The 115,343-nt window shown below is 69.6% G+C and carries 89 protein-coding genes and 1 pseudogene (2 of these 90 only partly in view); 52 read left to right on the top strand and 38 right to left on the bottom strand.

Going from position 1 to position 115,343, the window contains the following annotated elements; translation table 11 throughout:
* Positions 1-926, top strand: partial view of an amidohydrolase gene (locus tag ACFQWG_RS10150; protein ID WP_380974968.1) — the 3' portion only. 658 nt of this gene lie to the left of the window's left edge; the window shows 926 of its 1,584 coding nt (coding positions 659-1,584); its start codon lies off the left edge, out of view; it ends in the stop codon at positions 924-926.
* Between the two features lie 945 nt (positions 927-1,871).
* Here the strand turns inward: ACFQWG_RS10150 and ACFQWG_RS10145 are convergent.
* From ACFQWG_RS10145 to ACFQWG_RS10125, 5 genes are all read right to left on the bottom strand, one after another.
* On the bottom strand, positions 1,872-3,380 hold the full coding sequence (locus ACFQWG_RS10145) for a DASS family sodium-coupled anion symporter (RefSeq protein ID WP_380974966.1): 1,509 nt from the start codon (positions 3,378-3,380) through the stop codon (positions 1,872-1,874).
* Positions 3,370-4,146, bottom strand: a complete 777-nt coding sequence (locus ACFQWG_RS10140; RefSeq protein WP_380974964.1) for a molybdate ABC transporter substrate-binding protein — start codon at positions 4,144-4,146, stop codon at positions 3,370-3,372. Before ACFQWG_RS10140 ends, ACFQWG_RS10145 begins: the two co-directional genes overlap by 11 nt.
* Positions 4,147-4,148: 2 nt before the next feature.
* Positions 4,149-5,087 (bottom strand): amidohydrolase family protein, encoded by a 939-nt coding sequence (locus tag ACFQWG_RS10135; RefSeq protein ID WP_380974962.1) that lies wholly within the window; start codon positions 5,085-5,087, stop codon positions 4,149-4,151.
* An 84-nt stretch (positions 5,088-5,171) separates the two neighbouring features.
* Entirely contained in the window at positions 5,172-5,861 is a 690-nt protein-coding gene (gene ligK, locus ACFQWG_RS10130; protein ID WP_380974960.1) for a 4-carboxy-4-hydroxy-2-oxoadipate aldolase/oxaloacetate decarboxylase, read from the bottom strand.
* A 106-nt stretch (positions 5,862-5,967) separates the two neighbouring features.
* Entirely contained in the window at positions 5,968-6,996 is a 1,029-nt protein-coding gene (locus ACFQWG_RS10125; protein WP_380974958.1) for an amidohydrolase family protein, read from the bottom strand.
* 113 nt (positions 6,997-7,109) lie between these two features.
* Here ACFQWG_RS10125 and ACFQWG_RS10120 point away from each other — a divergent pair, with 113 nt between their 5' ends.
* Positions 7,110-8,060, top strand: coding sequence for a LysR substrate-binding domain-containing protein (locus tag ACFQWG_RS10120; protein ID WP_380974956.1), 951 nt, complete (start codon positions 7,110-7,112; stop codon positions 8,058-8,060).
* A 459-nt stretch (positions 8,061-8,519) separates the two neighbouring features.
* On the opposite strand, the gene ACFQWG_RS10115 is transcribed toward ACFQWG_RS10120, so the two are convergent.
* From ACFQWG_RS10115 to ACFQWG_RS10080, 8 genes are all read right to left on the bottom strand, one after another.
* Entirely contained in the window at positions 8,520-11,042 is a 2,523-nt protein-coding gene (locus ACFQWG_RS10115; protein ID WP_380974954.1) for an FtsX-like permease family protein, read from the bottom strand.
* The gene (locus ACFQWG_RS10110) at positions 11,039-11,791 is read right to left on the bottom strand and encodes an ABC transporter ATP-binding protein (RefSeq protein ID WP_380974952.1); all 753 of its coding nucleotides are present in this window, start codon (positions 11,789-11,791) and stop codon (positions 11,039-11,041) included. The genes ACFQWG_RS10115 and ACFQWG_RS10110 overlap by 4 nt, the downstream gene beginning before the upstream one ends.
* A 149-nt stretch (positions 11,792-11,940) precedes the next feature.
* Positions 11,941-13,767, bottom strand: a complete 1,827-nt coding sequence (locus ACFQWG_RS10105) for a P-loop domain-containing protein (RefSeq protein WP_380974950.1) — start codon at positions 13,765-13,767, stop codon at positions 11,941-11,943.
* Between the two features lie 72 nt (positions 13,768-13,839).
* The gene (locus ACFQWG_RS10100) at positions 13,840-14,310 is read right to left on the bottom strand and encodes a hypothetical protein (protein ID WP_380974948.1); all 471 of its coding nucleotides are present in this window, start codon (positions 14,308-14,310) and stop codon (positions 13,840-13,842) included.
* A gap of 48 nt (positions 14,311-14,358) precedes the next feature.
* Positions 14,359-16,524 carry a class 1b ribonucleoside-diphosphate reductase subunit alpha gene (nrdE, locus tag ACFQWG_RS10095; protein ID WP_380974946.1) on the bottom strand — a complete coding sequence of 722 codons (2,166 nt, stop codon included), beginning with the start codon at positions 16,522-16,524 and terminating at the stop codon, positions 14,359-14,361.
* On the bottom strand, positions 16,494-16,910 hold the full coding sequence (nrdI, locus tag ACFQWG_RS10090) for a class Ib ribonucleoside-diphosphate reductase assembly flavoprotein NrdI (RefSeq protein WP_380974944.1): 417 nt from the start codon (positions 16,908-16,910) through the stop codon (positions 16,494-16,496). Before nrdI ends, nrdE begins: the two co-directional genes overlap by 31 nt.
* 80 nt (positions 16,911-16,990) lie before the next feature.
* Entirely contained in the window at positions 16,991-17,254 is a 264-nt protein-coding gene (gene nrdH / locus ACFQWG_RS10085) for a glutaredoxin-like protein NrdH (protein ID WP_291494985.1), read from the bottom strand.
* A gap of 457 nt (positions 17,255-17,711) precedes the next feature.
* The gene (locus ACFQWG_RS10080; RefSeq protein WP_380974941.1) at positions 17,712-18,716 is read right to left on the bottom strand and encodes a LuxR C-terminal-related transcriptional regulator; all 1,005 of its coding nucleotides are present in this window, start codon (positions 18,714-18,716) and stop codon (positions 17,712-17,714) included.
* Between the two features lie 111 nt (positions 18,717-18,827).
* Between ACFQWG_RS10080 and ACFQWG_RS10075 the strand changes: the two genes are divergently transcribed.
* Positions 18,828-24,563, top strand: a complete 5,736-nt coding sequence (locus ACFQWG_RS10075) for a S8 family serine peptidase (RefSeq protein ID WP_380974939.1) — start codon at positions 18,828-18,830, stop codon at positions 24,561-24,563.
* Positions 24,564-24,663: 100 nt separating this feature from the next.
* On the opposite strand, the gene ACFQWG_RS10070 is transcribed toward ACFQWG_RS10075, so the two are convergent.
* On the bottom strand, positions 24,664-25,227 hold the full coding sequence (locus ACFQWG_RS10070) for a cysteine hydrolase family protein (RefSeq protein WP_380974938.1): 564 nt from the start codon (positions 25,225-25,227) through the stop codon (positions 24,664-24,666).
* 171 nt (positions 25,228-25,398) lie between these two features.
* On the opposite strand from ACFQWG_RS10070, the gene ACFQWG_RS10065 reads away from it, so the two are divergent.
* The gene (locus ACFQWG_RS10065) at positions 25,399-27,114 is read left to right on the top strand and encodes a CCA tRNA nucleotidyltransferase (RefSeq protein WP_380974936.1); all 1,716 of its coding nucleotides are present in this window, start codon (positions 25,399-25,401) and stop codon (positions 27,112-27,114) included.
* A 31-nt stretch (positions 27,115-27,145) separates the two neighbouring features.
* On the opposite strand, the gene ACFQWG_RS10060 is transcribed toward ACFQWG_RS10065, so the two are convergent.
* Positions 27,146-28,675: a gluconokinase gene (locus tag ACFQWG_RS10060; RefSeq protein ID WP_380974934.1), complete on the bottom strand. Its 1,530-nt coding sequence runs from the start codon at positions 28,673-28,675 to the stop codon at positions 27,146-27,148.
* A gap of 47 nt (positions 28,676-28,722) precedes the next feature.
* Complete coding sequence (locus ACFQWG_RS10055) at positions 28,723-28,950, bottom strand: GntT/GntP/DsdX family permease (RefSeq protein ID WP_380974932.1); 228 nt, start codon at positions 28,948-28,950, stop codon at positions 28,723-28,725.
* A 392-nt stretch (positions 28,951-29,342) separates the two neighbouring features.
* Between ACFQWG_RS10055 and gndA the strand changes: the two genes are divergently transcribed.
* Positions 29,343-30,821, top strand: coding sequence for an NADP-dependent phosphogluconate dehydrogenase (gndA, locus tag ACFQWG_RS10050; protein ID WP_380974930.1), 1,479 nt, complete (start codon positions 29,343-29,345; stop codon positions 30,819-30,821).
* A gap of 179 nt (positions 30,822-31,000) precedes the next feature.
* On the top strand, positions 31,001-33,289 hold the full coding sequence (locus ACFQWG_RS10045; protein ID WP_380974928.1) for a transglycosylase domain-containing protein: 2,289 nt from the start codon (positions 31,001-31,003) through the stop codon (positions 33,287-33,289).
* 94 nt (positions 33,290-33,383) lie between these two features.
* On the opposite strand, the gene rplI is transcribed toward ACFQWG_RS10045, so the two are convergent.
* The 10 genes from rplI to ACFQWG_RS09995 all read right to left on the bottom strand — a co-directional run bounded on the left by rplI (position 33,384) and on the right by ACFQWG_RS09995 (position 40,398).
* Positions 33,384-33,854 carry a 50S ribosomal protein L9 gene (rplI, locus tag ACFQWG_RS10040; RefSeq protein ID WP_380976310.1) on the bottom strand — a complete coding sequence of 157 codons (471 nt, stop codon included), beginning with the start codon at positions 33,852-33,854 and terminating at the stop codon, positions 33,384-33,386.
* Between the two features lie 19 nt (positions 33,855-33,873).
* Complete coding sequence (rpsR, locus tag ACFQWG_RS10035; protein WP_291494993.1) at positions 33,874-34,116, bottom strand: 30S ribosomal protein S18; 243 nt, start codon at positions 34,114-34,116, stop codon at positions 33,874-33,876.
* A 123-nt stretch (positions 34,117-34,239) separates the two neighbouring features.
* On the bottom strand, positions 34,240-34,845 hold the full coding sequence (locus ACFQWG_RS10030; RefSeq protein WP_380974925.1) for a single-stranded DNA-binding protein: 606 nt from the start codon (positions 34,843-34,845) through the stop codon (positions 34,240-34,242).
* 44 nt (positions 34,846-34,889) lie between these two features.
* Complete coding sequence (gene rpsF / locus ACFQWG_RS10025; RefSeq protein WP_380974923.1) at positions 34,890-35,180, bottom strand: 30S ribosomal protein S6; 291 nt, start codon at positions 35,178-35,180, stop codon at positions 34,890-34,892.
* Positions 35,181-35,394: 214 nt separating this feature from the next.
* Positions 35,395-36,078: a response regulator transcription factor gene (locus tag ACFQWG_RS10020; RefSeq protein ID WP_380974921.1), complete on the bottom strand. Its 684-nt coding sequence runs from the start codon at positions 36,076-36,078 to the stop codon at positions 35,395-35,397.
* Positions 36,075-36,293, bottom strand: a complete 219-nt coding sequence (locus ACFQWG_RS10015; RefSeq protein WP_380974919.1) for a hypothetical protein — start codon at positions 36,291-36,293, stop codon at positions 36,075-36,077. Before ACFQWG_RS10015 ends, ACFQWG_RS10020 begins: the two co-directional genes overlap by 4 nt.
* A 2-nt stretch (positions 36,294-36,295) precedes the next feature.
* On the bottom strand, positions 36,296-37,312 hold the full coding sequence (locus tag ACFQWG_RS10010; RefSeq protein WP_380974917.1) for a histidine kinase: 1,017 nt from the start codon (positions 37,310-37,312) through the stop codon (positions 36,296-36,298).
* Positions 37,313-37,443: 131 nt separating this feature from the next.
* The gene (locus ACFQWG_RS10005; RefSeq protein ID WP_380974916.1) at positions 37,444-38,640 is read right to left on the bottom strand and encodes a sensor histidine kinase; all 1,197 of its coding nucleotides are present in this window, start codon (positions 38,638-38,640) and stop codon (positions 37,444-37,446) included.
* Positions 38,637-38,834 (bottom strand): hypothetical protein, encoded by a 198-nt coding sequence (locus ACFQWG_RS10000; RefSeq protein WP_380974914.1) that lies wholly within the window; start codon positions 38,832-38,834, stop codon positions 38,637-38,639. Before ACFQWG_RS10000 ends, ACFQWG_RS10005 begins: the two co-directional genes overlap by 4 nt.
* Positions 38,835-38,985: 151 nt before the next feature.
* Positions 38,986-40,398 carry an MATE family efflux transporter gene (locus ACFQWG_RS09995; protein WP_380974912.1) on the bottom strand — a complete coding sequence of 471 codons (1,413 nt, stop codon included), beginning with the start codon at positions 40,396-40,398 and terminating at the stop codon, positions 38,986-38,988.
* 427 nt (positions 40,399-40,825) lie between these two features.
* Here ACFQWG_RS09995 and dnaB point away from each other — a divergent pair, with 427 nt between their 5' ends.
* Positions 40,826-42,208 (top strand): replicative DNA helicase, encoded by a 1,383-nt coding sequence (dnaB, locus tag ACFQWG_RS09990; RefSeq protein ID WP_380974910.1) that lies wholly within the window; start codon positions 40,826-40,828, stop codon positions 42,206-42,208.
* A 32-nt stretch (positions 42,209-42,240) separates the two neighbouring features.
* On the opposite strand, the gene ACFQWG_RS09985 is transcribed toward dnaB, so the two are convergent.
* Positions 42,241-43,602 (bottom strand): MFS transporter, encoded by a 1,362-nt coding sequence (locus ACFQWG_RS09985; RefSeq protein WP_380974908.1) that lies wholly within the window; start codon positions 43,600-43,602, stop codon positions 42,241-42,243.
* A 252-nt stretch (positions 43,603-43,854) separates the two neighbouring features.
* On the opposite strand from ACFQWG_RS09985, the gene ACFQWG_RS09980 reads away from it, so the two are divergent.
* The 5 genes from ACFQWG_RS09980 to ACFQWG_RS09960 all read left to right on the top strand — a co-directional run bounded on the left by ACFQWG_RS09980 (position 43,855) and on the right by ACFQWG_RS09960 (position 49,124).
* Positions 43,855-44,079, top strand: coding sequence for a hypothetical protein (locus ACFQWG_RS09980; RefSeq protein WP_380974906.1), 225 nt, complete (start codon positions 43,855-43,857; stop codon positions 44,077-44,079).
* Between the two features lie 160 nt (positions 44,080-44,239).
* Entirely contained in the window at positions 44,240-44,842 is a 603-nt protein-coding gene (locus ACFQWG_RS09975) for a 2-oxoacid:acceptor oxidoreductase family protein (protein WP_380974904.1), read from the top strand.
* Complete coding sequence (porA, locus tag ACFQWG_RS09970) at positions 44,835-46,094, top strand: pyruvate ferredoxin oxidoreductase (protein ID WP_291499858.1); 1,260 nt, start codon at positions 44,835-44,837, stop codon at positions 46,092-46,094. The genes ACFQWG_RS09975 and porA overlap by 8 nt, the downstream gene beginning before the upstream one ends.
* A gap of 14 nt (positions 46,095-46,108) precedes the next feature.
* The gene (locus tag ACFQWG_RS09965) at positions 46,109-47,440 is read left to right on the top strand and encodes a thiamine pyrophosphate-dependent enzyme (protein WP_380974901.1); all 1,332 of its coding nucleotides are present in this window, start codon (positions 46,109-46,111) and stop codon (positions 47,438-47,440) included.
* A gap of 7 nt (positions 47,441-47,447) precedes the next feature.
* The gene (locus ACFQWG_RS09960) at positions 47,448-49,124 is read left to right on the top strand and encodes an NAD(P)-binding protein (RefSeq protein WP_380974899.1); all 1,677 of its coding nucleotides are present in this window, start codon (positions 47,448-47,450) and stop codon (positions 49,122-49,124) included.
* A gap of 85 nt (positions 49,125-49,209) precedes the next feature.
* Here the strand turns inward: ACFQWG_RS09960 and iolG are convergent, their stop codons facing one another.
* Positions 49,210-50,205 (bottom strand): inositol 2-dehydrogenase, encoded by a 996-nt coding sequence (iolG, locus tag ACFQWG_RS09955; protein WP_380974897.1) that lies wholly within the window; start codon positions 50,203-50,205, stop codon positions 49,210-49,212.
* 309 nt (positions 50,206-50,514) lie between these two features.
* On the opposite strand from iolG, the gene ACFQWG_RS09950 reads away from it, so the two are divergent.
* The 4 genes from ACFQWG_RS09950 to ACFQWG_RS09935 all read left to right on the top strand — a co-directional run bounded on the left by ACFQWG_RS09950 (position 50,515) and on the right by ACFQWG_RS09935 (position 55,245).
* The gene (locus ACFQWG_RS09950) at positions 50,515-51,543 is read left to right on the top strand and encodes a Gfo/Idh/MocA family oxidoreductase (RefSeq protein ID WP_380974895.1); all 1,029 of its coding nucleotides are present in this window, start codon (positions 50,515-50,517) and stop codon (positions 51,541-51,543) included.
* Positions 51,544-51,552: 9 nt separating this feature from the next.
* Complete coding sequence (locus ACFQWG_RS09945; RefSeq protein ID WP_380974893.1) at positions 51,553-53,109, top strand: sugar ABC transporter ATP-binding protein; 1,557 nt, start codon at positions 51,553-51,555, stop codon at positions 53,107-53,109.
* Positions 53,106-54,179: an ABC transporter permease gene (locus ACFQWG_RS09940; protein ID WP_380974891.1), complete on the top strand. Its 1,074-nt coding sequence runs from the start codon at positions 53,106-53,108 to the stop codon at positions 54,177-54,179. The genes ACFQWG_RS09945 and ACFQWG_RS09940 overlap by 4 nt, the downstream gene beginning before the upstream one ends.
* A gap of 61 nt (positions 54,180-54,240) precedes the next feature.
* Positions 54,241-55,245 carry an ABC transporter substrate-binding protein gene (locus tag ACFQWG_RS09935; RefSeq protein ID WP_380974889.1) on the top strand — a complete coding sequence of 335 codons (1,005 nt, stop codon included), beginning with the start codon at positions 54,241-54,243 and terminating at the stop codon, positions 55,243-55,245.
* Between the two features lie 123 nt (positions 55,246-55,368).
* Here ACFQWG_RS09935 and ACFQWG_RS09930 read toward each other — a convergent pair whose 3' ends face one another.
* Positions 55,369-56,394, bottom strand: coding sequence for a LacI family DNA-binding transcriptional regulator (locus ACFQWG_RS09930; RefSeq protein ID WP_380974887.1), 1,026 nt, complete (start codon positions 56,392-56,394; stop codon positions 55,369-55,371).
* Positions 56,395-56,584: 190 nt separating this feature from the next.
* Here ACFQWG_RS09930 and ACFQWG_RS09925 point away from each other — a divergent pair, with 190 nt between their 5' ends.
* The 4 genes from ACFQWG_RS09925 to ACFQWG_RS09910 are packed head-to-tail and all read left to right on the top strand — an operon-like array spanning position 56,585 to position 63,118.
* Positions 56,585-59,026, top strand: coding sequence for an FAD-dependent oxidoreductase (locus tag ACFQWG_RS09925; protein ID WP_380974885.1), 2,442 nt, complete (start codon positions 56,585-56,587; stop codon positions 59,024-59,026).
* A gap of 12 nt (positions 59,027-59,038) precedes the next feature.
* Complete coding sequence (locus ACFQWG_RS09920; RefSeq protein WP_380974883.1) at positions 59,039-60,352, top strand: C4-dicarboxylate ABC transporter; 1,314 nt, start codon at positions 59,039-59,041, stop codon at positions 60,350-60,352.
* A 57-nt stretch (positions 60,353-60,409) separates the two neighbouring features.
* Complete coding sequence (locus ACFQWG_RS09915; protein ID WP_380974881.1) at positions 60,410-62,560, top strand: hydantoinase/oxoprolinase family protein; 2,151 nt, start codon at positions 60,410-60,412, stop codon at positions 62,558-62,560.
* Positions 62,561-62,578: 18 nt separating this feature from the next.
* Positions 62,579-63,118, top strand: a complete 540-nt coding sequence (locus tag ACFQWG_RS09910) for a hypothetical protein (RefSeq protein WP_380974879.1) — start codon at positions 62,579-62,581, stop codon at positions 63,116-63,118.
* Between the two features lie 80 nt (positions 63,119-63,198).
* Here the strand turns inward: ACFQWG_RS09910 and ACFQWG_RS09905 are convergent, their stop codons facing one another.
* The gene (locus tag ACFQWG_RS09905) at positions 63,199-64,272 is read right to left on the bottom strand and encodes a transaldolase family protein (RefSeq protein ID WP_380976308.1); all 1,074 of its coding nucleotides are present in this window, start codon (positions 64,270-64,272) and stop codon (positions 63,199-63,201) included.
* Between the two features lie 143 nt (positions 64,273-64,415).
* Positions 64,416-65,210, bottom strand: a complete 795-nt coding sequence (locus ACFQWG_RS09900; RefSeq protein ID WP_380974877.1) for a GntR family transcriptional regulator — start codon at positions 65,208-65,210, stop codon at positions 64,416-64,418.
* A gap of 166 nt (positions 65,211-65,376) precedes the next feature.
* Between ACFQWG_RS09900 and iolC the strand changes: the two genes are divergently transcribed.
* From iolC to ACFQWG_RS09840, 12 genes are all read left to right on the top strand, one after another.
* Positions 65,377-66,366 carry a 5-dehydro-2-deoxygluconokinase gene (iolC, locus tag ACFQWG_RS09895; RefSeq protein ID WP_380974875.1) on the top strand — a complete coding sequence of 330 codons (990 nt, stop codon included), beginning with the start codon at positions 65,377-65,379 and terminating at the stop codon, positions 66,364-66,366.
* Positions 66,367-66,373: 7 nt separating this feature from the next.
* Complete coding sequence (locus ACFQWG_RS09890; protein ID WP_380974873.1) at positions 66,374-67,237, top strand: Cgl0159 family (beta/alpha)8-fold protein; 864 nt, start codon at positions 66,374-66,376, stop codon at positions 67,235-67,237.
* Complete coding sequence (gene iolB / locus ACFQWG_RS09885) at positions 67,234-68,112, top strand: 5-deoxy-glucuronate isomerase (RefSeq protein WP_380974871.1); 879 nt, start codon at positions 67,234-67,236, stop codon at positions 68,110-68,112. Before ACFQWG_RS09890 ends, iolB begins: the two co-directional genes overlap by 4 nt.
* A 77-nt stretch (positions 68,113-68,189) precedes the next feature.
* On the top strand, positions 68,190-70,097 hold the full coding sequence (gene iolD / locus ACFQWG_RS09880; protein WP_380974869.1) for a 3D-(3,5/4)-trihydroxycyclohexane-1,2-dione acylhydrolase (decyclizing): 1,908 nt from the start codon (positions 68,190-68,192) through the stop codon (positions 70,095-70,097).
* A 303-nt stretch (positions 70,098-70,400) separates the two neighbouring features.
* Positions 70,401-71,894, top strand: coding sequence for a CoA-acylating methylmalonate-semialdehyde dehydrogenase (locus ACFQWG_RS09875; protein ID WP_380974867.1), 1,494 nt, complete (start codon positions 70,401-70,403; stop codon positions 71,892-71,894).
* 147 nt (positions 71,895-72,041) lie between these two features.
* Entirely contained in the window at positions 72,042-73,082 is a 1,041-nt protein-coding gene (locus ACFQWG_RS09870; RefSeq protein ID WP_380974865.1) for a LacI family DNA-binding transcriptional regulator, read from the top strand.
* A gap of 160 nt (positions 73,083-73,242) precedes the next feature.
* On the top strand, positions 73,243-74,433 hold the full coding sequence (locus ACFQWG_RS09865; RefSeq protein WP_380974863.1) for a Gfo/Idh/MocA family protein: 1,191 nt from the start codon (positions 73,243-73,245) through the stop codon (positions 74,431-74,433).
* 134 nt (positions 74,434-74,567) lie between these two features.
* Complete coding sequence (locus tag ACFQWG_RS09860) at positions 74,568-76,214, top strand: MFS transporter (protein ID WP_380974861.1); 1,647 nt, start codon at positions 74,568-74,570, stop codon at positions 76,212-76,214.
* 226 nt (positions 76,215-76,440) lie between these two features.
* Positions 76,441-77,328: a myo-inosose-2 dehydratase gene (iolE, locus tag ACFQWG_RS09855; protein ID WP_380974860.1), complete on the top strand. Its 888-nt coding sequence runs from the start codon at positions 76,441-76,443 to the stop codon at positions 77,326-77,328.
* Positions 77,329-77,447: 119 nt separating this feature from the next.
* Entirely contained in the window at positions 77,448-78,293 is an 846-nt protein-coding gene (locus ACFQWG_RS09850) for a sulfite exporter TauE/SafE family protein (RefSeq protein WP_380974858.1), read from the top strand.
* 152 nt (positions 78,294-78,445) lie between these two features.
* Entirely contained in the window at positions 78,446-78,679 is a 234-nt protein-coding gene (locus ACFQWG_RS09845) for a hypothetical protein (protein ID WP_291499881.1), read from the top strand.
* Positions 78,680-79,041: 362 nt separating this feature from the next.
* The gene (locus ACFQWG_RS09840; protein ID WP_380974856.1) at positions 79,042-80,175 is read left to right on the top strand and encodes a zinc-binding dehydrogenase; all 1,134 of its coding nucleotides are present in this window, start codon (positions 79,042-79,044) and stop codon (positions 80,173-80,175) included.
* Between the two features lie 89 nt (positions 80,176-80,264).
* On the opposite strand, the gene ACFQWG_RS09835 is transcribed toward ACFQWG_RS09840, so the two are convergent.
* Together ACFQWG_RS09835 and ACFQWG_RS09830 are read right to left on the bottom strand one after the other, a co-directional pair.
* Positions 80,265-83,249, bottom strand: a complete 2,985-nt coding sequence (locus ACFQWG_RS09835) for a metallophosphoesterase (protein WP_380974854.1) — start codon at positions 83,247-83,249, stop codon at positions 80,265-80,267.
* Positions 83,242-84,627, bottom strand: a complete 1,386-nt coding sequence (locus tag ACFQWG_RS09830; RefSeq protein ID WP_380974852.1) for an MFS transporter — start codon at positions 84,625-84,627, stop codon at positions 83,242-83,244. Before ACFQWG_RS09830 ends, ACFQWG_RS09835 begins: the two co-directional genes overlap by 8 nt.
* A 486-nt stretch (positions 84,628-85,113) precedes the next feature.
* On the opposite strand from ACFQWG_RS09830, the gene ACFQWG_RS09825 reads away from it, so the two are divergent.
* From ACFQWG_RS09825 to ACFQWG_RS09795, 7 genes are all read left to right on the top strand, one after another.
* On the top strand, positions 85,114-86,124 hold the full coding sequence (locus ACFQWG_RS09825; RefSeq protein ID WP_380974850.1) for a LacI family DNA-binding transcriptional regulator: 1,011 nt from the start codon (positions 85,114-85,116) through the stop codon (positions 86,122-86,124).
* 156 nt (positions 86,125-86,280) lie between these two features.
* Positions 86,281-87,213, top strand: a complete 933-nt coding sequence (locus ACFQWG_RS09820; protein WP_380974848.1) for a sugar phosphate isomerase/epimerase family protein — start codon at positions 86,281-86,283, stop codon at positions 87,211-87,213.
* 33 nt (positions 87,214-87,246) lie between these two features.
* The gene (locus tag ACFQWG_RS09815) at positions 87,247-88,254 is read left to right on the top strand and encodes a Gfo/Idh/MocA family protein (protein ID WP_380974846.1); all 1,008 of its coding nucleotides are present in this window, start codon (positions 87,247-87,249) and stop codon (positions 88,252-88,254) included.
* Between the two features lie 80 nt (positions 88,255-88,334).
* The gene (locus tag ACFQWG_RS09810; RefSeq protein ID WP_380974844.1) at positions 88,335-89,201 is read left to right on the top strand and encodes a sugar phosphate isomerase/epimerase family protein; all 867 of its coding nucleotides are present in this window, start codon (positions 88,335-88,337) and stop codon (positions 89,199-89,201) included.
* A 193-nt stretch (positions 89,202-89,394) separates the two neighbouring features.
* Complete coding sequence (locus tag ACFQWG_RS09805) at positions 89,395-90,372, top strand: LacI family DNA-binding transcriptional regulator (protein ID WP_380974842.1); 978 nt, start codon at positions 89,395-89,397, stop codon at positions 90,370-90,372.
* Positions 90,373-90,538: 166 nt separating this feature from the next.
* Entirely contained in the window at positions 90,539-92,134 is a 1,596-nt protein-coding gene (locus tag ACFQWG_RS09800) for an MFS transporter (protein ID WP_380974840.1), read from the top strand.
* Positions 92,135-92,147: 13 nt separating this feature from the next.
* Positions 92,148-92,339, top strand: a complete 192-nt coding sequence (locus tag ACFQWG_RS09795) for a hypothetical protein (RefSeq protein ID WP_380974838.1) — start codon at positions 92,148-92,150, stop codon at positions 92,337-92,339.
* A 72-nt stretch (positions 92,340-92,411) separates the two neighbouring features.
* Here ACFQWG_RS09795 and ACFQWG_RS09790 read toward each other — a convergent pair whose 3' ends face one another.
* The 3 genes from ACFQWG_RS09790 to ACFQWG_RS09780 all read right to left on the bottom strand — a co-directional run bounded on the left by ACFQWG_RS09790 (position 92,412) and on the right by ACFQWG_RS09780 (position 94,736).
* The gene (locus ACFQWG_RS09790; RefSeq protein ID WP_380974836.1) at positions 92,412-93,542 is read right to left on the bottom strand and encodes an iron-containing alcohol dehydrogenase; all 1,131 of its coding nucleotides are present in this window, start codon (positions 93,540-93,542) and stop codon (positions 92,412-92,414) included.
* Between the two features lie 473 nt (positions 93,543-94,015).
* Positions 94,016-94,267 (bottom strand): hypothetical protein, encoded by a 252-nt coding sequence (locus ACFQWG_RS09785; protein WP_380974834.1) that lies wholly within the window; start codon positions 94,265-94,267, stop codon positions 94,016-94,018.
* A gap of 265 nt (positions 94,268-94,532) precedes the next feature.
* Positions 94,533-94,736, bottom strand: a complete 204-nt coding sequence (locus ACFQWG_RS09780; protein WP_291495069.1) for a cold-shock protein — start codon at positions 94,734-94,736, stop codon at positions 94,533-94,535.
* Between the two features lie 444 nt (positions 94,737-95,180).
* On the opposite strand from ACFQWG_RS09780, the gene ACFQWG_RS09775 reads away from it, so the two are divergent.
* From ACFQWG_RS09775 to ACFQWG_RS09765, 3 genes are read left to right on the top strand one after another with little or no spacing between them, the layout of a single operon-like run.
* The gene (locus tag ACFQWG_RS09775; RefSeq protein ID WP_380974832.1) at positions 95,181-96,551 is read left to right on the top strand and encodes an SLC13 family permease; all 1,371 of its coding nucleotides are present in this window, start codon (positions 95,181-95,183) and stop codon (positions 96,549-96,551) included.
* A gap of 29 nt (positions 96,552-96,580) precedes the next feature.
* A complete protein-coding gene (locus ACFQWG_RS09770) occupies positions 96,581-98,596 on the top strand; it encodes an ATP-binding protein (RefSeq protein ID WP_380974830.1) in 2,016 nt (671 codons plus the stop codon).
* Positions 98,593-99,072: a response regulator gene (locus ACFQWG_RS09765; protein WP_380974828.1), complete on the top strand. Its 480-nt coding sequence runs from the start codon at positions 98,593-98,595 to the stop codon at positions 99,070-99,072. Before ACFQWG_RS09770 ends, ACFQWG_RS09765 begins: the two co-directional genes overlap by 4 nt.
* A gap of 128 nt (positions 99,073-99,200) precedes the next feature.
* On the opposite strand, the gene ACFQWG_RS09760 is transcribed toward ACFQWG_RS09765, so the two are convergent.
* Positions 99,201-100,493 (bottom strand): ROK family transcriptional regulator, encoded by a 1,293-nt coding sequence (locus ACFQWG_RS09760; RefSeq protein WP_380974826.1) that lies wholly within the window; start codon positions 100,491-100,493, stop codon positions 99,201-99,203.
* A 202-nt stretch (positions 100,494-100,695) separates the two neighbouring features.
* Between ACFQWG_RS09760 and xylA the strand changes: the two genes are divergently transcribed.
* From xylA to ACFQWG_RS09720, 8 genes and pseudogenes are all read left to right on the top strand, one after another.
* A complete protein-coding gene (xylA, locus tag ACFQWG_RS09755; protein ID WP_380974825.1) occupies positions 100,696-102,042 on the top strand; it encodes a xylose isomerase in 1,347 nt (448 codons plus the stop codon).
* Between the two features lie 11 nt (positions 102,043-102,053).
* The gene (locus tag ACFQWG_RS09750) at positions 102,054-103,466 is read left to right on the top strand and encodes a xylulokinase (protein WP_380974823.1); all 1,413 of its coding nucleotides are present in this window, start codon (positions 102,054-102,056) and stop codon (positions 103,464-103,466) included.
* A gap of 110 nt (positions 103,467-103,576) precedes the next feature.
* Entirely contained in the window at positions 103,577-104,596 is a 1,020-nt protein-coding gene (locus ACFQWG_RS09745) for a LacI family DNA-binding transcriptional regulator (protein ID WP_380974821.1), read from the top strand.
* Between the two features lie 215 nt (positions 104,597-104,811).
* Positions 104,812-106,113: an ABC transporter substrate-binding protein gene (locus ACFQWG_RS09740; protein ID WP_380974819.1), complete on the top strand. Its 1,302-nt coding sequence runs from the start codon at positions 104,812-104,814 to the stop codon at positions 106,111-106,113.
* Between the two features lie 62 nt (positions 106,114-106,175).
* Positions 106,176-107,144, top strand: coding sequence for a carbohydrate ABC transporter permease (locus ACFQWG_RS09735; RefSeq protein WP_380974817.1), 969 nt, complete (start codon positions 106,176-106,178; stop codon positions 107,142-107,144).
* Position 107,145: 1 nt separating this feature from the next.
* Positions 107,146-108,039, top strand: a complete 894-nt coding sequence (locus ACFQWG_RS09730) for a carbohydrate ABC transporter permease (RefSeq protein ID WP_291495090.1) — start codon at positions 107,146-107,148, stop codon at positions 108,037-108,039.
* A gap of 37 nt (positions 108,040-108,076) precedes the next feature.
* A pseudogene (gene yicI / locus ACFQWG_RS09725) lies at positions 108,077-110,379 on the top strand (alpha-xylosidase).
* Positions 110,376-111,815: a GH1 family beta-glucosidase gene (locus ACFQWG_RS09720; protein ID WP_380974815.1), complete on the top strand. Its 1,440-nt coding sequence runs from the start codon at positions 110,376-110,378 to the stop codon at positions 111,813-111,815. Before yicI ends, ACFQWG_RS09720 begins: the two are co-directional and overlap by 4 nt.
* 151 nt (positions 111,816-111,966) lie before the next feature.
* On the opposite strand, the gene ACFQWG_RS09715 is transcribed toward ACFQWG_RS09720, so the two are convergent.
* Positions 111,967-113,007, bottom strand: a complete 1,041-nt coding sequence (locus ACFQWG_RS09715) for a LacI family DNA-binding transcriptional regulator (protein WP_380974813.1) — start codon at positions 113,005-113,007, stop codon at positions 111,967-111,969.
* A gap of 205 nt (positions 113,008-113,212) precedes the next feature.
* On the opposite strand from ACFQWG_RS09715, the gene ACFQWG_RS09710 reads away from it, so the two are divergent.
* A complete protein-coding gene (locus ACFQWG_RS09710) occupies positions 113,213-114,526 on the top strand; it encodes an extracellular solute-binding protein (protein WP_380974811.1) in 1,314 nt (437 codons plus the stop codon).
* A gap of 16 nt (positions 114,527-114,542) precedes the next feature.
* On the top strand, positions 114,543-115,343 hold the 5' portion of the coding sequence (locus tag ACFQWG_RS09705; RefSeq protein WP_380974809.1) for a carbohydrate ABC transporter permease. The gene runs 144 nt beyond the window's last position; the window shows 801 of its 945 coding nt (coding positions 1-801); its start codon is at positions 114,543-114,545; its stop codon lies beyond the right edge, outside the window.

Genomic DNA, 115,343 nt, shown 5'->3' with positions numbered 1-115,343 from the left:
CGCCCGGCGAGTGGCCCCTCCGCGCCGGACAGGGGGATGTCCCGCTCCCGAGGATCCGCGCAGCGGTCTATGGCGATCAGTGGGAGGAATGGTCCCGGGCCGGGATGCGGACGGGTGCTGCGCTGCCCGGCTCCCCCCGGGACGAGGGCGGAGAGCCCCTCCTGGTCCAGGGTCCGCTCAAGATCATCGCCGACGGCTCGATGGGGACGATGACCGCTCACCTGCGCGATCCGTATCCGGCGGCTCTGGGCCGCCCGCCGGGGCGGGAGCACGGCGTCGCCTCGATCGGGCGTGAGGAGCTCACCGACCTGATGCGCCAGGCCGCGGCGGCGGGGTTCGAGACGGCGGTCCATGCCATCGGCGATGCCGCTGTGGAGGACGCGGTGGCGGCGTTCGAGGCCTCGGGGGCGCGGGGCCGCATCGAGCATGCGCAGCTTCTCCCCTCCGGCAGTCGCGTGGAGCGGTCGCTGCTGGCGCGGATCGCGCGGGCGGGCGTCGAGGTCTCGGTCCAGCCGGCCCACCTCCTCGATGACTGGTCGGCGGTGGGTCGCATCTGGCCGGGCGCCTCCCCGAGGTGCTACGCCTTCGCGGACATGGTGTCGGCCGGGATCGGGCTGCACCTGGGGTCCGATGCTCCGGTGGCGCCCCTGGACCCGTGGCTGGCGATGGCCGTGGCCGTGTCGCGACGCATGCCGGACGGCGCGGTCTGGTCGCCCGGACAACGGATGACCGCGGAGCAGGCGCTCGCCGCCTCGGTCGACGGGCAGGGGCCCGTGGGAGCGGGCTCGCGCGGCGACATCGTGCTGGTGGACCGGGATCCGGTGCATGGCCCGGAAGGGGACCTGCCCGACGGCGCGGCCGGATGGCTGCGCGCGACCCGCGTGCTGGCCACCGTGGTCGCGGGCCGGGACACCGTCCTGTCCTGATCGCACCGCTCCGACGGCGGGGACGCCCTCGTCGAGACGGCGGCCACATGGATCATTGAATCGCAGTCTTCCAAGACTCGATCTGCCCTCGTCTGCGGGGTCAGGCCCCGCATCGCATGCCGGTCGGTCGACCGGGCGGGGCTGCCTCGGTTGCGTGAACTGGACCCGGTCACCGGGATCGCGTTGCGGGTATCGCGACGCACCCGGGTTCGTGACGAACGGGATGCGCTGGGGATCTGATCCATGTAGATGTGAAGAGGCTCGGGCGCGTCCCCGGCGACTGGCGCGCTCAAGGGTCCGGTTTCGTCGATCGCAACCATGGCAAAGGCCGGCGAGTGAGGCTCGGATCCCACTACACCCGCGTCGCCGTCGATGGGCACTCCCGACTTGCGTTCGTGCGGATCCTTTCCGACAAGACACCATTTGCGCGGCGTTCCTCACCGCTGTAGGGAGTTCCTCACCTGCCACAGCATTCAGATCCACCAGGTCACGGCCGGCAATGCGAAGAACGACACCGTCTCAGCCGCGTTCCGGAGCGGACTCATCCGAATCGGGGGCAACGCATATCACCACGAAACCGCGCTGCCCACGGCAGGACGGAACGCTTCAGCCGGACGATGCAGAGGTACCGGGCCTACCGCGTGCCCCGGGCGCCGTCGCACCGACTGGACCCTGCTCATGGGCTCGACGGCGGATCTCGTCAAACACGGAACGGCTGATGCCGTATCGGGCCGGTCCGTGCTCACCTACCGCACGCGGACAGGCGCGCGGTTCGGATCCGTGTTCGAAGCGAACCCGATGGGAAGCACCCACGATGCCCTGAGACGACACCGTCCACGGTGTCTCGAGCCTTCGCAAGCGGACCGAGGAGTCCTCGTCGAGTAGACAGCAAGCGGCGGTCCGACCGGATCGGTCGACCGCGCCACGTGTCTAGGTGCGGACATATCAGAGCAACCCGAGTGCGGCCCACCAGGGAATGCCGACGACGAACGAGATCACGGCCCAGATCAGGGCCATGGCCAGGCTCATCGCCCACCACCGCTGCTGGCTGACGTAACCGGTCCCGAACAGGACCGGGCTGAGGGTGCCGGAGTAGTGGGTGACCTGGCCGCCGTAGATGGAGACCATCGCCAGCAGCATCAGGGCCGGCCACGCTGGCACGCCGGCCGCTGCGGCGATCGCGACCAGGATCGGAAGGACCGACCCGGCATAGACGACGCCTGAGGCGAAGAAGTAACGGCTCGCGATGACGACGACAACCAGGACGATCATGACCAGGACCCACGGCCAGCCCGACAGGTTGATGTAGCGGGCGATGAGGTCGCCGAGCCACGCGAAGAACCCGACGTTGCTCAGGGTCCCGATGAGCCCGATGATGCCGCCGTACCACATGAAGGTGGTCCAGGCGGGTTTGTCGTTCACCATGTCCTGCCAGCTCATGACGCCGGTGATGAGGAGCATGCCGACGAACATGATTGCGACGGCGTTGGCGTTGATGCCGATGAAGCTGCCGATCGCCCACGTGAGGATCGCGGCGATGAACAGGCCCAGCAGCCACTTCTCGCGGCGCGACATCGGTCCGAGGTCATCCAGGCCCTTCTGACCGATCGCCTTGTTGTCGACCTTCTCGAGTTCCGGCGGGTCCATGATCTTGACGGCCACAGGGACGATGAACAGCATGACCAGGCCGGGCACGAGCGCGTAGGTCGTGTATTGCATCCAGGTCACCGGCTCGAGGCCCAGGCCTTCCTGGATGACCTTGACGGTCAGGGGCAGGAAGGCGATGGCCGTGAGGAACAAGGTGCTGGTCGCGAAGCTTGCGTAGTACGTGGTCATCGTGAGGTATCGTCCGATCCGACGTCCTTTGGGCCCGGGTTCAGAGTCCAGGGCGGAAGCGACATTGCGCATGATCGGGTAGGTGATGCCACCGGTGCGCGCCGCGTTGGACGGCGTCGCCGGGGCCAGGATGAGATCCGTCAGACAGGCAACGAAGCCCAGACGCAGCGGGGTCGAACCGACGGCGCGGATCAGGAGATAGGCGATCCTTTTGCCCAGCCCCGTGATGGCGAAGGCGGTCCCGATGAAGAATGCCGAGAACACCAGCCAAGCTGTCGGATCGGCATATCCGCCGAGCAGGTCCTTGACGCTCACGTCCTCGTTGCCGCTGAGGAGCACCCCTGTCGTGCCGATCGCGAAGAAGAAGATGACAGGCTCGGGGAAGGGCCGCATCATGAGGGCCGCAAGTACGCCGATGTACAGCGCGAACAGCCTCCACGCGACGGGCGTCAGGCCGGCAGGTGCTGGGATCAGGATGAGGAGCAACGTGATTGCCGCGCAGATCCCGAGCTTGATGAGTCGCTTGCCCAGGTCGGGCGGGTTCGAGTTGTCGGTTCGGGTGTCGGGGGGAGTGGGGTTCTGGCCCGCTGCGGTGCGGGCTGCCGCGTCAGTGGACATGGTCATCTCCGGGGATGAGGAAGAACTGGTCGGTCTTGAGGGTGTTGACGGCCGCGGAGGTCCAGCGGTCGATGACGGTCCGGGCGCCCTCGGGGTCGGCGGAGTGGCCGCCCACCGCGACGGCGAACGTGGAGGTGATCGCGCAACCTACGGGCAACGGCCCCAGGACGGTGACGCCATCGTGGCCGGCCATCTCGCTGAGCTGTTGGAACCCCAGGTCGACCTCGCCAGCGGCCAGGAGTTCGGCGACGGGGACGCCGGGTCGGGCCTGGACGAGGTGACCCTCGACCTGTTCGCGGATCCCGAGGTGGTCGAGCACGACCAGCACGGCGGCGCCGCTGGGTCCGGTCGAGTACCCGATCCGGCGCGCGGCCAGGACCGCGTCGCGCAGCTCAGCCTCGTTGGCGTAGGCCGCGACCGTTTCCCTCCGTGCTCCTGTTGCCATTGACGAGGGCGACCCGGTGGCGGGATTCCCGAGTCGGGGGGTGCTCTGTCCGGGGATGCCGACGACGACCTCGGAAAGGACCAGCGGCCGGACCGTTTCCGGGACGACCGCGCCCTGGTCTGCCAACGCCTCCAGCTTGTCTTGGTCCAGGATGACGAGGTCGAAGGGCTCGCCTTCGGCGACCCGCCGGGCCGCGTCAACGCCGCCCACCGACGTGAGATCGACAGAAGGCAGGCTGGCATTGGTGACGTCGTCCGCCAAAGCCGTGAGGATTCCGCGGGTCGCCTTTGAGGAGATCGCCTTCAGGGAGCGATCGCTCACGACTAACTCGCCTCCTCGGGCCAGTACAAGCGCATCGGATTGTCGACGAGCAGCTTGTGCTGGAGCTTGGCGGTGGGGGCGATGTGCGGGATGTAGTCGACGGACAAGCCGTCGTCGGGCATGTGTTTCTTGAGGTTCGGGTGCGGCCAATCGGTGCCCCACAGGACGCGGTCGGGGAAGGCCTCGACAATGCGGCGGGCGAAGGGGACGACATCGGTGTAGGCATTGCGCTCACCGTCCAGAGCCGCGGGGCCGGTCACGGATAGGCGCTCGGGGCAGGTCACCTTCGTCCAGACGTTCGGGTTCTCCTCCATGAACGTGAGGAACAGCCCGAACTCGGGGCTGTCGACGTCTTTCGTGACGTCGGGGCGGCCCATGTGGTCGACGACGACGTCGGTCTCGATCGAGGAGAAGAAATCGTAGAGGTCGGGCAGGTCGGCGGCCTCGAAGTAGATGACGACGTGCCAGCCCAGAGGGGCGATCTTCTCCACGACGGCCCGCAGATCGTCCAGCGGCACGCGGTCGACCAGACGGCGCACGAAGTTGAAGCGCACCCCGCGCACGCCGGCCTCGTGGAGTTCGGCCAGCTGGTCGCCGGCGAAGGACGGCTTGACGGTGGCGACGCCGCGGGCGCGCCCCTCGGAGCGGCGCAGGGCGTCGACCATGGCGGTGTTGTCGGCGCCGTGGCAGGTCGCTTGGACGATGATATTGCGGTCGAAGCCCAAGAAGTCGCGCAGGTGAAACAGCTGGTCCACCGAGGCGTCGCACGGCGTGTATTTGCGCTGCGGGGCGTAGGGGAACCGGGCGCCGGGTCCGAAGACATGGCAATGGGCGTCGACGGAACCTGCGGGGACGCGGAACCGGGGAGGCGTCGGGTTCTCGTACCAGTCGAGCCATCCCGGCGTCTTCTCGAAGCCGCCGGTCACTTCACCATGGGACATCGGGTGTTCCTCCTCTGGAACAGGTGGGACCTGCTGGACGGGGGGACTCATGCCCGTCCGGCAGAGGGATATGGGGGAGCGGGTTCAGTCCTCGTAGACCAAGCCCTTGGCGGCGAGAGGATCGCGCATCTTGTACATGTCCAGGCCCAGCTCGCCGGCGCGGAACCGGGTTCGCTTGGCCTCTTCGTTGGCGACGCGGTTGTCGGCGGCATCCGCGACGGCCCCGACCAACTCGCGGGGGACCACGACGACGCCGTCGATGTCGGCGACGATGAAATCACCGGGGTTGACCAGCGCATTGGCAACGACGACTGGAATGTTGACGGAGCCCAGGGTGGCCTTCACGGTGCCCTTGGCGTGGATGGCGCGGGAGAAGACAGGGAAGCCCATCTTCTTGAGGTCGGCGACGTCCCGGACGCCGCCGTCGATGACCAGGCCGCGGCAACCGTGGGCGCGCATCGAGGTGGCCAGGAGCTCGCCGAAGAACCCGTCCTCGGTCTCGGTGGTGCATCCCGCGACGACGACATCGCCTTCTTGGACCTGTTCGGCGGCGACGTGCATCATCCAGTTGTCCCCAGGCTGGAGGAGGACCGTGACGGCAGCACCCGCCATGTGGGCGTCTTCGTAGATCGGGCGGAGGTAGGGACGCATGAGGCCGACGCGGCCCATCGCCTCGTGGATGGTGGCGACAGAGTGCTGGGCCAGGCGTTCAGCAGCCTCGGGGTCGGGTCGCTGGATCTTCGTATGGACGATGCCCAAGTTGTTCAGGCGCATGAGGATTCCTTATGTGGACGTCGGCTGTGGGTGTTGACGATGGGTGGTTCCGTGGGAGGCGCGGGGGAGTCGCCCACGGGGACTGCACACGGTCCTCCGGCAGGGCCTAGAGCCCTCGGGTCTTCAAAGCGTGATCGACGCGGGCGTAGACCCGGCGTGCGTTGCCGGAGTAGATCTGCTCGCGCTGGGCGCCGGTGAGATTCGGGGTGGCGTCGACATAGCGCTTTGTGTCGTCGAAGTAGTGGCCGGTGCGCGGGTCGATGTCGCGCACGGCGCCGACCATCTCGGAGGCGAACAGGATGTTCTCGACGGGGATGACGCGGGTGAGCAGGTCGATCCCGGGCTGGTGGTAGACACAGGTGTCGAAGAAGACGTTATGGAGCAGGTGCTCTTCCAATTCGGGCTTCTTCAAGGCCATCGCGAGTCCGCGGAAACGTCCCCAGTGATACGGCACTGCGCCGCCACCATGAGGGATGACGAGCTTGAGGTCGGGGAAGTCGCGGAACAGGTCGCCTTGGATGAGTTGCATGAAGGACGTCGTGTCCGCGTTGAGGTAGTGGGCTCCGGTCGTGTGGAAGGCCTTGTTCACCGAGGTCGACACATGGATCATCGCAGGGACCTCCAGCTCGACGAGCTTCTCGTAGAGCGGGTACCAGGACGTGTCGGTGAGCGGCGGGGCGGTCCAGTGTCCACCGGACGGATCGGGGTTGATGTTGACTGTGACGGCGCCGAGCTCCTCGACGACGCGCACGAGTTCAGGCATGGAGGTCGCGGGGTCGGCCCCCGGGGACTGGGGGAGCATCGCGCCCATCATGAAGTGGTCGGGGTACAGCTGGGTGACGCGGTAGCACAGATCGTTGCAGATGCGGGCCCATGTCTTGGAGACCTCCAGATCCCCGATGTGGTGGGCCATGAACGAGGCACGGGGACTGAAGATCGTGAGGTCGGAGCCGCGCTCATTCATGAGGCGCAGCTGGTTCTTCTCCAGGGACTCGCGGATGTCGTCGTCGCTGATGCGCAGGGAGTCGGGGTCGGGTGCCTCGCCCTCGTCCTTCGTGTAGGCGATTTGGAGATCGCGCCACTGCTTGAGCTGGTCGGGCGCCGTCGTGTAGTGCCCGTGAACGTCGATGATCACGTCTATCAGCTTCCTGTCGGTCCAACTTCTCCGTTGGTATCCGAACGCTAATCCCGGAGTCTGACACAAGTCGAATAGATGTTTTTCTGAATCTCCATTGATACTCTCTATGGGTGAGTCACGCCGATCTCAACCAGCTCCGCACCTTCATCGCCTTGTACGAGACCCGTTCCGCGACGGCCGCCGCGGACGAACTGGTTGTCACACAGCCCACCGTCAGCTACACGTTGGGACGGCTGCGCCGGACGCTGGGCGACGACCTGTTCCGTCGCGAGCGCAATGAGTTCGTGCCCACGCCGGCGGCTGTCCGTCTGTACCCGCAGGTGCGCGACGCCTTGGCCCAGATCGACCGAGCACTGGAGGTTCCCACCGACTTCGACCCGGCGGGGCTGACCGACGAGCTCACGTTGTCCCTGTCCTCGATCGGTGAGCTGACGTTCCTCCCACCGATCCTCGCTGCCGTTCAGGCACGGGCCCCCAAAGCCCGGATTCGGGTGGTTCCACATGTCGCCGCGGATGCGGAGAACGCAATCTCGCGCGGCTTGGTGGACCTGGCGATCTCGGCGCGCCTGCTTCCCGCTGGGCGTCTGTGGCGGACGGCGTTCATGCCGGTCGAGTACGTCGCCGTCACCTCCCGGGACCATCCTCTTCCGCGGACTCGGCTGTCAATGTTCGCAGGCCGGCGGTTCATCCAGGTGAGTGCCCGTGGTGGCCACGTCTACCCGAACGATGCCCTGATCGAGCACGGGCTGGACGGGCAGATCGGCTTGTCCGTCGAAGGGTACGCGCCGCTACCGCGCGTCCTCGAGCAGTCTGACCTGGTCGCGCTGCTGCCGCTTCATGTCACCCAGGTCTTCGCCGAGCGGTACTCGCTGACGATGCGCCGCCTGCCGTGGCCGATCCAGAGCCCGCCGATGGCGGTGTACACGCGCCTGGAGGAGCGGTTGAGTCCGACGCTGCGGTGGCTGCGAGAGACGGTGCTGGAGGCGCTCACCCAGACGGAGTCGGACCGGGGTCCGGCGCCGGATACTCATCCGGGCGGGTTCCAGGTTGCGGGCGAGTGACGAGGAGGGCCCTGCGTTCCCCGGGGAGCGCGATTTGGCCCGGCGAATCGTCCTCGTGGATCGCGCGATGCGTTCCACGCCCAGACCGCGCGTGGCGGGCTCGGGAGGATACCGGGATCGATCTGGGCCGATGAGACGATGTCCTCGTCCTCAAGCCCCAGACGGAAATCGACGGTCATGCCCCTGAGGATCGCCGTGAGGGAGATCTCGCCATCCTCGATCAGGAGCTCGAGTTCGCCACGTGGGTTGAGGGTTCGCGATCGTGCTCCTCGTCGGTTCGCGGTTCGGTTCTGCCATGCCAGCAGGAGATCGCAGCCGGGTTCCCGTCCCGCCGGGTGTCCCGCCCGGGAACATCGTCCCCGGGCGGGACACCGAACTCCGGGCGTTCAGCACGCGCCATCATCTGAGGGCCGGTCCGGTTGCGCACCTCGCGCGGGCGGGGGCTCGTCCGCCCCCGCGTCACTCCGCGGCCAGGGCCTCCACCGGGGAGGTGCGGGCGGCCCGTCGTCCCGGCAGCCAGGCGGCCACCACGGCGCAGACGACGGCGATGGCGCCCACGCCGGCCACCTGCCACCAGGGCACGACGAAGATCGTGCGCTCCAGGTCGAGCGGCAGCGCGTGGACGCCGACCCATCCGAAGCCGATGCCGAGCAGCACGCCGGCCAGCGTCCCCGACACGGAGATGAGCAGGGACTCGAGGACCAGCATGGCCTTCATCTGGCGCCTGGTCAGGCCCAGGGCCCTCAGCAGCCCGTTCTCCCGGGTGCGCTCGGCGACGGACAGCGACAGGGTGTTGGCCACCCCCACGAGAGAGACCAGGACCGAGACGGCCAGCAGGCCGATGGCGACGGCCAGCACCGTGTCGATCATCGAGGTGTACTGCTCGCGCTCCTGCGCTCCTCCCGAGACCTGGAGCGTCTCGTCCAGGGAGAGGATCCCCGTCTGGACGGCGTCCAGGTCGGCGTCCCCGTCGAGCTTGATGAGGACCTGGGTGACGGGAGCGTCGGGGGCGAGCTCCTCCAGGGTCCCCTCGGGGACGGTGACCGCGCCGTCGGATGCGGTGGCGTTGTGGACGAGTTCCACGGTGAGGCACCGGGCCTCGTCGGCTCCCGACTGCCCGTCCGGCGCCCGGCACAGGCTGGCCTCTCCCTCGGGGATGTCCTCGGGGACGAAGCCCTGTCCCTCCGCAGGCTGGTCGACGGCTGAGTGGGTGACCGGGGCGAGGTCCGGCAGCCCGATGACGGCCAGGGTGGTGGGCTCATCCGTCCCCATCTGGAGGGTGCCCGTGATCGAGCGCGAGTCCGCGGTCGCTGCGATGCCGTCGATCTCCCCGATGCGCTCCGCCACCCCGGCGGGGACGCCCTCCGGCGCGGTCGAGCTCGCGATCAGGTCGAGGGGGCGGCGGGCGTCGACCTCGCCGAGCAGGGTCGCACGGGTCGAGGACGCGCCGACCATCATCATGACGATGAGCGTCACCCCGATGATGATCGCCGTCGCCGTGGTGCCGGTGCGATCGGGGTTGCGCACGGTGTTCGCGCGGGCCATCCGGGCGAGCATGCCGCGCGGCAGGGAGCCGACGAGGAAGGTCACGCGCGCCATCACGACGGTGGCGACCATGAGCAGGCCCACCAGGGCGACCATCGAGCCGGCCAGAGCCAGGAGGAAGCGGAGGCTGTCGTCGTCCGAGCGCAGCCCGGCCCAGATCGCCGCCGCGCCGCCCGCCGTGAGGGCCAGGCCGGCGGCCAGGCGCAGCCGGTGGGCGGAGCGGGCGGGGGCGCCGCCCTCGTCGGACGACTGGAGCGCGGCGATCGGCGGGACGCGTGAGACCCCCAGGGCGGGGCGGATCCCGAACAACAGGGTGAGGAGCGTGCCGAGCAGCCACACCCCGGCCACGGTCAGCGGTTGAACCGAGGAGAGCGCCTCGCGGTAGGAGTCTGCGAGGCCGAGGGCCCGCACCCCCAGCGGTCCGAGCAGCGCCCCGGCCGCGACGCCCACCAGGGAGGCCACGGCCCCCACGGCAAGGGTCTCGCGCACCAGGAGGCCGCGGACCTGCCCCGCCCGGGCGCCCAGGCAGCGCAGCAGGGCGAGCTCGCGGCGGCGCTGGTGCAGGACCACGCGGAACGTGGAGGAGACGACGATCCCCGCGACGACGACCGCGATCACGGGGAAGGTGAGGAGGATCGCCAGCGTCTGGTCGCTGCCGACCTTCATCTGCTGGAGGGCCTCGTCGACGACCTCGTGGGCGGGGCGCACGGACACGGCCGGGGTGTCGGCCAGCGCGGCCGCGACCCGCCCCGACAGCGCGTCCTGGTCGGCCTCGCTCGGGGAGGCGTCCCCGGTCGACACGAGGATCCCGGTGACGGAGTGGCCCGGGAGGACGTGGGAGGCGGCCTCGTCGGTCATGAGGAGCTGGGCACCGGAGACCTGGGCGTTGCTGGCGAGGATCCCGGTGACGGTCATCGGCGTGCCGGTCTGCGCGGACGAGGCCGGGCCCACCTCGAGGGCGTCCCCCACGGAGAGGCCGAGCGCGTCGGCGGTGTCGGCGTCCACGGCCACCTCGCCGGGCGCCGCGGGCGCCGACCCCTGTCGGAGGGGCCACTGGGTGAAGGGCTCCGGTGCGGTCAGCGTGACCTGGCGGGTCAGCCGGGCGGAACCGTGGCGCACCTCCGCGTAGTCGTACGTGGTCAGGGCCACCGCCTTCACGCCGTCGACGGCCTCGACGGCGGGGACCTCGGAGGAGAGGTCCGGGTAGGGAGTCGTCTCGGACCCGGACTCGGGGCCGGTGAGGTCGTCCCAGTCGACGTCGACGACCGCGGCGGCGCCCCGGTACACCTCGGTCACGGAGCGGCTGAGCGAGTCGTTGAGCCCCGCCGAGAAGACGAGGCAGACCAGGATGAAGGCCATCGAGATCGCCACGGCGACGCCGGTGGCGACGTAGCGGCGCCCGTGCTGGCGGACGTTGGCCCGAAGGAGCCGGTTCATCGCGCCACCGCCGCCAGGGTGGAGGCGTCGGGACGGTCGAGGTCGGCCACGACGTTCCCGTCGCGCACCACGAGCACCCGGTCGGCGGTCGCCGCGGACGCCGGATCGTGGGTGACCATGATGACGGTCTGATGCAACTGGTCGACGGCGGAGCGCAGCAGGGACAAGACCTCCTCGGAGGCCCGGGAGTCGAGGTTGCCGGTGGGCTCGTCGGCCACGATGACGGCCGGCCGCGAGACGAGCGCCCGGGCGATGGCCACGCGCTGCTGCTGGCCGCCCGAGAGCTCGGAGGGCCGGTGGGTGAGACGGTCGACCAGGCCCAGCACGCCGACGACCTGGTCGAACCAGGCGCGGTCCGCGCGCCGGCCGGCCAGCCGCAGGGGCAGGAGGATGTTCTCCCGGGCGTCGAGCGTGGGGACCAGGTTGAAGCTCTGGAAGATGAATCCGATGCGGTCGCGCCGCAGGCGGGTGAGGTCGTCGTCGCGCAGGTGGGTGAGGTCGGTGCCCTCGATCGTCACGGACCCCGCGGTGGGGTCGTCGAGGCCGGCCAGGACGTGGAGCATCGTGGACTTCCCCGATCCGGACGGGCCCATGATGGCGGTGAAGGCCCCCTGCCGGAAGTCCACGTCGACCCCGTCGAGGGCGTGGACCTGCGTGTCCCCGCTGCCGTAGATCTTGGTGACCCCGCGCAGGGAGACGACGGGTTCCCCGGGGGCGGTGGGCGTGCTGAATGCGCTGATGATTGCCATGGCTCGATCGTGTCACCGGCATGCGGGGCGCCGTCATGGGGGACACCCCTGAAAGGTCCCGGACCGTTCCCCCGATACCCCGCGCCCCACGACGTCCATGGGGCGGCCTCGTCGGGCGCCCCTGGGCCGTGCCCCCCGCTGGGAGGGGATCAGACGAGAGCGAGCGTCCGGTACCGGTTGAGAGCCGCCCCGATGTCGACGCGGCGGGGCCGCACGAGGAACGCCGGATGGGGCCGCGCCCCGAACTTGACGCAGGCGTCCAGCCCCTCGCTGGCGAAGGAGCGCTCAAGTCGGTCGAGGAGCTCGGGCAGGGGCGCGCGCCCGTCGGCGAAGTGCTCGACGAGGCCGCGCACCGCCCAGGCGATGGCCTCCGCCTGGCCCGGGTCGACGATCTGCTCGACGTCGGCCAGGTTGATGGTCTGCTTGTCCAGGACGACGGTGTCCAGCCCGGAGGACCTCGTCTTCGGACGGTCGCCGCCGCCGCGCGCCCGGACCGGGATGCGCTCCGGCGGTCGGGGAGCCGCGGGCCCGGCATCGGAGCCGCCCTCGTCCCGCCCGGCCGGGGCGGAGCGCGGCCACGGGAGGTCCTCGCGCGAGCGCGGCATGGCGGCGACCACCTCGTGCGCGCGCGGCGTGACGTCCAGGCAGCGGTACGTGTCGAGCATGAGCACGCGGTCGGCGACGTCCAGGTAGTCCCCGGACCCGCCCATCACCATGATCGTGGAGACACGACCCTCGCGCGCCAGGGAGCCGACACGGTCGACCAGGGGCGTGATGGGCTCCTTCTCCGCGCGGACCAGGGAGCGCATGCGGGCGTCGCGGATGAGGAGGTTGGTGGCGGAGGTGTCCTCGTCGAGCAGCAGGAGGGGGGCGCCGAGCTCGACGGCCTCGACGATGGCGGCCGCCTGGGAGGTGGAGCCTGAGGCGTTCGACGTGGAGAACCGCGTCGTGTCTGCCCCGCCGGGCAGGTGCGCGATGAAGGGGGAGACGTCGACGCCGGTGACGGCGCGTCCGTCGGCGGCGCGGACCTTGACGGCATCGGGCAGGGTGGCCACCAGCTCCCGCCCGTCGCCGGGCACATGCGCGTACACGCCCTGCTGGACGGCGCTGAGCAGCGTGGACTTGCCGTGGTAGCCGCCTCCGACGATGACCGTGACACCGGGCTCCACAGCCATGCCGGTCACCTCGCCCGCGTGGGGCAGGGCGACGGAGCGCCGTAGGGACTCCGGAGCCTCGAAGGGGACGGCCCCGGCGTCGAGGGGCAGGGGCAACGGCGACACGCCGGTGCGCCGGGCCAGCAGCGACCCGTCGGCCACGAAGGCGACCCAGCCGTTGTCCGCGAGGGCCTGCTGGAGCGCGCGGTGGTCCTCGTAGGCGCGGACGTGGGCGCGCAGCTCCTCCAGGCGGGCGCGCGTCGCGCCGTCGTCCGACACGAGGTCGAAGGCCGCCATCAGGGCGTCGGGGACGTCCAGATCGAACAGGCGGGCGGCGGCGTCGCCCAGGATGACGCGCCCGCGCGCGGGCAGGTGGACCTGGAAGCGCAGCTCGACGCGATCGGGCCTCACCGTGCACGCCGAGCGCTGGAGGATCTCCTGGCCGGGGCGGGCCGCCTGGACGGCGTTCGCAGACGAGTGCTCGCGCAGCGCCCGCCCGAAGGAGCGCAACAGGTAGTCGGCGGCGGCCAGACGCTGGTCGCCGCTGCTCAGGCAGTCCTCGGGCAGCCCCATCGCCGCGGGCGTCGTGAGGGCCCGCAGCGACGAGGGCGGGGCGTAGGGGTCCGACTGGATCCGGTCGACGCTCAAGGTGAAGTCGCCATAGTCCCAGTCGCCCAGGACCGACTTGTACGCGCCGTAGTTGCGCCCGTCCAGGCGGCGGAGGTCCCGCAGGAGGTCCTGATCCGAGCCGGCGCGCCGGCGCGCCGCCTCGTCATGGCGGGCATGGGAGCGGGGTCGGGAAGCGTCGGGCCGGGGGGTCATGCCGTCCAGCGTAGATGAGGGGCCCGCGTCCCCGAGGAGGACGTCGCCCTCGTCACGTGCCCGACGGCCCGGTCAGTAGGCGCCGGGGTTCTGGGAGAAGGCGAAGGCCCCGATCGCGACGAGGACGAGGAGGAGGAGCAGGCAGACCCCCGTCAGAGCCACCTCGATGATGCCGAGGATCTTGCCGATCTTCGCGTTCTGGACGACGTCCTCGGGCAGGCCGGCGTCCCGGGCCTGCTTGATCAGCGAGTTGCCCCAGACCCACGCCGCGATCGCGCCGATGATGCCGAGGATCTGGATGATGCCGAGGATCCCGAGCACCAGGACCCACGTCGAGTTCGAGCGGAGCTTCTCGACGGTCACGTACCCGTATCCCTGGTCGTAGGGGGAGGCGGGGTCCGGCTGCCCGTAGGGCATCTGCCCATAGCCCGGCTGCCCGTACGGGTTCTGCGGCTGGGCGGGCGGTGTCGGCTGCTGGCTGGACCAGCCCGGCTGCTGAGAGCCCTGGCCGGAGGCGTCCGGAGAGGTGTTGGGGGTGGACATGGCGTCCCTTCCATCTAGGATCAGCGGACAGGTGACATCATAAGGGTCTCAGAGCATGCAGGACACGCAGCCCTCGACCTCGGTGCCCTCCAGGGCCATCTGGCGCAGCCGCACGTAGTAGAGCGTCTTGATGCCCTTGCGCCAGGCGCGGATGTAGGACCTGTTGAGGTCGCGCGTGGTGACCGTGTCGGGGTAGAAGAGCGTGAGCGACAGCCCCTGGTCGACGTGCTGGGTGGCCGCGGCGTAGGTGTCGATGATCTTGTCGGGGCCGATCTCGTACGCGTCCTCGTAGTACTCGAGGTTGTCGTTGGTCATGTAGGGCGCCGGGTAGTAGACGCGCCCGATCTTGCCCTCCTTGCGGATCTCGATCTTCGAGACGATCGGGTGGATCGACGACGTCGAGTTGTTGATGTAGCTGATGGAGCCCGTGGGCGGGACGGCCTGCAGGTTCTGGTTGTACATCCCGAACGTGGCCACGTCCTCGGCGAGCCTGCGCCAGTCCTCAGAGGTCGGCACGTGGATCGTGGACTTCGCCAGCAGTTCCCGGCACTTCGCGGTCCGGGGCTCCCAGGCGGAGGGCGCGGCGTCGATGTACTTCCGGAAGTACTCGCCGCTGGCATAGGCCGAGTCCTCGAAACCGGCAAAGCGCGCGCCCCGCTCCCGCGCGATCGCGCACGACGCCTTGATGGCCTCGTAGGCGATCGTCATGAAGTACATGTTCGTGAAGTCCAGCGCCTCCGGCGAGCCGTAGTGGACGTGCTCGCGGGCCAGGTAGCCGTGCAGGTTCATCTGGCCCAGCCCGATGGCGTGGCTCATCGCGTTGCCGCGCGCGATGGAGGGGACGGCCTCGATGTCGGACAGGTCGGAGACGGCGGTCAGGCCGCGGATCGCGGTCTCCACCGTGAGCGAGAAGTCGGGGGAGTCCATCGTCTTCGCGATGTTGAGCGACCCCAGGTTGCAGGAGATGTCCTTGCCGACGCTCGCGTAGGAGAGGTCCTCGTTGAACGTCGAGGGCTCGGAGACCTGGAGGATCTCGCTGCACAGGTTTGACATCGTGATACGGCCCTTGATCGGATTCGCCCGGTTGACCGTGTCCTCGAAGACGAGGTAGGGGTACCCGGACTCGAACTGGATCTCGGCCAGGGTCTGGAAGAACCGGCGCGCGTTGATCGTCGTCTTGTGGATGCGTGGGTCATCCACCATCTCACGGTACTTCTCCGTCACGGAGATGTCGGAGAAGGGGACCCCATAGACGCGCTGGACGTCGTAGGGGCTGAACAGGTACATGTCCTCGTTGTTGCGCGCCAGCTCGAAGGTGACGTCGGGGATGACGACGCCCAGGGACAGCGACTTGATGCGGATCTTCTCGTCCGCGTTCTCGCGCTTGGTGTCCAGGAAGCGCAGGATGTCGGGGTGGTGGGCGTGCAGGTACACGGCGCCCGCGCCCTGGCGGGCGCCCAGCTGGTTCGCGTAGGAGAAGGAGTCCTCCAGCAGCTTCATGACGGGCACGACGCCGCTGGACTGGTTCTCGATCTTCTTGATCGGGGCGCCCTGCTCGCGCAGGTTGGTCAGGGACAGGGCCACGCCGCCTCCGCGCTTGGACAGCTGGAGGGCGGAGTTGATGCCGCGCGCGATGGACTCCATGTTGTCCTCGACGCGCAGCAGGAAACAGGAGACGAGCTCGCCGCGGGCCTTCTTGCCCGCGTTGAGGAAGGTCGGGGTGGCCGGCTGGAAGCGTCCGGACATCATCGCGTCGACGAGGCGTCCCGCGAGCTCCACGTCCCCGCGCGCGAGGTACAGGGCCACCAGGGTGACGCGGTCCTCGAAGCGCTCGAGGTAGCGCTTCCCGTCGAAGGTCTTGAGCGTGTAGGACGTGTAGTACTTGAAGGCGCCCAGGAACGTCTGGAAGCGGAACCGGAAGGCGTAGGCCCTCTGGTAGAGGGCCTTGAGGTCCTCGAAGGCGTACTGCTCGAGCACCTCCGGTTCGTAGTAGCCCTCCTCGACCAGGTAGTCGAGCTTCTCGCGCAGGTCGTGGAAGAACACCGTGTTCTGATTGACGTGGCTCAGGAAGTACTGGCGCGCGGCCTCGTGGTCGGCCTCGAACTGGATCCTCCCGTTCTCGTCGTACAGGTTGAGCTGCGCGTTCAGCGAGTGGTAGTCCAGTTCTGGGGCGGGAGCCGTCTCTACGCCGGTGTCGGTGAGGTTGTCGACCAAAATTCGCTCAGTCCTTCGTGAACTCGGGAGACGTCCTCAGGGGTTCCGAGGAGCTCGAACTTGTACATGTGCGGCACGCTCAGCTTCGCCGAGATGATGTCGCCCGCCAGGCAGTATGCCGTGCCGAAGTTGGTGTTGCCTCCCGAGATGACGCCCCGGCAGTGGGCGCGGTTCGTCGGGTCGTTGAGGAACTTGATGACCTGCTTGGGGACCGCGCCCCGCGTGTTGCCCCCGCCGTACGTCGGCACGATCAGCACGTAGTCACGGTCGACGTGCAGGAAGGGGTCCGCGGCCCGCAGCGGGATCCGCTGGGCGGGGAATCCGAGCTTCTCCACGAACCTGCGGGTGTTCCCCGTGGCCGAGGAGAAGTAGACGATGCTCACCATCTGCGGTCCTTGGTCCTTCTTCCGGCGTCGCGCGGCACTGACAGTTCTCCCGGCCACCCGCGGTGACCGGGAGAGAGGGCTCAGGCCTGGGCGACGCGCAGCGCGGGCGCCGACGCGACGGCCGAGGCCGCCGCCTTGATGCGGTCGGGGCGGTAGCCGCTCCAGTGGTCGTCGCCGGCGATGACGACGGGCGCCTGCTGGTAGCCGAGCGCCTTGATGTAGTCGAGCGCCTCCGCGTCCCGGGTGACGTCGACCGACTCGTAGTCCAGCCCCTGCTTGTCCAGGGCGCGGTAGGTGGCATCGCATTGCACGCACATCGGCTTGGAGTAGACGGTGATGGTCATGTGATGCTCCTTCTCATGGTCGCCGGCGAGAGGGCGGCCGTCCGATGGGCCGGGACGGCGCCGAATCACAGGGGTGTGGTCCTCCGGGGCGCTGGCTGCGCCCTCAAGGTGCCATAACACTACACCTTGTGCCCGGTGATGCAACGGACCACTACGGGTAGTGTCCGGATGGTGTCGTTGTGGCTCTGTGGACAGGGCGCGGGAACCGCTTGTGGACAACCCGGCGCCCGATGCGCCGGGACCATTGTCCCGCCTGGCCCCGGTCTTCGGCGGATCGAGGCCGCGCGTGGCGCGTCGGGCCGGCGGGGGCGCGGCCCCGGGGCGGAGAGGCCCGCCTCCGGGGAGGCCTCCGGAGACGGGAGGGGCCTGTGGAGACGGAGGTGGACAGGCGGTGGACGGAGGGCCCTCTTCCCGGCGGGGACGGCGCGGACGCCCCGCGCGCCCTCGGCGTGTCGTCTCACTCGCCGGAGGACATGTGGCGTTCGACGGACCGGCCCAGCTGGAACCGGCTCTCCACCCCGAAGCGGTTCATGAGGGCGCTGACGCGCCGCCGGAAAGTACGGTCGCTGATCCCCAGGTGCCGCGCGATTCCAGTGTCGTTCATGCCGCTGGAGAGCAGTTGGATGAGCTGTTCCTCGTCGCCCGTCAGCGGCGTCCCGTGGCGGGAGGCCGGTTGGGCGGCGCCGGCTGGCTCCAGGGGGGACGCGAGGTCGAAGAGGACGTCGAAGAGCGACTGGAGCGCGCCGACCAGCTCGGGATGGGACACCACGGCGACGGCCGGCTCCCCGAAGGCGGGATCCGCCGCCAGGGGCAGGAGCGCGCGTCGGCGGTCCGCGATGACGAGCTTGGTGCGGGCCCTCGACGAGAGCCTCACCTGCTGGCCCTCCGAGACCGAGCGGAGCATGTCGCGCACGTGGCGGGGATTGTCCAGGGCCGAGTAGTCGATGATCGTGCGCAGCGCCAGCCCCCGGCCCGCGGCGTTCGTCTCGGAATCGTGGACGTCGGGGTTCGGGCCGCTCACATAGGGCGGCGTGTCGATCATGTCGAGGGACGCGCGCGCGGACTCCACGAGCTCGTGCACGCGCTCCATCACCCGGGCGCGCCCCCGCACGACCGTGAGGACCTCCGGTAAGGCCGTTCCCGGCGGGCGGGCGTCGAAGACCTGCTCGAGCTCGCCGATCAGCGCCTCCGCCCGGCTGAGCTGCGCCCGCCGTTCCGCCGCCAGGGCGGTCACCCCGATCGACGGGCGGGCGGGGAGCAGGGCGCCGTCTCGGCGCGCGGCCAGTCCGAGGGCCTCCAGGCGGCTCAGCGCCGTGTCGAGCGCGCCGGGGGTGAGGCCGAGGCCGTGTGCCCGCGCGTCCGGGGCTGCCTGGGGATCGCCGAGGAGGTCCTGGTAGACGCGCACGTCGTCCTCGCTGAGCCCGAGCGCCCGCCACAGCTCGCGGGTGTGATCGACGTCCACAGGGCGATCCTATGGCCGGATCCGGCGATGGCCGGATCGGGCGTCTGGGGAGTACGTCACGGTTCCTAGCATCAGTGTTGCCATCCCATTTACCTGAGCTTTGGAGTTCTCATGGCGATGCCTCATGCACGATCCGTGCGGGCCCTGGCGGCATCTGTCGCCGTGGCGCTCGCCGGGGTCCTCACGCCCGTCGGCGCATCCGTCGCCGACCCCAGCCCCGACCCCAGCCCCGGCGCCCCGACGGCCGCCGCGCCGGAGGAGCCCGTCCCGGCGGAGTCCGCCTCCGGCGCGGAGACGCCGGCCGAACCGGCCCCCGCCGATCCCACCCCGGTCCCGTCAGCCCCCGCGCAGTCCGGGGACGAGGGCGGCGCCGGTGAGTCCGGTGGGTCCGACGCCGCGCAGAAGCCGGCGTACACGACGGCCTCCGGGGCCGTGGCCGTCGAGCGCAACACCGTCAAGGTCGGGACCTCGGCCGCCGACATGCGCGCGGTCGTGCCCACCCGCGCCCGGTCCGCCTCCACGGTCCCCTACCTGCTGAGCGTCACCCTCGACCCGCCGACGATCAACAACTACGACTACTTCGCGGTCGGCGTCACCCTGACGGCCACCGGCCTGGGAGCCGGCGAACGGGCGATCATCACGGACACCTCCCCCAGCGGCGACGTCCACACCTTCGACCCCGTCACCGCCGACGCCTCCGGCACCGTGACCACCACCGTCATGCGCCGTGACCGGGTGGATCCCGAGGTCGGCGCGCATCTCATCGAGATCACCGCCGACAGCGGCGCCATGGGCGGCGCCTCCCTGGACGTCACGCTCTCCGAGCGCCTGAACGCCAAGGCCCAGGCCACGCCCTCCACCACCGACGTCGTCGCCTACCACGACACGCCGGTCACGATCGACGGCTCCGGCTTCGCGCCGGGCGAATGGGTGAGCGTCCACGTCACGACGCCCGACGGCTCGACGGGCCTGGTCTCCGACGACGTGGCCGCCGACGCGCAGGGGAAGGTCCGTTACGTCGTCCAGGCCGGCAGCGCGGCCGTGGACCCCGGGCAGTGGACCATCACGATCCTCGGCATGGAGTCCACGCGCAACGGCGTCGCCACGTTCTTCGTCAAGGAGAACCCAGATGCCCACCAGGTCGGGACCATCGACGTCCCCACCCAACCTGTGAGCCCCGACCAGTTCGACCAGGACGGCGTCCCCTTCACCGCCCACGGCCTCCCGGCCTTCGGCCTCTTCGACCTCTCGATCCGAAACGCCCATGGCAACGACTACTCGGTGGGCCGCTACCGCGCGAACGGCGACGGAGAATGGTCCGACGCGCTCTACAGCGCCGGCGCGGACGCCGGGACCTACACCCTGCGACTGGACAACGTCGACACCGCCGACTGGACGACCGCCTCCTTCACGGTGACCGGCGAGGACGGGAGCGTTCCCGAGGCGCCGACGCTCACCGTCGATCCCTCGACGGTCTCCGACGCCGACCTCATGGACGGCGGGATCGATGTCGCCGGCACCGGCTACCAGCCCGGCGAACTCGTCGAACTGACGCTGCGCGACAAGTACCAGAGGAAGATGGATCTGGACCACCGGGTCATCGACGCCAAGCAGGCGGACGACCGTGGCGCGGTCTCCTTCCACGTCCAGGCGGACGCCAGGCCCGAGGCCGGACAGTGGACGGTCATCGTCGCCGGCGTCCTCTACGACGCCCTCACCCAGCGCGCCGCCCTGACCGTCACCTCGGCCGACGCGGGGGACGGCTCGAGCGACGCCGGCCAGTCCGGCGGCGCCGCCCAGCCGGGCGGCGGGACGGGGAAGACCGAGCCCGACCCGGACACCGGGTCCGCGCCCGCCGACGGGGATCTCCCCGCACAGGAGCCCCAGACCCCGGCGCTCGCGGCCACCGACGCCCCCCACGCCTACTTCGTGCGCACCTCCGGCGAGGGCGCGCTGGCCTACGACGTGCGCGAGCAGGGGGCGCGCGCCCAGCTGAAGGGCGTCTCGCGCACCGCCTCGCAGCGGGTCCAGGTCCTCCAGGGCACGCTCAACCGGATCGAGGAAGCGGCGACCGACCTGGACGACGAGTCGTCCGTCCTCTACCGCTCCGTGTGGACGGTTCCCGGCGTGGCCGTCCAGACCACCGCGCAGGTGGCCGCCGAGCTCGCCGATCGTCCGGACGTCGTCTCGGTGCGCCCGATCGTCACCAAGACGCTCGTGGAACCCGTGGACGGCGGCGGCGCGGAGGGGGACTCGACGTCCCAGACCGGGTCCGACACGCCCGCCAACGGCCCCTCGGACCTCCTGACCGGCGCATGGAAGACGTGGACCGGATCAGGCGGCTACACCGGTGAGGGACAGGTCATCGCCGTCATCGACACGGGCCTGGACTACACCCACGCGGACTTCGGCGGCCCCGACACCTCCGGCCGCCTGTGGAGCCAGGTCGGCGCCCAGCACGCCGGGGACGCGATGCAGCCCGAGTGGTACGACCCCTCCGTCGTCATCCCCGGCTGGGACTTCGCGGGAGCCGCGTACGACGCGGACGCGTCCTCGTCCTCATACCACCCCATCGCGAAGCCGGATGCGAACCCGATCGACGGGCCGGGAGGCGGGCACGGCACCCACGTCGCGGGCACGGCCATCGGGCGCGGCGTGAACGCGGACGGGACGACCTTCGCCGGCGACTACACGACGCTCACCCAGGCGCAGGTCTCCGCCATGAAGATCGCGCCCGGCGCGGCGCCTGGGGCGAAGGTCATCCCGCTCAAGGTCTTCGGCGACGGCGGCGGGTCCACGGACCTGACCGGCGCCGCCCTCGACTACGTCGGGAAGCTGCTGGCCGGCGGCCAGCAGGTCGACGCGATCAACCTGTCGCTGGGCTCCGCCTTCGGGGCGGCCGACGACCCGGACAACGACCTCATCCAGGTCCTCTCCGACCAGGGCGTCGTGCCGGTGATCTCCGCGGGCAACTCCGGGGACATCACCGACGTGGGCGGCAGCCCGGGGACGGCGCAGGCCGCGCTGACGGTGGCCGCCTCCGCCTCGGGCGCTGCGGTGCTCGACACGGTGCAGGTCGTGGAGCCGGCTGGGTCCGCCGGCGACCAGGCCAGCCAGTACTCGCAGGACTACCCGCTGTGGTTCGACATCACGGCTCCCGTGGTCGCCCTCTCCGACCCCGCGAACCTCGAGGGGTGCCGGGCCTTCTCAGCGGCCGACAAGGCGGCGGTGGAAGGCAAGATCGTCTGGCTGGAGTGGACCGACGACGACGCGACGAGGCCCTGCGGATCGGCGACCCGGTGGGACAACGCGTCCGACGCCGGCGCCGTGGGCGTGATCGTGACCTCCGGGTCCGACCAGTTCGAGGCCGGGATCGCCGGCAACACCTCGATCCCCGGCGCCCAGCTCACGGCCGAGGGCACGCAGGCCCTGCGCCCCGCCCTCGAGGCCGGGACACTCGCCGTGCGCCTGGCCACCTCCCTCGCCCAGACGATCCGCATCGAGGACCCGTCCCTGGCGGACGTCATCGGCTCCTTCAGCTCCCGCGGCCTCCACGGCAGCGTGGACGGCACCATCAAGCCCGACGTCTCCGCCCCCGGGGTCAACGTCTACTCCGCGGCCGTGGGCACGGGCACGGGAGGCACGTCGATGAGCGGGACGTCGATGGCCTCCCCGCACACCGCGGGCGTCGTGCTGCTCACCCGGCAGGCCCACCCCGACTGGCCGGCTCAGCGCATCAAGGAGGTCGTGATGAACACGGCCACCCATGACGTCGTCGACAAGGCGGGCGTCTCGATGTCGACCCTGCGCCAGGGGACGGGACGCGTCGACGCCGTGCAGGCCACGACGTCCCAGGTGACCGTCGCCTCGGTCGAGAACGGGGCCGCCACCAGCGCCTCCTTCGGCGTCGTCGAGGTGGGCGAGGGCGGCTACACCGCGACGCGCACCCTGGAATTGACGAACTCCGGCGCCGCCGACCAGACCTACGCCGTCGGATACGACGCGCGCACGGAGACGCCGGGCGCCTCCTTCTCCCTGTCCGCCGACTCCGTGACGGTGCCCGCCGGGGGGAGAGCCCAGGTCACGGTCACCCTCTCGGCGTCGGATCCCACCGCCCTGCGCCGGACGATCGACCCGGGCCAGGAGGCCACCCAGGACACGGACAACCACGTCGCCGACCTCACGGGCGTCGTGACCTTCACTCCGGGGGACGCGGACGCCGGTGCGACCCCGCTGTGGCTGCCCGTGTTCGCCGCGCCCAAGCCGGTGGCGGACACCTCGGCGGAGGCCGCGGAGTTCATCGGCGGGGCGGACTCGGCGACCCTGCCGGTCACGGGGACGCCCCTCGACCAGGGGGACGCGGCGAGCGGCTACCACAGCCGCGTGACGCCGCTCGTGTTCGGCGGGGACAGCCCGCTCATGGACTTCGACGGCGAGGCCGCGCAGGCCTCCCTCCAGGGGGTGGACATCCTCCGGTTCGGAGCGGCGTCCACCTCGCCGGCGGAATCCTCGCCCTCGCAGGGAACGCTGGCGGTGGGCATCGAGACGGCCGGCCCCATCACGGGGCTCGGAGCGACCTCCTACCCGACGGCGGATCTCGACCTCAACGGGGACGGGCGCGACGACTTCATGCTCATGCCCCAGCTGGACTCGGCGAACGGGTACCGGCCGGTCGTCTACACCATCGACGTCGGGCGCAACGCGGTCGTCGACGTGCAGCCGCTGAACAACCTCTCCTCCCACCCCGACCAGTGGGACAACGACACGGTCGTGTACACGACGAGCCTCCAACGGCTCGGCTACACCGACACGACCACGAGCACGACGCTGAGGTACCGGGCGTCCTCCCAGTCGGTCTACGCGCCGGTGCGCGAGGACGGGACGTCGATCGTCGACCAGACGGCGCGCGTCAGCCTCGACGTCTTCGCGCCGCCCATCTGGTTCGCCACCGCGGCGGACCAGGATGCCAACCCGACGGCCGTGACCGTCTCGGCGGGCTCCTCCGTGGTGGTCCACGCGGGATCCGCGGACGCGGGGAAGATCCTGCTCGTCGAGCACGACGACGCCACGCACCACCGCACCTCGGTGGTCGAGTGGTCGACGCGTGACGCCGTCAAGCTCGCGATCCTCACCCAGCCCCAGTCGCAGACCGTGGCCGAGGGCGGGACCGCCGAGTTCATGGTCGACGCCACGGGCGAGGAACCCTCCTACCAGTGGCAGGAGAAGTCCTCCGGCGGGGAGTGGACGCCGTCCACGGCCGAGGGCGCGACCACGGCGACGCTGACGGTCCCGGGCGACACCGCTCTGAGCGGACACCAGTTCCGCGTCGTGGTCTCCGACGCCTCGGGGTCGCTGACCTCCGACGCCGCGACGCTGACGGTGGTCGCCGAGGGGATGAGGGTGCCCACGGTCACGCTGTCGCCCGACGTGGCGCGCGCGGGCGACGAGGTCACGCTCAGCGGCGCCGACTTCACGCCGGACTCCGCGGTGACGCTCGGCATCGGCCCCGGCGGCGTTGAACTCCAGGCGGCCACCACGGACGCCGCGGGCGCCTTCACGGTGACGTTCACCGTGCCCGAGGGGCTCGACGTAGGCGACCACACGGTGACGGCGACCGATGCGCAGGGACTGGTCGCCAGGGCTTCGCTGAGGATCGCCGCAGGCGAGGGCGGGGCGGTCCCGTCGGAGCCCGGCCAGTCGGGCGGCGCGCCGGGCACCGGAGCGGTGCGCGGTCTGGCCGTGACGGGCGGGACCGCCGCCCTGGCCGGGTCGCTTGCGCTGGCCCTGCTCGGCGCCGGCGCCGTGCTCGTCCGGCGTCGCGAGAGGGGGACGGCGCCCCGCCACTGACGCGGACGCGAGAGGGCCCCGGGGACGCGCCGTTGGGCGCGCCCCCGGGGCCTCATCCGCCGCGAGCCAGCCGGGACCCGGCCGGCCCGGCTGGGTGCAGCTAGCCTGCCTCGGCTGAGAAGGAGACGTCGGCCGCGCTGAGGACGCGCGCCGTGCGCCCCGGCGCCGCCTGGAAGCTCCAGTAGAGATTCGTGTGCGCGATCACCTGGTCGACCGGTGGGGCTCCCCATGCGGTCTTGTCCTGGGCCGTGTGCGCGTCGGAGACCAAGGTGACGTCGTAGCCGCGCGTGAAGGCGCCGTGGATCGTCGACCGGATGCAGGCGTCGGTCTCCGCCCCCGCGACGACGAGGCGGCCGACACCGAGCTCGGCGAGGACGGCCTCCAGGCCCGTGCCCTCGAAGGCGTCGCCGTAGCGCTTCGGGATGAGCGCCTCGGAGCCGCGTCGCACCAGTTCGGGGACGTACCGCCACCCCTCGCTGCCCTCGACGAGGTCGTCGCCGGAATGCTGCACCCACACGACCGGCGCTCCCGCGGCCCGGGCCTTGTCGAGGAGCGCCCCGATGCGTCCGACGACCGCATCCCGCGCGTAGGCGTCCCGGACGACGTCGTTCTGGACGTCGATGACCACCAGGGCCGTCCTCGGGCGATCAGCCAACGTCGTCATTCGGTGTCCCTCCCCGTGAGGCGCCGGAACCGGGGCTCGGGCGAGCCGGGTGAGCCGATTGTCGCACGCGGTCGCGCCGGCCGGCGCCGCCCTCGCCGATGCGCGGTCGCCAACCCTCGGAGGAGCCGCGCCGGTACCACCCGGGCGTCCCGACGTGGCACCCTTGGAGGGATGACCACGAACGCACCGCACGACGACCCCGCCGCGCCTCCCAGCACACCAGCCAACCCGGCCGACGCCCCCACGGACCCGGATCGCGAGGCGGAGGCAGGCCGATCCTCCCAGGCGCCGGCCCTGCCCGGGCAGACGGAGGTCGCGGTCCTGCTGGGCAACGCGCAGCGCGCCTTCGCCGGGCTGCCGCCGGAGATCACCCGGCTCGGCCACCTCTTCGACGACGCGGGCGAGGAGATCGCGCTGGTCGGCGGCCCGGTGCGCGACGCGTTCCTGGGGGCGGCCCCCCACGACTTCGACCTCGCGACCTCCGCCCGCCCCGAGCGCACCGAGGAGCTCCTGCGGCGGTGGGGGGCCTCGACATGGGACATCGGGCGGCAGTTCGGGACCATCGGCGGGCACCGCCATGGCCTCGACGTGGAGATCACGACCTACCGCGCGGACCAGTACGAGAAAGGCTCCCGCAAGCCGGAGGTCACCTACGGCGACACGCTGGAGGGCGACCTCGCCCGCCGCGACTTCACCGTCAACGCCATGGCGATGCGGCTGCCGCAGATGGCGCTGGTGGATCCGCACCACGGGCTGGAGGACCTGGCGGCCGGGCGGCTGCGCACGCCCGTCGGCGCCGAGCAGTCCTTCGACGACGACCCGCTGCGCATCATGAGGGCGGCGCGTTTCGCCTCCCAGCTGGGCATCAACGTGGACTGGGACGTCATGGAGGCGATGGGGGCGATGGCCGGGCGCCTGCGGATCGTCTCCGCCGAACGCATCCGCGCCGAGCTGGAGCGGCTGATGGTCGGCGCCCACCCCCGCCGCGGACTGGAGCTGATGGTCCACACGGGTGTCGCCGCCGTCGTGCTGCCGGAGTTCGCGGCGCTGGTGGACACCCACGACGAGCACCGCCGGCACAAGGACGTCTACGAGCACACCCTGACCGTCCTGGACCAGGCGATCGCGCTGGAGACGGACGCGGAGGGCCCGGTCCCCCGGCCGGACCTCGTGCTGCGCCTGGCCGCGATCATGCACGACGTCGGCAAACCGGCGACACGCCGTTTCGAGCCCGATGGCACGGTGACCTTCCACCACCACGACGTCGTGGGAGCGAAGCTCACGCGCAAGCGGCTGCGGGCTCTGCGCTTCGACGCGCGCACCGTCGACGCCGTCGCGAAGCTGGTCGGCCTGCACCTGCGCTTCCACGGGTATGGAGAGGCCGGGTGGTCGGACTCCGCGGTGCGCCGCTACGTCACGGACGCCGGCGACCAGCTGGAGCGCCTCCACCGCCTGACCCGCGCGGACTGCACGACGCGCAACCGCCGCAAGGCGATGCAGTTGGCGGCCGCCTACGACGACCTCGAGCAGCGCATCGCCCGGCTGCGAGAGCAGGAGCAGCTCGACGCCATCCGCCCGGACCTGGACGGCGCGCAGATCATGGAGACCCTGGGCGTGGGCCCGGGCCCGGTCATCGGATTCGTTCACGGCCACCTCATGGAGGTGAGGATGGAGCGCGGCCCCATCGGCCCCGAGGCGGCCCGCGAGGAGCTGCTCGCGTGGTGGGCGGGCGAGGACGTCCAGGAAAGAGCCCGCGCCCTCGTCGCCGAGCAGGCGAAGTGGCAGGCGGTGGTCGATGCGAAGAAGGCGCGCAAGGCCCGCGCGCGCCAGGAGCGCGAGCCGGACCGGGCCGCCGGCCCTGGGGGTCCGGAGCCCGGCGGGCGATGACCGGGCCACGCAGCGGCGTCGCCGGGCGCTGTCAGAGCGAGGCCGCCGCCGGCGCGGATCCCTCCCCGGCGGTGATCGCCCCGTACGTCTCCTCGAAGCGAGCGCGCAGATCGTCGTAGTAGGCGCGCTGGGACGGATCGGGGAGAGCGGCAGGCGTGCGCTCGGGCTCCGCGAAAGAGCCGCCCGGGTCGACGACGGACAGCGCCATCATCGCCGTGCCGCGCATCGTCATCCGCTTCATGTCGACGATGTCCATCGGGAAGCCGAGTGCCTGTGTGACGACATCGAGGACCGGCGCGTAGTGGTGCGTCACGCCGCCGGAGGCCAGGATCCGCTCGATGGCGGGATCGACGGCGCGGATCTGCTCGAAGATACGGGCGTAGGACACGGCGAGCCCCTCGGCGGCTCCCCGCCACATCTCGAGCGCTCCGGTCGCGGCGGAGACCCCCATGATGGCGGCCCGCGCGCCTCCCGCCCAGCCGGTCGCGCGCTCCCCGGTGAGGAAGGGCAGCACCAGGGGCGTCCCGGGCACCGGGTTGCCCCGAAGCGCCACGTCCAGCAGCCCCGCGTCGACAGGCGCCATCGTCTGCTCCAGCCACGTCATCACGCGGCCGACGTCGTTGAGCGCCCCGCCGACGATCGACTGCCGGCGCGACACCCGGTAGGCCCACAGCCCCGGGGGCAGTTCGTCCGGCGTCCCGTCCACGATGACCCGCATGGCGCCCGAGGTCGCGGCCGACAGAGCGACGGTCTGCGCGGAGGTCGCGCCCACGCCCAGGTTTGAGGCGTACCCGTCCGGGACCGCCGGGAACCACGCGGCGCCCTCCAGCGCGGGCCACCGCTGGGCCACCCCGGCCCGGGACCCAGGCGCCACCGGCTGGTCCGGGTCCGCCATCGGCGCGTACTGCTCGCGACTCGTGCCCGTCGCCTCCAGCAGGTCAACATCCAGGTCGCAGGTGGCCCGATCGAGCATCCCGGTCCAGGCCATCGTCGAGGTCGCCGCTTCCTCCACGTCGGCCAGCCGCGTGTAGACGTATTCGCCCACGGACGCGAAGCGCGTCGTCGCCGCGAACACGCCGGGCCGGGTGCGCGCCAGCCAGAGCAGCCGGGGCGGGTGGTAGCTCGTGTGCAGGCGGGTGCCGACGGCCTGGTGGACGGCCACCTCGTCCAGTTCGGCGCGCAGGCGCGCCAGGTCCTCCACAGAGCGCGAGTCCGCGTAGGTGAGGCACGGCGTCAGCGCCTCGCCGTCCGGCCCGATGCAGATCAGGGACGACGCGAAGGTGTCCAGCGCGACCGCCGCGATCGCGCCGCGTCCCAGCCCGTCGACGGCGCGCGTGATGACGTCCGCCACCTCGCCGACGACCTGGTCGGCATCAATCTCCGAGGTGCCGTCCGCGCCCTCGCGGAACAGGTGGTCGACCTTCGCGGTGCGGCCCCTCACCGGCCGCGCCTGCGCGTCGTACACGGCGGCGCGGGTGGACGTCGACCCGATGTCCATCGCCAGGACCAGCGGCGCGGCGGCCTTCTTCGAGGCGACGGCGGTGGCGGTCTGCTCGCTCATGATGCGGATGCTCCTGTGGAATTGGGGGAGGTGCGGATGCCTGCCGCCTAGACGAGGAGACCGAGGATCGGGACGCCTGCCAGCCCGACCACGGAGACGGCGCACTCCATGAGGGACCACGTCTTGAAGGTCTGCTCGACGGTCATTCCGAAGTACTCCTTGACCAGCCAGAACCCGGCGCCGATCGCCAGGACCAGCAGGGCGACCTCGCCGGAGGGGAGACCCGCCGCCAGGGGCGCCATGATGCCGGAGGAGGCGATGCCCTCGCCGATCACGCCGCCGACGCCGGACTCGATAAGGGTCTCCTTGAAGCCGCCGCCGACGCCGACAGGGTGTCGCCGATGCCCGTGGTGAACGCGGTGAAGGAGTTCTCGAACCCATGTCCGCCGCGACCGCCATCACGGCGGCCTCCGCCATCGGGCTCGGGGCGGGGAGCACAGACGCGAAGGCGACCACTGTGCGACCTCCATGACGGGATGAGCGGCCTGTGGCGACGGTAACATCGCAGAGGCGCGGGTTCAACGACGAGGCGCTCGCGGGAGCGCCCGCACCCGCGCCCCGCCCGTCGGTCGGCGGGCCACCGGCGCATCTCTGGTCACCGGCGTCGCCCTCGTCCTAGGCTGGGGTCGCACACACCTGCCACCCGCCCACGAGAGGGACGACCGCCATGACCATTCCCATCCCGGCGCCAGCCAGCGCGGACATCGGCGTCTACGGCCTGGGCGTGATGGGCGCGAACCTCGCCCGGAACCTTGCCCGCAACGGATACCGGGTGGCCGTGACGAACCGGTCGGCGGCCCGGACCGAGAAGCTGGTGGCCGCCCACGGGGACGGGTCCGAGGGCGTGTTCGTGCCAGCGGCCGACATCGACCGCTTCGTCGCCTCCCTGGAGAGGCCGCGCGTCGCCATCATCATGGTGCTGGCCGGGGCCGCGACGGACGAGGTGATGGAGCAGCTGGCGGCCCGCATGGAGCCGGGCGACATCATCGTCGACTGCGGCAACTCCCTGTTCACCGACACGATCCGCCGCGAGGCCTGGGCCCGCGCCCGCGGCCTCCATTTCGTCGGCGCGGGCGTCTCCGGCGGCGAGGAGGGCGCGCTGTGGGGGCCCTCGATCATGCCGGGGGGCACTCCCGAGTCGTATGACCGCCTCGGCCCGATGTTCGAGAAGATCTCCGCCCACTACCAGGGGCAGCCCTGCTGCGCGCACATCGGCGCGGACGGCGCCGGGCACTTCGTCAAGATGGTCCACAACGGTATCGAGTATGCCGACATGCAGGTCATCGCCGAGGCCTACGATCTGCTGCGCCACGGCCTGGATGCCGCGCCCGCCACGCTGGCCGACGTCTTCGCCTCCTGGAACGAGGGCGAGCTCGACTCCTACCTCATCGAGATCACGGCCGAGGTGCTGCGCCAGGTCGACGCCCCCACCGGCACGCCGCTGGTCGACCTCATCGTCGACCGGGCGTCGCAGAAGGGCACCGGCAAGTGGACGGTGCAGACCGCCCTGGACCTGGCCGTCCCCGTCACCGGCATCGGCGAGGCCACTTTCGCCCGCGGCGCGTCGTCGGGCGTCCGCCAGCGTGAGGCCGCGCGGGCCCTGGACGGGCACGCCGGCGGGTTCGGGATCGATTCCTCCGACCCCGGCGCCCGCGACGCCTTCATCGAGGACGTCCGCCAGGCGCTCTACGCCTCGAAGATCGTCGCCTACTCGCAGGGCTTCGACATGATCGCCGAGGGCGCCGCCGCCCACGGATGGGACATCGACAAGGGCGGGCTGGCCAGCATCTGGCGGGCGGGGTGCATCATCCGCGCCGCCTTCCTCGACGACATCACCCGCGCGTACGCGGCGCGGCCCGACCTCCCCCTGCTGCTGGCCGCCGAGCCCTTCGCGACCCGGATCCAGCAGGCCGTCCCCTCGCTGCGCCGCGTCGTGGCGCTCGCGGCCGTGGCGGGCGTGCCGGTCCCCGTGTTCGCCTCCTCCCTGTCCTACTTCGACACGATCCGCAGCCCGCGCCTGCCTGCGGCCCTCATCCAGGGGCAACGCGACTTCTTCGGGTCGCACACCTACCACCGGATCGACCGGCCGGGGACGTTCCACACGCTGTGGGCGCAGGAGGGCCGCCCGGAGGAGCAGTGGGGCTGAAGCAACCTCGCCCGGCGGGCGAGGACGGCCCCGCGGAGCGCCGCTCCGCGGGGCTCTCCCATGCGCGGGGAAGGGGGCGGGGGCGGCGAGGCCGTCCGTCGTCCCGGTCACATGAGGTGGCCCATTCCCAGCCTGCGTGCGTAGTCTGGGCGGTTGTACCCGGCTGAAAGGTGGGATCGGTGGCGAGCTCGGACGGGAAGATGGACTGGGACCAGGTGATGACCGGCCGCTCGGCGTCCCCCAGAGGCGGCGCGGCCCGGGGTCGGTCCGGTTCGCGTTCCCGTTCCGCGTCGGCCGGGACGGGCTCCGCCTCCCGCCGCGGGGGCGCGGGGAAGGCGGGGCGCGGCGGCCGACCGAAACGATCGATCGGCAGGAGGATCGGCCTGGGCATCGTCTTCACCTTTCTCTCCCTGGTGATCCTCGGGCTCGGCGCCTTCGTCTACCTCTACATGACGCTGAGCGTGCCCGCCGCGGACGAGGTCGCGCTCGCCCAGACGACGAAGGTCTACTACTCGGATGGCACCACGGAGATGGGGTCGCTCTCCGAGGTCGACCGGACGATCATCGACGCCTCGACCCTGCCCGGCTACGTGGGCGAGGCGGTCGTCGCCTCCGAGGACCGCACTTTCTTCACGAACTCGGGCGTCGACTTCAAGGGCATCGCGCGCGCCCTGGTCAACAACGTGACGACGGGGTCGCGCCAGGGCGGGTCGACCCTGTCCCAGCAGTATGTCGAGCGCTACTACATGGGGGAGACCACCAGCTACACGGGCAAGATCAAGGAGGCCGTGCTGGCCGTCAAGATCAACCGCTCGCAGACCAAGGACGAGATCCTCGGCAACTACATGAACACGATCTATTTCGGGCGTGGCGCCTACGGCATCGAGGCCGCCTCGCAGGCGTACTTCGGCCACCCCGCCAAGGACCTCACCCTGTCCGAGTCCGCGCTGCTGGCCGGCATCATCCCGGCGCCCTCCGCCTGGGATCCGGCGGTCGACGCGGAGGAGGCCCAGCAGCGATGGGGGCGCGTCCTGGACCTCATGGTCGAGGACGGGTGGATCAGCCAGTCGGACGCCGACGCCGCGACCTTCCCGGAGACGGTGGATCCGGCCTCCCTGACGGACACCTCGAAGCAGGGGCCGACGGGCTACCTCATCACGCAGGTCCGCAATGAGCTGGCGAGCAAGGCGGGCCTGACGGACGAGCAGATCGACACCGGCGGCCTCACGATCGTCACGACCATCGACAAGGCGAAACAGGACGCGGCCGTCCAGGCCGCCGAGACGATGACACAGGTCTCCGGCTGGGACCCTGCGACGATGCACACCGCGCTGTCGTCGGTCGACCCCGCCACGGGGGAGATCCTTGCCGAGTATGCGGGCTCCGACTACCAGACGCGGCAGCAGAACGCCGTCACCCAGGACCGGGCGGCCGCGGGCTCCACATTCAAGGTGTTCGCGCTGCTGGCGCACGCCATGGACGGCGGCACCATCTACGACGCGTACAACGGCGCGTCGCCCCAGTACTTCAACAACCTGACGGACCCGGTGACGAACGACGGCCTCGTGTCCTACGGGACGGTGGACCTGCTCAAGGCGACGGCGTACTCGATCAACACGGCGTTCGTCGCCCTCAACGAGGAGGTCGGGCCCGCCACCACCGAGAAGGTCGCGATCGACGCCGGCATGCCGGAGAACACGGAGGACAACGACTACGGGCTGGAGCCCACGCTGCTCAACGTGCTGGGGTTCGCCGCCCCCCACAACATCGACATCACGCGCGCCTACGCGACGATCGTCTCCGGCGGGCTGCGCACGGACCCCCACATCGTGCGCGAGGTCCGCGACTCCGGCGGCTCGCAGGTCTACGGCGCGGACACGGAGCCGACCCGCGTCTTCCAGGCGGAGGACGTCGCCGCGATCATGCCCGCCTTGGAGGCCGTGATGGAGCCCGGCGGGACGGGGGAGAAGGCCGCGGTCCTCGGGCGCACGGTCGCCGGCAAGACGGGCACGTCCGAGCAGCAGATGTCCGCCCAGTTCGTCGGCGCCGTCCCGCAGATGGTGACGACGGTGTCGATGTACCAGTCGGGGCCCAACGGCGAGCAGGTCCCGCTCGCGGACGGCGGCGGCATCGGCGGCCTCGACCAGTTCCACGGCGGCGACTGGCCCGCCCAGGTGTGGGTGGACTACATGCAGGTGGCCACGCAGGGCATGGAGAACACGGACTTCACGTGGATGGACAGCGTGACGCCGCGGCCCGCGCCGACCCCCACCTACACGGCCCCGCCGCAGACCGAGACCCCGACCCCGGAGCCCACGACCGAGCAGCCGACCCAGGCCCCGACCCCGGAGCCGACGACCGAGCAGCCCACGACGCCGACAGACGGAGGCGGCGACGGAGGCGCCGGCGGCGGGGACGACGGAGGGGGCGGCGGCGGCAACCAGAGCGGCAGAGGATCCGGCACCTGAGGAGGCCCTCGCCCGGTTCCGCGGATCCGCGCACGCGGAGACGCCCCCGGTCCCGCAAGGGGCCGGGGGCGCCTGACGTCTCAGCGCGGAAGCGTCACTTCACAACGGGCGCCGCGGTGACGCGCACCGTCAGGGAGACCGAGACCTCCGGATGAAGGTTGATGGTGACGGCGTGGTCGCCGACCGTCTTGAGCGCGGAGGTGGTGACGATCTTGCGGCGGTCGACCGTCTGGCCGGTCTGGGCCTTGACGGCCTCGGCGACGTCCGCGGTGGATACGGCGCCGAAGAGCCGGCCCGAGGCGCCGACGGTGGCCCGGACCGTCACGAGCCTGGCCTCCTGCAACGCGTCGCGCACGGCGCGGGCATCCTCGATGGAGGCGATCTCGCGGCGGCGGCGGGCGGCCGTCATCTGATCGATCTGCTTCTGGGCGCCCTTCGTCCACTTGGCGGCGAGGCCGCGGGGGACCAGGTAGTTGCGGGCGTAGCCGTCCTTGACCTCGACGACCTCCCCGGCGGCGCCGAGGTTCGTCACGTCATGGGTGAGGATGAGCTTGGTGGTCATGATCTGTCTCTCCCTCTCCCGATCAGCGGCCGGACGACGAGTAGGGGAGCAGAGCCATCTCGCGGGCGTTCTTGACGGCGCGCGCGATCTTGCGCTGCTCCTGGACGGACACGCCGGTGACCCGGCGGGCGCGGATCTTGCCGCGATCGGAGATGAACTTGCGCAGCAACGCCGTGTCCTTGTAATCGATCGTGTCGATCTTCGCCGCCTTCAGCGGGTTCGGCTTCTTCTTGATCGGCTTGGCGCGAAGTTGAGGCTTCGCCATGATGTTCTCCTTGGGTGATTCCGAGCGGTGTCGACCGCTCCGAGCATGCGTTCCCATCGACGAGGGCGGCCCTGGCGGGCCAGAGGCCCCTCAGGGCGGGACGGCCTCGTTGACGAATGACTGTCAGAAGGGAGGCTCGCTGCCGAACGACGTCGCGGCTCCGCCGCCCTCCGTGCGCCAGGGGTCGTCGGGCGTGCCGCCGGCCGGAGCGCTGTAGCTTCCCTGGTTGCCGTAGCCCCCCTGGGGAGGCTGCTGGCCGTATCCCTGACCGCCCCCGTAGGCGGGCTGGCCTCCGGCGGGGGCGCCGCCCTGCTGGCTGTAGCCTCCCTGCCCGCCCTGGGAGTAGCCGCCCTGTCCGCCACCGGAGGTGGTGCGGGTGACCTGGGCCTTCGCGCGCCGCAGGGAGACGCCGACCTCGTCGGCCTGCATCTCCACCACGGTGCGGCGCTCGCCCTCGCGGGTCTCGTAGGACCGCTGGGTGAGCCGGCCCTGGACGATGACCCGCATGCCCTTGCGGAGGGACTCGGCGACGTTCTCGGCCTGTTCGCGCCACACGCTGGCGCGCATGAACAGGGTCTCGCCGTCCTTCCACTCGTTGGCGTTGCGGTCGAAGGTCCTCGGCGTGGACGCCACCGTGAAGTCGGCGACGGCGGCGCCCGACGGCGTGAAACGCAACTCCGGATCCGCGGTCAGGTTGCCGATGATCGTGATGACGGTGTCTCCGGCCATGTCGACTCCTCTGGTGGACGGGTGGCGGGCGGTCAGGTGAGAGGTCAGTGGGCGTCGGGGCGCTGGAGCTTCGTGCGCAGGATGGACTCGTTGAGGGTCATCAGGCGGTTGATCTCCAGGGCGACCTCCGGCGTCGTCGTCATGTCGATGACGACGTAGATGCCCTCGGAACGCTTGTTGATGTCGTAGGCCAGGCGGCGCTTGCCCCAGACGTCGATCTTCTCCACGGAGCCGCCCTCGGCCGTCACCGGCTTGAGGAACTTCTCCATCGTGGGGGTGACGGTGCGCTCGTCGATCTCGGGATCGAGGATCACCATCAGTTCATATCCACGCAACAGATACCCACCTCCTGCGGTCTCAGCGGTCACGGTCTCTCCGTGACAGGAGGGTGATGCGTCGGCCCGTCCCGCTCCGGAGGGAGCCGACACGGACCAGTCAGCCAGTCTACCCGGATGCGGGGGGCGCCTGCCAGCCCCGCGGCGCGAGCGCGCGGGTCGGGTGGGACACACGCGCGGCCGGGGCCGCGGGCCGGCGGCGTCTCCCGCGCGGTCACAGCCTGCTGGTCAGGCACCGGATGGTCAGCTCGGTGCGGGACGAGGAGTCGGTGGCCTTGAGGATCCGCGTGACATAGGTGTTCACGGTGTTCTCGCTGAGATGGAGCCGCATGGCGACCTGCCTGTTGGACAGGCCCTGCGTGACCAGCTCGTAGACGGGCCGCAGTCCGGGCGGCAGCGCGGTCACGGCCTCGATGAAGGAGGTGTTGGCCTCGCGCCGGCTGATCCTGTCGCGGCTGTGGCGCGCCGCGACGTCGGCGGCCCTGCGCGACAGCACCGTGGCCCCCTTCGTCGTCGCCACGATGGCCTCCGCGATCTCGTCCGCCGTCAGGCTCTTGTCGAGGCAGCCGGTCGCGCCCGCCGCCAGCGCCTGGTCGAGAACCTGGGCGTACCCCCATCCGGTGAGCATGACGATCGCGATGTCTGGATGGGACCGTCGGATCGCCGCCGCCGCTGCGACGCCGCCGACGCCGGGCATCTCGACGTCGAGGAGCACGGCGTCCACCGGCGGGCCCCCGGACGCGTCGACCGCGTGGACGGCGGCCGCGCCCTCGCGGACGGCGGCGACCACCTCGATGTCGGCGCGCGTGGACAGCAGGCCGACGAGGGGACCGAGGTACGACGGGTCGTCGTCCGCGACGACGACCCGGACGCGGTCCTGCCGCAGGGCCGCCGTCATCGCGGGTCCCCGGGAGCGCCACCCGGAGCCGCCGGCCTCGGGCCCGTCCCTCGGAGGACGGGAACGGTCACGACGAGCCGCCACATCGCGTCGGCGGCGCCGTAGAGGACGGTCCCGCCCGCGTCGGCGACGACCTCGGTGAGGTCGGCCAGACCGTAGCCGCCGGAGAGCGCGTTGTGCGTGTCAGGCGCGTCGGCGGCGATGATGTTCGTCATCGTCAGGCCGGCGTCGCCCCCGGGCAGGCGCTCGATGAGAAGGCTCGCGGTCGTCGACTCGCGGGCGTGCCGTAGGATGTTGGCCGCGCCCTCCTGGACGGCGAGCCCCACGACGGCGCGCGTCCGGTCGGGGAACTGGGCGTCGATGCCGGCGGGAAGGTCGCAGTCCAGCCGAATGCGGCGACTGGACAGCATCTGGCGGGACTCCTCCACGATCTCGGCGAGATTCCGCGGGGGGGGGGGGGGGGGGATGTCGGTGCCTCCTCCGCGGCGGCCTCCTCGTCGCCGGTCATGAGGCTGCGGATGCTGCGCATGGCGTGGGCCGCCAGTTCCGTGAGGCGCTCCGCCTCCTGGGCGACGCCGGGGTCCGCGCTGCGCTGCGCGATCGACTGGCTTGCCATGATGATGCGCGCGAGGTCGCGCACCGCCGTGTCGTGGAGCTCACGGGCCAGGCCGCGGTGGACGGCGGCGCGCGCCTCCGACGCGTGCCGCTCCGCCAGAGCCGCGCGCCTCTCCAGGTCGGACGTCCGCCGCTCGCTCCATTGGACGCCCAGCCCGATCGGCACCGCCACCGAGCAGGCCAGCACCATCCCGGCGGCCTCGGCCTCGGGGGAGGGCGACGTCGCCAGCCGCGCTCCCTCCACCGCCAGCAGCGCGAGCGCCGCGGGGACATAGCGCCTCCGGGAGACCCATTCCCCGCACACGGCGTAGATCCCGAGGGACGGCAGCGCCAGCGGGACGAGTTCACCGGGCATCCCGGCGCTCGCCACCATGACGGCCGTGTAGAGGAGGCCTCCGAGAGTGGGCATCCATCCGACGAGCGCGAGGCAGAGGCACGCGGCCGCCGAGAACCAGGAGTTGGGGGCGGTGAGGCCCTCGGTGTCGTTGACGAGCAGCTCGAGGGCCAGGAGGATGGCGCCGAACGAGCTGAAGACGATGCGCCTCCCGAATCCCCTGCCGCGGCGCCGGCCCGCTCTCCCGCGCGCGGGCGTCCTGGGCGAGCGACTGATCCACCTCATGGAGCGCCTCCTCCATGCTGCGCCCACCGGCCCAGGGGTGAGAGACAGTCTAGGACGCGCTCCCGCGAGGAGGTCCCCCCGGGCGTCCTCCGCCAGGGCCGTCGAGGCGCCGGCGCCGCCGGGCGCCTCCCTCACCGCGCCCCGCCGATCAGCGGTCCGGAGGCGAGCTCCTGGGCGGGGGCGGCGGGCAGGGCGACGGTCAGCAGCCAGGTTCCGCCGGTGGAGCCGAATCGGATCCGGCCTCCCTCGTTGGCGACGGCGCGCGCCAGGTTGTCCAGCCCGAAGCCGCCCATCAGCGAGCTCCGGGCGTCCTGGGAGACGGGGTCGATCGCGTTCGCCATCGACAGGGCGACTCCTCCGTGCCCGAGGAGCTCCACCACCAGGCGCGCGGGGGATCCCTCGCGCCCGTATTTGTAGACATTGGTCATGCCCTCGCGGATCGAGAGCGCGAGGATCGAGTGCGCCCGGGGCTCGCATGCCGTGTCGATCCCCGCTGGGAGATCCGTATCCACGCGGATCCCGCGGCCCTCCAGCATCTGGCGGCAGACCTCCACCACCGACGCGACGGGCTCCCTCAGGGGGATGTCCCCCGTCACGGCGGCGGTTCCCATCATCGAGCGCACGTGACGCATCGCGTCGCGCCCCAGGTCGCCCAGGTGGTCGACCTCCTCCGCGGTGCCCGGATCGGGGGAGCGCCGCGCGATCGACTGGCTGTCGACGATGATCTGGACGAGGTCGCGGGCCACGGTGTCGTGCAGCGCCGCGGCGAGCTCGCGCTGGATCGACTCCTTGGCGACGAGGGCGTCCCTGCGGGAGGACTCGGCCTGTTCGCGCAGGACGTCGACCCGGCGCTCGTTCCACTGGATGCCCAGGCCCAGGGTGATGGCGAATACGCCGCCGAGCGCCAGCCCGGCCGCCTCCGCTGCGGGCGAGGAGGTGGTGGCGAACTGCGCGCTCTCGACGGCGGCGAGCAGCAGCACGGAGGGGATGTACCACCGCCGGGAGACCCACTCGGCGATGACGGCGTACAGGCCGATGCCCAGCAGCACGGGCGAGGCGATGGCGTCCGGGAGCGCGATGCCCGTCAGCATGAGGGCCCCGAACAGCGTTCCGCCCAGGGCGGGGAGCCAGCCGGCGGACGCCAGCGCCGCGCAGGCCCCCAGCGTCAGCTCGATGCCGATGAGGCCCCGCGAGGTCGGGTCGCCGAGGGTCACCTCGAGGACGAAGAGGAGCGCCGCGAGGAGCCCGAACACGATCCGCCGCCCGGTCCCGCCGTGCGGCTGGCGGTCGATCAGGGAGGCGAGCCGTGTCCGCTGCCGGCCGCTCACAGGTCCTGGCAGGCGGGCAGCTTCGGGAAGAACCTGCAGATCCACGGATCGCCCAACGGCGTGATCTGCCCTCCGGGAGCCGTGGCGGCGGCGGTGGCGGGAGGGGGGACGTCCGCTGCTCGGGCGGGCCCCGCCACGCCCGTCAGAGCCGCCGTCGCGCAGCACAACACGACACCTGCCGCCCATCGCCTCATCGGAACCGCCTCCTTCTCGCCTTCGGGCCCCGGCGTGGCCCGCCCATCCACTGTACGGCGCAACAGTGTCGGAAGGCAGTTGTTCCCGATCGGATGGCTCCGGCTCCCGCGGACGCGACCGCGCGCCCGGCGTCAGGGGATGACGAGGGTCCTATGCCGCCGGGGCGCGTCCGGCGGAGTTCGCCAGCGCGTGCCGGGGCGACCACCAGGTCCTCCACGCGTTGCACAGGCCGCGCGCGCCCATGAACAGCCCGGCGAAGGCGGCCCACAGGAGGATCATCGCCGTGGTCTGGTCGGCTGGGGCGAGCGCGCCGCCCTCGTCCGGCCTGGACCGCACCCACGCCGTGATCCCGCCCAGCGCCGGGAGGTAGGCGATGAGCGTCACCAGGCCCGCTCCCGCGAGGAACCGGCCCTGCGAGGCGCCGATGAGCACGCCGTCGAGCAGGAACACGACGCCGCCCAGCGGCAGGCACACGGCGGCGACGAGCAGCGCCGCGGAGGCGATGCCCCTCATCCCCGGGTCGTCGCCGAAGAGCGCGGGGAGCCAGGGCGAGGCGGCGCCGACGAGGACGCCCAGGACCGCCCCCGCCCCAGCCCCCCACACGGCCAGACGGCGCACGAGGTCGCGGAGGCGGCCGGGGTCGCCGGCGCCCAGGGCGTATCCGACCAGGGCCTGCGCGGCGATGGCCAGGGCGTCGAGCACCAGGGCCGTGAGGTTCCACAGCGAGTTGACGATCTGGTGGGCGGCCAGCGCCTGGACGCCGATCGCCGCGGCGGTGGACACGGTGGCCAGCAGCGCCACGCGCAGGGCCACGGTGCGCACGAACAGGGGCGCGCCGTCGAGCATCGCCCGCCACATGCCCCCCATCGACGGGCGCAGCGGGACGCCCAGCCCGCGCGCCCCTCTGGCGACGACCCGGATGTAGGCGGCGGCCATGAGGGTCTGCGCCAGGGCCGTGCCCGCCCCCGAGCCCGCGACCCCCAGATCCGCCCCGAAGATCAGCACGGCGTTGGCGGCGACGTTGAGCGCGGCGCCGCCCGCCGCCACCACGAGAGGGGTGCGGGTGTCCAGCAGGCCGCGCAGCGTGCCGGTGCCGGCGAGGACCACGAACATGCCGACGAGCCCCGGGGAGGACGCCCGGATGTAGTCCAGTGCGGCGGGCGCGACGCCGGGCCCGGCTCCCAGCGCCCGGACGAGGGCGGGGCCAGCGGCCATCAGGGCGGCGGCCGCCACCAGGCCCAGGCCTGCGGCCAGCCACATCGCCTCGATTCCGGATCGCACGGCGCGGTCGCGCCGCCCCGCTCCGAGCGCCTGGGCGGCCAGGGCCGTCGTCGAGTAGGCGAGGAACACGAAGACGCCGACGATGGTCTGCAGGACGGTGGATCCCAGGGCCAGGCCGGCCAGGGACTCGGTGCCGAGGTGACCGACCATGGCAGTGTCGATGAGGACGAACAGTGGTTCGGCCACGAGCGCCCCGAGGGCGGGGACGGCCAGGGCCAGGACGCGGCGAGTGAGAGAGGGCGGGTCGTCGGGGGGAGGGACGACGGACGCTCCCCCGGCCACGCCGTCGCAACCCTCAGGCGACCCCTGAGACTGACCGGTCGTGTCCCGGAGTTCATCCACCGATGTGCCCTCGACTTTCCATCCACAGGCTGTGCACAGATCTGTGGACACGTGGCGGCCGATTGTGGGTGAAATTCCGCCACTCACCGGATGACGGCCGAGCAGGCTCACGCTCCCTGCTTCCGTGTCCATCCACAGGCATTGTGCACGACGAGCCGGTCCATCCACATCCTGCGCCCCCTTCGTCCACACTCCGTCCACATCGAGGGTCGCCGGTCCGAGGGTGGGGGCGTCTACGCTCAGGCGTGCGAGCGCGAGCGCTCGCACGCGCCCGCCCCCCGGGGACGCGCCGCGCTCCGCGCGGCGCCGCCCTCGTCGGCGACGGGCGGGATCGCCCACGCGCACCCATGAGAGAGGACCGGCCCCGATGGCGTCCGACGACTTCGACCGCACACCCCCGCAGGATCTGGAGGCGGAGGCCTCGGTCCTCGGGTCGATGATGCTGTCGAAGGAGGCGATCAACGACGTCACCGAGGAGATCCGCGGCGGCGACTACTACAAGCCGGCGCACGAGATCATCCACGACGTCATCGTCGACCTGTCGGGCCGCGGGGAGCCGGCCGACGCCGTGACCGTGGCCGCCGAGCTGCAGCGCCGCGGCGAGCTCCAGCGCGTGGGAGGGGCGCCGTACCTGCACACCCTCATCGCCTCGGTGCCCACCGCCGCCAACGCCGGGTACTACGCCCGCATCGTGCGCGAGCGCTCGCTGCTGCGCCGCCTGGTCTCGGCCGGCACGCGCATCGTGCAGCTCGGCTACGCGGACGCCGGCGGCGATGTCGACCAGATCGTCGACCAGGCCTCCCAGGAGGTCTTCGCCGTCGCCGAGCGGCGGGCGGCGGCGGACTACGTGCCGATGAGCGAGATCTCCGAGTCCATCCTCGACGAGCTGGAGGACATCGAGCGCAACAAGGACAAACTGGGCGGCGTGCCCACCGGGTTCGCCGACCTGGACCGGCTCACCCAGGGACTGCACCCCGGCCAGATGATCATCGTGGCCGCCCGCCCCGCGATGGGGAAGTCGACCCTTGCCTTGGACTTCTGCCGGTCGGCCGCCATCCACCATGACACCACGGCCGTGATCTTCAGCCTCGAGATGTCGCGCTCGGAGATCGCGATGCGCCTGCTCTCCGCAGAGTCGGGAGTCTTCCTGTCCAAGATGCGCGCGGGGGAGATGACCAGCCAGGATTGGAGGAAGGTCTCGGAGACCACCTCGCGCGTGTCCGAGGCCCCGCTGTTCATCGACGACTCGCCGAACATGGCGATGACGGAGATCCGGGCGAAGTGCCGCCGGCTCAAGCAGCAGCACAACCTGGGACTGGTGGTCGTCGACTACCTCCAGCTGATGACCTCGGGCCGCCAGGTCGAGTCCCGCCAGCAGGAAGTCTCCGAGTTCTCCCGCCAGCTCAAGCTGATGGCCAAGGAGATCGAGGTCCCCGTCGTCGCCGTCGCCCAGCTGAACCGCGGTCCCGAGCAGCGCACGGACAAGAAGCCGATGATGGCCGACCTGCGCGAGTCCGGCTCCCTCGAGCAGGACGCGGACGTCATCATGCTGCTGCACCGTCCCGAGTACTACAACTCCGAGGACCGCCCCGGCGAGGCCGACATCATCGTCGCCAAGCACCGCAACGGCGAGACCGCCACGATCAAGACCCTCTTCCAGGGCCACATGGCGCGCTTCGCGAATTACACGGGCCGTGAGGAGCCGGGCCGCGGGTACGGCGGAGGGGAGGAGCCTGCGGCGGCGTCCTGATCGCGCGTGCCCCGGGTCCGGGCCGGCGGGCCTCAGGCCGCTCCCACCAGCGCCCGGTTGTCGATCCGGTTGCGGTGAGCGACCGGCGTGAGCCCCATGGACAAGCCCGCGAGCACGCTCCCGGCGACGAAGACCGCCATCGCGCCGACCACGCCCAGGTGGGACGCGGCGACCCCGGAGAGCAGCGAACCGATGGGCATGACGCCCCACACGGCGAAGCGGAACGTGGCGTTGAGGCGCCCGAGCAGCTCCGGGGAGCAGATCCGCTGGCGCAGGCTCATCTGGGTGATGTTGTAGATCGTGATGAAGAACGAGCTGACCAGGTTCGTCACGACCAGTACGAGGGCAGCGCCAGACGGGGGGACCAGGACCGTCAGGGGCAGGCCCGCCAGCGCCAGGGCGCCGGCGACGTTGCAGGCGACGATGGTGTGTCCCTCGCCCAGACGGAGGACGACGCGCGACTGGACGAGGGCGCCCGCGATGCCGCCGAGCGCGCCGAGGGAGAGCAGCGTGCCCAGCGCGGTGGCGGACATCCCGAGGTTGCGCAGGGCGAGCAGCGGCAGGAGCGTCTGCACGCCCTGCCCGGTGAGCGCCGCGGCGGAGATGCACAGGAACAGGGGCCCGAGCAGGGGCTCCCCGCTGACGTAGTCGATGCCCTCGCGCACCTGGTGCCACAGCTTCTGGTCCCTGGGCGCCGGCGGGCGGGACTCGCGTCCGGGGATGCGCCAGATCGCGATCGCGCTGAACGCGTAGGTGGCGGCGGTGAGCAGGTACGCGACGGGCGCGGCGACGATGCCGAGCAGCCAGCCCGCCAGGCCGGGCCCGCCGACGCGGGCGACCTGGAACGAGGCCTCCATCCGGCCGTTCGCCGGCCCGATCTGGTCGTTGTCGACGATCGCGGGCACGAAGGACTGGTAGGAGACGTCGAAGAACACCGTGGCGAAGCCCAGGACGGCCGCGACCGCCATGAGGTGCCAGATCGACAGGGCGCCGGCGGCCCAGGCGATGGGGATCGAGGCCAGGGCCGCGACGCGCACCAGGTCGGCGGCGATCATCGTGCGGCGTTTGCGCCACCGGTCGACCCACGCGCCCGCGGGCAGCCCGATGAGCAGGAACGCCACGGTCTGCAGCGCCCCGAGCACGCCGATCTGGCGTTCCGTGGCGCCCAGCACCGTGATCGCGATGGCGCTGGTGGCCAGGGCCGCCACCTGGAAGCCGAACTGGCTGGCCGTCTCCCCCGCCCACAGGTGGGTGAAGGCGGAGTTGCGCGACAGCGGCACACGCCGCGTTCCAGCGTCCGCGGCGCCTGCGTCCCCCTCGACGTCGGCGGGGTCCGGGGAGGCGGGGCGCGGGCGGGCGGAGGCCGGGATGGCGGCACGGGAGGAGATGGGCACCGATCAAGCCTAGGGCCGTGTCTCGGTGGCCTTCCAGCGTCCCGGGAGGCGGTGTGAGGGGGTAGACGCCGCGTCTCGGTCCCGACCGGCGGGGTCGCCCTCGGGGAGGTCCCTGATTGATCCCCGATCGGGGCGCGGGGCACTGGATCCCGGTCGGCGGAGAGCGGATCCTGTGAGGGTGCCCCGGCAGGGACGCGTGCGGATCGACGCGCGGGCGCGGGGCGCGGAGGAGCCGGACAGGAGGTGGGGCGGATGCCGACCGTCGTGGGGGCCGTCCGTCCCCTCGGATGGGTGTGGGGCCCCGGGCCGGGCGCCGACCCGGAACTCACGGAGCGCGCCGGAGACACCGGCGGGACGCCCCCCGCAGCCACGGATCCGGGTGCCGACGTCGACCTCGGAGAGGTCCGGATGCTCATGCGCGACCGCAGCGCCCGCGGGACCCGGGCTCGGACCAGGAGGCGTCGCCCCATAGGGTGACCACAGTCCTATTACGCAAGGCGATTGTCCTGATTTCTCGGGCATTCTGGCCGGCTCGAGTCTGGGAGTAAGGTCCTGGAAGGGCTGCAATCCCAACGATCGATCGGGGTTCCATCCCGAGGCCGGACCACCCGCCGGGCGTCGACCTACCATCCGAGACATGGTCGAAGTGAGAATCCATGGTCGAGGGGGACAGGGCGTCGTCACGGCCGCTGATCTTCTCGCGATGGCCGCCTTCACGGACGGTCACCACGCGCAGTCGTTCCCGTCCTTCGGGTCGGAGCGCACCGGAGCGCCCGTCGTCAGCTATTGCCGCATCGCCGACGTGCCCATCCGCACCCGCGAGCCCGTGCTGGAGCCGGATCTGGTCATCGTCCAGGACCCGACCCTGCTCAAGGTCATGAACCCGTTCTCGGGCCTCAGGCCCGAGGGCTTCGCCGTCGTCAACTCCCGGAAGACGTTCGAGGAGCTCGGGCTCGCCGACCTGGTGAGCAGGCACCCGGAGGGGCACATCATCGCGGTCCCGGCCACCGAGATCGCGAAGGAGCATGTCGGGCGCAACGTCCCCAACGCCGTCCTCCTGGGGGCGGTGTCCGCGCTGACGGGGCTGATCCGTCTGTCCAGCGTGATCGAGGCGATCCGCCACCGTTTCCGCGGCCAGGTGGGCGAGGGCAATGTCGCGGCGGCGACCGCCGCCTTCGATCTCGTCGCCGGGAGCGCCGAGGCCGAGAGCACCAGGTCCGAGGAGGCCGTCCATGCGTGAGCAGATCGAAGGTTCTCAGGCGATGGCGCGCGCCGTTGCGGCCTGCCGCCCCGATGTGATCGCCGCCTACCCGATCAGCCCCCAGACGCACATCGTCGAGGGCCTGTCCGCGATGGTGAAGAAGGGGGACCTCGGCACCTGCGAGTTCCTCAACGTCGAGTCCGAATACGGCGCGATGTCGGCCTGCATCGGCGCCTCGGCCTCGGGGGCGCGCACCTACACGGCGACGGCCTCGCAGGGCCTGCTCTACATGGTCGAGCCGGTCTACAACGCCTCCGGCCTCGGGCTGCCGATCGTGATGACCGTGGCGAACCGCGCGCTGGGCGCGCCGATCAACATCTGGAACGACCATTCCGACGCGATGAGCCAGCGCGACTCCGGGTGGCTGCAGCTCTACGCCGAGAACAACCAGGAGGCTGCCGACCTGCACGTCCAGGCTTTCCGCATCGCGGAGGAGCTGTCCGTGCCCGTCATGGTGTGCATGGACGGGTTCATCCTCACCCACTCCGTGGAGGAGGTCGACCTTCCCGAGCAGGAACAGGTCGACCGCTTCCTGCCCCCGTTCGTCCCCCGCCAGGAGCTGGACCCCGCCCATCCGCTCTCGATCGGCGCGATGGTGGGCCCGGAGGCCTTCACGGAGGTCAAGTACCTCCAACACATGCGCCAGCTCGACGCCCTCACGCTGATCCCGCAGGTCCAGGCCGAGTTCGCGGAGATCTTCGGACGCGACTCGGGCGGGCTCGTGCGTCCGTATCGTTGCGAGGACGCGGAGACGATCGTCATCGCCCTGGGTTCGGTCCTCGGCACGATCAAGGACGTCGTGGACATCCGTCGAGACGCGGGGGAGAGGATCGGGGTGCTCGGGATCACGAGCTTCCGGCCGTTCCCCTTCGAGGCCGTGCGCGAGGCCCTCACGGGGGCCAGGCGCTTCATCGCCGTCGAGAAGGCCTTCAGCCTGGGCATCGGCGGCATCGTCGCCTCGCACTGCCGCCGCGCTGCCGCGGGCCTGGGGCTGGATGGCTACGAGGTCTTCGCGGGCCTGGGCGGCCGCCCGGTCACCAGCCGCTCCCTCGACGAGATGTTCGATCACGTCCGGGACGGCGTCCTGGAGGAGCAGACGTTCCTCGACCTCGACCGGGAGCTCGTCGACGCGGAACTCGAACGTGAGCACCGCACGCGCCGCTCCGGTCCGGTGGCGGAGAACGTCATGCGCGACGCACATGCGCGCGGCGGCGAATCGATGGGGATCTGAGGGGGAGGGACACGATGAGCACGACTGAACTCGGAATCCCGGAGGTGCGTGAGACGGAGATCCCGGCCCGCGCGCACGTCAAGTTCTACCAGGTCGGGTCTTACGCGGTGGGCAACCGGCTGGCGGACGAGGCCGACCGCTCCGTCCAGTCCGATCCGCACCGGCGCAACTCCCTGACGTCGGGCCACCGGGCGTGCCAGGGCTGCGGGCAGGCGCTCGGCGCGCGCTACGCCCTGGACACGGCCTCGGCGGCCACCGGTGGCGACATCGTCACGATCAACGCGACCGGATGCCTGGAGGTCTTCTCGACCCCCTACCCGGAGTCGGCGTGGACCGTGCCGTGGCTGCACTCGTTGTTCGGCAACACGGCGGCGGTTGCGGCCGGGGCCGCTGCGGCGATGAAGGCCCTGGGCAGGCCGACGCGCGTGGTGGCCCAGGGCGGGGACGGCGGCACCGTCGACATCGGCATGGCCTGCCTGTCGGGCATGTTCGAGCGCAACGACGACGTGCTCTACATCTGCTACGACAACGGCGGGTACATGAACACCGGCTTCCAGCGTTCGGGCGCGACCCCTCCGGGGGCCCGGACCTCGACGACCCAGCCGGTGGGGGAGCACCCGGGCAACGCCTTCGGCCAGGGCAAGTTCATGCCCCGCATCGCGATGGCCCATGAGATCCCCTACGTCGCCACGGCGACGGTCGCGGATCTGCGGGACCTCGAGTACAAGGTGGGCAGGGCGATGCAGGTGCGCGGCGCCCGCTACATCCACGTCCTGGTCCCCTGCCCGCTGGGGTGGGGCACCGCTTCGAACCGGACCGTCGAGTACGCCCGCCTGGCCACACAGACGGGGATCTTCCCCGTCTTCGAGGCCGAGGGCGGGGAGCTGACCTCGGTGACGAAGATCCGCAGGCCGATGCCCGTCGAGGCTTACCTCAAGGGCCAGGTCCGTTTCCGCCACCTCTTCAGGCCCGCCCGCGACGAGGAGGCCATCGCCCGCTACCAGGCGATCTGCGACCGCAACGTCCGCCGGTACGGCCTCATCGACGAGGATGACCTCGACGAGGACGTTCTGGCGCGCGTCCTCGCCGCACCGCGCGACCCGGAGGACCGTTACACGTCGATCCTGCACGCGGCCGAGGAGACGACGCTCGGACGGGCCCAGAGGGTAAACGACCCGGAGCGGTCTCAGATGAGCGGTGAGACGGCGGCCACCGCGATGACGCCGGAGTCGGCGCGGATCCCCGCCGCCGACCTCCCCCCGAGGGACTCCGGGTCGTCGAACGTCAAGGCCGGCAGCGGTGCGGGACGGGCCGGCGGGCCCGCCTCCGATGCGGAAGGAAAGTGAGACATCCATGACCACCACGATCGGCGCGGGTCCCGCGCTCGCCGAGGGGGCGGCGTCGTCCCGGACGGACACCGAGCCCTTCGCCATCACCCTGGATGTCGGGTCCTCCCTGCGCAATGAGACGGGCTCGTGGCGCACGGAGCGCCCGGTGTATGTCGATCTCCTCCCCCCGTGCAACAAGGCCTGCCCCGCGGGCGAGAACGTCCAGCAGTGGCTCTCCCTGGCCGAGGAGGGGCGCTACGAGGAGGCTTGGCGGGAGATCATGGTCAACAACCCGATGCCCGCCGTCATGGGCCGGGTGTGTTACCACCCGTGCCAGACCGCCTGCAACAGGTGCCAGGTCGACGAGGCCGTCGGGATCAACGCCATCGAGCGTTTCCTCGGGGACAAGGCGATCGAGGAGGGATGGAAGGTCGCGGTCGATGCGAAGCCGACCGGCAGGACCGTCCTCGTCATCGGCGCGGGGCCCTCGGGCCTGTCGGCGGCTTACCACCTGCGCCGGCTGGGGCACGAGGTCGTCGTGCGCGACGCCGGTCCGATGGCCGGTGGCATGATGCGCTTCGGCATCCCGAGCTATCGTCTGCCCCGCGGCATCCTCGACGCGGAGATCCGCCGCATCGAGGAGATGGGAGTGCGCTTCGAGTTCAACTCGAAGGTCGACAACGTCGAGGACGTCGTCGGCGGCTTCGACGCGGTCTTCCTGGCCGTGGGCGCACAGATCGGCAAGCGCGCCTACATCCCGGCCGGCGCCTCCGCGAAGGTCATGGACGCGATCTCTGTGCTCGGCGAGGTCGCCCAGGGGGAGAAACCCTTGCTCGGTCGGCGTGTCGCGATCTACGGCGGCGGCAACACCGCCATCGACGCCGCCCGCACGGCGAAGCGCCTGGGCGCCTCCGAGGCGATCATCGTCTACCGCCGCACGCGCGACCGCATGCCCGCCAACGATTCCGAGGTCACCGAGGCCGAGGAGGAGGGCATCATGATGCGCTGGCTGTCGACGATCAAGCACGTCGACGGCGGCACGCTGACGATCGAGAAGATGCAGCTCGACGAGAACGGCTTCCCCCAGCCCACCGGCGAGTTCGAGGAGCTCGGGGCCGACTCCCTCATCATGGCCCTCGGCCAGGAGTCCGACCTCGGCCTCATCGAGAAGGCGGAGGGCATTGAGGTCAGGGACGGCGTGGTCCAGGTCGACCGCCAGATGATGACGGGGGTGAAAGGGGTCTTCGCCGGTGGCGACATGGTGCCCTCGGAGCGCACGGTCACCGCGGGCATCGGCCACGGCAAGAAGGCGGCGCGCTACATCGACGCCTATCTGCGCGGCACGGCGTACGACCCCGCCCCGAAGCACGCGGACGCCGACTTCTCCCGGCTCACGCCGTGGTATTACGCGGACGCCCCGCACAAGGTGCGCGCCCGCCTGGAGGGTCCGCGCCGTGCCTCGACCTTCGACGAGGTCGTCCAGGGCCTTGACGAGGATTCGGCGGTCTTCGAGGCGCGGCGGTGCATGAGCTGCGGCAACTGCTTCGGGTGCGACAACTGCTTCGGCGTGTGCCCCGACAACGCGGTGATCAAGATCCGCCCCGGCGAGTACCAGTTCAACTACGACTACTGCAAGGGCTGCGGCATCTGCGCCGCGGAATGCCCCTGCGGCGCGATCTCGATGATCCCCGAGGAGGTCTGAGCCGTCTGAGCCCGCTCTGGGAGCGCCCGTGGCTGGGCTGGGACCTGCCACGGGCGCTCTCGGGTGTCGGCGGGACCGCGTCCGCTCAGAGGCGGACGACGGCGCCTGTGCGTGCGGACTCCGCGGCGGCCTCGGCCACGCGCAGGGCGGCGGCGCCGTCCTCGATGCCGGGGCTCGGGCGGCGGCCTTGCGCGATCGCGGCGACGAAGGCGCCGAGTTCGCGCGCGTAGGCGGCCTCGTAGCGCTCGAGGAAGAAGTCGAGGTAGGGGTCCTGCGCCTCGGTGAGCGTCGCGGTGTTGCGGCGCACCGTCGTGGGGCGCACGTTGTCCGCGGTCAGCGAGCCGAGTGTGCCGAAGGCCTCCAGGCGCTGGTCGTAGCCCGAGGCGCAGTGCCGCGAGTTGGTGATCGTCGCGGAGACGCCGGCGGCGTTGGCCAGTGTGACGATCGCGCCGTCGAAGTCGCCGGTGTCGGCCAGCTCCGGGTCCAGGTGCTGGCCCAGGGCGGAGACGGTGGCGATGTCGCCCAGGAAGTAGCGAGCCGTGTCGAAGTCGTGGATCGTCATGTCCTTGAAGATCCCGCCGGAGACGGCGATGTACTCCTTCGGGGGGGCCGCCGGGTCGCGTGAGATGATCGTGACCTGCTCCAGCGTGCCGATCTCCCCGGCTTCGACGGCGTCGTGGACGGCCTGGAAGGACGGGTCGAAGCGGCGGTTGAAGCCCATCATGACCGCAGGCGCGGAGTCGCCGGCCTCGGCCAGGCGCCGGCGCAGTTCGTCGACGGCGGCGGAGTCCATGGCCACGGGCTTCTCGCACAGGGCGGGCTTCCCGGCGCGGACGGCGGCGAGGATGTGGTCGACGTGCAGGGGGGTCGGCGAGCAGATGACGACGGCATCGACCTCCGCGTCGGCGAAGACGGAGTCGACGTCGGCGGTGGCGCGGGCGCCGTGGGCGCTGGCGACGTCCGACGCCGCCTCGAGGACGACGTCGCCCACCACCGCCAGCGTGGTGGACGGGTTCTGAGCGATGGAGCGGGCGTGGACGCGGGCGATCCGTCCGGCTCCGATGAGTCCGATTCTGAGCACGGGGCACTTCCTTGTGAGGGTCGATCTGATGCTGCTGTCATGCCATGTCAGCACTGCAAGGGTACACGTCCGGACAATATGACGCGGGTTCTGGTCTCTTTCCGGAGAACGGGTGCCGAGGCCGACGATGAGCAGATCATCCGGATGGCGTGATTGTACTCACATGCGACGTCATGTACTATGACCGTCATCACATGGGACCAAAGTCGGCCGCGTGTGGTCGAGACATGCGGGTTCCGGTCGTCGCTGACCGGGACAAGGACCTGGACAATCGAATGGTGGACCGTTGTCAACGAAGGGCGGGACGGTATGGAGAATCGCGCGGCGGACCGGGTGGGAATCGCTCTGCTCGGATCGGGGAGGATCGGGGTCGGACACGCCCGGGCGCTCAGCGGCGTTCCCGGCGTCGACCTGACGGTCTGCGACGTCGACGTCGGGCGCGCCGAGAGGGTCGCCTCCGAGCTGGGCGCGCGGCATTGCGCGATCGAGGAGGTCTTCTCCCGGGGGGCCGGCATCGATGCGGTGGTGATCGCGACGCCGACCTCGACGCACGAGGAGCTGATCCTCCGATGCGCCGACGCAGGGGTCCCCTTCTTCTGCGAGAAGCCGGTGGCGCCGGATCTGGAGGGCACCCGCCGCTGCATCGAGGCGGTGAGGGCTGCGGGCATCGCGTCGCAGATCGGTTTCCAACGGCGCTTCGATCCGGGCTACGCCGAGGCGCGCCGCCGGGTGCGGGCGGGCGAACTGGGCGAGATCCACCGCATCCACATGCTCACCTGCGATCAGCATCCTCCCCAGGAGCAGTTCGTCGCGACGTCGGGCGGGATCTTCCGCGACTGCCTGATCCACGACTTCGATGCGCTCCGCTGGGTGACAGGCCACGAGGTCGAGTCCGTGTTCGCGACAGGCGCGGTGCGTGGGGATCCCTTCTTCGAGACCTACGGCGACGTCGACGAGGCCGTGGCCGTGCTGCGGATGGACGACCAGACCCTGGTGACGGCGCAGACCTCGAGGAACAACGGCCAGGGATACGACGTGCGGATGGAGATCTCGGGAACGCGGGCGAACGCCACGGTCGGCCTGGAGCCGAAGGTGCCGCTGGTCAGCGTGGAACCGGGCGCCGCCTTCCCGGACGCCGATCCGTGGGTGGACTTCATCGCCCGTTTCGAGGCGTGCTACGGAGCTGAGCTGGCGGCGTTCGTCGACGTCGTGCGCGGGAAGACCCCGAGTCCATGCCCGATCGATCAGGCGCTGGAGGCGTTGAGCATCGCAGTGGCCGCCACCCGCTCCTGCCGGGAGGGCCGTGTCGTCCGACTGTCGGAGATCCGGGAGAACTGAGAGGTGGGCATGATGTCGGAGGAGAAGACGGGGGCGGATGGTCCGGCGGTGACGCCGCTCATCGAGGCCTGGGGGATCTCGAAGAAGTTCCCCGGCGTCCTCGCACTGGACGATGTGCGCTTCAGGCTGCTTCCGGGTGAGGTCCACGCGCTGGTGGGCGAGAACGGCGCGGGGAAGTCGACGCTGATGAAGATCCTGGGAGGGATCCACCAGCCCGACGCCGGCGTCATCAAGGTGGGCGGGCAGGCGACCACGATGAGCGGCCCGCTCGACGCGCAGAACAAGGGGATCTCGGTCATCCACCAGGAGCTCAACCTGATGCCGGACCTGACGGTCGCGGAGAACATCTTCTTCGGCCGGGAGCCATGGGTCGGGACGCGGTTCACCCTCTCGGACAGGAGGCTCTATGCCCAGACCCGCGAGCTCCTGGACAGGGTCGGCCTCGATCTCGATCCAACGGCGAAGGTCGGCAACCTGACCGTCGCGATGCAGCAGATGGTCGAGATCGCGAAGGCGCTGTCCTTCGACTCGAAGGTGCTCATCATGGACGAGCCGACCGCGGCCCTGACCGATCGCGAGGTCGAGGCGCTCTTCGAGGTCATCCACGACTTCGTCAGCCCCACGACGGGAGTCGTCTACATCTCGCACCGCATGGAGGAGATCAAGCGGATCTCCGACACGATCACCGTGATGCGCGATGGCCGCTGGATCTCGACGGGTCCCGCGGCCGAGCACTCGATCGACGACATCATCGCGAAGATGGTCGGCCGTCACCTGGTCTCGAACGTCCGTCCCGAGCCTCTGGCGCCGGATCGCGACATCGTGCTCAGAGTGAGCGGTCTGAGCACGAAAGAGCTGGTGAGGGATGTCTCCTTCGAGCTGCATCGCGGCGAGATCCTCGGGTTCAGCGGCCTGGTCGGAGCGGGACGGACGGAAGTCGCGCGTGCCGTCATCGGCGCCGACCCGACGACTGCGGGCGAGATCGAGGTCTTCGGCAAGAAGGTGCAGATCAAGAGTCCGGAGGACGCGGTCCGGCACTCCATCGCGTACCTGTCCGAGGACCGGAAGCGCTACGGGCTGCTCCTGGACAAGGATCTCGTCGAGAACGTCGCGCTCCCCTCGTACCGGTTGTGGTCGCGGGGCACCGTCGTCGACGACTCGAAGGCGCAGGGCACGGCCGAGACGTATATCGGCCGCCTGCGGGTCAGGACGCCGGGGCTGTCGCAGCTGGCCAAGAACCTGTCGGGGGGCAATCAGCAGAAGGTCGTCCTGTCCAAGTGGCTGGCACGTGACTGCGACATCCTCATCTTCGACGAGCCCACCCGCGGCATTGACGTCGGGGCGAAGGACGAGATCTACGACCTGCTCGACCAGCTGGTCGACGAGGGCAAATCCATCATCGTCATCTCATCGGAGATCCCGGAGATCCTCCGCGTCGCCCAGCGCATCGTCGTGATGTGCGAGGGGCGGGTCGCGGGCGTCGTGGACAACGCCGACGCCACCCAGGAGTCCATCATGGCGCTGGCCACCAGCCAGTCAACCTCTACCTTGAAGGAGTCAGCGTGAGCACCACACCGGTCACGGAACCGAAGACGGCAGGCGACGGCGTTCCCGCCGGAACGGAGCCCTCCCCGCGACGCGCCTCGGCGCAGAGGTCACCGGGCGCCACCCTGCAGGCCTTCGTGCGCAAGCACTCCTCACAGGTCCTGGTCGTGGTCTCGGAGCTGATCCTCATCGCGGGCTTCTCGATCGCGAGTCCGTACTTCCTCCAGATCAGCAACTTCTCGGCGCTGCTCCTGGACGCCTCCGTCTACATCCTGCTGGCCCTGGGCCTCACATTCGTCATCGCGACCGGAGGGATCGATCTGACGCCCGGCTTCGGGATCGCCTTCACCAGCGTGTGCCTGGCGCTGGTGATGACCAAGTGCTTCAACGCGGGCCTGCCGGTCTGGTTGTGCGTGACGCTGGGTGTGCTGGCCGGTGTGCTCTCCGGAGCGTTGATGGGGTCGGCGAACGGGGTGATGGTCGCCTACCTCCGCATGCAGCCGATGATCGCCACGCTGGCGATGATGCTCGTCGCGTGGGGACTGGCGATGGTGCTGTCGGGGACCTCCGCGATCCCCCTCACGCAGTTCCCCGGATTCCTCCTGCTGGGGCAGGGCCGTGCGATCGGGGGGATCACCAACGCCGTCTGGCTGTGCCTGATCGCCGCGATCATCGCCGCGTTCCTCCTCAACAAGACGCTCATCGGCCGCTACGCCCTGGCCATGGGCTCCAACGAGGAGGCGACCCGGCTGTCCGGTGTCAACGTCACGCGGTGGAAGTTCAGGGTCTATGCGCTGGCCGGCTCGTTCACGGGCCTCGCCGGCGTGCTGATGGCCTCGCGGCTGGCCTCGGGTAAACCGGATGTCGGCCAGTCCTATGAGATGTACGCCATCGCGGCGGCGGTCCTGGGCGGAGCCTCGCTCCTGGGCGGGCGAGCCTCGGTGTTCGGCTCCGTCGTCGGCGCGATCCTCATCGCGACGATCCGCAACGGCGCGGTGCTGATGGGCATCCCGGACCAGTGGCAGAAGGTCCTGCTGGGAGTCGTGGTGCTCGCTGCCGTCTACCTCGACGTCCGGCGCAAGGACCGGTGAATCGCAGGAACTGGTCGCTGCAGGCCGCGGCGATCGACACAAGGCACAACGAGAGGAAGTCATGAGAGCCACACATCATCTCATCGCCGCCCTGAGCGCGGCGGCACTGTCCGTCGCAGGCCTCGCGGCCTGCTCCGACTCCGGATCGTCGGGCGCCTCGTCTGGAGACGCGGGGAGCTCGGGCGGGGGCGACACCTACATCGCCGTGGTGGCGAAGGGCTATGCCAGCCCGTTCTGGGCGGCCGTGAAGTCGGGATCGGAAGATGCGGCGAAGGACCTCGGCATCTCGATCACCTTCAACGGCCCCGACACGGAGACGGACACCCCGCGTCAGAACGACCAGCTGAACCAGGCCCTGGTGAAGAGGCCGGCGGCCCTGGTCTTCGCCGCGCTGGACTCGACGGCGCAGGCTTCCGTGCTCCAGCAGTTCAAGGACGCCAACATCCCGGTCGTCGCCTTCGACTCCGGCGTCCCGGGCTCGGACATCCCGGTCACGACCGTGGCCACCGACAACAAGGCGGCCGCGGCCAAGGGCGCCGAGGAGCTGTCTGGTCTGCTCGGCGCCAAGGGAAAGGTCGCCATCATCTGCCACTCGCAGACGTCGGTCACCGGTCAGGATCGCGAGCAGGGATTCCGGGACTGGATCGCAGAGAACGCTCCGGACGTCGAGATCGTGGACGTCCAGTACAACAACTCCGACCAGGCGGTGGCCCAACAGCAAGCGGCGGCGATCCTGCAGGCGCATCCGGACCTCAACGGCATCTTCGCGACGGATGACGACGGCGCGGTGGCCGCGGCCCAGGCGGTCAAGACCGCTGGACGCACGGACGCGGTGAAGGTCGTCGGCTTCGACTCCGGCGCTCCGCAGATCGAGCTGATCAAGGAGGGCGTGATCGCGGGTTCGATCACGCAGAACCCCTACCAGATGGGCTACGACGCCGTGAAGACGGCCCTCGACGTCGTCAACGGGAAGGCGCCGGCGGAGGAGTTCATGGACTCGGGCTTCTACTGGTACGACGCCACGAACCTGGAGGATCCCGAGATCCAGAAGGCGGTCTACGAGTGACCGCCGGTCATCGGTGGCCTCCCGTAGGTGAATGACAAGGGGTGGTCCGGGCCCAGGGCCCGGACCACCCCTGATCTGTGGGCCCCGGCGCGTCGGTCTCGCCGAGAAGGAGCCGGAGAGGCCTCAGGGGAGGCGGGGATCGGCAGCTCCTCTGGTGATCGCCGCCGGTCCTGGGCGGGCGGGCCCGGTTGTGCTCCTCGTGATGAGCCGCGGGGGGAGAACGGTCTCGGTGTGCGGGCGGGCGGGATTCTCGATCCCCTCGATGAGCCGCTGGACAGAGATCTCGGTGAGGCGTCGGGTGTCCTGGGCGACCGTGGTCAGCCCCAGGTAGCTTGTCCGGCCGACGGGGCTGTTGTCGTAGCCGATGATCGACATGCCCTCGGGGACCGTCAGCCCGGCCTGCTCGGCGGCCTGGATCATGCCGACGGCGCAGGAGTCGTTGTAACAGATCACGGCCGTGGTGGCGGGAGCCCTCTCCAGGAGTTCGCGCCCGGCGCGCAGGCCGTCCTCCTCGTCGTTCCCACCGCGCTGGATGTGGAGGAGATCCCCCAGCGCATGTTCGCGCATCCCCTCGACATATCCTCGTCGTCGTTCTTCGGCGCCCGAGTTATCCCCTCCGTCGACATGGGCGATGCGCGTGTGACCGAGGGAGACGAGGTGGTCCACCGCGGATCGAACGCCCAGGTCGCCCGCGGTGCGGACGACGTCGAAGGAACCGGTCCATTCGGCATGGCCGAGGACGGCCACGGGCATGCGGGTCGGCGAGCCCAGCAGCGACTCGGGGACCGAGTGCATCCCGACGATCAGAATCCCCTCGCACGACCCCTCGATCAGTGACTCCGTCGCCCGGTCCAGGGGCCTGGAACTGGTGACGGCGCTGAGCAGGACGTTGTAGCCCGCGGCTTCGGCGACCCGGTAGACGTGGTCGACGGCCTCGACGTGGAAGCTTTGGGAGAGGTCCAGTGCCACTCCGATCAGGTGCGACCGGTTCTTGGCGAGCAGGCTGGCGGCGGTGTTGACGCGATAGCCGAGGTCGTCCGCCGCCTGCAGCACGGCCTTCCTGCTCGTCGGCGACGGACCCGGCTTGTGGCGCAGCGCGAGCGAGGCCAGCGCCGGGGACACTCCCGCCCTCCGCGCGACATCGCTCAAACTCGGACGATCATGTCCAGACATGTGACGCTCTTCGTTGACGGATTGACAGGTCGATGTTATATGCTTGAGCTCGATTTGAAGCGCTTTAATAACGAGGTGCTCTCAACATCGCCCCCGCGATGGATGCCCGACGAGGTGGCGGGCAAGCGGGGATCACGACCAGCAGTGCGGCGAGGAGGCTGAATCTGTGAAGACGATTGAGGAGACGTACGACGTCGTCGTGTGCGGCGGCGGGCTGGCGGGCGTGAGCGCGGCGGTCGCGTCCGCACGGCACGGCGCGAGGACCTGTCTGGTCCAGGACAGGCCGGTCCTGGGAGGGAACTCGTCCTCGGAGATCCGCGTGACGCCGCATGGGGCGGCCGCCTTTCACGCCTACGCGCGGGAGACGGGGATCGTGTCCGAGGCGCTGACGGCGGAGCGCGCCGCGAACCACGAGCCGATCATGGAGAACGGGTGGACGAACTCGGTATGGGATCTCACCTTGTACGATCTCGTGACGCGCACGAGGGGTCTGACGGTCCACCTGAACACGACGGTCGAGGAGGTCAAGAGCGAAGGGCAGGAGATCCGGGAGGTCGTCGCCCGCGTCGCCAACGCGGAGACGGCGCTGAGACTGCGCGCGCGAGAGTTCATCGACTGCACAGGGGACGGGACCGTGGGCGACCTCGCAGGCGCGAGGTCGATGAGCGGCACTGAGGCGCGGTCGGAGTTCAACGAGCCGCATGCCCCGGAGGAGCCCTCAGAGGAGGTCATGGGAAGCTCGCTCCACTTCAAGACGATCGACGTCGGCCACCCGGTCCCCTTCGCCGCGCCCGAGTGGGCGGTGCGCTACGACGATCCGTCCTTCTTCTACGAAGGAGGGCGAGTCCCCAAGACCCTCCGCTCCGGATACTGGTGGATCGAGATCGGCCCTCCCTGGGACACCCTGCACGATAACGAGGCGCTGCGTCACGAACTGACGCGCCACGTCCTCGGGATCTGGGACTACATCAAGAACCGCGATCCGCAGCTCAGGGCCAGAGCGCGGAACCTCGCGCTCGACTGGGTCGGGCAGGTGCCCGGCAAACGGGAGACGCGCCGTTTGATCGGGCGCTCGATTCTCACCGAGAACGACCTCATCGGGAGGGCGGTCTTCGACGACGAGGTCGCCTACGGGGGCTGGTACGTCGACCTCCATACCCTGGGCGGGCTCCTCGCCGAGAACTCGGAGCCGCTCAACGCGCGGCACCTGGACCCGACCACGGAGTACGCGGTGAAAACCTACGTCGGTCCCTTCGGGATCCCCCTGAGCATCCTGGTCTCGCGGGATGTCGCGAATCTTCTCATGGCCGGACGCGACGTCAGCGCGACGCATGCCGCCCTCGGGTCGATCCGGGTGATGAGCACCTGTGCCCTCATGGGTCAGGCTGCCGGGACGACCGCGGCCGTCGCGATCCGCCACGGGGTCGGTCTCGAGTCGGCCCGCCGGGACCACATCGCCGAGATCCAGCAGATCCTCCTGCGCGACGGCTGCTTCCTGCCCAACGTGAGGAATGCGGACCCGCTCGATCTCGCGAGATCGGCCTCGGTCTCGGCATCGAGCCAGGAGCTCCTGCGCGGGACGGGCCCCTTCTCCCCGAGCCGCCTCGCCGACCTGGGGCAGTGGACCGACCATCCGGTCTATCCGTACTCGGGCGTTCTCGAGCGCCGATGCGCCCAGTGGATCGCGCTCGGGACGAGGCCGAGGCTCGACGCCGTCGAGGTCTGCCTATCCAACTCGACCTCGGCGCCCAGGCCCATCCGGGCCCGGCTCTTCGTGGTCGATGGGATCTGGGACTACCGGGTCGATCCGGGCGACCCTGTGGCGCAGACGGTTCTCGAGGCTCCCCCCGGCGGACCCCAGTGGGTGCGGTGGGATCTCGGGGGCGGCGTCGATCCGTCGAGCCTGCCGGCGAACGGGTACGTGCGCGTGGACCTGGACGCCGATCCCGATGTCGAATGGCACGTGTCGGAGGACGTCGTCCCGGCGAACCTCGCCGCCTACGAGGCGCAGCCGGGGCGGTACCGGCGGTTCGCCGGAGGGGCGTCCTTGAGCTTCCGGGTAGAGCCTCCGCAGGACTGCTTCTCCCCGGACAACGTCATCTCGGGGGTGACCAGGCCGTCGGAGTCCACCAACCTGTGGAGGTCGGACCCCGTCGACCCCCTGCCCCAGTGGTTGCAGCTCGAATGGCCTGCCCCTCAGACGATCGCGCAGATCCAGCTGACCTTCGAAGGCCAGCTCCTGCGTGAGTACCACGCCTATCCGCCGTTCTACCGGGATCCCCAGGTCTCGGCGGACTATGAGATCCAGGTGAGGAGATCCGGCCGATGGGTCCCGGTGTCCGCCGCGCGCCGCAACTTCGCGACCCGAGTCGTGCACGATCTCGCGGAACCGGTGTCCGCCGACGCGCTCAGGGTGGTCGTCCAGGCGACGAACGGAGACGCCTCCGCCGGCATCTTCGAAGTCCGCTGCTATGCGGATGCCGTCTGCGCGCCGACGCCGTTCGGGCCGCACACCGGGAGTCCGGAGAGCTGTCTCCCGAACGGCGGGCGCGGGGGACAGTGGCAAGACAACAGACGTCATTCTCATGAAGAAGCCCGTGCCTCCTGAAAGGAACCTGCAATGTGGCAGAGCATCGTCATCCTTCTCTTCTTCGCCCTCGTCGTCGGCCTCATGGTCTCGAGGAGACTTCCGGCGCTCGTCGCCCTTCCCCTGATGGCCGTCGGCGTATGCCTCATCGCCGGCGTCGCGCCCTTCGCGACCGACGCGGGCGGGAACGAGATCGGTTTCGTCCAGACCGTCATCGAGGACGGGGCCGTCCGTCTCTCCTCCACGTTCATGGCTGTGGTCTTCGGTTCCTGGCTCGGGCAGATGCTCAACCGGACCGGCGTGACGGAATCAATCATCAAGAAGGCCGGTGAACTCGGCGGCGATCGCCCGCTGGTCACGGTCCTCCTGCTGTCCGTCGTCATCAGCGGGCTCTTCACCGTGTTGTTCGGCTTGGGCGGGATCATCATGGTCGGTCAGATCGCCCTCCCGATCCTGCTGACGATCGGTGTTCCCGCGCTGTCGACCGCTTGTATCTTCCTGTTGTCGTACTCGACGGGAATCGCGATCAACGTCGTGCAGTGGCAGCTTTTCTCCTCGATCTTCGGTGTCAGCACGGCGGAGATCCGGCCGTATGCCTTCATCATGGCCGGCGTCAACCTGGTGGCGACCCTCGTGCTCATCCTCGTCGAGTTCAAGCGCAACGGAGTCCGCTACGGCATGTCAGCTCGCAGCAGTTCGATGACTCCGGATGCCGCGTCGGCCTCGGCGCCGCGAGGCTGGCGCGCTCCGCTCGCGACGTTCACCCCCCTGATCCCGATCATCCTGGTCGCGGTCTTCGACTTCCCGGCGATCACGGCCTTCCTCATCGCCCTGATCTGGCTCGCCCTGTTCACGGCCGGCGGATTCCAGGAGAAGATCCGCCTCCTGACCAAGACGTGCTACGAGGGGATCACGGATGCGGGTCCCGCCATCATCCTCTTCGTCGGCATCGGGATGCTCCTCAATGCGACGACGAACTCGCAGGTCGCCAGCGTCCTCGCCCCCGTCATCAACGCGATCACGCCGACGTCGGCACTCGCGTTCGCCCTGTTCTTCATCATCCTCGCCCCCCTGTCGCTCTACCGCGGCCCGCTCCACATCAACGGTCTGGGCTCGGGAATCGCGGGGTTGATGATGGCGAGCGGCCAGCTTCCGGCGGCCGCGATCTTCGGTGCGTTCTTCTCCCTGGACCGCATCAACGTTCCCGCAGACCCGACCAACACGATGAACGTGTGGACGGGCAACTACGTGGGATGCGATCCGGTGGCCATCCTCAAGCGACTCCTGCCCTATGTCTGGGTGGTTGCCGCCATCGGCATCGGATATGCGCTGGTCACGGTCTTCTGAGTGATTCCGGCGACGACTGCGCGGTCGTGACGAAAAGAGTGAAGAAGGAGAGGCAGCATGACAGTCCGGATCGGAATCGACGTCGGGGGGACGTTCACAGACGCCGTCGCGTTGGACAACGAGACCTATGAACTGCTGGGGTCCGTGAAGATCCCCACGACCCACACGGCGGACGCCGGGGTGGCGGCGGGGATCGTCGAGTCGCTCAACCGGTTGATGGAGCAGTGCGGGATCCAGCCCGAAGATGTGTCCTTCATCGCCCACGGGACCACACAGGCGACGAATGCGCTGCTCGAGGGCGACGTGGCTCCCGTGGGGATCCTGACGTACTGGGAGGGGCTCGAAGGTCGCAAGGCCAAGGCCGACACGAGGATCGGCGACATCGAACTCGCTCCCGGCAAGAGGCTGAGGACCGCCAATGCCTGTGTGGAGGTCAAGGGGGCGGGCGCGGACCTCGCCGGAGCCACGGACCGAGCGGTCGCCGGACTCGCGGCCTCCGGTGCCGCCGCTGTGGTGGCCGCCGAGGCGTTCAGCGTGGACGACGACCGCAATGAGAACCTCGGAGTCGAGCGCGCCGAAGCGGCGGGGCTCCCGGCGACGGCCACGAATGACGTCTCGAAGCTTTACGGGCTCAAGATCCGCACCCGCACGGCTGTCGTCAACGCGTCGATCATGCCGAAGATGCTGGACACGGCCAACTTGACGGAGAGCTCCATCAAGGAGGCGAGGATCTCGGCGCCGCTGATGGTCATGCGCTGCGACGGCGGTGTGATGACGGTCGAGGAGGTCCGTCGCCGGCCGATCCTGACCATCCTCTCGGGTCCCGCCGCCGGGGTCGCCGGGGCCCTGATGTACGAGCGCCTGTCCGACGGCCTCTTCTTCGAGGTGGGTGGCACCTCCACCGACATCTCCTGTGTGAAGGACGGGCGCGTCATGGTGAGGTATGCCGAGGTCGGCGGGCACAAGACCTATCTGAACTCCTTGGACGTGCGGACGGTCGGGATCGGTGGCGGCTCGATGATCCAGCTCGACGGCGGGATCCCCGTCGCCGTGGGCCCGCGGTCCGCCCACATCGCCGCGCTTGAGTATGAGGTCTTCCACGATCCCGTCGAGGATCCGACGTTGGCGGTGGTGTCGCCGATGGCGGGCGACCCGACCTATGCCGTCGTGCGCGGCGTCGACGGCGCGACGGTCGCCCTCACTCTCACGGGTGCGGCGAACATCGCCGGATTCGCCTCCGGGGACGACTACGCGGCGGGAGACGTCACGGCGGCGCGCAGGGCGTGGGCTCCTCTGGCGGCGTCGATGGGGTGCAGCGTCGAGGACGCCGCCCGCCGGGTCCTGGACCTCGCTGCTGAGAAGAACGAGAAGGTCGCCCAGGCGCTCATGCGGGACTACTCGATGAATCCGGAGACGACGGTCTTCGTCGGGGGAGGCGGAGGAGCGTCCACAGCGGTTCCAGCGCTGGCGGAGAAGATGGGCGCGGAGTGGAGGCTCGCGAGGAACTCCTCCGTCATCTCGCCCATCGGCGTGGCGCTGGCCCTGGTGCGCGACACGGTCGAGCGGACGATCGTCGATCCGACGCAGGAGGACATCCTCGCGGTGCGCAACGAGGCCGAGTCCCAGGCGGTGAGGGCGGGCGCCTCACCGGGCACGATCGAGGTCTCGGTCGAGGTCGATCCCCAGCGCAACCTCGTGAGAGCCGTCGCCACCGGCGCAACGGAACTGCGCTCGAAGGACCGCAGGCAGGAGCCCCTGGCCGATGCGGAATTGGCCCGGATCTGCGCGCAGAGCATGGGCCTGTCGGACTCGTCGATCGCCGAGTCCGCGCGGTCCGAGGGCCTTCACGTCTACCAGGGCGCCATCCGGCCGCGACGTTTCTTCGGTCTGGTGCCGGGGAAGGCCGTCGAACCCGTGCGCGTGATCGACGACTTCGGCGTCGTCCGACTCCAGAGGAAGGACGGCGCCGTCGTCCAGACGACGGTCTCGGCGTGGAAGGACGTCACTCGGAGGGCCGTCGAGAACCACACGGTCTACGACGATGGCGGGGCCAGCCTGCCGAACGTCCACCTGATCTGCGGCCAGCGGATCGTCGATCTGTCCGGGGTGCAGAGCCTCGACCAGATCATCGCGCTCGGCGAGGCGGAGCTTCACCGATTCGACGCCTCCCAGCCGATGGCCGTGCTCGTCAGCGCGCGCGTCGACTGAAGAGGAAGGCCGCCCGGCATGCTCCTCTTCCCGTATCCCACCAAGGATCTGGCTCGCATCGAGGTCCAGCGCGATCCGGTGTGCGCCCGGATGCGCGAGGCCGAGCAGTCGGCGCTGATCGACGGCGCATGGGGGTTCGGGCGCGTCGCGGGGCGGACCTGGCTCCCGGCCGGGGAGGCGTCCGCGGCGGCATGGGAGGTCGCCGTCCAGGAGGTCGGCGCTCGCGTGCGCCACGATGACCGCGGGCTCGCGGCGTGGGGAGGATTCGTCGGCGAGTACGACCCCTCGACGGCCACGATCGTCCTGCACGAGGGGGCCCTGCGGCAGTGGGAGGAGGAGACGGGTATCGACCGGACGGCGGCGCGCCGTATCGCGCTGGCGCACGAGTTCTTCCACCATCTGGACTGCTCGGGGCGCGTCCTCCCGTGGTCATCGGTCCGGATGCCCGACAGGCGTCTCACCCGTCTCATCCCCTCCAGGGGCCGGCCGCGGGGCGTGCTGGAGGCGTGCGCCCACGGATTCGCCTCCATCGCCCTCGACCCGGGGGAGGCGGGGTAGGGGAACGAGGCGGGGCCCGGACCCATCGGGTCCGGGCCCCGCCTCGTTCCTCGCAGCCGGGCCGCTCGCCGTGCGGCGACTCAGGGCGCGGGGATGAGGATGTCGCGGACCAGGGAGTCGAGCTTCGCGTCGGCGTCGAGGAACTGGCGCAGCGTCTTGGCGGTGGGGCCGAAGGAGATGAACTCGTCGACCGTCATGCCGTCCTCGTCATAGGCGCGGGAGAAGTCCGGGATGCGGCGCAGCTGCTCGATGTAATGGGGATCCACCGGCACCTGCATGCGGGCGACGGGCTGGTAGTCGGAGTCGTTGATGATCTTCTGCCACTTGAACGGCGGGGAGACCACGACGTCGCCGCCCTGGAACTCCGACCACTGGAGGACGTTGCGGAATGCCGCGGAGAGGAGGCGGGACCGGAATCCCCGTTCCTGGAAGATGCCGTAGGCCTTCTTGAAGGCGGCGATGCCGGCCCACTCCAGGGCGGAGGGATCGAGGTAGATGCCGTCGCGGGCGACCACCGACTTCAGCCAGTCGTCCAGGCGGCCAACCATGATGGTGACGACGGGTCCCATCCCGGAGGTGTCCAGACCCTCCTTGTCGCGTCGCTGGAGCCCGCGCTCGATGGCCTCCGCGGCGCGGACGGCCTGGGGGACGGAGAAGGACACCGTGACGTTGACGGACACGCCGCGGTAGGTGGCGTCCTCGATCGCCGCGATGCCGGTGCTCGTGGCGGGGATCTTCACGACGATGTTCGGCGCCATCTCGGAGAACTCGACGGCCTGGTCGGCCAGGTGCTTCGCATCGCGGTGGAAACGCGGATCCGTCTGCACCGACAGGCGCCCGTTGCGGCCCTTGTGCGCGGCGAAAGCCGGCTCCAGCAACTTGGCGGCCTCGATCGAGAGGTCCTTGACGGCGCGCCATCCGATCTCGGACTCGCTCCACGTGGGGTTCGCCTCGGCGATGGCCCGGATGCGGGGCTCCCAGACGTCGGGGTGCTGGGAGAGCGTGGTGTAGGCGATCACCGGGTTGCACGTGGCGCCGACGCCGCCGAAGCTGATCGACTGGCGCAGCTCGTCGAGGTCGGAGGAGTCGTTCCACAGGACGGTGGGAAAGGACTCGGTCGCAGTCAGGAGCGGACCGGGTGTCTGGGTGGGGATGCTCACTGGATCTCCTGTGTTCGAACGTTCCGGGCGCGCCATCGTTGGCGCGGACCGGTCATGACAGAACCAGTGAATGACGAATGAGCCGCTTTGTCAAGCTTTTGTTCGGACAATTAGGGTCGAGATGGGCCTGGACAGCCTCACTCCGCCGTGAGGGTGACCTGGAAGGAGTAGAGCTCGGCGTTGTAGATGTGAGCGCCGTGCTCGACGACGCTCCCGCTCGCGTCGTAGGCGGTGCGTTCCATCGTCAGTAGCGCGGCGCCCGGTTCGACGCCCAGCTGGTCCGCGTCCTCGGCGGTGGCGTTGCGCGCGCCCACCGACTGGCGGGCGGAGACCGGATGGATGCCGCGCTCCTCGAGGCAGGCGTAGAGGCCCTGGGAGCTCAACTCGGTGAAGGAGGGCGCGATCTTCGCGGGCAGGAGGTTTCTCAGCAGGGCGAGGCGCCGATCGTTGATCCACCGCCTTCGCTCGATGCTGACGATCTCGGTGTCCACCGGGCATCCGAGGAGCGCCGACTCTTCCTCCTGGGCGAGCTTGACCTCGTAGCTGAGGACCTCGGTGCGCGGATCGAAACCCGCTTTGACGAGATCGTCGTTAAGGGACGTGAGGGACAGCTGCCGCCTGACATGGGACGGCGTCACCCGGGTCCCGACCCCCCTTCGACGGGTGAGCAGACCGCGCCCGACCAGGTCCTGGAGGGCCCGGCGCGCGGTGGGGCGCGAGACGCTGAGACGATGCGCCATCGAGACCTCGTCCTCGATGAGCTGCCCGGGCTCGAGCCTGCCGGAGGTGATGAGCTCCTCCAGGGGCTGCGCGATCTGGTGGTACAGGGGGACCGGAGAGGATCGGTCGAGGTGGATGGCCGGGACGAAGGGCTCGTCCGAGGGGCCGGGGACGGCGGCATCCGAGGAGGAGCGGGGGGAGACGTCCGTCATTCGTGGTGTCCTCGTCGTCGATCTGACAGTGCGTGCTGATGCAACAGGGCCGATTGTACGGCAGAAAGGGCGCTTGTTGTTTTGTTCTGACAAAGACTTGACGAAGGGGTTCCAAACCCCCACACTTGAGGGTGCCACCAGCCCCGTAGACGTGGAAGGACCCCAGATGGCCAGTCCTGGACATTCACCGTTCGACATCCTCACCATTGGTCGCAGTGGTGTGGACATCTACCCGCTCGACATCAACGTCCCCCTGGAGGATGTCAAGACCTTCGGGAAGTTCCTGGGGGGATCGCCCACCAATGTGGCGGTGGCAGGCGCCCGGCTGGGCCACTCGACGGCCGCCATCACCGAGGTCGGCGATGATCCGTTCGGCGCGTTCGTCCGACAGGAGATGCGCCGCCTGGGCGTCTCCGACGACTACGTCACGGTCAACGGGGAGTTCAAGACCCCAGTGACCTTCTGCGCGATCATCCCCCCCGACGACTTCCCGCTCTACTTCTACCGGGAGCCCTCGGCCCCCGACCTGCAGCTCACGCCCGCCGAGATCCCCGTCGACGCCGTGCGCGAGGCGCGCATCTTCTGGCTGACCGTCACCGGGCTGTCGGTGGAGCCCACCCGCTCGGCGCACTTCGCGGCCCTGGACGCGCGAGCGAAGGAGGGTTGGACCGTCGCGGACCTCGACTACCGCGCCATGTTCTGGGAGGACGAGGCCACGGCCCACGAACAGGTCGAACGGATGCTCTCCCAGGTCAACGTGGCCATCGGCAACCGCGAGGAGTGCCGCATCGCCGTGGGCGAGACCGATCCCGACCGGGCTGCCGACGCGCTCCTGGAGCGCGGTGTGGAGATCGCCGTGGTCAAGCAGGGACGCCACGGCACTCTGGCCAAGACCCGCGAGGAACGCGTCGTCGCTCCGATCACGCCGACCCCCGTGTGCAACGGGCTCGGTGCGGGGGACGCGTTCGGCGGTTCCTTCTGCCACGCGCTCCTGGAGGGGATGGACCTCGGCCAGGCCGCACAGTTCGCCTCAGCGGCTGGTGGCATCGTCGCCTCCCGGCTGGAGTGCTCGACGGCGATGCCCACGGCCCAGGAGGTCTCCGACCTCATCGGGCAGTTCCCCGAGGAGACCAAGCCGACTGTGGAGAAGCGCTGATACCGACATGACCTACATCGAGACAATCACCGAGATCAGGGCCCAGACGCCCGGACGCATCGACGCCGCTCTGGCGGCACGCCCACGTGGCGACCTCGGCCATGCGGGATCCCTGATGGTCATCGCCTGCGACCACCCCGCGCGAGGCGCCCTGGGCGCAGGTCCCGAGCCGATGGCGATGGCCTCGCGCGAGGACCTCCTCGACCGGTGCGTGACCGCGCTGAACCGTCCCGGAGTCAACGGGTTCCTGGGGACCGCCGACCTCATCGAGGACCTCGCGCTCCTGGGGGCGTTGGACGGCAAGCTCGTCTGGGGCTCCATGAACCGGGTCGGGCTCCAGGGAGCGTCCTTCGAGATGGACGACCGCTTCGCGGGCTACGACGCCGAGGGCGTCGAGGCGGCCGGCCTCAACGGCGGCAAGATGCTCACCCGGATCAACTACGCCGATCCGCACACCGCCGACACGCTCGAGGCCGCGGCCCACGCCGTCGACGACCTGTCCTCCCGCGGGCTGACGGCCATGATCGAGCCCTTCATCTCCTCCTGGGAGTCGGGGCGCATCGTCAACGACCTCTCACCCGAGGCCGTCATGAAGTCCATCGCCATCGCCTCGGGGCTGGGGCGCACCTCGGCCCGGACCTGGCTGAAACTGCCCTGCGTCGGAGACATGGAGCGCGTCATGGAGGCCACGACGCTGCCCAGCCTCATCCTGGGAGGAGAGGTCTCCTCCGATCCGGAGGCCACCCGGGCGGCATGGGCGCAGGCGCTCGCGCTGCCCAACGTCCGCGGACTGGTGATCGGCCGGTCCCTCCTGTATCCGCCAGATGACGACGTCGAGGGCGCCGTCGACCAAGCTGTGGAGCTGCTATGAGCGAGTCGAAGTACATCATCCGGGCCGGCGAGACGGCGCACGACGCCTACGAGCTCGACCTGACCCCCGAGCGGGCCGGGTGGGAGTGGTCCTCCCTGCGCGTCATCCGCCTGGAGGCGGGAGGATCGCTGGACGTGCCGGGCGGGGAGGCGGAGTTCCTCGTCCTGCCCCTGAGCGGCGGATGCACCGTGACGGTGGACGGCCGGGACATCGCCGTCGAGGGTCGCGAGTCCGTGTTCACGGACATCACGGACTACGTCTACATCCCCCGCCGCACCGACATCCGTCTGGCCAGCGCGGCAGGCGCGCGCATCGCGCTGCCCGGCGCCAGGGCGACGAGGGACCTCTCCGCGCGCTACTGCCCGCGGGACGAGGTCGGGACCGCCCTGCGCGGCGCGGGCGACTGCTCCCGCCAGGTCAACAACTACTCGATGGGCAACCCGGTCGAGACCTCTCACCTGCTGGCCTGCGAGGTCCTCACGCCGGGAGGCGACTGGTCCTCCTACCCGCCCCACAAGCACGACGAGAACACCGCGGAGGAGCGCCAGCTGGAGGAGGTCTACTACTACGAGGTCCGCGAGGGCCGCGGGGGCGACCAGGGCTTCGGCATCCAGCGGATCTACCCGTCGCCCGGCCACGACATCGACGTGTGCGCGGAGGTCCGCGGCGGCGACGTCGTGGTGATGCCCTACGGGTACCACGGGCCCACTGTCGCGGCTCCCGGCTACGATCTGTACTACCTCAACGTCATGGCTGGTCCCGCCGAGGATGCCGTGTGGATGATGACCTTCGATCCCGACCACTCGTGGATCCGCGACACCTGGGACGACCAGGTGGTCGACCCGCGCCTGCCCATGACCCCGATGAACGACTGATGCCGTTTGGGGGCGGATCCGTCACGGCGGCGGGCCCGCCCTCCTCCCCGCGGCATCCCCCCACCCCAGGAGAACCCATGAACTCGAATCCGGTCCCCACCGTGCGCCTGACCGTCGCGCAGGCCACGATCCGGTTCCTCATCAACCAGTACTCGGAGCGTGACGGCGTCGAGCGCCGTTTCGTCACCGGGGCCTTCGGCATCTTCGGTCACGGCAACGTCGCCGGCCTCGGCCAGGCGCTGCTCCAGAACGAGATCGATCCGGAGCCCGACGGCGGGACGATGCCCTACGTCATGCCCCGCAACGAGCAGGGCATGGTCCACGCGGCCTCCGCCTACGCCAAGGCCACGAACCGGCTGCAGATCAAGATATGCACGGCATCGATCGGCCCCGGCTCGCTCAACATGGTCACGGGCGCGGCCCTGGCCACCACGAACCGTCTGCCGGTCCTGCTCTTCCCCTCCGACCAGTTCGCCACGCGCTATCCGGATCCGGTGCTCCAGCAGATCGAGAACCCGCAGACGTTGGACATGACCTGCAATGACGCGTTCCGCCCCGTGGCGGCCTTCTTCGACCGCATCAACCGTCCCGAGCAGTTGCTGCCCAGCCTCATGCAGGCGATGCGCACGCTCACCGACCCCGCTGACGCGGGGGCCGTCGTGCTCGCGATGCCCCAGGACGTCCAGGCCGAGGCCTTCGACTTCCCCGTCGAGATGTTCACCAAGCGCGTGTGGCATGTCCGCCGCGCCCCCCTGGACCGCGCGTCCCTGGACCGGGCGGCGGCGGCGATCCGCGCCAGCAAGCGCCCCATGGTCATCGCCGGCGGCGGTGTCATCTACTCGGAGGCGTCCGAGCAGCTGCGGGCCTTCGCCTCCGCCACGGGCATCCCCGTCGCCGACACCCAGGCCGGCAAGGGTGCGATCAACTTCGATCATCCCCAGTCCGTCGGGGGTGTGGGCTCGACGGGGGGCGACTCCGGCAACCACATCGCCGACAGGGCCGACCTCGTCATCGGCATCGGGACCCGCTACTCCGACTTTACGACCGCCTCCCGCACGCAGTTCAAGAACCCGGACGTCCGCTTCGTCAACGTCAACGTCAAACCCTTCGACGCCGTGAAGAACGCGGGGGAGATGCTGGTGGCGGACGCCCGCGAATCGCTCGAGGCGCTGACCGCGGCCCTGCGCGGCTACCGCGTCGAGGAGTCCTACGCCGAGGAGGTCGCCCGCGAGAAGGCGGCGTGGCACAAGCGCGTCGACCAGTGCTACCACCTGGACCACGGCCCTCTGCCGGCCCAGACGGAGGTCTTCGGCGCGCTCAATGAGATGATGGGGGACGACGACGTCGTCATCAACGCGGCGGGTTCGATGCCGGGCGACCTCCAGGCCCTGTGGCGCGCGCGCACCCCCGTCCAGTACCACGTCGAGTACGCCTTCTCGTGCATGGGGTACGAGATCCCGGCCGCCATGGGCGTCAAGATGGCGCTGCCGGATTCCGAGGTCGTGGCCATCGTCGGGGACGGGACCTACCAGATGCTGCCTCAGGAGCTGGCGACGGTGTCCCAGGAGGGCATCAAGGTCATCTACGTCCTGCTCCAGAACTACGGCTTCGCCTCGATCGGCGCGCTCTCGGAGTCCCACGGCTCCCAGCGTTTCGGCACCCGCTACCGCCAGGGCGGTCCCGGAGCCCACCACAACGAGGACGGCGCCAAGCTCGACGTCGACATCGCGGCCAATGCGAAGTCATGGGGCATCGACGTCCTCAAGGTGCACACGATCGACGAGTTCAGGCAGGCGTTCCGCCAGGCCGAGGCCTCCGACCGGGCGACGATGATCCACATCGAGACGGACCTGTACGGTCCGAATCCGCCTGCGTCGTCGTGGTGGGACGTCCCCGTCTCGCAGACCTCGAGGCTGGAGTCCACGAACCAGGCGTACGCGGCGTACCTGGAGGACAAAGCGGGCCAGCGCCACTATCTGAGGTGAGCGCCGGGGTCGGGACCCGGCGCCCCCGCCGTGTGAAGGCGAGGCGGGCCCGAGGTCCCGGCCTGGGTCGGGGGTGGTCGGACGTCGAGGGCGTCCGCCCGCCCCTCAGCCATGTCCGGTCAGGGAGGTGCCCGCTCCGCTCCCGGTCGAGGAGGGATCGGGGCGTCCGAGGTGACCAATTGTCCCTTCTTTGTCATGACAAAGAGCCTGTGTGGGACTAAAGTAGGAGGAGCCGCGGCGGGGATCCCGCCGGGATCGGCCGACGCAATTCGACGACGAAACGGCAACAAGGAGATCCGGACAATGAAGACGATCAAGCAGTGGATCGGTGGCGAGTACTACGAGGGCACGCCCATCGGCACCTCCGACGTGGAGAATCCCGCCACCGGCGAGGTCGAGGCGCGGATGCTCCAGGCCTCGCAGGCCGACCTCGACCACGCGGTCGAGGTGGCGCGCGAGGCGCAGAAGAAGTGGGCGAAGGTCTCGCTGGCCAAGCGGGTCGCCATCATGTTCCGCATGCGCCAGCTGGTGCTCGACCGCCAGGACGAGATGGCCAGGCTCATCGTGGCCGAGCACGGGAAGAACTACTCCGACGCCATCGGCGAGATCCAGCGCGGCCGGGAGACCCTGGACTTCGCGACCGCGATCAACGTCGCTCTCAAGGGCGAGTACTCCTTCGACATCTCCACCGGCGTCGACATCCACACCCTCCGCCAGCCGGTCGGCGTGGTCGCGGGCATCTGCCCCTTCAACTTCCCCGCCATGGTCCCGATGTGGATGCACCCCCTGGCGATCGCGACCGGCAACGCATTCATCCTCAAGCCCGCCTCCCCGACGCCCTCGGCGGCCCTGCTGACCGCGGAGCTGTACAAGGAAGCGGGCCTGCCCGACGGCGTCTTCAACGTGGTGGCCGGCGACCGGCGCCTCGTCAGCAACATCCTCGTGCATCCCGGGATCGACGCGATCTCCTTCGTGGGCTCGACCCCCGTCGCCCACGTCGTCCAGGACACCGGCGTGTCCCACGGCAAGCGCGTGCAGGCGCTGGGCGGGGCGAACAACCACGCCATCGTCATGCCCGACGCCGACCTCGATTTCGCGGCCCAGCACATCTCGGCGGCGGCCTTCGGCGCCGCCGGCGAGCGTTGCATGGCCCTGCCCGTCGTCGTGGCGGTGGGCGGCATCGGCCCGAAGCTGGCCGAGATGGTCAAGAAGCACGCCGAGAGGATCAAGGTCGGCCCCGGCATGGAGGACGGGGTCGAGATGGGCCCGGTCATCTCGAAGAAGGCGAAGGACCGCATCGTCGGGCTCATCGACGACGCGGAGAAGCGCGGGGCGAAGATCGTCATGGACGGTCGCGGCCTGGTCATCCCCGGGCACGAGAACGGGCATTTCCTGGGCCCGACGATCATCGACGACACGCCGCTGGACGCCCCGGTCTACACCGAGGAGGTGTTCGGCCCGGTCCTCACCATCGTCCACGCCGACACCTACGAGCAGGCGATCGGGATCGTCAACGCGGTCGAGTTCGGCAACGGCTCGGCGATCTTCACCAACGACGGCGGCGTCGCCCGCCGCTTCACCCTGGACGTCGAGGCCGGCATGGTCGGGGTCAACGTCCCGATCCCCACGCCGGTCGCGTACTACTCGTTCGGCGGATGGAAGCAGTCCCTGATGGGCGACACCCACATCCACGGCCCGGAAGGCGTGAAGTTCTACACCAAGGCGAAGGCGGTCACGTCGCGCTGGCCCTCCGAGCGGACCTACGCGGCCACGATGTCCTTCCAGCGCGAGGACTGACGGTCTCTCGGGGACTCCGGCGGGGCGGCCCGGCGGAGTCCCCGGAAGCACGCGGCATCCGGCCCGACGGGGGATCCCCGTCGGGCCGGCAGTCGTGCCCGCGACGAGGGCGTCGGGAAGGGCGGGGTGCGACCCTATGATGACCGGGTGGAGTCAGACGGAGGCGCCCGGCCGCGCCGAGTGACGATCCGCGACGTGGCGCGCGCATCGGGCACGTCGATCACCACCGTGTCCGTCGCACTGTCCGGGGGCGCGGGGGTGGCGGAGGCGACCCGGGCGAGGGTCGTCGCCGCCGCGAACCGGCTGGGGTGGCGTCCGAACCGCCGGGCGTCGGCGCTTCGGCGCCTCGATCCCCGGCTGGTGGGCCTCGTCTACGAGGTCGAGCAGGACTTCCAGGCGATGCTGGTGGACGCCGTGTACACCGCGGGCGCGGCGAACGGCCTCGAGGTCACGCTCTCGGGCGCGACCCGGCACCATCGGGAGCGCCGGTGCGTCGCCGAGCTGCTCCGAGACAACGTCCAGGCCCTCCTGCTGACGGGATCCGAGCTGACCGACGGCGACTTCGCGCATCTGGCCAGGGAACTGCCGGTGATGTCGCTGTGCCGTTTCGTCCGGGCCCCCGGGGTCGATGCGGTCGTCTCCGACGACCAGATGGCCCTGGGCCAGGCGATCGGGCATCTGCGGGAGCTGGGGCACCGCGAGATCGCCCATGTCGACGGCGGCGACGTGTCGACGTTGTCGGCGCGCCGGCGTCAGGCCTACGCCTCGGTCATGGAGGAGCAGGGGCTGTCGGACCAGGTGAGGGTCGTGCGCGGGGGGTCCACGCTGGCGGCAGGCGCCGCCGCCGCGCATGCGCTGATCGGGGAGGGAAGGACTCCCACGGCGGTGGTCTGCTACAACGACATGGTGGCGGCCGGCCTGTCGCGCACCCTGCGGCAGCTGGGGCTCCGGGTCCCCGAGGACGTCTCGGTGGTGGGATTCGACGACGGCCCGACGGCGGCCGATCCGACGACGGACCTCACGACGATCGTCCAGGACATCGACGGGATCGCCGCCGCCGCCATGGGCCTGCTGGCCCGGCGCATCGCCGCCGATGCGCTCGTGGCCCCGGGGCAGGAGGAGCTCGTCGTCATGCCGACGCGCCTCGTCGTGCGTTCGACGACGGGCCCGGTGCGCCTGGGCTCCTGAGGCCTTCGTCCCAAAACGTTTCCCACTCCTCCCAAAACGTTTCCCACGCGGAACCTCGTTCCGAATTGTCCGGACATGTGTGAGCCTGGTGGCGTTCCGAAGACGGGATGCGGACCGGGAGCGAAGACGACGCCGGGGACGCAGGACGAAGGAGATCGCAATGCCGAAGAGGACGCTGGGCGTCGGAGTCATCAGCCTCGGATGGATGGGGCGTCTGCACAGCAGGGGGTACAAGGCGCTCGCCGAGCACTACCCGGATCTGGATGCCGACATCCGGCTTGTGTCCGCATGCGATGTCGTCGCGGCCAACCGGGAGATCGCGGTCACCCAGCTGGGCTTCGCCCGCGCGGTGGAGGACTACCGCGAGCTCCTGGCGGACCCTGAGGTCGACATCGTCTCGATCTGCTCCCCGAACTACCTCCACCGCGAGATCGCGCTGGCGGCCGCCGCGGCCGGGAAGCCCTTCTGGATCGAAAAGCCGATGGGGATCAGCGCCGCCCAGTCCCGCGACATCGCCGAGGCGGCCGCGTCGGCCGGCCTGGTCACCTCCGTGGGCTTCAACTACCGGCACGCCCCCGCCATCGAGAAGGCCCGGCAGCTCATCAGGGAGGGGCGTCTGGGCCGGATCACGAATGTCCGGGCCTGGCTGATCGCCGATTATGCCGCCTCTCCCGACGGGCCGCTGACCTGGCGGTACGACCGCGAGCGCGCCGGCGCCGGCGTGATCCTGGACCTCATGAGCCATGGATCCGACCTGGTCCAGTACATGGTTGGGCGCATCGCCTCCGTGTCGGCTCTCACCGGCACGTTCATCGCCGATCGGCCGATCCCCACCAAGGCGGGGGTCGGGCACAGCGGGTGGGAGGTCTCAGACGAGCGCGGCGCGGTGGGCAACGAGGACTACGTCGCGATGATGGTCCGCTTCGACGGGGGCGCCGTCGGCACGCTGGAGTCCTCGCGCGTCTCGGTGGGACCCCGCTGCGAGTACGTCGTCGAGGTCTACGGCACCGAGGGGTCGCTGAGGTGGAACTTCGAGGAGATGAACGTCCTCGAGGTGTGCCTGGGCCTGGACAACGAGTTCCAGGGGTACACGAGGGTCATGGCCGGACCCGGCTTCCCCCACTTCTCACGGTTCCAGCCCGGGGCCGGGAACTCGATGGGATTCGACGACCTCAAGGTCATCGAGGCCGCCCAGTTTGTCCAGTCGGTGCTCACCGGCCATCAGAGCGCCCCCTCCGTCGCCGACGGCTGGGCGGCGGCCGAGGTCGACGAGGCGACGGCGGCCTCGGCGAGCGACGGGACCTGGCACGATGTGCGCCCGGTGACCGGGTGCACCACGTTCGGCAACTGAGGCGCCGTCAGGGACGCGAGAGGGACCGCGTCCTCGGGGGCGGTCCAGGAAATCCATACGGCCTCTTCCGGACACGCCGGGGGCCGGCCGGCGACGCGTCGAGGCGCCGCCATCCACGAGAGAGACAGGCACAGATGTCCACCACACCATCGTTGAGCGCGCAGATGACGCGCGAGGAACTCGAGGGCGCCGTCAGGTCGACGCCGCCCTCGGGGAAGAGGCGGTCCATCGGTTTCGTCGCGGCGGTCGCCACCCTCGGCGGCTTCCTCTTCGGCTACGACACGGGCGTCATCTCGGGCGCGCTGCCGTACATGTACATGCCCCACGCGGCTGGCGGCCTCCACCTCACGGCCGTCGAGGAGGGGCTGGTGGGGGGCACTCTGCTGGTCGGAGCCGCATTCGGCGCCCTCATCGGCGGACGGCTCTCCGACAGGTACGGACGCCGGCACAACATCCTCATGCTCGCCGTCATCTTCGCGATCGGGTCCGTGGCCACCGCCGCGGCCCCCAACATCGGCGCCATGTACGTGGCCCGCGTGGTCCTCGGCTTCGCCGTCGGCGGCGCGTCGGCGACCGTTCCCGTCTACCTCTCGGAGACGGCGCCCAAACGGATCCGCGGGACCATCGTGGCGGTCGACCAGGTGATGATCGTCACCGGGCAGCTTCTGGCCTTCATCATGAACTCGATCGTCAAGTCCTTCAACGGGGCGCCGCGCCTCGACGTGGCCGAGGACCCGGCGGGGGTCCTGAGCACCGGCAGCCACAGCTTCGACGATGTCAACGCCCTGATGTCCTCTCAGGGCGGGACGATGGACACCCACCAGTGGTACGACTACGTCTCGAATCTGGTCATCTCGGGCGGCAACGGGAATGCGTGGCGCATCATGCTGCTGATCTGCACGGTTCCCGCGATCGCCCTGTGGATCGGCATGCGTCTCATGCCGGAGTCCCCGCGCTGGTACGCGAAGAACCAACGCTTCTACGAGGCGATCGGCTCACTGCAGCGCGTGCGTGTCGAGGAACGCGACGGATCCATCCCCGACGAGGTCCACGACATGATCCTCAACGAGGAGCGGAACGCGCATGCCGAGAGGGGAAGCTTCCGCGAGATCTTCTCCACGCCCTGGATGAGGAGGCTGTTCCTCGTCGGCGTGTTCCTGGCGATCACCAACCAGACCACGGGCGTCAACACCGTGATGTACTACGCCCCCAAGGTCCTCCAGTACGCGGGGTGGTCCACGGATGCGGCCATCACCGCCCAGATCGCCAACGGGGTGATGTCCGTCCTGGGATGCTCGCTGGCGCTGGTGCTGATCTCCCGGTTTCCGCGGCGCAGGCTGCTCATCACCTGCCTCTTCTCCGTGTTCGTCACCCTGGGGGTGATCGCGGCGCTCTTCGAGTTCACGATCGCGCCGGTGATGGCCTCCGGCGGGACGCCCGTGGCCTGGGCGCCGATGGTCATCCTCGTGATGATGGGCGTCTTCATGCTGGTCGTCCAGGCCGGGAACGGGCCCGTGGTGTGGACGATGCTCGGGGAGATGTTCCCGCAGAAGGTGCGCGGCATCGCCAACGGGGCCGCCGTGTTCTGCATGTGGATCGTCAACGCCGTCATCACCGTGACCTTCCCGCCGATGATGGCCTCCTTGGGCGGAGGGCTCACCTACGGGATCTTCGCCGTGGTGAACCTCGTCTTCGCCATCATCCTCATCAAGGTCATGCCCGAGACATCGAACAAGTCGCTGGAGGAGATCGAAGCGTATGTGCAGCACCGCTACTCCTGAACGGCGGGGGGCGGATCGTCGCCCCTGACCGGCAGTCGGGACGGCGGGCGCGCGCGGGACGCTACAAAACGATTTGGACGAGCAGGAGGCTGACTCCCCTGATCGTACGCGATACCATCTTTTTGTCAGAACATAGCGGGGTCGGTGGAGCCGCCGCTGGACTCCCGGAACCCGGAGAACCGGCATGCTGACGTGCGCGGGCGGGACTACACCCTCAAGGAGCGACATGAGCAACATCCAGCTGGCGATCGCGCCGATCGCCTGGACCAATGACGACCTGCCGGAGCTCGGCGCGGAGAACACCTTCGAGCAGTGCGTCTCGGAGATGGCGCTGGCCGGATACACCGGCACCGAGATCGGCAACAAGTACCCGCGCGATCCGGCCGTTCTGCGTCGGGCGCTCGAGATGCGGGGGCTTCGCGTGGCCTCGGCATGGACCTCTCTCTTCCTCACGACGAAGCCCTTCGAGGAGACCGAGCGCGCCTTCCTCGCCCAGCGCGACTTCCTCCACGCCATGGGCGCCGAGGTCATCGTCGTGGCCGAGCAGGGGCACTCGGTGCAGGGGATGGAGGACGTTCCCGTCTTCGATGGGAAGCCGCATTTCACCGACTCCGAGTGGGACCGTCTGACCTCCGGTCTTGAGCGCCTGGGGGAGCTGGCCGCCCAGACCGGCCAGAAGATCGTCTACCACCACCACATGGGCACGGGCGTCCAGACCACGGCCGAGATCGACCGCCTCATGGCCGGCACGGATCCGGAGAAGGTGTCGCTGCTGCTGGACACGGGTCATCTCGTCTTCTCCGGCGAGGATCCCATGGACATCGCGACCAGGTACAAGGACCGTATCGCCCACGTCCACCTCAAGGACATCCGCGGTCCCCAGCTGGATGAGGCGAAGGAGAAGCGCATGTCCTTCCTCACGGCCATCAAGAACGGCGTCTTCACCGTCCCCGGTGACGGAATCGTCGACATGGAGCCGGTGCTGAGGCTCTTCCTCGACTCCGACTACGACGGCTGGTTCGTCGTCGAGGCCGAGCAGGATCCGGCCAAGGCGAACCCGCTGGAGTACGCGCTCAAGGCGCGGGACTACATCCGTTCCGCGACAGGTCTGTGACCGAGGGCCTTCCCGGGGGCTGTGGCCGCATCGCGGCCGCAGCCCCCGTCCTCGTGCGACCGGGGTCGTTGAAGCCCTTATACTCACTTTGACGTGACAAATAGCTCCCGGGAGGGTCCATGATCTGGCTCGCGGTTGCGGCGGTGGCGGCCCTCATCGCGCTGGACAAATCGCTCCTGCCGGGTGCGAGCATCCTGGGAATCGGGGCCCTGACGAACATCCTCCCGGCCAAGGAGGCCACCGGGACCACGCTCGCCCTGCTCATCGTGGCCGACTGGATGGCCATCTGGGCCTATCGCGACAGTGTCGACTGGGGATCGCTGCGCAGGCTTCTGCCCAATGTCGTGCTCGGCGTCGGGCTGGGGGCGTTGTTCCTCTTCGTCGCCGACAACGATCTCACCAAACGGGTGATCGGCGTGATCATCCTCGTCTTCATCGGGTGGAACGTGGTCTCGATGCTGAGGGAGCGCCGCAACCGCCCGCACGCGCCGGGCCGATCGGAGGACCCGTCCGGGCCGGTGGAGGACCCGGAGGCGAAGAACATCGCCATGGTCTCGGACAAGGCCCCGCAGGACGCGGCGGCCGATGAGGCGTCGGCCCGGCCTGCGGCCATGCGCCGGGTCAGAGGCGTCCTCTTCGGTTCCCTGGCGGGCTTCACGACGATGGTCGCCAACGCCGGAGGTCCCGTGACGGCGATGTACTTCATGACCGAGAGATTTCCGGTCCGCCTGTTCCTGGGGACAACCGCCTGGTTCTATCTCATCGTCAATCTGGTCAAATTGCCCTTCGCTCTGGGGCTCGGGATGCTCGGCGTCGAGCAGCTTCCGATGATCCTCGCGATGGTCCCGGTCATCGGCCTGACCGTCGCGGCGGGGAGAAGACTGTCGGGACGGATCAATCCGACGTTCTTCAACACCGCCATCATCGTCCTCACCCTCATCACCGGCGTGATGCTGCTGGTCTAGGCGAACGCCGTCGCGGGACGCTTGCAGTATGCTGCAATTTGTCCATACAATAAGCGCATCCCGGAAATCCGGGAGGCACACCACAGGGCCGTGCGGCGCACGGCCCGCCCGTTGCTCCGCATGACGCTGTCGAACATGAAGGAGCAATCACCATGAGCACCATCGCCCTCGGGGCGGCGTCCGATCGGGCCGGAGGCAGAACCTCCGCGAAGAAGGAACGGCCGTCTTCCGCCCCCGGTATCCTCATCGCCATGGTCGTGCTGTCCGTGGTCGCCGTGGTCGCGGCGATCATCGGATCGGCTATGGCCACCGTCGTCTCCGGCCTCCTGGTCGCCGCTCTCGCGCTCGCGCTGCTGGCGCAGCCGGAGTTCGGACTCGGCGTCTGAGCCGTCTCTCTGCGTGGGTGCGGGCCGCCCTCGTCGAGTGTTTCCGATGGCCCTGTGCAGTCGTGGCACGGTGAAGTGCCACGACTTCGTCGTCTCTGACCGCGGTCCGACCTGCGACGTGGTTCCGTGGCGGGGTCCTCCCGGGCGCTTGTGCATCCTGGCCGTGGACCGGCCTCGTCGGCGTCGCCGGACAGGGGCCAAAGACCCGGACAACGGTGTCGGATCGGAGGGCTCCTCGAGAAACCAACCATTTGTGAGCACAAGATGAGGCGCATTCGACGGGTCCGTAGTTAGCCTGTGAGGCGATGTCCGCGTACGTCCGCGAACGCTTCAGATGTGAGACTTTGGCAGGGAGCTTAGAAATGTCACGACATATTCCGACGTTGATGCGCGCGGCGGTGCTCCGCGACATCGATCACGGTCTGGAGGTCCAGGAGATCCGCACGCCCCATCCGAAGGATGGAGAGGTCCTGATCAGGGTCAGCGCCTGCGGCCTGTGCCACTCGGACCTCCACGTCCTCGGAGGGGCGATCGCCTTTCCTCTTCCGGCGGTGGTGGGCCATGAGGTCGCCGGCGAGATCGTGGAACTGGGACCCGGCAACGACCAGTCCGGATTGGCGGTCGGGCAACGGGTGGCGGGAGCCTTCCTCATGCCCTGCGGACGCTGCCCGGCCTGCGCGGAGGGGCGCGACGACCTCTGCGGTCCGTTCTTCGACCTCAACCGCCTCCAGGGGAAGCTCTACGACGGCACGACGCGTCTGGCCGACATGGACGGCTCTCCCATCGCCATGTACTCGATGGGCGGATTGGCCGAGTACTGCGTCATCCCCTCGACGGCCGTCGCCCCCGTTCCGGACCGGATCGACCCCGTGGCGGGAGCGATCCTCGGATGCGCGACGATGACGGCCTACGGGGCGGTGCGGCGCGGGGCCGATCTCCGCCACGGCGAGACGGTCGCCGTCGTGGCCACGGGCGGCGTGGGATCCAGCATCATCCAGATCGCCCGGGCATTCGGCGCCAGCCGGATCATCGCGGTCGACATCGCCGAGGACAAGCTCGCCGCTGCCCGCATGCTGGGGGCAACGGACACCGTCAACTCCGCGGAGCAGAACGTCCATGAAGTGGTCTTCTCGCTCACGGGCGGACGGGGCGTCGATGTCGCCTTCGAGGCGCTCGGGCGGCCCGAGACCTGGAACTCCGCTCTCGAGGCCCTGCGCGACGGCGGACGGATGGTGCCCATCGGCTTGGGCGCCGGTGTGCAGACCGCCGAGGTCGAGATCAACAAGACGGTGAGGCGGTCCCAGTCCATCATCGGATCCTACGGGGCGCGCACCCGCCAGGATCTTCCCGAGGTGGTGCGCATGGCCGCGGACGGGCAGATCCGGTACAAGGAGATCGTCACCCGGCGCTTTTCCCTCGATCAGGTCGCCGAGGGATACGATCTCTTGCGTCACGGCGAGATCCAGGGCCGGGCCGTCGTCGACATGTCCCTGTGATTCCGCGTCCCCTCCGATGGGAGAAGATGGCTTCGTCCATCGGAGGGAACGCGGGGCGAGGGGCTCGAGGCGGAACCTCCTCCGGTCGCCTATCCGTGGATGACGTCGGTGTACTCGTCGAAGACGCGCAGACGATCGGGGGCCTCGATGCCGATTGCTCCCGTGAACTGCCCTGAGCGCCAGTCGGCATCGGTGCTCCAGGACAGGGTCGAGCGCACTCCGGGACCTTCGCAGTCCAGAGCCAGACGTCGGATCCGCGGGACCTGGAGCTTTCCGCCATCCAGCCCGCCTGTCATCCTGGTGGTGATCCGGGCGTACTGAGCGGGCGGAAGACCTTCCAGCGGGAGCTCGTCAACGCCATCACACGGATCCAGAGTCACTGAGTCGAGGACTCGATCAGCGTCGTCGGAGGTCTCCACCGACACCTGGACCCTGCAGTCAGGCGGGATCTCGGCCTCGACATGCAGCGACGTGGGACGCCAGCGATCGAAGTCGCGAAGATAGCTCGCACGGAGGCCACGGGGTCGGCGCCACTCGGTCGTATGTGCGCCGGACAGAGCGATGTCGGAGAAGTCGAGCCACAGCCGGAGGTCCTCCTCCGGCATTCCACCCAGACGTGAGGATCTGCCGAAGGCTCCGGGGCCGGCGAGCCGCACGTCTCCGACGCACCCCCACAGATGGGTAACATATTTGGGCATGGCGATGTCGGCGATGACGTGGCCGATCCGCGAGTAGCCGATGAAGAGCGGCTCGTCGGTGTATCCGTTGAGCACTTTGCCGTCGATTCCGGGGACATCGCTGACCAGGTCGCCGTCGATGAATGAGCGTCCACCGAAACGCCGATCGAAGGCAAGGACGTAATCGGCCCAGGCACCGACCTTCGCCGCGCCTCCCGCCCAGCCGTACTCCGTCGCGCCGTGGCAGGTGCCCCATTTCATCGTGCCCGTGCGATCGACGACCATCCTCAGGAAATAGGTGGCGCCCCATCCGACGCCCTTGCCGCGCACCATCAGCGGATTGTGGGCCATCTCGTCGGGCTCGGCGAGGCGGTCGATGCGTGTGCGCGCCCCCGCCACGTACCCTTCTGGCAGGACGAGCGACGGTGAGGGAGGGATCTCGAGATAGTCACCCGCGTGGTCCAGGCGGACATATCGCGTCCCGTCCTCGCGTCCGACGAGGCGCGGGTGCCCGCGGATGATCGCATCGTTGCCGTGATCGGACTGATCGCGGACGAGAGGAGTGACCACGAGGGAGTCGTCAATGGCGAGCTCGACGGCTGCGGGGGCATGAGATGGCGTTTCGCCATTCCCGCTGGAATCGGCGATCGGCTCGGACGTGTCGACGAACAGGGCGAATCGATGCGTTCCAGGACCCGGATGCGGGACGGACAACGACACCGCCTCGACCTCGCCGCCGTCCAGGTGCACGGGTGTCGACAGCACGGTCTGCCCGTCCTGCACGGCGCGGAGCTGAGTCGTGACCGAGTGAGGCGAGCGGTTCGTGACTTCGGCGAGAAGATCGACGGCGGAGCGCCCTCGATCGAGCCTGGCGCGGCTGAGGACCAGATCCACGTGGGTTTGCTCGGGCACGGCGACCCGCGTCTCCGTATCGGCGACGCGGATCGTGTGGTCTCCGGCGCCGACGAGGCGATGGCGCATGGCGAACGGCGCCTGTTCTCCCGGATCGAGGTAGATGACCCGGGTTCTGAAGGGGTCGGCTCCGTCGAGGACGTGGACGGTCTCCACCCCGTTGTCCGAGACGGCAACGGCGGCCACGATGCCCTGTCTCGTCGTGTTCACTGCCCGTCCCCGAATGAGGACCGACGCGGGATCCCCCTCCTCCGGATCCGTTTCGATCGAGACCTGACGCAGAACCGCTCCAGCGGGCGATGCTCCCAGGACGACGCGATCGACCAGCTCCGGACGGTGTGAGTCCTCGCGGAACCCGAAGACCTCGACGAGGAGCCGGTCGGCGTCAGCCTCGAGAGTCGCGTAGTTTCCGTTCCCGGTGGCGACGACTTCGGGGAAGTCGCTCATGAGCCGCGACCCGGGGTCCCCGGTGGTGTAGTCGCATTGGGGCTGCTGGGCCGACGGGAGAGTGAGGTAGACCGGCCGTCCTCCGCGGCGCTGATCCACGGACACGGTCTTGATGTACTCGTGCAGATGAGCCCCGATGACGAGATCGACCCCCGCCTCCTCGACAACGGGGACGACGAGTCGGTTGGTGAACTCATCGGTGTACGGATGGTGGAGGACCACCATCCTCCATCGCGCTCGTCGCGCCGACTCACTGCGAAGGTCCTCCCGCAGCCAATCCAGCGTGGCGTCGATGCGTGAGCGGATCTCTCTGTCGATCGGGATGCCCGAGTTCACGGCGTTCATCTCCGAGAGACCCCAGGAATTGGAGTCCACCATGGCGAGGTGCACGCCGGCGTGATCCAGGGAGTAGCTACGACCGAACGGATCATGCGAGCGTTCCTGTGTCTGGTCTCCGAAGTAGAAATCGAAGTAGGGACCGTCGTCGTGGTTGCCCGGCGTGTAGACGAAGGGGACGCCTGCGAGTGTCTCGGAGATCTTCGCGAACCACCCCTGGGTGTACTGCTCCTTCTGGTGGCCGGTGCCGGCCGGAATGTCCCCTCCATGGACGACGAAATCGGGCCCGTATGCGGCGATGCGTTCCTCAATGCGGCCGGAGACGGTGAACATGTGCGAGTCCGAGAGCAGGAACAGGCGGGCCCGGTCCGCCTCTGCCCGCAATGTGGTGAACGATCCGGTTGCAACCACGGATCCGTCGCAACCGACACGGTACTCGTGCCGTGTTCCCGAGGACAGGCCGTCGACGTAGGCGGTGAGAAGGGTGCACGTCGAGCCCTCGATGTCCTCCGTGCGGGTATGCACCGGAAACCGCTCCCATGGGTCTGAGGCTGTGCGATCCTCGGGCCAGACGTCGAGCGTCCATTCGTGGGCGGCGTCCGCCTCCCAGGCGATGATGAGTCCGTCCGGACGGGGGCCCAGCAGATAGGGGCCCGCGGCCAGGATGACGTTCGTCGGGTGGTCGGCTGTGCGCTCAGTCATGGATCGCGTCCTCCGCGACGGCGTTGTGCTCGTTGTGCTCCTTGCGGATCTGCGCGATGAGAACAGGGACGACGAATGCGACCATGAGGGCCGTGGACACAACCCAGAACTGGATGATCGTCGAGAAGTCGTAGGTGGTCACGCCGTTGGAGACCACTTTCGAGAGGTCCATCAGCCGTCCGTTCACGATCTCCTGGAGCGTCGCCCCGAAGTAGGCGAGAAGTCCGACCATTCCCATGGCGGCGCCGGTGGCCTTTTGCGAGACGAGGGAGACGGCGAGCATACCGCCGAGGAAGGACAACTCAATCCCCAGAGCGAACCCGTAAACGCCAGCAGAGGCCATGCACAGCGCGCGGTTGTCGAACAGAGTGACAAAGCCCATGAGGCCGGCAAGCATGAGGATCCCTCCGGCGATGGCGGTGACCGCATGGCGCGAGCGGAAGACCTTGTCTGAGATGATGCCCGACAGGACGGAGCCGATGCCGCCGGTCACGGAGATGATGCCCAGCGTCGAGCCGGCGGTGACGATCGTGTAGCCAGCGTGTTCCTGAAGGAAGATCACCCCCCAACTGTCGACCGAGTAACGGATGATGCCGAGGAAGACGGCGCTGAGGGCCGCACACCAGACGAACGGGTTCTTGATGGCCTCGATCTGCGCCTCCCGGGTGGTGTGGGACTTTTCCTCTTGGACCTCCTCGACCTCGCCGGCGTACTCGTTGGCGGAGGGCAGGCCGTAGGTCTGCGGGCGGTCGTTCATGAAGTGGAAGATGACGAAAGCCAGGGCGATGCAGATGAGTCCGGGGATGAGGAATGCCGAGCGCCAACCGAGCGCTGCGACCAGGAAGGACGTTCCCACGAAGGTGAGTCCTTCGCCGAGGTAGTGGGCGATCCCGAAGAAGCCGTACCATGTCGCGAGCTGGCTCTTGGGGAACCATTGAGACAACGAGACGGTTGCCGGCGCCGAGCCCATCGACTGGAAGCACCCGTTGAGGACCCACATGACGAGGAACACCACATAGACCACAGGGGACAGACCGAGCACCGTGTTGACGACTGCCGCACCCAGCAGTCCGACCGGGATGATCTTCCGGATGTTGGCATGGTCCCCGATGAATCCGTTGAAGAACTTCCCGAAGGCGATGGCGATCGTCATCGCCGCGCCGATCGTGCCCAGTTGCGTGGCCGAGAGCCCCTCGTCGAGGAGGGGCGCCTTGGCGACCCCCAGCGGCAGCCGCATCACGTAGTACATCGCGTAGCCGATCGTCATCGCCGTGACGCCCCGGATGCGTCGCTTGCGGTAGGTCGCCTTGACGATCGCGGGATCCTTGATCCGGGCCGTGTCTGGTCCCGTCAGGAACCAGCGCAGGGGATTGCTCATGAGCCTGTGCCTTCCTTCGCCTGCTTCTCTACAGGGATGCGGATATGACGGAATGATCGTCGTCCTCATCGGCGGGGTGCCCGTGGGCGTCAGCGCATCGGGCCGTCGCTCGGTCCCGAGGACGACGCCGGCCACGCTCGCATACGGAATATCTGGATGCAATCATGTACGTACATGGGCAGCAGCAATGCCGATGAGTGACCTGGTTCGATCCAGCGGGCATTTCGCACGGCAGGCGGGCCTCAAGGAGGCGGATCTGATAGCTGGTTCGTGACAGGTGCGATCGTGGACGCGGCTGCGATGCCCAGAAAATTGCACGTATGTGCGAGGTCGTGGGAAGAATGTCCACCTCCTCTTTCGCGACACGTCGAATAAGCCGAGGTGGCGAGGGGCGCCACGCGGACGGCTGCGCGCCGGTCGAGGAGGGTGAGTGGGAGCCGGGCGGTTCCGGGGAAGGCGGGATGACAGGTGCGCAGACGACCGACGATGCGCGATGTGGCACGGGAGGCGGGCGTCTCGCAATCCTTGGTTTCCATCGTGTTCCGTGACGCGCCGGGGGCTGGAGAACAGACGCGGGAGCGCGTGCTGGAAGTCGCGCGCCGATTGGGGTACGTCCGCGACGAGAGCGCCCGCTCCCTGCGCTCAACCCGGCCGTTGTCGATCGGGGTCTGTTTCCGTCTCGGGCGGCCGTTCCATGACGCAGTGCTCGAAGGCCTCTATCGGGCCGTCGCCGGCACCCCCTACCGGCTCGTTCTCTCGGCGGTGTCCGGCTCCAGAGCCGAGGAAGCGGCGCTGGATGATCTGGAGGCCTGCCGATGCGGAGCTCTTCTCGTCATCGGCTCGCTTCTGGAGGAGTCCGAGTTGAGCGTCCGCGCACGCAGGATTCCGCTGGTCTCGGTCGCCCGGAGGTGTGACAGCGCGGAGATCGACTGGGTCGTCTCCGATGATGAGGGGGGAATGGACCGCGCCGTCGCGCACCTTCAAGGGCTGGGCCATGAGTCGGTGACCTATCTGAGTTGTCCTGGCGCCTCTGGAGGAGAGAACCGTGAGCGGGCGTTCCGAAAGGTTGCACAGCGTCTGGGACTGGTCGGGGGCGCGCAGGTGCGCGTCGGCGGTGAGTCGGAGGAGGAGGGGGTGCGGATCGCGGAGGAGATGGTCGCTGCCGGAAACGTCCCGTCGGCGATCATCGCGTCCAACGACAGTCTGGCCCTGGGAGTCCTGGGAGGGCTCCTTCGGCACGGGGTGGGAGTTCCCGAACGGGTGTCGGTCATCGGGATGGACGATCTGAAGGCGCTGCACCGGCCCCGCGTGAAAGTGACTTCTCTGTGCCAGGACACGTCGAGATTGGCGGACCTGGCGATCGGTCGCGCGCTCCGGCGGCTTTCCCCGGCGGAGGGGAGGGGGACGCGTCCGCGAGGCACAATTCTCCCGATGTCGTTGGAGGTGCGCGACACCACCGGCCCCGCGACGCTCGGGAAGCTGCCCGGGGGCGCGTGAGTCGGAGGACTCTGCCGCTGCCTCAGCAAGGCGCAGCCGACCTGTCTGTGCGATTGGCACATCGTTGGTTCCATTTGACTGTACAAATCAAAGAACGGCGTTGTACAATATTGGCGCGCTCCAATAGATGCGCTCTCGACGATGAGGAGACAGGCAATGAGTTCCAAGGCTCGAAACACGAACGACCCCCGATACTCGAAGCTCGCCATCGGGGTGTGTCCGGATCAGTGGGGGGTGTGGTTCCCCGAGGACGACAAACAGATCGCACCACGCCAGGCCATGAGGGAGATGGCCGAGGCCGGATTCGAGATTCTGGAGACCGGCCCTTACGGGTATTTCCCCACAGACCCCAAGGAACTGGACCGGTGGACGAAGGAATTCGGCCTCAAGGTCGTGGCCGGAACCGGCTGGGGGATCCTGCACAAGGCGGAGGCATGGCCGGAGACCGTCAAGCATTTCCGGGCCATCGCCGAGACCCATGCGGCCGTGGGCGCGGAGTACATCGTCCATCTCCCTCCCCTGTACCGCGACGACAAGACATGGAAGTTCACCGATGACCGCGTGCTCTCCCCGGACGCATGGAAGCTCTACATCGAGCACGCCAACGCGCTGGGCCAGATGCTCTTGGACGAGTACGGACTGAAGATGGTGCTCCACCCGCACGGCGACTCCCATATCGAGACCCCCGAGGAGATCGCCCGCATCTTCGAGGCCACCGACCCGCGGTACGTCAACCTCTGCCTGGACACGGGCCACGTCGTCTATGGCGGCGGCGACCCGATCGAGATGATCAAGCAGTACCCGGAGCGGATCACCTACGTCCACATCAAGGCCTTCGACCCGGACATCACCCGGGAGGCCCATGAGAAGGACTGGCCCTTCGGCGAGGCCGTGGCCAAGGGCGCGTCGGTGCGTCCCCCCGCGGGCGAGCCGGACATGAAGAAGCTTGTGGACGCCCTCGCCGATCTGGATCGGGACATCTACGTGGTGTGCGAGCAGGACCTGTACCCCTGCGCTCCGGACTTCCCTAAGCAGAACGCCATCCTGACCCGCGAGTACCTGGCCGAGTGCGGCCTGGGCCTGAAGTGAACCCGCGGCATCGCGGAAGAGAGGAATGAGACGGTGACTGTCAGAATTGGTCTGATCGGCGCAGGCGGCATGGGTCGGGCCCATGTGTCGCGCATCGAGAATGAGCTGGCCGGCGGCGAGATCGTCGCGGTCGCGGACGTCAACCATGAGGCCGCCACCGCGGTGGCGGAACCGCTGGGCGCGAGGGCCTATGGGTCGGGGGCGGAGCTGATCGCCGATCCGGATGTGGATGCGGTGCTCATCGCCACGTTCGGCAAGGTGCACGCCCCCGACGTCGTCCGGGCCGTCGAGGCCGGGAAATACGTGCTGTGCGAGAAGCCCTTGGCCACGACCGCCCCGGACTGCCTCGACATCCTGCAAGCCGAGCAGAAGACGGGGAAGCAGCTGGTCACGGTCGGTTTCATGCGCCGTTTCGACAAGGGCTACAACGAGATGCGCGAGGTGCTGACCTCGGGCAGGCTCGGGTACGCCACGCTGCTGCACTGCCGTCATCGCAACCCTTCGGTGCCCGAGAGCTACACGACGCGCAACATGATCGACGACACTGCGATCCACGAGATCGACATCAGTCGCTTTCTGCTGGGCGAGGAGATCGCGAAGGTCCGCGTCGACACGCCGCGTGCGACGTCGCGCCGCTTCGAGCACCTCCAGGACCCGTTGGTCCTCGTGGCCACCACGGAGTCGGGGGTCCTCATCGACGACGAGGTCAACGTCAACATCCAGTTCGGATACTCCATCGAGTGCGAGCTGGTCCTCGAGGCGGGCACGGTGCGCTTGGGCGACCAGGAGCACACCGTGCTCCGCGATGAGTCCGGGAACCGCAACGCGATCTGCTCCAGCCACATCGACCGCTTCCACGACGCCTTCAACCAGGAGGTCCAGCAGTGGATCCGGGCCGTTGAGCGCGACGAGCACGCGGGGTCCACGGCATGGGATGGCTATGCTGCCACCGTCGTCGTCGACGCCGCCATCGAGTCCCTGGAGAACGGCGGCCGCGAGATCGGAGTCGCGATGATCGAGAAGCCGGCGTTCTACGCCTGAGACCCGGCCCGATGCGTGGCCCGGTCCGGGATCTGCGGGTGTCGGCCCGGGCTGCGCCCGGTTGAGAATGGAGATACGTCGTGGTGGATATCGCACTCGATCCGAACATGTATTACGCGTCGATGTCGACGGCGCAGACGTTGTACAAGGCTGGTGAGTTGGGTTTCGGGTACGTGGAGCTCTCGCCCAACGAGGAGTTCCATTTCTGGCAGCGCTATCCGAAGGCGGATGACGAGTTCGTCCGTGGGCTCAACAAGGCGCAGAAGGACAGCGGGGTCGCGGTGCGGACCCTGAATCCCGTGTTCAACTGGTCGTGTGTGGATGAGCAGGAGCGCCGGGCGCAGGTGCGCAACTGGCGGCGGCTGCTGGAGTTGGCTGATCAGATCGGGGTGCGTGAGATCGTCTCGGAGTTCTCCGGGGATCCGAACACGCCGCTGCAGTGCGAGCACCAGTGGTACCGCTCCATCGAGGAGCTGGCTCCCGTCTTCGAGAAGTACGGCATTCGCCTCGACATGGAGCCGCATCCCTATGATTTTGTCGAGCGCCACGACGACGCGTACCGGATCGTGCGGGGGACGAATCTGGAGTGGATTGGTTATGAGTTCTGCTGCCCTCACGTCTTCCATCTCTCTGATGGGGCGGGCGATGTCGAGCGGATGATCGAGGTCTGCGCGCCGAAGCTGCGGGAGGTCCACGTGGCGGACGCGCTCAATCACAAGGCGAACGACGGCAACCGCTATATCGTCAATCCTCCGGGCGTGGATGCCCGCGTTCACCAGCACTCGGAGATCGGCAAGGGCGAGGTGCCCTTCGACCGGGTCTTCGAGTCGTTGCGCCGGGTGGGTTTCGATGGCGTGTTCTCGGTGTGCGTCTTCGGATGGCACGAGGTCGCCGACGAGGTCAACCGGCGCATGCTGGAACGCCTCCACCAGGAGTTCCCCGACTGACGAAGTCGCTAGGCGGGTGCTCCTGGGGCCGTCGGCCCCGGGGCACCCGCGTGTTGGGTTCGTCGACGGGCCGCGGGCGGATCCCGTGTCGACGCCGTGAGCCCGGGTCTGGGGTGGTACCGTCCAGACCGGACGGCACGAGCGGCGAGATCGGGGGGCCATGGGCACGGCCGGCAGACCCACACAGGTCGACGTGGCACGTCTGGCGGGAGTCTCCCGCCAGACGGTGTCCCTGGTGGTGCTGGGCGATCCGAGGGTCTCCGACCGGTCGCGTCGGCGGGTCACCGAGGCGATGGAGGCCCTGGGGTACAGGCCGAACCTCATGGCTCGCGCCCTGGCCTCCAGACGCACGGCCTTCCTGGGGATCGTCCTCGGCGGATTGGCCAACCCCTTCCATGCCGATCTGGCGGAGGAGCTGCGTCGCGCGGGTGCGACCGTGTCCTTCATCCCGATCCTCACCCCGGTCGAGGAGAAGGCGACCGCCGAACGCACCGCGGTGGAGGGACTGCTGGAGATGGGCTGCGCAGGGCTCATCCTGGTGTCGCCGATGATGTCGCGGGAGGACGTGGAGCAGATCGCCTCGAGGGTGCCGACCGTCCTGCTCACCCACGCGCGAGGGCCGAGCGACGTGGATCTGGTCCACTCCGACGACTGGGGTGGAGAACGCGAGGTCGCGCGCCACCTGGTCATCGGCGGATGGGATCCCGTGATCTACCTCGGCTACGACCGGGGAGTGGAGGGCGATTCCTCGAGTCTCCGGTTGGCGGGATACCGGTCTTTCATGAAGGAGGCCGGGCTGCCCGACAGACACGAGTCGGTGTCCGTGCGCGGAGATTCCGTCGCGGAGACCGCCGCAGCGATCGCGCAGCGCTGGGACAGGGGCTTCGCACTGGCCTGCCACAACGACCTCATCGCCCTGCATGCGCTGGGGACGCTCTCGGATCGCGGCCTGCGGCCCGGGGAGGACTTCGCGGTGGCGGGGTATGACAACACCTCCGTCGCGGGATTCCCCGGCATCGGGTTGACCAGCGTCGACCAGGACACCGCTGAGCTGGCCAGGAGGGCCGTCGAACTGCTTGACGAACGGATCAACGGGCGAACCGAGCAACGGGATGTGACCACGCCCGTGCGGCTCGTCCCCAGACGCTCGACAGGAGCGCCTGGGCTGTGAAGGTCTTCGTGCGGGCAACGCGCTGACTCATTCGCATCATATGTATGGACATATGGATCGCGGAGGCTTATGCTTGAAAATTGGAGCGCGCCAATACTCTCGGTCGCACCAACTCGAGGAAGAGTGCTCCGGACGAGGGAAGTCCGGACCGAAGGAGGAGCTGAACATGACAGCCAGCAAAACGGGGGCGCGGGGGACCGCGCCCGAGCCGACTCCGGCGGAGGTCGAGGAGCTCGTCCGCTCGACGCCGCCCTCAGGAAAGAAACGCGCGGTGGGCCTTCTGGCTCTCGTCGCCACGCTCGGGTCGCTGCTCTTCGGATACGACACGGGCGTCATCGCAGGGGCGCTGCCGTTCATGTACCTGCCCAAGGCCGCCGGTGGCCTGGCGCTGACAGCCTGGGAGGAGGGACTTGTCGGCGGCTTCCTGGCCCTCGGTGCCGCCGCCGGCGCCATCATCGGCGGGCGCCTGTCGGACCGGTACGGGCGCCGGCACAACATCCTCCTGCTGGCGCTCGTCTTCGTCGCCGGCGCGCTGGGATGCACGCTCTCCCCGTCGGTCTGGATCCTCTACGTCTTCCGGTTCGTCCTGGGCTTCGCAGTGGGCGGCGCGTCGGCCACCGTGCCGGTCTACCTCTCGGAGAATGCGCCTCAGCGCATCCGCGGGCCGCTGGTGGCGGTCGACCAGTTCATGATCGTGACTGGCCAGCTCCTGGCCTACACGATGAACGCGATCCTTTCCCAGGCCCACGGCGGCCCGCAGGTCGAGGTCGATGGGCAGATGACGGCCTGGGACGACGTCGCCAACAACGCGAGCGCCGTCGCCGCCGTCACCGGCGGCAACGGACAGGCCTGGCGCTACATGCTCGTGCTCGCGACCATCCCGGCCATCGCGCTGTGGATCGGGATGCGCATGATGCCGGAATCCTCGCGGTGGTACGCGGCCAACGGCCACTACGCCGAGGCCGTCGGCGCGCTCAAGCGCATCCGCGAGGACGGGCGCGACGACGTCGCCCAGGAGATCGAGCAGATGGTCGAGGTCAACCGCGCCGAGGCCCAGCAGGAGAAGTGGACGCTACGCCAGACGGTGAGGACGAGGTGGACGCGCAAGATCCTGCTCATCGGCATCTTCATCGGGTTCTTCGACCAACTGACCGGCATCAACACCGCCATGTACTACCTGCCGAAGATCCTCCAGGCGGCCGGATTCTCCGCCGCCAACTCGATCACCCTCAACGTGCTCACCGGCATCGCCTCGTGCATCGGTTCCGCCGTCGGGTTCATCCTGGTCGGCAAGTTCCTCCGCCGCCACGTCGGGATCTACCAGGAGACGGGTGTGACGCTCTCCCTGTTCGCCCTCGCCCTGGTCTTCGGCCTCGGGATCTCCCCCCACATGAACGCCGACGGGTCGATCGCCTCGACCATCCCGGCGTTCCTGCCGTGGCTCGTCGTCATCCTGGTGTCGGTCTTCGTCTTCATCAAGCAGTCGGGCACCGTCAACTGGATCCTCCAGGCGGAGCTGTTCCCCTCCAAGATCCGCGGGTGCGCCCAGGGCGTCTCGGTCGGCTGCCTGTGGCTGATGAACTTCGTCGTCACCTTCGCCTTCCCCGTGATGATCGCCGACCTGGGCGCGGCCTGGACCTACGCGGTCTTCGGCGCGATCAACGTCGTGGCGCTGGTCTTCTACATCAAGGTCGTCCCGGAGACCAAGAACTCCACTCTGGAGGAACTCGAGCTCCAGTTCCGCGAACGCTACTCCTCCTGAGACCGGGTTGTACGTGCTGACGGTCGGGGGCGGTGCCCAGGGAACGGGTGGGGCGACGGATCTCGCCGCGCTCTTGCGTCCGGTCGTGGACTCCGGCTGCCGGGGTCGGCTCGTGGTCGAGGCCGAGCAGGACCCGGCCAAGGCGGATCCCTTCGAGGACGCGCTCAAGGTCCGCGGCTACCTGCGCGACGCGTTGGGCGTGTGAGCGACTGCTTCTGGGAGTGTGGGACGGGGCTGGGGAGGAGATCCTCCCCAGCCCCGTCCCACACGCACGGGTTCACGCGCCGGCGCGCGCCGAGCTTCTGGTCAGGAAGAGCTCCTTGACCTCTTCCTTGCTGAGCTGGGCGATGTTGTTGCCGTAGTTGTTGGCGTCGACGGTGTGCTGGGCGAGGCCGTCGACGTCCTCCAGCGGGATGCCGAGTTCCTCAAGCGTCGTGCGCAGGCCGAGGCTCTTCTTGATCTCGTTGAGGCGGTCTGCCACGGCGTCCGCGTCGGCGAAGCCGATCCGGGCGACCAGTTCGTTGATCTCCGGACGGTGCCTGGCGTTGATGCGGAACCAGGCATCCTCCGTGAAAGCGGTCGCTTCACCGTGTGGCACGTGGTACCTGGACGTGAGGTAGTAGGAGGCGGCGTGGGAGCCGGTGGTCCCGGTCTGGGAGAAGGCGAGGCCCGCGATGAGACTGGCCAGCATCATCTCGTTGATGGCCTCCTTATCCTTGTCGTTCGCGGCCCTCTCGAGATTGGCGAACGCGATACGGGCCCCGTTGAGCGCGTTGTTGTCGGTGAGAGGCGTGTGCTTGACGCTGCTGAGGGCGTCCAGGCAGTGGTCGATGACGTCGATCCCGGAGGCGGCGATGACCTTGCCCGGAGCGGAGTACACGAGCTCCGGGTCGACGACGGCGACTTGCGGGTAAAGCAGGGGGCTGCCCAGGGGGAACTTGATGTTGCGTTCCTCCCAACTGATGATCGCGACGGGCGTGACCTCGCTGCCGGTGCCCGCCGTGGTCGGGACGGCGATCAAGGGCAGGGCTCCGGTGACGGGGGAACCGGTCACCAACTGCTCTGCGGTCAGGCCGGATCCGAGGGCTGCGGCGGCTGCCTTGGAGGCGTCCAGCACGGAGCCTCCGCCCAGTGCGATGATGCCGTCGGCGTTCGCCTGCCGGGCGGCGGCGGCCGCGCCGTTGACGTTGGCGACGGTCGGATTGGGGTCGACCTCGTGGAAGACGCCCTGGATGATCCCGGCGGACCCGTCGACGACCTCCTGGGCGATCCCCGACTTCACCATGAAGGGATCCGCGACGAGCAGAACGCGCGTGTGCCCGGTCGCAGCGAGGTGCTGGCTGATGTTGCGCGCCTCCCCGACACCGAAGAAGATCCGGGTGGGCGAGTATTGCGTCCATGCAGACATGTGTGCCTTCCTTCCTGCGTCCGCCACGGCAGCGCTGGCGACGGGCGCGTGCTATCCGTGTCGCCGAGGCGGTCGCAGTCGATTGACGTGTGATTGTATGAAAACTTTCCGTCGGTCGTCCGCACAGGTGCGGTGCGCCGTCGCTCGAGCTGGCGGCGCTTCCGTGTGGCCATGAACGGCGACGAACGCTCTGCGGTGACTCCGCCCGCGGCTGAGACCGATGCGCCACGGCCAGCGCCTCCAGCCATGTCCTATCATATAGGGAGACTTAGGCGAGTATGTAAGGACTATTGGCCCGTTCTGGCATCTCCGCTCGCCCCTATGCGCGCTCTACGGTGTCGCGCGGCCTGAAATGGGCAAAGAAGAAGGTCGTGGCACCGCTGTGTGCCACGACCGTGGATTGGTGGGGTCCTCGACGCCGTCCGTCGCCGGTCGGCGTGGGTCCGGGATCGGTCACATCCGATCCGCCACCGTCACTTGCCCATCGCGTCGTTCACGTACGAGGCGACCATGAACGGGACGATGAACACGCCGACCAATCCGCTGGCGATGACGACGGCGGGATGGGACGCCATGACACCCGCGACGATCGCGACCGCGAAGACCGCGACAAGCGCGAGGATCCCGAGGCGGACGCCCCCGGCCATCGGCGCGGATGCGTCGCGAATGGCTGGAGGCGTGTGGACGAGGCGGCTGCCTGCCTCGCGTGCGGCGATTGCTGACATGTTGTGCTCCTGTTCGACGCGCCGCGCAGGAGCGGTCCACCGGGCCGCGCCCCGCACGGCTCTGTGGCATCTCCGGTCATCCGGAGACATCGCTATTGTAAGGACAAACTGGACGAGGCGTCCAGTGCGGTGCGCCACTTCCCTGCGGAGCCTGCGCCCGGCGAGTTCTCGACAGCCAGAGGGCCCCGGGACCGCGCGGTCCCGGGGCCCTCCTCACGGCTCCCCGGAAGGGGGCCGTTCCGCTGCTCAGGCAGCGGGCAGGCACTCAGATGCGGGCGATGTGCTCCGCCTGCAGGCCCTTCTGGCCCTGAGTGATCTCGAACTCAACCTTGTCGCCCTCGTCGAGGGTGCGGAAGCCCTTGGCTTCGATGTTGGAGAAGTGGGCGAACACGTCGGCCGAACCGTCATCGGGGGTGATGAAACCGTAGCCCTTGTCCGCGTTGAACCATTTGACGACACCAGTGGTCATGAATGCGCTGTCCTTCTGGGAAGCCCCGCGCAGGGGAATTGAATCCGATCTCGGTCGAGACCGGAGCAGTCACGCACTCACCTGCAACCACCACGGAACCGCATGTACTGCCAATGAAGCTGTGAATCTACGCCGTTCAGGCTACTCCACGGGGGCGTGCCGGGGGAGCGGCAAAGGTCACAGCTTGGTCTCGGTGTCGGGCCGGGGGCGCCGCCCTCGCCGTCCGCCCGTGCCTCTCCGGTCCCCATCCCGCCTCCGCGTCGTCCCGCCACGGGGCCCTCCTCGGCGGACGTGGGCTCCGTCACGCTAGACTGGATCCGAGCCTGTTCCACCCGCCTCCAGCTCGCAGGAGAGTGTCGTCACGTGCCGCACGCAGCCGCCCTGACTGCGGGCCCCGTTGCGCGTCGGGCTCGGCTCCGGCGGGCACGGCGACCTCGAAGATCGTTGCGCACGGCCGGTGGCGTCGCCGGGGCCGTCCTCGTCCTGGCCGGCGGCCTCCTGTGGGACATCCCGGGACTCGAACCAGCGGGCGAGCGCATGCTCGGCATCTTCCTCGCCGCCATCATCCTGTGGGCGAGCGAGGCGATCCCACTCGTCGCGACCTCGATGGGGATCCTCCTCGCGGAGGTCCTGTTGATCTCCTCCGACGGCCTGTTCGACGTCGCGGACGACGTTGGCGCCGTCCCGGCCGCGGACTACCTCGCCGCACTGGCGAGCCCCGTCGTCGTCCTCTTCATCGGCGGCTTCATGATCGCCGCGGGCGCCACGAAATTCGACGTCGGCCGTGTGCTCTCCTCCGCGATCCTGCGCCCGCTCGGCGGGCGCCCCCGTCCCACGCTGCTGGGGGTGATGGCGGTGACGGCGACGCTCGGCATGTTCATGTCGAACACGGCGACCACCGCGACGATGTTCGCCATCATGCTTCCGGCCATCACAGCTCTGGAGGATGCCCGGTCCCGCACCGCGATGGCGCTGGCGATCCCCGTCGCGGCGTCGGTGGGCGGCATGATGACGCCGGTCGGCACCCCGCCCAACGCGATCGCCATCGGCATCCTGGCCGATCAGGGCATCCGGGTGACCTTCCTCGACTGGGTGCTCCTGTCGCTGCCCGTGGCGGTCCTCCTCATCCTCGTCGCCTGGGCGTTCCTCGCCTGGCGGTATCTCGACACGTCGTCCCCGCTCGCGCTGGACGCCGACGCCCGGCTGGACACCTCGCGCCCGGCCGTCACGTTCTACGCGATCGCGGGGCTCGCGATTCTCGGGTGGCTCACGGAGCCGCTCCACGGTCTCAGCTCCTCCACCGTGTCCCTGGCCGCCGTGGTCGCGCTGCTGGCGCTGCGCGTCATGGACGGCGAGGACGTCAAGCGTCTGGACTGGCCGGTCCTCTGGCTGGTGGCCGGCGGCATCGCGCTGGGCCGTGGAGTCGGCGACACCGGGCTGGACAGCTGGCTCATCGGAGCCGTCCCGTGGGGCGGCATCCCGGCGGCCCTGGTCCTGCTGGCCGTGGCCGCGATCTCTTGGGGCGTGTCGAACTTCGTGTCCTCGACGGCGGCGGCGAACCTGCTGGTCCCCATGAGCATCGGGATCTCCATCTCGGTCGCGAACTCGACGGCCGAGGTCGCGGTCGTCATGGCGCTGGCCTGCTCCCTGGGCATGTGCCTGCCCGTGTCCACCCCGCCCAACGCGATCGCCCATGCCACAGGGCTGGTGCCCACGCGCGACATGGTGCGCATCGGCCTGCTGGTCGGCGGGCTGGGCGTGCTGCTTCTGTCCGTGGCGGCGCCCCTCCTGTGGTCCTGGCTGGGGCTGACGTGAGCGGGCGTCCGGCGGGGGGAGCGCGGCCCGTGCCCGCGGAGCCGCCCTCGCAAGAGCGGGCGTGGGCGCTGGTCCTCGGCGACGACGCGCGCGGGCTGGTCGCGCGGGCCCGCTCCGCGCTCGCGGACGCGGTCCCGGGCGCCGCCGTGATGTCGCTGGTCCCGGGGGCCGCGACCGGGGGCTGCGGCTCACACGACATCGACGAGGGCGCTCCGCTGCTGGTCGTGGCGACGGCCGAGGTGGAAGACATCGGGGCGGCGATCGGCGCGGAGCCGGTGCGCGCCCTGGCCGGCGACGCCCCCTGCGTCGTCCTCACCGACCGGATGGCGCACGCCGACCTCGCGCCCGTCGTGGCCGCCGGGCGGCTGGCCGCCGTGGTCCCGGCCCATGAGGAAGCGGCGCTGACCCGCGAGCTGACCGGGATCGCCCTCGACCGGATGGAGGAGCGGGGGTGGAGCGACGGGCGGCGGCTCCTCGTCCTGGGTGGCCCGGCTGCGGCGTCTGCGGCCGAGACCGACGATCTGCTGCGCCTGGACGACCCGCATTCGCTTCGGCGCTTCCTCGCGGGCGTCGAGCGCGTCGTCGGCCCTCGTCCCCGGGTGGCGGTGCCGGCGGGGACCCGGCTGTGCGAGCAGGGCGGAGAGCCCCCGCCCCTCACCCTCGTCATGGAGGGGCTCGTGGTGCTGCGCCAGGACACAGCGCACGGGCCGGTGACGCTGCACCAGGCGTCGACGGGACGCGTCATCGGACTGGTGTCCCTGGTCTCGGGCGGCCAGGCGTGGTTCACGGCGAGGACGACGACCCCGTGCACACTCGTCATGCTCTCGCGCGCGGAGATCGTGACCGCCGTCCAGGCGGACCCCGGCGTGTCGCGGGACCTCGCCCTGCTGGCGGTGCGCTCGCTGCTCACCCGCCTGCTGCGCGCCGAGGAGCTCCATGTCGACACGCGCCTGCTGGCCGACGAGCTCGAGGTCGATCGCCGGAGCCTGGCTGACGCCCTGGAGGACCTGCACACCGCCCGCGCCGAACTGGTCGAGCGCACGCGCCTGGCGATGCTCGGCGAGCTGTCGGCCGGCATCGCCCACGAGCTCAACAACCCGGTGAGCGCTCTGGAACGCGCCGTGGAGCACCTGGCCCGCGACCTCGTGCGCCTGCTCGGGCACGCCCCCGGGCTGGGGCCGGCGGCCCGCGCGATCCGGCAGTCGGCCGACGCCCCGGCCCTGTCGACCGCGGCCGAACGGGCGCTCACCTCGTCGTTCCTTCCCGTTACCGGGGGGGACCGGGCGCTGGCCCGGAGGCTCGTGCGCGCGGGCGTGCCGGACGCCGCGACGGCCGCCGAGCTGCTGGCCCTGCCCGAGTCCGTCCGTCGCGACGTCCTTTTGGGGGCGCGCATCGGGTCGTCGCTGCATTCGATGGAGTCCGCATCCCACAGGATCGCGGGGCTCGCGTCCTCGCTGCGGTCCTACGCGCGGCCCGAGGGCGAGGAGCCGGTTCCCACCGATGTCCTGAGGAGCCTCGACGACGCCCTGCGGCTGACCGAGCACCGCCTGCGTGGTATCCGGGTCGATCGCCGCCTGGAGCAGGTGCCGGAGGTGATGGCCCGACCCGGAACCCTCGAGCAGGTCTGGATGAACCTGCTGGTCAACGCCGCGGATGCGATCGCCGATGAGCGGGAGGATCTGGCGGCGCGTCAACCCTGGGCGCAGGAGGCCGAGGAGCCGGCGCTCCCCGCACGGGGGACGTCGCCGGCGCGCGTGATGATCCGGGCCGTGCGCCAGAGCGCGTCGGATGGGCGGGACATGGTCGTGGTGGCGATCGAGGACAACGGCCCGGGGGTGTCGCCGGAGCTGCAGGCCAGGATGTTCCGCCCGCACTTCACCACGCGCGGCGGGCGCGTCGAGTTCGGCCTCGGGATGGGCCTGTCGATCGCGCAGTCGATCGTCACAGCGGCGGGAGGCTCCATCACGGTGGAGTCGCGTCCCGGATGCACCCGGATGCGCGTCGCTCTCCCCGCCGCGCCCGGAGAGAAGAGGAAGGAGCGATGATGCTGACCATCCTGGTCCTCGAGGACGAGGACGACGTCCGCCATGAGCTCGAGCGCGATCTCGACCCGTTCGCCTCGGCCGTCCGCATCGAGGCGGCCAGCGACGCCGACGACGCGTGGGCGGCCATCGAGGACGTCCTGGCCGACGGCGACCGGCTCGCGCTCGTCCTGGCCGACCACCGTCTGCCCGGACGCACGGGGGTGGATTTCCTGGTGGAGGTCGCCCGTGACCCGCGGACCCGGGGGGCCCGCACGGTCCTCGTGACGGGGCAGGCGGGACAGGCCGACACGGTCCGTGCGCTCAACGACGCCGGCCTGGACCACTACATCGCCAAGCCCTGGGATCCGCGGGAGCTCGCGGCGGTCGTCCGCGACCAGCTCACGGAGTACGTGCTGGACCAGGAGGCCGACCCCCTGCCGGTGCTCCCTGTCCTGGACGAGGTCCGCGTCATGGAGGCCCTGCGACACCGCTCCTGAACGGTCGCACGATGCCGTACCGGGAGCTGGACGACGCCGAATCCCTCGGGAGGCCACGACGCTGTCTCGACGCAAAGGCCTGCGGCGTGCGGACATGTCAGCGCCGCGCCGGCGCGGGATCCCGGGGGTCAGGACGCGGTCCAGGCGATCGGATCGTCGACGACGCGCTGGAGGACCCGGTGGGCGGCACCCGTCACCGCCAGGACGGCAGAACGGGGGACGATGCGGATCTCCGGCTCGGACCACGCGGACTGGAGGACGCGCGCACGCAACTCCGCCAGCGCCGATGGGATGAGGTCCGGCCCGATCTCGGCGACGATTCCGCCCAGAAGGATCTCGGGGATGTCCACCGTGTTGATGACCGCCGCCAGGGCGCGTCCGAGCGCAGCGCCGCCCTCGTCGATCGCGACGCGGGCCGCGAGGGAGCCGGCCCTCGCAGCGGAGGCCACGTCGGTGGGGGTGGAGCCCTCGGGCAGTCCGGCGCGCCGGGCCAGCGCGCGCAGGCCCAGGTAGGCCTCCAGGCAGCCGGTGGCGCCGCAGGAGCAGAGCGGCCCGGAGGGGTCGGCGCAGATGTGCCCGATCTCCCCGGACCAGCCGTGGGCGCCTGACAGGGGACGGTGGTCGACGATGATGCCGGCGCCGATGCCGACCTCGCCCGACACGTAGATGAACGATGCGGGGCCGTCGGAGGCGCCCGGCCGCGGGTTCGCGACGGCGAAGGCGGCGAGGTCGGCCTCGTTGGCGACCATCAGGGGGCGCAGGCCGGCCAGCGGAGTCAGGAGCTCCTCCAACGGGAGGTCCCGCCATCCCAGGTTGGGGGCCAGGGCGAGGGCGTCGCCGGAGACGAGTCCCGGCAGCGCCAGACCGGACCCGACGACGCGCGCATCGTCGAGGGCGTTCCCGGCGGTGGCCTCCTCGAGCGCTCCGCGCCCGAGGTCGGCCAGGAGCGCGAGCGTCGATGACGGATCCGAGTGGGCGAAGTCGCCGGTCTGGGAGGCTTCGGCGAGCACCTCTCCGGTGAGGTCGACGGCGCGCGCGGCCAGGTAGCTGATGTTGACCTCGAGCCCCAGGGAGATGACGGCGCCCGGGCGCGGAGCCAGGCGGACGGCGGGCCGGCCGCGGGTCGCCTCGGGCGCGGGGCCGATCTCACTGACCAGTCCGGCGTGGACCAGTTCGTCGACGAGCCGAGACACCGTGGCGCGCGTGATGCCGGTGCGGGCGGCGATATCTGCGCGCGAAATGGCCCCTGGAGCCTCCAGGACGTGGCGCAGGACCAGAGACAGGTTCATGGCGCGCAGGCTCTCCGCCTTGACCCCGGTGCGGGCGCGCCCCACGGCGCGCCCAGGGGCCCTGGAGGTGGAGCGGGCGGGAAGCCTGTGGGGCGAGGTCAGGGCTGCGCTCGCGGGGCGTGCGGCGGTCATGGTCTGACTGTACGCGGGCCGGGCGGGCGGGCCCGGGCGTTCGCCTGAGGGCGCCGTGGAGGAGGCGCCCGCGGGTGGAGGGGCATCCGGATCTTGTGGAACGCTGGACATGGGGCTATCGTATGCGTATTGTTTTGTTCAGTAACAAAACTGGACCGCGTGCGGCAGAGATGCCCCGCGGATGCACACGGAGGTGTCAGCGATGAGTGACCTGTGGGATGTCGATCCGATTCCGTTCGTCGGGACATCGGACCTGCGCCAGGGCCTGGGATTCCGGTACTACCAGCCGGAGCGCGTCGTCGCCGGCCGGCCGATGAAGGACTGGCTGCGTTTCGCCGTCGCCTACTGGCACACCTTCGATCAGCGGCTGGTCGACCCCTTCGGGGAGGGGACCGCCCAGCGCCCCTACGACCGCTTCACGGACCCGATGGACCTGGCGCTGGCCAAGGTGGACTACGCCTTCGAGTTCTTCGCGAAGCTGGGCGTCGGATACTTCTGCTTCCACGACCGCGACCTGGCGCCCGAGGGCGACACCCTGCGCGAGACGAACGCGAACCTCGATCGCGTCGTCGACCGCATCGAAGAGCGCATGCGTGACAGTGGCGTGAAGGTCCTGTGGAACACGTCCAGCCTCTTCACGAACGCTCGTTTCGTCTCGGGCGCTGCGACCTCGCCCTTCGCGGAGATCTACGCCTACGCGGCCGGCCAGCTCAAGCACTCCCTGGAGATCGCGAAGCGCCTGGGCGCCGAGAACTACGTCTTCTGGGGCGGGCGCGAGGGGTACGAGAACCTCTGGAACACCGACCTCAAACGCGAGCAGGACCACATCGCGCGCTTCTTCCACATGTGCGTGGACTATGCCCGAGAGATCGGATTGGACGCCCAGTTCCTCATCGAGCCGAAGCCGAAGGAGCCGGCCACCCACCAGTACGACTTCGACGCCGCCACCGCCATCGCCTTCCTCCAGGCTCACGACCTGGTCGGCGACTTCAAGCTCAACCTCGAGGGCAACCACGCGAACCTGGCGGGACACACCTACGCCCACGAGATCCGCGTGGCGCGGGCGGCCGGGATGCTGGGCTCGCTCGACGCGAACCAGGGCGACAAGCTGATCGGATGGGACATCGACGAGTTCCCCTCCGACCTCTCCGAGACCACCGCCGTCATGTGGGAGGTCCTGGACGAGGGCGGGATCGGCCCCCACGGCGGCCTCAATTTCGACGCGAAGCCGCGCCGGACGTCGTTCCTGGCCGAGGACCTGTTCCGCGGCCACATCGTCGGCATGGACTCCTACGCCGCCGGCCTGCTGGTGGCTGCGAAGCTCCACGAGGACCGCGTCATCGAGGACCTGGTGTCGCAGCGTTATGGCTCCTTCGACGCCGGGATCGGCGCGACGGTCGAGGACGGCTCCGCCACGCTGGCCGCCCTGGAGGCTCACGCCCTGGATGTGCCGCAGGCGGAGCTGCTGGCCTCCACCCGCTCCGACCACCTGGAATCGGTCAAGGCGACGCTCAACAACTACCTCGTCGCCGCACTGGCTGAGGCCTGAGGACACCGATCATGACCACGACGAAGGCGCCGGCCCCGGGGGAGGGGCCCGGCCGCCCCTATGTCGCGGGCGTCGACTCCTCGACGCAGTCGTGCAAAGTCCTCATCGTCGATCCGATCAGCGGAGACGTCGTGCGCGAGGGGCGCGCCCCCCATCCCGAGGGGACCGAGGTCGACCCTGAGGCCTGGTGGGAGGCGTTCCTCCAGGCGGCGGACCGGGCCGGCGGGCTCGATGACGTCGCGGCCCTGTCCGTGGGCGGCCAGCAGCACGGCATGATCTGCCTGGACGCCGAGGGACGGGTCATCCGCCCGGCGATCCTGTGGAACGACACCCGCTCGGCCGGAGCGGCGGTCGCCCTTGTCGAGGAGGCGGGGAGGGGCGACGCGGAGGCGGGAGCGGCCTGGTGGGCGGATGCCACAGGGTCCGTGCCCGTCGCGTCTCTGACCGTCACGAAACTGCGATGGCTGGCCGACAACGAGCCGGCGGGCGCCGCGAGGATCGCGGCCGTGTGCCTGCCCCACGACTGGCTGACCTGGCGCATCGCCGGAACCGGGCGCCTCGGGGACCTGGTCACCGACCGCTCGGACGCCTCCGGGACCGGATACATGGCACGCGAGGGCGCGGGCCCCGGCGGGCCCGGCGTCGGCGAGTACAGGCTCGACATCCTCGCCCGGGCGCTCAGGATCGACGAGGACGCCGCTGCGGCCATCCGCCTACCACGGATCCTGGGCCCCCGGGATGCCGCCGGGCACGGAGACCCGCGTCGAGGATGGGGGCACATCGTGCTCGCGCCGGGGTGCGGCGACAACGCGGGGGCGGCGCTGGGCCTGGGGCTGAAGCCGGGCGAGGCCATGCTGTCCCTGGGCACGTCGGGAGTGGTGGCCGTCGTCTCGGAGCATTCGGTGGCCGATCCCTCGGGGCTGGTCACGGGGTTCTCGGATGCGAGCGGGCGGTGGCTTCCGCTGGCGTGCACGCTCAACGCCTCGCGGATCATCGACGCGATGGCGGCCGTGATCGGCGTCGGCTACCGGGAGTTCGACGACCTGGCTCTGTCCGTCCCCTCGGCCGGCGGCCTGGTCCTCACCCCATACTTCGAGGGCGAGCGCACCCCGAACCTGCCCGACGCCACGGCATCGCTGACGGGGATGACCCTGGCCAACGCCGACCGGGCGCATGTCGCGCGGGCGACGGTGGAGGGGCTGCTCACCCTGATGGCCGGGGCGCTGGACGCCGTGCGGGCCGTGGGGGCGCCCGTCGAGCGCGTGCTCATGGTCGGCGGCGGGGCGAAGTCCGTCGCCGTGCAGCAGCTCGCCGCGTCCGTCCTGGAGGTCCCGGTGGACCTGCCGGATCCGGGGGAGTACGTGGCGCTCGGGGCGGCCAGGCAGGCGATCCAGGTGATGAAAGGAGTGGTGCCGTCGCCATGACCTGACGGGATGGGCGGGGGCGAGGGCGGTCCGTGCGCGATACCGCGTGTTCCCTGGGCGAATTGCAGTCGAAACGCTTCACATGGGTGGGGGCGGGAGAGGACGGAGAGATGAGCACCATCAAGGACGTCGCCCGGAGGGCGGGCGTCTCGATCTCGACGGTCTCCTACGCGCTCTCCGGGAAGCGGTCCGTGTCCGAGGAGACGCGCAGCAGGGTCGAGGCCGCGGTGCGGGCCTTGCGCTACCGGCCCAACGCCGGCGCGCGGATCCTCGCGTCCGCGCGGACCCAGATCCTCGCCCTGTCCGCGCCGATGCACGACCACACGTATCCGGCTGCCTTCATGACCTTCGTCCGCGCCGTCACGCAGGCCGCCCACGATCACGACTACGACGTGGTCCTGCTGACCGAGTGCGACGACGCGGCGTGCGAGAGCATCTCGAGGGTCGTCTCGACCGGGCTCGTCGACGGGGTCGTCCTCATGGACGTCGTGGGCGAGGACGCCCGCGTGCCGCTGCTCCGCGCACTGGGAGTCCCGAGCGCAGTCATCGGCCTTCCCGAGGACCGCGAGGGGATGTCCTGCGTGGATATGGATTTCGGCCGCGCCGCGCGCATGTGCGTGGCGCGGCTCGCCGACGCCGGGTGCGTCCAAATCGGCCTCGTCGGCCAGCCGCAGGCCCTTTACGACCGCGGCCTCACCTTCGCGGTGAGGTTCCGCGAGGCGTTCCAGGACGAGTGCCGGGAGCGGGGGCTGGGCGCGGCGGTGACGACCTCGGACGCGCCGGGTGCCGTCGCGCGGCTGCGGACCTCTCTGCACGGGCTCGACGCCTTCGTCCTCGACTGCGGCGAGTACGCCGTCGAGCAGGTGCTGGACGAACTGCGGGAGACGGGGGAGCACCGCCTCGTCGGGGCCGCGCAGGGGCTGTCGATCGTCGTGGGTGGGCCGTCCTTCGACCCGGGGCGGTTCGATCCCCCGCTGGATGCCGTACCGGTGGATCCTGTCCGCTCCGGGAGCACGGCCGTGAGCCTGCTGCTGGGGCAGGTCGATGGCGGGACCGCCGAGTCGGTGGAGCTCTATGCCCCGTCATGGGTGCGCCACGGATCGGTCCGGAACGGCGGGGGACTCGCATGAGCCGCATCCGGAGGAGCCTGCGCATTGTCGAAACGCTTCGATTCCCGTCCGGGCCATCCATCTCGAGGTCTCCCCCGTGCGGGGGACGATCGCGGGAGGAGGGGCCGCGGTTCCCGGACCGGGACATGCGCGGCGCGCACCCCGTGGGATCTGGGCTCGCGGGACTCAACGAACTCAAGGAAGAGAACTCAAGGAAGAGGTGGACAGGAATGCGCATGATGAGGACACTGACGGCCGGTGCGGCCGTCGTGGCGATGACGGCCGCAATGACCGCGTGCCAGTCGGCCGGGGAGTCGGACAGCTCCTCGGGGGACACCGGCGACACGCTGACGATCTGGGACTACGAGAGCGACGACTCCGCGATGGGCAAGGCGTGGGCGCGCGCCATCGAGATCTTCGAGGAGCAGCACCCCGGCGTCACGGTCAAGACCGAGGAACAGACCTTCGAGCAGATCCAGAAGAACGCGAAGATCGTCCTCACCGGTGACTCCGTCCCGGACGTCATGGAGTACAACAAGGGCAACGCCACCGCCGGCCAGCTCGCCTCGCAGGGGCTCATCGCCGACCTGAGCGACGAGGCGGCCTCGCGGGGCTGGGACACGAAGATCCCCGAGTCCATCGCGACGACGGCCCGGTACACCGAGGACGGCCTGATGGGGTCGGGGAGCTGGTACGGCGTCCCGAACTACGGCGAGTACGTGCTGGTCTACTACAACAAGGACATGTTCGCGGACGCGGGCGTCGAGGTGCCCACCACCATGGAGGACCTCACGAAGGCGATGGACGCCTTCGTCGAGAAGGGGCAGACGCCGCTGGCCGAGGCCGGTGCGGAGTACCCGATGGGGCAGCTGTGGTACGACCTCGCGCTGGCGCATGCGGATGACCAGTTCATCCGCGACTACCAGTTCTTCGACAACAAGGTGGACTGGACGTCCGGGCCGGTCGTCGAGGGGGCGAAGGACCTGAAGTCCTTCGTCGACGCGGGCTACATCGACACGAACTCGACGGGGTTGACCGCCGAGGACATGGGCACCGCCTTCATCGCCGGGAAGTACCCGATGATGGTCTCGGGCTCCTGGTGGTTCGGGCGGATCCAGACCGAGATGACCGCGGAGTGGGGCCAGTTCCTGTTCCCCGCCGACTACACCGCCGGCTCGTCCGGCAACCTGTGGGTCGTTCCCGAGAACGCCGAGAACAAGGACCTCGCAGCGGACTTCATCGACATCACCCTGTCCGACGAGGTCCAGGAGATCCTGGGCGAGAACGGCGGCCTCCCGATCCTCGGCGATCCCTCGACGATCGCGGATCCGGCGACCCGGGAGTTCACCGAGAACTTCCAGACGCTGGCGAACGGCGACAAACTCGCCTACTACCCGGATTGGCCGGTGGCCGGATTCTATGACCAGGTGGTGTCGAACCTGCAGTCCCTGGTCAGCGGCTCCAAGACTCCGGAACAGGCCATGAGCGACCTCGGCGCCGTCTATGACGAGGGCGTCGCGGATCTCACAGGCGAGTGAGCGTTGCGGGGCGCCGGCCGGATGCCCCGACGGCGCCCCGCCTCCCGGCGAAAGGACACGCGATGGCAATCTCAGCGGTGGTCGGCACCCGTGCCGAAGACGGCACCGGGCCGGGTCCCCGGACGAGGAGGAAGCGGAGGCGGGCCGGATACTGGCTCTATCTCGCCCCCGGGCTGATCGGCTTCTCCGTCATCATTTTCATCCCGTTCTGCACGAACCTGTATTACTCGATGACGAAGTGGAAAGGGGGGATGTCGAAGCAGAGATTCATTGGATTCGACAACTATGCGACGCTGATGCACGACCAGGCATTCTGGTTGTCGTTCACAAACTCGATCTTCATGATCGTCGCCATGGTGGTCATTCCGACGCTCATCGGGCTGCTTCTGGCGGCCGTCCTGTTCGACTATGTCGGCAAGCACTTCAGCTCCGGTGTCGCCTCCTTCCTGCGAGCCACCTACTACCTGCCCCAGATCCTGCCGGTGTCGGTGGCCGGCATCTTGTGGAACTGGGTGCTCAACGCGGAGAACGGCGCTCTCAACCAGATCCTGTCCGGCCTCGGCGTCGCCGATCCCCCCAACTGGCTCGGATCGACCGGCACGGCCCTGCCGTCTGTGATGCTCGTCCTCATCTGGATTCAGATCGGCTATCCGACCGTCATCTTCATGTCGGCCCTGCAACGCGTCGATCCAGAGCTCTACGAGGCGGCGGAGATCGACGGGGCGGGATGGTGGCAGCGGTTCCGGGCGATCACGATCCCCCAGATCAAGCCCGAGACCTTCGTGATCGTCCTGACGTGCACCGTCGCAGCGCTCAAGGTGTTCGCCCCGGTCTACGTGCTGACCAGGGGCGGCCCGGAGAGCTCCACGCTCGTGCCCTCCTACTACTCCTACCTCAACTTCTTCGACAAGTCGAAGGTCGGGTACGGCGCGGCGATCGCCACCGTGCTGACGATCGTCATCCTCGTCGTGGCCATCGCCATCCAGGTGCTCCAGAACCGATCGGCTCGACGCGACGAGGAAGGACGATGACATGGAGACCATGACTCAGGTGGCGCGCGGGGTGAGGGACCCCGGTCCGGAGGAGAACACGAGGGACCGCTTCCACCGCGGCGCGGGCCGGTGGGTGGTCCTGGCGGCGTGCGGGATCTTCGCGCTGCTGATGATCTCGCCGTTCATCCTCATGCTGCTCAACGCCTTCAAGACGTCGGCGGACTACTCGGTCAACGGCCCGCTCTCCTGGCCCCAGCGACTCGACTTCGAGGGGCTCGCCTTCTTCTGGGAGCGCACCCGGTTCCCGGTGAAGCTGTGGAACTCGATCTGGACGTCCGGCCTGGTGGCGCTGTTCGCCGTGCTCCTGTCCCTCCTCAACGCCTACGCGATCGGCATCGGGAAGGTCAAGGGCAGCCCGTTCCTGGTCGGCCTGTTCCTCATCGCGAACATGCTGCCCCAGGAGGTGATGATCTACCCGCTGTTCACCATGGCGCAGAAGGTCGGGCTCAACGACAACCCGTGGAGCATCGTCATCATCTTCACCGTCATCCAGTCGGCGTTCGGGACCTACCTCCTGGCCTCGGTCATGGGCACATTCCCGAAGGCCCTGCTCGAGGCCGCCGAGCTGGACGGAGCTTCGCGGTGGCGGATCCTGTGGGACGTGGTCTTCCCGATCGTGCGCCCCACGATGGGCGTCCTCATGACCTTCTTCTTCATCTGGACGTGGAACGAGTTCTTCATCCCGTTGGTCATGCTCACCTCCAACGTCAACCAGACCGTCCCGATCGCGCTGTCCTCCTTGCAGGGCGACCGCATGCTCGACGTTCCCACTCTCAACGCAGGCGCCCTGATGTCCCTGGTCCCGACGTTCATCTTCTTCCTGATCTTCCAACGGACGCTCTCGCGGGGGATCACCGCGGGTTCCGTCAAGTGACGCCCGTCGGCGTCCCCACCCTGCCGAGGAGGCATATATGAAATTCTCCAACGGATACTGGCTGCCGCGTGACGGCTGGACGGTCGAGAGGGCGAGGCAGATCCAATCCGTGGAGGTCGTCGACGACGGTCGCGCCATCGAGGTCTTCGCCCCCGTCAGGAGCGTCGAGACCCGGGGGGACGTGCTCAACACCGGCGCCTTCACCGTGCGGTACCGGGCGGTCGCGCCCGGAGTGCTCAGGGTGGACATCGTGCGGTGGCGCGGCCGCGTGGGCACCGGTCCGGCGCTCCCACTCTCCCTCCCCGCGGACTACCGTGGCGAGATCGAGGAGGACGGGACGTCGGTCACGTTGCGCGCGGAGGACCTCACGGTGACCGTGCGGCGCTCGGGCGGCTGGGAGGCGTCCTTCGCCTCGGCGGGCCGCCATCTCACCTCCAGCCTGGAGCGCTCGGTGGGGCTCGCGATCGATCCCCGGGGGACGCGGTACACCTTCGAGCAGCTCGGGATGGCGCCGGGAGAGCGGATCCACGGCATGGGCGAGCGCTTCGGCGCGTTCACGAAGAACGGCCAGAGCGTCGACATCTGGAACGAGGACGGGGGCACCTCCTCCGAACAGGCCTACAAGAACGTACCCCTGTACCTGTCGACGGCCGGCTACGGCGTCCTCGTGCTCGACCCGGGCGATGTGTCCTTCGAGGTGGCCTCCGAGGCGGTCTCCTGCGCGCAGTTCTCGGTGAGGGGAGACCACCTGGCATACCTGCTCATCGACGGGCCGACGGGCAAGGACGTGCTCGAACGGTACACGGCTATCACCGGGCGTCCCCCGGCCGTCCCAGCATGGAGCTACGGGCTGTGGTTGACGACCTCGTTCACGACCAGCTACGACGAGCAGACGGTCACATCCTTCGTCGACGGCATGGCGGCGCGGGGCCTGCCCCTGAGCGTCTTCCACTTCGACTGCTTCTGGATGAGGGGCTTCCATTGGACGGATTTCGTGTGGACCCGGACACCTTCCCGGATCCGCGGGGGATGCTGGCCCGGCTCAAGGCGCGGGGGCTGCGGATCTGCGTATGGATCAATCCCTACATCGCGCAGAGGTCCCGTCTGTGGGACGAAGGCGCGCGGCGGGGCTACCTGCTGCGCACGGAGGACGGGGGGATCTGGCAGACGGACATGTGGCAAGCGGGAATGTCGCTGGTCGACTTCACGAACCCGCAGGCCGTCGCCTGGTACCAGAATGAGCTGCGCGCCGTGCTGGACATGGGGGTCGACTGCTTCAAGACGGACTTCGGCGAGCGCGTCCCGGTCACCGGGGTGCGCTGGTCGGACGGCGCCGACCCCGTCGGAATGCACAACATGTACAGCTACCTCTACAACCGGACGGTCTTCGAGGTCCTCCGCGAGGCGCGCGGGGAGGGGGAGGCGGTCCTGTTCGCGCGGTCCGCGACCGTCGGCGGTCAGTCGTTCCCCGTGCACTGGGGCGGGGACTGCGAGTCCACCTTCGCCTCGATGGGCGAGACCCTACGAGGCGGGTTGTCCCTGGCGATGTCCGGCTTCGGCTACTGGAGCCATGACATCGGCGGATTCGAGGGGACCCCCGATCCCGGGGTCTTCAAGCGCTGGCTCGCCTTCGGGCTGCTCTCCTCGCATTCGCGTCTGCACGGCTCGGACTCCGTGCGCGTCCCGTGGGCCTTCGACGAGGAGGCCGTGGAGGTGACTCGCACGTTCACTCACCTGAAGATGCGGCTGATGCCCTATCTGGGCGGGGCCGCGCGCGACGTCCGCGAGCACGGGACGCCGATCATGCGTCCGATGGTGCTGGAGTTCCCCGGAGACCGCGGGACGTGGGACCTCGACACCCAGTACATGCTCGGTCCCGATCTCCTGGTCGCCCCCGTGTTCACGTCGACCGGCGATGTCGATGTCTACCTCCCGGAGGGAGAGTGGACATCGCTGCTCACCGGCCGCACGGTGAGAGGGCCGAGGTGGGTCCATGAAGTGCACGGCTTCTCCTCTCTCCCCCTCTACGCGCGCGGGGGAGCGATCCTTCCCCTCGGCTCCGTCGAGGACCGTCCCGACTATGACTGGGCCGACGGGGTGACCCTCCGTCTCTTCGCGCCTGCCGACGGGCGGACCACCACCGTGGTGGTCCCCGCTTCCGACGCCGGTGTGGGGGCGCAGGACGCGCGTTTCCTCGTGGCGAGGACGGGCGAGGAGGTGCGTATCGAGAGCGACTCCGGGCGGCCGTGGGCCGTCGAGGTGGGCGGTGCGCGCACCGAATGCCCCGCAGGGACGACCTCGTGCGTCATCGCGCTGGGCACGGAGGGAGAGACCGCATGAGCAGGCGGCGGGAGAAGTCGCGTCGGCGGAGCGGGTTCCCCGATGGGTTCGTCTGGGGAGTGGCGACCGCCGCGTACCAGATCGAGGGGGCCGTCGACGAGGGCGGACGCGGCCCGTCGATCTGGGACGTCTACGCGCACACCCCGGGGAGGACCCACGGTGGGGAGACGGGGGACGTCGCCGATGACGGCTACCACCGGTGGAGGGAGGACGTCGGCCACCTCGAAGATCTCGGTGTGGACGCGTACCGGTTCTCCGTGAGCTGGTCGCGGATTCAGCCCGAGGGGACAGGGCCCGCGAACCCGGAGGGGATGCGGTTCTACTCGGACCTCGTCGACGCGCTAGTCGCCCGCGGGATCCGTCCGGTGGTGACGCTGTACCACTGGGATCTGCCGCAGGCGCTGGAGGATCGGGGCGGTTGGGCGAGCCGTGGGACAGCAGAGGCGTTCGCCGAGTTCGCGCGCATCATGGCGCGTGGCCTGGGCCATCGCGTCGCCGTGTGGACCACGCTCAACGAACCGTACTGCTCGGCCTACCTGGGATACGCCTCGGGCGTGCACGCGCCGGGGCGGACCGAACCGGAGGCCGCGCTGCGCGCGGTCCACCACCTCAACCTCGCCCACGGCCTGGCCGCCCGCGCGATCCGTGAGGAGCTGGGGGAGGACGCGCGGGTCTCGGTGTCGCTGAACCTCCACGTGATCCGCCCTGACGACCCGGACCATCCGGAGGACCTCGACGCGGTGCGCCGCATCGACGCCCTGGCGAACCGGGCCTTCCTGGGGCCGATGATCGAGGGCGCCTACCCCGGGGATCTGCTGGAGGACACCGCGCTGACCAGCGACTGGTCGTTCGTGCGCCCCGGCGACCTGGAGATCTCCCGCGCGCGGTTGGATCTCCTGGGGGTGAACTACTACTCGACGGTGCGCGTCCGCCGGCTCGGCGAGGGCGAGCGCCGCGCCGGCGGCGGCGACGGGCACGCGTCCTCAGATCACAGCCCGTGGATCGACGCCGACTCGGTGGAGTTCGTCCCCCAACCCGGTCCGCACACGGAGATGGGGTGGAACATCGAGCCGGAAGGGCTGACGGACCTGCTGACGGGCCTGGCGCGCCGGTATCCGGGACTCCCCCTCGTGGTCACCGAGAACGGCGCGGCGTTCCGCGACGTCGTCGCGCCGGACGGAGGCGTCCACGATCCGCGGCGCGTCGGCTACCTGCGCGCCCACGTCGCGGCGCTGCGCCGCGCGATCGACGCGGGCGCCGACGTCCGGGGATACTTCGCCTGGTCGCTCCTCGACAACTTCGAGTGGTCCTACGGATACTCGAAGCGGTTCGGGCTGATCCACGTGGACTTCGCGACCCAGAGGCGGACGTGGAAGGACTCCGCTTACTGGTACCGGGATCTCGTGCGGGGCGACGGCGGGTCCGACGCCGGGTGAGAATCGCAGAGCGGCTGCCTTTGAGGGGCTCTCGGCGGCGGATCCGCAGCTGTTGCGCCCGGCCCGAGGTTGGATGCTTTGATCGCCGTGATTCGGCGCTCCGAGCCTGCCGAACCTCGGGCCGGGCGCATCGCGCGTGGCTTCCGCCGCCTCACTCCACGCGCGGGGGCGCCGTCGAGTCGCGGACGATGAGCTGGGTGTCCAGCCGCATCGGGGCGCTGGGGCGCACGCCGGAGTGGAGGCTGACGAGGGCGCGGATCGCCGCGGCCCCCATCTCGTGCATCGGCTGGCGCACGGCCGTGAGGCGTGGAGCCGAGGACACGGCCAGGAACGTGTCGTCGAAGCCGACGACCGAGAGGTCGTCGGGGACCCGCAGCCCCGCCTCGCGGGCGGATTCGATGACGCCGAGCGCCGTGGCATCGGACCCGCAGAAGATGGCGGTCGGCCGCCGGTCCGCCGGCCGGGACAACAGGTCGCGTCCCGCAGTGAGCCCGCAGTCGAAGCTGAAGTCGTCCCCGATCACCAGCATCGGATCGCGTCTCAGACCCGCCTGGCGCAGGGCGGAGAGATACCCCTCGTAACGCTCGTCCGACGGCAGCGAGCCATCCGGCCCCTGGACGTAGGCGATGCGTCGGTGGCCCAACCCGATGAGATGCTGAGTGGCCGCGAGCGCCCCATTCCAGTTCGTCGCGCCGATCGTCATGACGTCCGGGGAGACCGTCTGGACGGGATCGATGACGACCAGGGGCAGCCCGAGCTCGGTGGCGAGCCGGGCGAGGGGAGCCGGCACCTCGTTGGTGATGAGGATCAGACCCCAGTAGCCCTTCGATGCGATCAGGCGGAGCCAGCGGTCGGAGAGCGGGTGGACGCGGGCGCCCTCGACGGGCCCCGTCGTCGCGACCGCCATCGCGAGCCCGTGGACCAGGCATTCGTCGGACAATCCGGCCAGCACCTGGAGGGTGTACATCGCGTCGAGCGTGTTCGCGACGACGGCGACGTCGGGGAAGTCGGCGTTCGACTGCGTCGCCCGATATCCGAGCTCCTCGGCCTTCTCGCGGACGCGGAGCCGGGTCCCCAGGGAGACGTCCTCCCTGTTGTTCAGCGCCTTCGAGACGGTGGCCTTCGAGATTCCGAGTTCGCGCGCCACATCCGACAACGTGGTGCGGGCGCGGCGGGTGGTCGGGTCAGGCACGGGCATCTCCTTGAGGCTTTGGTTCGCGAGACAACGTCGAAACAGTTTCGCACAGGAGACGGAGAGTTTCCAGTCGTGATCAAGTCGTAATCTCAAAGAGTTGACAGGTTTTGTGCCACAACTAAACTAAACGAACGAGCGGAGAGTTCGCGAAATATTTCGGCCGATGGAGACCGGAACGAGCTCTTCGGAAAGAGGTGCGGCGATGAGGCAGCGGAGAGCGATAGCGGGGCTGGCCGCAGCGGCAGCGGCGGCCATGGCCCTGACGGCCTGCGGCGGATCGGGCGGACAGTCCTCAGGGTCCGCTTCGGGAGGCGACGGGGACGCGGCGTCGGCATGGGCGCTGACGGGCGGCACCCACGAGCAGATCTGGAAGAACTCCTTCGACCAATGGAACGAGGCGAACCCCGATCAGCCGATCGCCGTCGACTGGTTCGCGAACGACTCCTACAAGGAAAAGATCCGGACGTCGATCGGTTCGGGCAACGCCCCGACGCTGGTCTTCGGATGGGGAGGGGCCACGCTGCGCGACTACGTCGACGCCGGCAAGGTCGTCGACCTCACAGCGGACACAGCGGACGTCATGGGACGGCTGATCCCCTCGATCGCCGAGGGCGGGGAGGTCGACGGCAAGGTCTACGCCGTCCCCAACGTCGGCACGCAGCCGGTGGTGCTCTACTACAACAAGGAACTCTTCGAACAGCAGGGCCTCGATGTCCCGACGACCTGGTCGGAGCTTGAGTCCGCGGTCGACACCTTCAAGGCGGCCGGGATCACCCCCATCGCACTCGCGGGGGCTTCGAAGTGGACGAACATGATGTGGTTGGAGTACCTCTTCGACCGGGTCGGCGGCGCCGAGGTGTTCGACAGGATCGAGGACAACGAGCCCGGCGCATGGTCGGATCCCGCGGTCGTGAAGTCGCTGACGATGGTGCAGGACCTGGTCAAGCAGGGGGCCTTCGGGGACGCCTTCGGCTCGGTGGTCGCCGACGCGAACGCCGACGTCGCCCTCGTCCACACCGGCAAGGCGGCCATGCTGCTCCAGGGCAGCTGGGGCTACGGCACGTTCATGACGGACGCTCCCGACTTCGTGGCAGACGGCACGCTCGGTTTCGCCGCGTTCCCGACCGTCGAGGGCGGCGCCGGCGATCCCAGCGCGGTGGTGGGAAACCAGTCGAACTTCTGGTCCGTCTCCTCCTCGTCCAGCGAGTCCGCCCAGACCAGCGCGAAGGACTACATCAACAGCCTCTTCGACGACGACTACGTCCAGGCGATGGTGGACGGCGGCGACATCCCGCCCACGACGGGGGCGGAGAAGTTCATCAAGGGATCCGACCAGGAGGAGTTCCTCGACTTCGGGTATGACCTGGTGAAGAACTCCTCCAGCTTCCAGCTGTCCTGGGATCAGGCCCTGCCCGCGGCGACCTCGCAGACGCTTCTGGACAACATCCAGGAACTGTTCGCCCTGTCGATCACCCCGGAGCAGTTCGTCGACGCGATGAACGCCACCATCCAGTGACCCGGGAACGGCACCCATGAGTTCAACCACTGTTGAGGGCGGCCCGGTCGCGCGCGACGCCGGCCGGGCCGCCGGCCTCGCGCGCCCGCCCAGGCGCACCGGTCCCAGCGGGCTGTTCGCCCTGCCCGCGATGGCGTTCTTCGTCGCTTTCGCGATCATCCCGCTCGTCGGCGTCATCGTCTTGAGCTTCATGAACTGGGACGGGCTGTCCTCGCCGACTTGGGCGGGGGCGTCGAACTGGCGGAGGACGCTCGGCTCCCCGCAGACGATCAACGCGATCCGGCTGACAGCGATCGTCATGGTCGTGACCTGGTTGGTCCAGACGCCGCTGTCGATCGCCCTCGGCGTGTTCATGGCATCGCGTCAGCGGTACCGGGAGTTTCTCGCGGTCCTCTACTTCCTGCCGCTGCTGTTCTCCTCGGCGGCGTTGGGCATCGCGTTCAAGGCTCTCCTTGATCCGAACTTCGGAATCTCGCAGGCCCTCGGACTGCCCTGGCTGCGCCAGGACTGGCTGGGGAGCTCGGCCCTCGCCCTCCCCGTGACGATCGCGGTCATCGCCTGGGCGTTCATCCCCTTCCACTCGCTCATCTACCAGGGGGGCGTGCGTCAGATCCCCGCCGTGCTCTACGAGGCGGCGGAGCTGGACGGCGCCACCTGGTGGCAGAAGTTCTGGCACATCACGATCCCCCAGCTCAAGTACACGATCATCACGGACTCCACGCTCCAGCTGGTGGGCGCGCTGACGTACTTCGACCTGATCTACGTGCTGACCGGGGGCGGGCCGGGCGACGCCACGCGGATCCTGCCCCTGCACATG

Origin of the sequence: Schaalia naturae (genome assembly GCF_042665795.1) — a bacterium.
GTDB classification, from domain to species: Bacteria; Actinomycetota; Actinomycetes; order Actinomycetales; family Actinomycetaceae; genus Pauljensenia; species Pauljensenia naturae.
This window is presented reverse-complemented; position numbering and strand designations above follow the sequence as displayed.

Bases quoted from the DNA above. Each gene is read 5' to 3' on its own strand.
- ACFQWG_RS10100 (WP_380974948.1), bottom strand. From the start codon at position 14,310: ATGTCCACCCCCAACACCTCTCCGGACGCCTCCGGCCAGGGCTCTCAG.
- ACFQWG_RS09745 (WP_380974821.1), top strand. From the start codon at position 103,577: ATGAGCACCATCAAGGACGTCGCCCGGAGGGCGGGCGTCTCGATCTCG.
- ACFQWG_RS09710 (WP_380974811.1), top strand. From the start codon at position 113,213: ATGAGGCAGCGGAGAGCGATAGCGGGGCTGGCCGCAGCGGCAGCGGCG.
- ACFQWG_RS10070 (WP_380974938.1), bottom strand. From the start codon at position 25,227: ATGACGACGTTGGCTGATCGCCCGAGGACGGCCCTGGTGGTCATCGAC.
- xylA (WP_380974825.1), top strand. From the start codon at position 100,696: ATGAGTGACCTGTGGGATGTCGATCCGATTCCGTTCGTCGGGACATCG.
- ACFQWG_RS10060 (WP_380974934.1), bottom strand. From the start codon at position 28,675: ATGAGCGAGCAGACCGCCACCGCCGTCGCCTCGAAGAAGGCCGCCGCG.
- nrdH (WP_291494985.1), bottom strand. From the start codon at position 17,254: ATGACCATCACCGTCTACTCCAAGCCGATGTGCGTGCAATGCGATGCC.
- iolE (WP_380974860.1), top strand. From the start codon at position 76,441: ATGAGCAACATCCAGCTGGCGATCGCGCCGATCGCCTGGACCAATGAC.
- ACFQWG_RS09910 (WP_380974879.1), top strand. From the start codon at position 62,579: ATGCTCCTCTTCCCGTATCCCACCAAGGATCTGGCTCGCATCGAGGTC.
- ACFQWG_RS10145 (WP_380974966.1), bottom strand. From the start codon at position 3,380: ATGTCCACTGACGCGGCAGCCCGCACCGCAGCGGGCCAGAACCCCACT.
- iolB (WP_380974871.1), top strand. From the start codon at position 67,234: ATGAGCGAGTCGAAGTACATCATCCGGGCCGGCGAGACGGCGCACGAC.
- ACFQWG_RS09740 (WP_380974819.1), top strand. From the start codon at position 104,812: ATGATGAGGACACTGACGGCCGGTGCGGCCGTCGTGGCGATGACGGCC.
- gndA (WP_380974930.1), top strand. From the start codon at position 29,343: ATGACCATTCCCATCCCGGCGCCAGCCAGCGCGGACATCGGCGTCTAC.
- iolD (WP_380974869.1), top strand. From the start codon at position 68,190: ATGAACTCGAATCCGGTCCCCACCGTGCGCCTGACCGTCGCGCAGGCC.
- ACFQWG_RS09730 (WP_291495090.1), top strand. From the start codon at position 107,146: ATGGAGACCATGACTCAGGTGGCGCGCGGGGTGAGGGACCCCGGTCCG.
- ACFQWG_RS09850 (WP_380974858.1), top strand. From the start codon at position 77,448: ATGATCTGGCTCGCGGTTGCGGCGGTGGCGGCCCTCATCGCGCTGGAC.
- ACFQWG_RS09900 (WP_380974877.1), bottom strand. From the start codon at position 65,210: ATGACGGACGTCTCCCCCCGCTCCTCCTCGGATGCCGCCGTCCCCGGC.
- ACFQWG_RS09860 (WP_380974861.1), top strand. From the start codon at position 74,568: ATGTCCACCACACCATCGTTGAGCGCGCAGATGACGCGCGAGGAACTC.
- ACFQWG_RS09960 (WP_380974899.1), top strand. From the start codon at position 47,448: ATGACCACCACGATCGGCGCGGGTCCCGCGCTCGCCGAGGGGGCGGCG.
- ACFQWG_RS09830 (WP_380974852.1), bottom strand. From the start codon at position 84,627: ATGAGCAATCCCCTGCGCTGGTTCCTGACGGGACCAGACACGGCCCGG.
- ACFQWG_RS10135 (WP_380974962.1), bottom strand. From the start codon at position 5,087: ATGTCCCATGGTGAAGTGACCGGCGGCTTCGAGAAGACGCCGGGATGG.
- ACFQWG_RS09825 (WP_380974850.1), top strand. From the start codon at position 85,114: ATGCGCGATGTGGCACGGGAGGCGGGCGTCTCGCAATCCTTGGTTTCC.
- ACFQWG_RS09950 (WP_380974895.1), top strand. From the start codon at position 50,515: ATGGAGAATCGCGCGGCGGACCGGGTGGGAATCGCTCTGCTCGGATCG.
- ACFQWG_RS09840 (WP_380974856.1), top strand. From the start codon at position 79,042: ATGTCACGACATATTCCGACGTTGATGCGCGCGGCGGTGCTCCGCGAC.
- ACFQWG_RS09720 (WP_380974815.1), top strand. From the start codon at position 110,376: ATGAGCAGGCGGCGGGAGAAGTCGCGTCGGCGGAGCGGGTTCCCCGAT.
- ACFQWG_RS10030 (WP_380974925.1), bottom strand. From the start codon at position 34,845: ATGGCCGGAGACACCGTCATCACGATCATCGGCAACCTGACCGCGGAT.
- ligK (WP_380974960.1), bottom strand. From the start codon at position 5,861: ATGCGCCTGAACAACTTGGGCATCGTCCATACGAAGATCCAGCGACCC.
- ACFQWG_RS09965 (WP_380974901.1), top strand. From the start codon at position 46,109: ATGAGCACGACTGAACTCGGAATCCCGGAGGTGCGTGAGACGGAGATC.
- ACFQWG_RS09750 (WP_380974823.1), top strand. From the start codon at position 102,054: ATGACCACGACGAAGGCGCCGGCCCCGGGGGAGGGGCCCGGCCGCCCC.
- ACFQWG_RS09875 (WP_380974867.1), top strand. From the start codon at position 70,401: ATGAAGACGATCAAGCAGTGGATCGGTGGCGAGTACTACGAGGGCACG.
- ACFQWG_RS10010 (WP_380974917.1), bottom strand. From the start codon at position 37,312: ATGAGGTGGATCAGTCGCTCGCCCAGGACGCCCGCGCGCGGGAGAGCG.
- ACFQWG_RS09785 (WP_380974834.1), bottom strand. From the start codon at position 94,267: ATGTCAGCAATCGCCGCACGCGAGGCAGGCAGCCGCCTCGTCCACACG.
- ACFQWG_RS09845 (WP_291499881.1), top strand. From the start codon at position 78,446: ATGAGCACCATCGCCCTCGGGGCGGCGTCCGATCGGGCCGGAGGCAGA.
- ACFQWG_RS09765 (WP_380974828.1), top strand. From the start codon at position 98,593: ATGATGCTGACCATCCTGGTCCTCGAGGACGAGGACGACGTCCGCCAT.
- ACFQWG_RS10020 (WP_380974921.1), bottom strand. From the start codon at position 36,078: ATGACGGCGGCCCTGCGGCAGGACCGCGTCCGGGTCGTCGTCGCGGAC.
- porA (WP_291499858.1), top strand. From the start codon at position 44,835: ATGCGTGAGCAGATCGAAGGTTCTCAGGCGATGGCGCGCGCCGTTGCG.
- ACFQWG_RS09820 (WP_380974848.1), top strand. From the start codon at position 86,281: ATGAGTTCCAAGGCTCGAAACACGAACGACCCCCGATACTCGAAGCTC.
- ACFQWG_RS09920 (WP_380974883.1), top strand. From the start codon at position 59,039: ATGTGGCAGAGCATCGTCATCCTTCTCTTCTTCGCCCTCGTCGTCGGC.
- ACFQWG_RS10015 (WP_380974919.1), bottom strand. From the start codon at position 36,293: ATGACGAACATCATCGCCGCCGACGCGCCTGACACGCACAACGCGCTC.
- ACFQWG_RS10115 (WP_380974954.1), bottom strand. From the start codon at position 11,042: ATGAACCGGCTCCTTCGGGCCAACGTCCGCCAGCACGGGCGCCGCTAC.
- ACFQWG_RS09760 (WP_380974826.1), bottom strand. From the start codon at position 100,493: ATGACCGCCGCACGCCCCGCGAGCGCAGCCCTGACCTCGCCCCACAGG.
- ACFQWG_RS09835 (WP_380974854.1), bottom strand. From the start codon at position 83,249: ATGACTGAGCGCACAGCCGACCACCCGACGAACGTCATCCTGGCCGCG.
- ACFQWG_RS09975 (WP_380974904.1), top strand. From the start codon at position 44,240: ATGGTCGAAGTGAGAATCCATGGTCGAGGGGGACAGGGCGTCGTCACG.
- ACFQWG_RS09790 (WP_380974836.1), bottom strand. From the start codon at position 93,542: ATGTCTGCATGGACGCAATACTCGCCCACCCGGATCTTCTTCGGTGTC.
- ACFQWG_RS09865 (WP_380974863.1), top strand. From the start codon at position 73,243: ATGCCGAAGAGGACGCTGGGCGTCGGAGTCATCAGCCTCGGATGGATG.
- iolC (WP_380974875.1), top strand. From the start codon at position 65,377: ATGGCCAGTCCTGGACATTCACCGTTCGACATCCTCACCATTGGTCGC.
- ACFQWG_RS09800 (WP_380974840.1), top strand. From the start codon at position 90,539: ATGACAGCCAGCAAAACGGGGGCGCGGGGGACCGCGCCCGAGCCGACT.
- dnaB (WP_380974910.1), top strand. From the start codon at position 40,826: ATGGCGTCCGACGACTTCGACCGCACACCCCCGCAGGATCTGGAGGCG.
- ACFQWG_RS10110 (WP_380974952.1), bottom strand. From the start codon at position 11,791: ATGGCAATCATCAGCGCATTCAGCACGCCCACCGCCCCCGGGGAACCC.
- ACFQWG_RS09945 (WP_380974893.1), top strand. From the start codon at position 51,553: ATGATGTCGGAGGAGAAGACGGGGGCGGATGGTCCGGCGGTGACGCCG.
- ACFQWG_RS10000 (WP_380974914.1), bottom strand. From the start codon at position 38,834: ATGAGGCGATGGGCGGCAGGTGTCGTGTTGTGCTGCGCGACGGCGGCT.
- ACFQWG_RS09980 (WP_380974906.1), top strand. From the start codon at position 43,855: ATGCCGACCGTCGTGGGGGCCGTCCGTCCCCTCGGATGGGTGTGGGGC.
- ACFQWG_RS09780 (WP_291495069.1), bottom strand. From the start codon at position 94,736: ATGACCACTGGTGTCGTCAAATGGTTCAACGCGGACAAGGGCTACGGT.
- ACFQWG_RS10105 (WP_380974950.1), bottom strand. From the start codon at position 13,767: ATGACCCCCCGGCCCGACGCTTCCCGACCCCGCTCCCATGCCCGCCAT.
- ACFQWG_RS10075 (WP_380974939.1), top strand. From the start codon at position 18,828: ATGGCGATGCCTCATGCACGATCCGTGCGGGCCCTGGCGGCATCTGTC.
- rpsR (WP_291494993.1), bottom strand. From the start codon at position 34,116: ATGGCGAAGCCTCAACTTCGCGCCAAGCCGATCAAGAAGAAGCCGAAC.
- ACFQWG_RS09935 (WP_380974889.1), top strand. From the start codon at position 54,241: ATGAGAGCCACACATCATCTCATCGCCGCCCTGAGCGCGGCGGCACTG.
- nrdI (WP_380974944.1), bottom strand. From the start codon at position 16,910: ATGGTGAGCATCGTCTACTTCTCCTCGGCCACGGGGAACACCCGCAGG.
- ACFQWG_RS09890 (WP_380974873.1), top strand. From the start codon at position 66,374: ATGACCTACATCGAGACAATCACCGAGATCAGGGCCCAGACGCCCGGA.
- ACFQWG_RS09915 (WP_380974881.1), top strand. From the start codon at position 60,410: ATGACAGTCCGGATCGGAATCGACGTCGGGGGGACGTTCACAGACGCC.
- ACFQWG_RS09735 (WP_380974817.1), top strand. From the start codon at position 106,176: ATGGCAATCTCAGCGGTGGTCGGCACCCGTGCCGAAGACGGCACCGGG.
- ACFQWG_RS10065 (WP_380974936.1), top strand. From the start codon at position 25,399: ATGACCACGAACGCACCGCACGACGACCCCGCCGCGCCTCCCAGCACA.